Source organism: Inconstantimicrobium porci, assembly GCF_009696465.1.
Classification (GTDB): domain Bacteria; phylum Bacillota; class Clostridia; order Clostridiales; family Clostridiaceae; genus Inconstantimicrobium; species Inconstantimicrobium porci.
The window spans coordinates 1-115,343 of sequence record NZ_VULX01000005.1; the positions used below are offsets into that span (position 1 = coordinate 1).

Annotated in this window: 108 protein-coding genes, 10 tRNA genes, 1 pseudogene and 2 riboswitches (1 of these 121 running past the window's edge); of the genes and pseudogenes, 10 read left to right on the plus strand and 109 right to left on the minus strand. The window is 32.1% G+C overall.

Going from position 1 to position 115,343, the window contains the following annotated elements:
* Positions 1-302 (plus strand): annotated as a pseudogene (locus FYJ33_RS16030) (transposase); the annotation flags it as partial.
* Positions 303-519: 217 nt separating this feature from the next.
* On the opposite strand, the gene FYJ33_RS05290 reads toward FYJ33_RS16030, so the two are convergent.
* Positions 520-1,212: a helix-hairpin-helix domain-containing protein gene (locus FYJ33_RS05290; protein WP_154530719.1), complete on the minus strand. Its 693-nt coding sequence runs from the start codon at positions 1,210-1,212 to the stop codon at positions 520-522.
* 130 nt (positions 1,213-1,342) lie between these two features.
* Here FYJ33_RS05290 and FYJ33_RS05295 point away from each other — a divergent pair, with 130 nt between their 5' ends.
* Positions 1,343-2,632: a D-alanyl-D-alanine carboxypeptidase family protein gene (locus tag FYJ33_RS05295; RefSeq protein WP_154530720.1), complete on the plus strand. Its 1,290-nt coding sequence runs from the start codon at positions 1,343-1,345 to the stop codon at positions 2,630-2,632.
* 1 nt (position 2,633) lies between these two features.
* On the opposite strand, the gene FYJ33_RS05300 is transcribed toward FYJ33_RS05295, so the two are convergent.
* From FYJ33_RS05300 to FYJ33_RS05435, 28 genes are all read right to left on the minus strand, one after another.
* Complete coding sequence (locus FYJ33_RS05300; protein ID WP_154530721.1) at positions 2,634-3,530, minus strand: RluA family pseudouridine synthase; 897 nt, start codon at positions 3,528-3,530, stop codon at positions 2,634-2,636.
* Between the two features lie 57 nt (positions 3,531-3,587).
* A complete protein-coding gene (locus tag FYJ33_RS05305; RefSeq protein ID WP_154530722.1) occupies positions 3,588-4,805 on the minus strand; it encodes an LCP family protein in 1,218 nt (405 codons plus the stop codon).
* 131 nt (positions 4,806-4,936) lie between these two features.
* The gene (yqeK, locus tag FYJ33_RS05310) at positions 4,937-5,551 is read right to left on the minus strand and encodes a bis(5'-nucleosyl)-tetraphosphatase (symmetrical) YqeK (protein WP_328598658.1); all 615 of its coding nucleotides are present in this window, start codon (positions 5,549-5,551) and stop codon (positions 4,937-4,939) included.
* A complete protein-coding gene (gene nadD, locus FYJ33_RS05315) occupies positions 5,529-6,131 on the minus strand; it encodes a nicotinate-nucleotide adenylyltransferase (protein WP_154530723.1) in 603 nt (200 codons plus the stop codon). The genes yqeK and nadD overlap by 23 nt, the downstream gene beginning before the upstream one ends.
* Positions 6,131-6,433: a ribosome assembly RNA-binding protein YhbY gene (gene yhbY / locus FYJ33_RS05320; RefSeq protein WP_154530724.1), complete on the minus strand. Its 303-nt coding sequence runs from the start codon at positions 6,431-6,433 to the stop codon at positions 6,131-6,133. Before yhbY ends, nadD begins: the two co-directional genes overlap by 1 nt.
* 17 nt (positions 6,434-6,450) lie before the next feature.
* Positions 6,451-7,749, minus strand: coding sequence for a GTPase ObgE (gene obgE, locus FYJ33_RS05325; RefSeq protein WP_154530725.1), 1,299 nt, complete (start codon positions 7,747-7,749; stop codon positions 6,451-6,453).
* A gap of 120 nt (positions 7,750-7,869) precedes the next feature.
* Complete coding sequence (gene rpmA, locus FYJ33_RS05330) at positions 7,870-8,169, minus strand: 50S ribosomal protein L27 (RefSeq protein ID WP_154530726.1); 300 nt, start codon at positions 8,167-8,169, stop codon at positions 7,870-7,872.
* Positions 8,170-8,173: 4 nt separating this feature from the next.
* Complete coding sequence (locus FYJ33_RS05335; protein ID WP_154530727.1) at positions 8,174-8,548, minus strand: ribosomal-processing cysteine protease Prp; 375 nt, start codon at positions 8,546-8,548, stop codon at positions 8,174-8,176.
* 5 nt (positions 8,549-8,553) lie between these two features.
* Complete coding sequence (gene rplU, locus FYJ33_RS05340) at positions 8,554-8,865, minus strand: 50S ribosomal protein L21 (RefSeq protein ID WP_154530728.1); 312 nt, start codon at positions 8,863-8,865, stop codon at positions 8,554-8,556.
* Positions 8,866-8,998: 133 nt separating this feature from the next.
* The gene (locus FYJ33_RS05345; protein WP_277643517.1) at positions 8,999-10,444 is read right to left on the minus strand and encodes a ribonuclease E/G; all 1,446 of its coding nucleotides are present in this window, start codon (positions 10,442-10,444) and stop codon (positions 8,999-9,001) included.
* Positions 10,445-10,793: 349 nt separating this feature from the next.
* Positions 10,794-11,495: a TIGR03936 family radical SAM-associated protein gene (locus FYJ33_RS05350; protein WP_328598659.1), complete on the minus strand. Its 702-nt coding sequence runs from the start codon at positions 11,493-11,495 to the stop codon at positions 10,794-10,796.
* Positions 11,479-13,329 carry a TIGR03960 family B12-binding radical SAM protein gene (locus FYJ33_RS05355; protein WP_154530730.1) on the minus strand — a complete coding sequence of 617 codons (1,851 nt, stop codon included), beginning with the start codon at positions 13,327-13,329 and terminating at the stop codon, positions 11,479-11,481. Before FYJ33_RS05355 ends, FYJ33_RS05350 begins: the two co-directional genes overlap by 17 nt.
* 114 nt (positions 13,330-13,443) lie before the next feature.
* A complete protein-coding gene (locus tag FYJ33_RS05360) occupies positions 13,444-14,304 on the minus strand; it encodes a site-2 protease family protein (RefSeq protein ID WP_154530731.1) in 861 nt (286 codons plus the stop codon).
* Positions 14,305-14,323: 19 nt separating this feature from the next.
* Positions 14,324-15,118 carry a M23 family metallopeptidase gene (locus FYJ33_RS05365; RefSeq protein ID WP_154530732.1) on the minus strand — a complete coding sequence of 265 codons (795 nt, stop codon included), beginning with the start codon at positions 15,116-15,118 and terminating at the stop codon, positions 14,324-14,326.
* A gap of 243 nt (positions 15,119-15,361) precedes the next feature.
* Positions 15,362-15,745 carry a methylglyoxal synthase gene (locus FYJ33_RS05370; RefSeq protein ID WP_154530733.1) on the minus strand — a complete coding sequence of 128 codons (384 nt, stop codon included), beginning with the start codon at positions 15,743-15,745 and terminating at the stop codon, positions 15,362-15,364.
* Between the two features lie 102 nt (positions 15,746-15,847).
* Positions 15,848-16,951 (minus strand): rod shape-determining protein RodA, encoded by a 1,104-nt coding sequence (gene rodA / locus FYJ33_RS05375; protein ID WP_154530734.1) that lies wholly within the window; start codon positions 16,949-16,951, stop codon positions 15,848-15,850.
* 240 nt (positions 16,952-17,191) lie between these two features.
* Positions 17,192-17,461, minus strand: a complete 270-nt coding sequence (gene minE, locus FYJ33_RS05380) for a cell division topological specificity factor MinE (protein ID WP_277643522.1) — start codon at positions 17,459-17,461, stop codon at positions 17,192-17,194.
* A 12-nt stretch (positions 17,462-17,473) separates the two neighbouring features.
* Positions 17,474-18,271 carry a septum site-determining protein MinD gene (minD, locus tag FYJ33_RS05385; RefSeq protein ID WP_154530735.1) on the minus strand — a complete coding sequence of 266 codons (798 nt, stop codon included), beginning with the start codon at positions 18,269-18,271 and terminating at the stop codon, positions 17,474-17,476.
* 17 nt (positions 18,272-18,288) lie between these two features.
* Entirely contained in the window at positions 18,289-18,918 is a 630-nt protein-coding gene (minC, locus tag FYJ33_RS05390; protein ID WP_154530736.1) for a septum site-determining protein MinC, read from the minus strand.
* A 172-nt stretch (positions 18,919-19,090) separates the two neighbouring features.
* Positions 19,091-21,961: a penicillin-binding transpeptidase domain-containing protein gene (locus tag FYJ33_RS05395; RefSeq protein WP_154530737.1), complete on the minus strand. Its 2,871-nt coding sequence runs from the start codon at positions 21,959-21,961 to the stop codon at positions 19,091-19,093.
* An 86-nt stretch (positions 21,962-22,047) separates the two neighbouring features.
* The gene (locus FYJ33_RS05400; protein ID WP_154530738.1) at positions 22,048-24,909 is read right to left on the minus strand and encodes a penicillin-binding transpeptidase domain-containing protein; all 2,862 of its coding nucleotides are present in this window, start codon (positions 24,907-24,909) and stop codon (positions 22,048-22,050) included.
* 8 nt (positions 24,910-24,917) lie between these two features.
* Positions 24,918-25,418, minus strand: coding sequence for a rod shape-determining protein MreD (gene mreD, locus FYJ33_RS05405; RefSeq protein WP_154530739.1), 501 nt, complete (start codon positions 25,416-25,418; stop codon positions 24,918-24,920).
* Between the two features lie 14 nt (positions 25,419-25,432).
* Positions 25,433-26,287, minus strand: coding sequence for a rod shape-determining protein MreC (gene mreC, locus FYJ33_RS05410; protein ID WP_154530740.1), 855 nt, complete (start codon positions 26,285-26,287; stop codon positions 25,433-25,435).
* Positions 26,288-26,292: 5 nt separating this feature from the next.
* Entirely contained in the window at positions 26,293-27,309 is a 1,017-nt protein-coding gene (locus FYJ33_RS05415; protein ID WP_154530741.1) for a rod shape-determining protein, read from the minus strand.
* A 19-nt stretch (positions 27,310-27,328) separates the two neighbouring features.
* Complete coding sequence (gene radC, locus FYJ33_RS05420; RefSeq protein ID WP_154530742.1) at positions 27,329-28,009, minus strand: RadC family protein; 681 nt, start codon at positions 28,007-28,009, stop codon at positions 27,329-27,331.
* A gap of 42 nt (positions 28,010-28,051) precedes the next feature.
* On the minus strand, positions 28,052-28,618 hold the full coding sequence (locus tag FYJ33_RS05425) for a Maf-like protein (RefSeq protein WP_154530743.1): 567 nt from the start codon (positions 28,616-28,618) through the stop codon (positions 28,052-28,054).
* Between the two features lie 151 nt (positions 28,619-28,769).
* On the minus strand, positions 28,770-29,498 hold the full coding sequence (locus FYJ33_RS05430; protein WP_154530744.1) for an SPOR domain-containing protein: 729 nt from the start codon (positions 29,496-29,498) through the stop codon (positions 28,770-28,772).
* Between the two features lie 68 nt (positions 29,499-29,566).
* Positions 29,567-31,018 carry an aminoacyl-histidine dipeptidase gene (locus FYJ33_RS05435; RefSeq protein ID WP_154530745.1) on the minus strand — a complete coding sequence of 484 codons (1,452 nt, stop codon included), beginning with the start codon at positions 31,016-31,018 and terminating at the stop codon, positions 29,567-29,569.
* Between the two features lie 636 nt (positions 31,019-31,654).
* On the opposite strand from FYJ33_RS05435, the gene pyk reads away from it, so the two are divergent.
* Positions 31,655-33,073: a pyruvate kinase gene (pyk, locus tag FYJ33_RS05440; protein ID WP_154530746.1), complete on the plus strand. Its 1,419-nt coding sequence runs from the start codon at positions 31,655-31,657 to the stop codon at positions 33,071-33,073.
* A gap of 153 nt (positions 33,074-33,226) precedes the next feature.
* Here the strand turns inward: pyk and FYJ33_RS05445 are convergent, their stop codons facing one another.
* The 12 genes from FYJ33_RS05445 to FYJ33_RS05500 all read right to left on the minus strand — a co-directional run bounded on the left by FYJ33_RS05445 (position 33,227) and on the right by FYJ33_RS05500 (position 43,505).
* Positions 33,227-35,995: an AAA family ATPase gene (locus tag FYJ33_RS05445; RefSeq protein ID WP_154530747.1), complete on the minus strand. Its 2,769-nt coding sequence runs from the start codon at positions 35,993-35,995 to the stop codon at positions 33,227-33,229.
* Positions 35,995-37,119: a metallophosphoesterase family protein gene (locus FYJ33_RS05450; protein WP_154530748.1), complete on the minus strand. Its 1,125-nt coding sequence runs from the start codon at positions 37,117-37,119 to the stop codon at positions 35,995-35,997. Before FYJ33_RS05450 ends, FYJ33_RS05445 begins: the two co-directional genes overlap by 1 nt.
* Before the next feature lie 257 nt (positions 37,120-37,376).
* On the minus strand, positions 37,377-37,565 hold the full coding sequence (locus FYJ33_RS05455; protein WP_154530749.1) for an alpha/beta-type small acid-soluble spore protein: 189 nt from the start codon (positions 37,563-37,565) through the stop codon (positions 37,377-37,379).
* Between the two features lie 387 nt (positions 37,566-37,952).
* Entirely contained in the window at positions 37,953-38,135 is a 183-nt protein-coding gene (locus FYJ33_RS05460; RefSeq protein WP_154530750.1) for an alpha/beta-type small acid-soluble spore protein, read from the minus strand.
* A 423-nt stretch (positions 38,136-38,558) separates the two neighbouring features.
* Positions 38,559-38,744, minus strand: coding sequence for an alpha/beta-type small acid-soluble spore protein (locus FYJ33_RS05465; protein WP_154530751.1), 186 nt, complete (start codon positions 38,742-38,744; stop codon positions 38,559-38,561).
* A gap of 150 nt (positions 38,745-38,894) precedes the next feature.
* A complete protein-coding gene (locus FYJ33_RS05470) occupies positions 38,895-39,587 on the minus strand; it encodes a DUF975 family protein (protein WP_206046618.1) in 693 nt (230 codons plus the stop codon).
* Positions 39,588-39,742: 155 nt separating this feature from the next.
* On the minus strand, positions 39,743-40,675 hold the full coding sequence (locus FYJ33_RS05475; RefSeq protein WP_154530753.1) for an SPFH domain-containing protein: 933 nt from the start codon (positions 40,673-40,675) through the stop codon (positions 39,743-39,745).
* Between the two features lie 12 nt (positions 40,676-40,687).
* Positions 40,688-41,104: an NfeD family protein gene (locus FYJ33_RS05480; protein ID WP_154530754.1), complete on the minus strand. Its 417-nt coding sequence runs from the start codon at positions 41,102-41,104 to the stop codon at positions 40,688-40,690.
* Positions 41,105-41,366: 262 nt separating this feature from the next.
* Positions 41,367-41,441: transfer RNA gene (locus FYJ33_RS05485), tRNA-Trp, on the minus strand.
* A 129-nt stretch (positions 41,442-41,570) separates the two neighbouring features.
* A tRNA-Trp gene (locus FYJ33_RS05490) sits at positions 41,571-41,645 on the minus strand.
* Positions 41,646-41,834: 189 nt separating this feature from the next.
* Positions 41,835-42,464 carry a CBS domain-containing protein gene (locus tag FYJ33_RS05495; RefSeq protein WP_154530755.1) on the minus strand — a complete coding sequence of 210 codons (630 nt, stop codon included), beginning with the start codon at positions 42,462-42,464 and terminating at the stop codon, positions 41,835-41,837.
* Between the two features lie 36 nt (positions 42,465-42,500).
* A complete protein-coding gene (locus tag FYJ33_RS05500; RefSeq protein ID WP_154530756.1) occupies positions 42,501-43,505 on the minus strand; it encodes a metal ABC transporter substrate-binding protein in 1,005 nt (334 codons plus the stop codon).
* Between the two features lie 142 nt (positions 43,506-43,647).
* Here FYJ33_RS05500 and tsaE point away from each other — a divergent pair, with 142 nt between their 5' ends.
* The 3 genes from tsaE to rimI are packed head-to-tail and all read left to right on the plus strand — an operon-like array spanning position 43,648 to position 45,270.
* Positions 43,648-44,112: a tRNA (adenosine(37)-N6)-threonylcarbamoyltransferase complex ATPase subunit type 1 TsaE gene (gene tsaE, locus FYJ33_RS05505; RefSeq protein WP_154530757.1), complete on the plus strand. Its 465-nt coding sequence runs from the start codon at positions 43,648-43,650 to the stop codon at positions 44,110-44,112.
* Positions 44,106-44,822 (plus strand): tRNA (adenosine(37)-N6)-threonylcarbamoyltransferase complex dimerization subunit type 1 TsaB, encoded by a 717-nt coding sequence (gene tsaB / locus FYJ33_RS05510; RefSeq protein ID WP_154530758.1) that lies wholly within the window; start codon positions 44,106-44,108, stop codon positions 44,820-44,822. Before tsaE ends, tsaB begins: the two co-directional genes overlap by 7 nt.
* Positions 44,812-45,270 carry a ribosomal protein S18-alanine N-acetyltransferase gene (gene rimI / locus FYJ33_RS05515; RefSeq protein ID WP_154530759.1) on the plus strand — a complete coding sequence of 153 codons (459 nt, stop codon included), beginning with the start codon at positions 44,812-44,814 and terminating at the stop codon, positions 45,268-45,270. The genes tsaB and rimI overlap by 11 nt, the downstream gene beginning before the upstream one ends.
* Before the next feature lie 281 nt (positions 45,271-45,551).
* Here the strand turns inward: rimI and yaaA are convergent, their stop codons facing one another.
* Complete coding sequence (gene yaaA / locus FYJ33_RS05520; RefSeq protein WP_154530760.1) at positions 45,552-46,325, minus strand: peroxide stress protein YaaA; 774 nt, start codon at positions 46,323-46,325, stop codon at positions 45,552-45,554.
* A gap of 71 nt (positions 46,326-46,396) precedes the next feature.
* A complete protein-coding gene (locus FYJ33_RS05525; protein WP_154530761.1) occupies positions 46,397-47,293 on the minus strand; it encodes a LysR family transcriptional regulator in 897 nt (298 codons plus the stop codon).
* Positions 47,294-47,412: 119 nt separating this feature from the next.
* On the opposite strand from FYJ33_RS05525, the gene asd reads away from it, so the two are divergent.
* The gene (gene asd / locus FYJ33_RS05530; RefSeq protein WP_154530762.1) at positions 47,413-48,498 is read left to right on the plus strand and encodes an aspartate-semialdehyde dehydrogenase; all 1,086 of its coding nucleotides are present in this window, start codon (positions 47,413-47,415) and stop codon (positions 48,496-48,498) included.
* Between the two features lie 246 nt (positions 48,499-48,744).
* Here asd and FYJ33_RS05535 read toward each other — a convergent pair whose 3' ends face one another.
* The 29 genes from FYJ33_RS05535 to FYJ33_RS05675 form a co-directional block, all read right to left on the minus strand.
* Positions 48,745-49,095, minus strand: a complete 351-nt coding sequence (locus FYJ33_RS05535) for a hypothetical protein (RefSeq protein WP_154530763.1) — start codon at positions 49,093-49,095, stop codon at positions 48,745-48,747.
* A 133-nt stretch (positions 49,096-49,228) separates the two neighbouring features.
* Positions 49,229-49,468: a hypothetical protein gene (locus FYJ33_RS05540; protein WP_154530764.1), complete on the minus strand. Its 240-nt coding sequence runs from the start codon at positions 49,466-49,468 to the stop codon at positions 49,229-49,231.
* 190 nt (positions 49,469-49,658) lie between these two features.
* Positions 49,659-50,324 (minus strand): LiaF transmembrane domain-containing protein, encoded by a 666-nt coding sequence (locus FYJ33_RS05545; RefSeq protein ID WP_154530765.1) that lies wholly within the window; start codon positions 50,322-50,324, stop codon positions 49,659-49,661.
* 118 nt (positions 50,325-50,442) lie between these two features.
* The gene (gene sufU / locus FYJ33_RS05550) at positions 50,443-50,865 is read right to left on the minus strand and encodes a Fe-S cluster assembly sulfur transfer protein SufU (protein ID WP_154530766.1); all 423 of its coding nucleotides are present in this window, start codon (positions 50,863-50,865) and stop codon (positions 50,443-50,445) included.
* 7 nt (positions 50,866-50,872) lie between these two features.
* Positions 50,873-52,105: an aminotransferase class V-fold PLP-dependent enzyme gene (locus tag FYJ33_RS05555; RefSeq protein ID WP_154530767.1), complete on the minus strand. Its 1,233-nt coding sequence runs from the start codon at positions 52,103-52,105 to the stop codon at positions 50,873-50,875.
* Entirely contained in the window at positions 52,095-52,949 is an 855-nt protein-coding gene (locus FYJ33_RS05560) for a SufB/SufD family protein (RefSeq protein ID WP_154530768.1), read from the minus strand. The genes FYJ33_RS05555 and FYJ33_RS05560 overlap by 11 nt, the downstream gene beginning before the upstream one ends.
* On the minus strand, positions 52,949-54,325 hold the full coding sequence (gene sufB, locus FYJ33_RS05565) for a Fe-S cluster assembly protein SufB (protein ID WP_154530837.1): 1,377 nt from the start codon (positions 54,323-54,325) through the stop codon (positions 52,949-52,951). Before sufB ends, FYJ33_RS05560 begins: the two co-directional genes overlap by 1 nt.
* Positions 54,326-54,367: 42 nt before the next feature.
* Positions 54,368-55,114 carry a Fe-S cluster assembly ATPase SufC gene (gene sufC, locus FYJ33_RS05570; protein ID WP_154530769.1) on the minus strand — a complete coding sequence of 249 codons (747 nt, stop codon included), beginning with the start codon at positions 55,112-55,114 and terminating at the stop codon, positions 54,368-54,370.
* Between the two features lie 213 nt (positions 55,115-55,327).
* Positions 55,328-55,522, minus strand: a complete 195-nt coding sequence (locus FYJ33_RS05575) for a ferredoxin (RefSeq protein WP_154530770.1) — start codon at positions 55,520-55,522, stop codon at positions 55,328-55,330.
* Positions 55,523-55,581: 59 nt separating this feature from the next.
* On the minus strand, positions 55,582-59,103 hold the full coding sequence (gene nifJ, locus FYJ33_RS05580) for a pyruvate:ferredoxin (flavodoxin) oxidoreductase (protein WP_154530771.1): 3,522 nt from the start codon (positions 59,101-59,103) through the stop codon (positions 55,582-55,584).
* 182 nt (positions 59,104-59,285) lie between these two features.
* On the minus strand, positions 59,286-59,477 hold the full coding sequence (locus FYJ33_RS05585) for a ferredoxin (RefSeq protein WP_154530772.1): 192 nt from the start codon (positions 59,475-59,477) through the stop codon (positions 59,286-59,288).
* Positions 59,478-59,713: 236 nt separating this feature from the next.
* Positions 59,714-60,307: an ECF transporter S component gene (locus tag FYJ33_RS05590; RefSeq protein ID WP_154530773.1), complete on the minus strand. Its 594-nt coding sequence runs from the start codon at positions 60,305-60,307 to the stop codon at positions 59,714-59,716.
* 147 nt (positions 60,308-60,454) lie between these two features.
* A riboswitch (FMN riboswitch) is annotated at positions 60,455-60,573 on the minus strand.
* A 49-nt stretch (positions 60,574-60,622) separates the two neighbouring features.
* A complete protein-coding gene (locus FYJ33_RS05595) occupies positions 60,623-62,779 on the minus strand; it encodes a Tex family protein (RefSeq protein WP_154530774.1) in 2,157 nt (718 codons plus the stop codon).
* A 788-nt stretch (positions 62,780-63,567) separates the two neighbouring features.
* Positions 63,568-64,669 (minus strand): peptide chain release factor 2 gene (prfB, locus tag FYJ33_RS05600; RefSeq protein WP_154530775.1). Its coding sequence is split into 2 segments (ribosomal slippage): positions 63,568-64,602 and positions 64,604-64,669, totalling 1,101 coding nucleotides; the frame shifts between segments, so codons are not numbered across the junction.
* A gap of 189 nt (positions 64,670-64,858) precedes the next feature.
* Positions 64,859-67,375 carry a preprotein translocase subunit SecA gene (gene secA / locus FYJ33_RS05605; RefSeq protein ID WP_154530776.1) on the minus strand — a complete coding sequence of 839 codons (2,517 nt, stop codon included), beginning with the start codon at positions 67,373-67,375 and terminating at the stop codon, positions 64,859-64,861.
* Between the two features lie 240 nt (positions 67,376-67,615).
* A complete protein-coding gene (gene hpf / locus FYJ33_RS05610) occupies positions 67,616-68,149 on the minus strand; it encodes a ribosome hibernation-promoting factor, HPF/YfiA family (RefSeq protein ID WP_154530777.1) in 534 nt (177 codons plus the stop codon).
* Positions 68,150-68,756: 607 nt separating this feature from the next.
* Positions 68,757-69,419 carry a ComF family protein gene (locus tag FYJ33_RS16815; protein ID WP_154530778.1) on the minus strand — a complete coding sequence of 221 codons (663 nt, stop codon included), beginning with the start codon at positions 69,417-69,419 and terminating at the stop codon, positions 68,757-68,759.
* Positions 69,395-70,420 (minus strand): hypothetical protein, encoded by a 1,026-nt coding sequence (locus FYJ33_RS05620; protein ID WP_154530779.1) that lies wholly within the window; start codon positions 70,418-70,420, stop codon positions 69,395-69,397. The genes FYJ33_RS16815 and FYJ33_RS05620 overlap by 25 nt, the downstream gene beginning before the upstream one ends.
* Before the next feature lie 6 nt (positions 70,421-70,426).
* Complete coding sequence (recD2, locus tag FYJ33_RS05625) at positions 70,427-72,658, minus strand: SF1B family DNA helicase RecD2 (protein ID WP_154530780.1); 2,232 nt, start codon at positions 72,656-72,658, stop codon at positions 70,427-70,429.
* A gap of 134 nt (positions 72,659-72,792) precedes the next feature.
* Positions 72,793-73,968: a methionine adenosyltransferase gene (gene metK, locus FYJ33_RS05630; protein WP_154530781.1), complete on the minus strand. Its 1,176-nt coding sequence runs from the start codon at positions 73,966-73,968 to the stop codon at positions 72,793-72,795.
* A gap of 87 nt (positions 73,969-74,055) precedes the next feature.
* Positions 74,056-74,160, minus strand: a riboswitch (SAM riboswitch).
* Positions 74,161-74,324: 164 nt separating this feature from the next.
* Positions 74,325-74,409 (minus strand) — tRNA-Tyr (locus FYJ33_RS05635).
* A gap of 8 nt (positions 74,410-74,417) precedes the next feature.
* Positions 74,418-74,493, minus strand: a tRNA-Thr gene (locus FYJ33_RS05640).
* 4 nt (positions 74,494-74,497) lie between these two features.
* Positions 74,498-74,573, minus strand: a tRNA-Val gene (locus FYJ33_RS05645).
* 14 nt (positions 74,574-74,587) lie between these two features.
* Positions 74,588-74,672, minus strand: a tRNA-Tyr gene (locus FYJ33_RS05650).
* 9 nt (positions 74,673-74,681) lie between these two features.
* Positions 74,682-74,757: transfer RNA gene (locus FYJ33_RS05655), tRNA-Thr, on the minus strand.
* A 4-nt stretch (positions 74,758-74,761) separates the two neighbouring features.
* Positions 74,762-74,837 (minus strand) — tRNA-Val (locus tag FYJ33_RS05660).
* A gap of 11 nt (positions 74,838-74,848) precedes the next feature.
* Positions 74,849-74,933, minus strand: a tRNA-Tyr gene (locus FYJ33_RS05665).
* A 9-nt stretch (positions 74,934-74,942) separates the two neighbouring features.
* Positions 74,943-75,018 (minus strand) — tRNA-Thr (locus FYJ33_RS05670).
* A 175-nt stretch (positions 75,019-75,193) separates the two neighbouring features.
* On the minus strand, positions 75,194-75,796 hold the full coding sequence (locus tag FYJ33_RS05675; protein ID WP_154530782.1) for a hypothetical protein: 603 nt from the start codon (positions 75,794-75,796) through the stop codon (positions 75,194-75,196).
* Positions 75,797-75,924: 128 nt separating this feature from the next.
* Between FYJ33_RS05675 and yyaC the strand changes: the two genes are divergently transcribed.
* Positions 75,925-76,452, plus strand: a complete 528-nt coding sequence (yyaC, locus tag FYJ33_RS05680; protein ID WP_154530783.1) for a spore protease YyaC — start codon at positions 75,925-75,927, stop codon at positions 76,450-76,452.
* Between the two features lie 90 nt (positions 76,453-76,542).
* Here the strand turns inward: yyaC and mreB are convergent, their stop codons facing one another.
* The 26 genes from mreB to FYJ33_RS05805 all read right to left on the minus strand — a co-directional run bounded on the left by mreB (position 76,543) and on the right by FYJ33_RS05805 (position 99,882).
* Complete coding sequence (mreB, locus tag FYJ33_RS05685) at positions 76,543-77,583, minus strand: rod shape-determining protein MreB (RefSeq protein WP_154530784.1); 1,041 nt, start codon at positions 77,581-77,583, stop codon at positions 76,543-76,545.
* Positions 77,584-77,664: 81 nt separating this feature from the next.
* Positions 77,665-77,919 carry a sporulation transcriptional regulator SpoIIID gene (gene spoIIID, locus FYJ33_RS05690; RefSeq protein ID WP_154530785.1) on the minus strand — a complete coding sequence of 85 codons (255 nt, stop codon included), beginning with the start codon at positions 77,917-77,919 and terminating at the stop codon, positions 77,665-77,667.
* Between the two features lie 73 nt (positions 77,920-77,992).
* Positions 77,993-78,706 carry a M23 family metallopeptidase gene (locus FYJ33_RS05695; RefSeq protein ID WP_154530786.1) on the minus strand — a complete coding sequence of 238 codons (714 nt, stop codon included), beginning with the start codon at positions 78,704-78,706 and terminating at the stop codon, positions 77,993-77,995.
* A gap of 433 nt (positions 78,707-79,139) precedes the next feature.
* The gene (gene spoIID / locus FYJ33_RS05700) at positions 79,140-80,195 is read right to left on the minus strand and encodes a stage II sporulation protein D (RefSeq protein WP_154530787.1); all 1,056 of its coding nucleotides are present in this window, start codon (positions 80,193-80,195) and stop codon (positions 79,140-79,142) included.
* 232 nt (positions 80,196-80,427) lie between these two features.
* On the minus strand, positions 80,428-81,690 hold the full coding sequence (murA, locus tag FYJ33_RS05705; RefSeq protein WP_154530788.1) for a UDP-N-acetylglucosamine 1-carboxyvinyltransferase: 1,263 nt from the start codon (positions 81,688-81,690) through the stop codon (positions 80,428-80,430).
* A 21-nt stretch (positions 81,691-81,711) separates the two neighbouring features.
* On the minus strand, positions 81,712-82,230 hold the full coding sequence (locus tag FYJ33_RS05710) for a hypothetical protein (protein WP_206046620.1): 519 nt from the start codon (positions 82,228-82,230) through the stop codon (positions 81,712-81,714).
* Positions 82,231-82,571: 341 nt separating this feature from the next.
* Complete coding sequence (locus FYJ33_RS05715) at positions 82,572-82,979, minus strand: F0F1 ATP synthase subunit epsilon (protein ID WP_154530790.1); 408 nt, start codon at positions 82,977-82,979, stop codon at positions 82,572-82,574.
* A 22-nt stretch (positions 82,980-83,001) separates the two neighbouring features.
* Positions 83,002-84,396: a F0F1 ATP synthase subunit beta gene (gene atpD / locus FYJ33_RS05720; RefSeq protein ID WP_154530791.1), complete on the minus strand. Its 1,395-nt coding sequence runs from the start codon at positions 84,394-84,396 to the stop codon at positions 83,002-83,004.
* A gap of 15 nt (positions 84,397-84,411) precedes the next feature.
* Entirely contained in the window at positions 84,412-85,266 is an 855-nt protein-coding gene (atpG, locus tag FYJ33_RS05725; RefSeq protein ID WP_154530792.1) for an ATP synthase F1 subunit gamma, read from the minus strand.
* A gap of 38 nt (positions 85,267-85,304) precedes the next feature.
* Entirely contained in the window at positions 85,305-86,819 is a 1,515-nt protein-coding gene (gene atpA / locus FYJ33_RS05730) for a F0F1 ATP synthase subunit alpha (RefSeq protein WP_154530793.1), read from the minus strand.
* A gap of 10 nt (positions 86,820-86,829) precedes the next feature.
* Positions 86,830-87,369, minus strand: coding sequence for a F0F1 ATP synthase subunit delta (locus FYJ33_RS05735; RefSeq protein WP_154530794.1), 540 nt, complete (start codon positions 87,367-87,369; stop codon positions 86,830-86,832).
* Positions 87,370-87,372: 3 nt separating this feature from the next.
* Positions 87,373-87,852 carry a F0F1 ATP synthase subunit B gene (locus tag FYJ33_RS05740; RefSeq protein WP_154530795.1) on the minus strand — a complete coding sequence of 160 codons (480 nt, stop codon included), beginning with the start codon at positions 87,850-87,852 and terminating at the stop codon, positions 87,373-87,375.
* An 83-nt stretch (positions 87,853-87,935) separates the two neighbouring features.
* Complete coding sequence (gene atpE / locus FYJ33_RS05745; protein ID WP_154530796.1) at positions 87,936-88,148, minus strand: ATP synthase F0 subunit C; 213 nt, start codon at positions 88,146-88,148, stop codon at positions 87,936-87,938.
* Between the two features lie 33 nt (positions 88,149-88,181).
* On the minus strand, positions 88,182-88,850 hold the full coding sequence (locus FYJ33_RS05750) for a F0F1 ATP synthase subunit A (protein WP_407928882.1): 669 nt from the start codon (positions 88,848-88,850) through the stop codon (positions 88,182-88,184).
* The gene (locus FYJ33_RS05755; RefSeq protein WP_154530798.1) at positions 88,850-89,218 is read right to left on the minus strand and encodes a hypothetical protein; all 369 of its coding nucleotides are present in this window, start codon (positions 89,216-89,218) and stop codon (positions 88,850-88,852) included. Before FYJ33_RS05755 ends, FYJ33_RS05750 begins: the two co-directional genes overlap by 1 nt.
* Positions 89,219-89,976: 758 nt before the next feature.
* The gene (locus tag FYJ33_RS05760) at positions 89,977-91,155 is read right to left on the minus strand and encodes an acetyl-CoA C-acetyltransferase (RefSeq protein ID WP_154530799.1); all 1,179 of its coding nucleotides are present in this window, start codon (positions 91,153-91,155) and stop codon (positions 89,977-89,979) included.
* A gap of 252 nt (positions 91,156-91,407) precedes the next feature.
* Positions 91,408-92,553, minus strand: coding sequence for a non-hydrolyzing UDP-N-acetylglucosamine 2-epimerase (gene wecB, locus FYJ33_RS05765; RefSeq protein ID WP_154530838.1), 1,146 nt, complete (start codon positions 92,551-92,553; stop codon positions 91,408-91,410).
* Positions 92,554-92,572: 19 nt separating this feature from the next.
* Complete coding sequence (locus FYJ33_RS05770; protein WP_154530800.1) at positions 92,573-93,061, minus strand: deaminase; 489 nt, start codon at positions 93,059-93,061, stop codon at positions 92,573-92,575.
* Positions 93,062-93,099: 38 nt separating this feature from the next.
* Entirely contained in the window at positions 93,100-93,729 is a 630-nt protein-coding gene (gene upp, locus FYJ33_RS05775) for a uracil phosphoribosyltransferase (protein ID WP_154530801.1), read from the minus strand.
* 14 nt (positions 93,730-93,743) lie between these two features.
* Positions 93,744-94,193: a ribose 5-phosphate isomerase B gene (rpiB, locus tag FYJ33_RS05780; protein WP_154530802.1), complete on the minus strand. Its 450-nt coding sequence runs from the start codon at positions 94,191-94,193 to the stop codon at positions 93,744-93,746.
* 353 nt (positions 94,194-94,546) lie between these two features.
* Positions 94,547-95,596, minus strand: a complete 1,050-nt coding sequence (locus FYJ33_RS05785; protein ID WP_277643731.1) for an L-threonylcarbamoyladenylate synthase — start codon at positions 95,594-95,596, stop codon at positions 94,547-94,549.
* Positions 95,597-95,610: 14 nt separating this feature from the next.
* Positions 95,611-96,213 (minus strand): hypothetical protein, encoded by a 603-nt coding sequence (locus FYJ33_RS05790; protein WP_154530804.1) that lies wholly within the window; start codon positions 96,211-96,213, stop codon positions 95,611-95,613.
* 106 nt (positions 96,214-96,319) lie between these two features.
* Complete coding sequence (gene prfA / locus FYJ33_RS05795) at positions 96,320-97,402, minus strand: peptide chain release factor 1 (protein ID WP_277643745.1); 1,083 nt, start codon at positions 97,400-97,402, stop codon at positions 96,320-96,322.
* A gap of 113 nt (positions 97,403-97,515) precedes the next feature.
* A complete protein-coding gene (gene prmC, locus FYJ33_RS16250) occupies positions 97,516-98,370 on the minus strand; it encodes a peptide chain release factor N(5)-glutamine methyltransferase (RefSeq protein WP_235900781.1) in 855 nt (284 codons plus the stop codon).
* A complete protein-coding gene (locus tag FYJ33_RS16255) occupies positions 98,348-99,271 on the minus strand; it encodes a DUF1385 domain-containing protein (RefSeq protein WP_235900782.1) in 924 nt (307 codons plus the stop codon). The genes prmC and FYJ33_RS16255 overlap by 23 nt, the downstream gene beginning before the upstream one ends.
* Before the next feature lie 23 nt (positions 99,272-99,294).
* A complete protein-coding gene (locus FYJ33_RS05805; protein WP_154530806.1) occupies positions 99,295-99,882 on the minus strand; it encodes a thymidine kinase in 588 nt (195 codons plus the stop codon).
* 183 nt (positions 99,883-100,065) lie between these two features.
* Between FYJ33_RS05805 and rpmE the strand changes: the two genes are divergently transcribed.
* Together rpmE and FYJ33_RS05815 are read left to right on the plus strand one after the other, a co-directional pair.
* Entirely contained in the window at positions 100,066-100,272 is a 207-nt protein-coding gene (gene rpmE / locus FYJ33_RS05810; protein WP_154530807.1) for a 50S ribosomal protein L31, read from the plus strand.
* 133 nt (positions 100,273-100,405) lie between these two features.
* Complete coding sequence (locus FYJ33_RS05815; RefSeq protein ID WP_154530808.1) at positions 100,406-101,509, plus strand: MGDG synthase family glycosyltransferase; 1,104 nt, start codon at positions 100,406-100,408, stop codon at positions 101,507-101,509.
* 54 nt (positions 101,510-101,563) lie between these two features.
* Here FYJ33_RS05815 and rho read toward each other — a convergent pair whose 3' ends face one another.
* The 11 genes from rho to FYJ33_RS05870 all read right to left on the minus strand — a co-directional run.
* Positions 101,564-102,976 carry a transcription termination factor Rho gene (gene rho / locus FYJ33_RS05820; protein WP_154530809.1) on the minus strand — a complete coding sequence of 471 codons (1,413 nt, stop codon included), beginning with the start codon at positions 102,974-102,976 and terminating at the stop codon, positions 101,564-101,566.
* A gap of 528 nt (positions 102,977-103,504) precedes the next feature.
* Positions 103,505-105,124, minus strand: a complete 1,620-nt coding sequence (locus FYJ33_RS05825; protein ID WP_154530810.1) for a CTP synthase — start codon at positions 105,122-105,124, stop codon at positions 103,505-103,507.
* Between the two features lie 314 nt (positions 105,125-105,438).
* Positions 105,439-105,858: a DUF1934 domain-containing protein gene (locus tag FYJ33_RS05830; RefSeq protein ID WP_154530811.1), complete on the minus strand. Its 420-nt coding sequence runs from the start codon at positions 105,856-105,858 to the stop codon at positions 105,439-105,441.
* On the minus strand, positions 105,855-106,583 hold the full coding sequence (spoIIR, locus tag FYJ33_RS05835; protein ID WP_154530812.1) for a stage II sporulation protein R: 729 nt from the start codon (positions 106,581-106,583) through the stop codon (positions 105,855-105,857). The genes FYJ33_RS05830 and spoIIR overlap by 4 nt, the downstream gene beginning before the upstream one ends.
* Positions 106,584-106,639: 56 nt before the next feature.
* Positions 106,640-107,485, minus strand: a complete 846-nt coding sequence (gene ispE / locus FYJ33_RS05840) for a 4-(cytidine 5'-diphospho)-2-C-methyl-D-erythritol kinase (protein WP_154530813.1) — start codon at positions 107,483-107,485, stop codon at positions 106,640-106,642.
* Between the two features lie 83 nt (positions 107,486-107,568).
* Positions 107,569-110,175 (minus strand): cyanophycin synthetase, encoded by a 2,607-nt coding sequence (cphA, locus tag FYJ33_RS05845; RefSeq protein WP_154530814.1) that lies wholly within the window; start codon positions 110,173-110,175, stop codon positions 107,569-107,571.
* The gene (locus FYJ33_RS05850; RefSeq protein ID WP_235900783.1) at positions 110,159-111,028 is read right to left on the minus strand and encodes a cyanophycinase; all 870 of its coding nucleotides are present in this window, start codon (positions 111,026-111,028) and stop codon (positions 110,159-110,161) included. Before FYJ33_RS05850 ends, cphA begins: the two co-directional genes overlap by 17 nt.
* Positions 111,029-111,163: 135 nt before the next feature.
* Positions 111,164-112,729 carry a DUF3794 and LysM peptidoglycan-binding domain-containing protein gene (locus FYJ33_RS05855; RefSeq protein ID WP_154530815.1) on the minus strand — a complete coding sequence of 522 codons (1,566 nt, stop codon included), beginning with the start codon at positions 112,727-112,729 and terminating at the stop codon, positions 111,164-111,166.
* Between the two features lie 328 nt (positions 112,730-113,057).
* Positions 113,058-113,294: a Veg family protein gene (locus FYJ33_RS05860; protein ID WP_277643738.1), complete on the minus strand. Its 237-nt coding sequence runs from the start codon at positions 113,292-113,294 to the stop codon at positions 113,058-113,060.
* Between the two features lie 114 nt (positions 113,295-113,408).
* Entirely contained in the window at positions 113,409-114,311 is a 903-nt protein-coding gene (gene yabG, locus FYJ33_RS05865) for a sporulation peptidase YabG (protein ID WP_154530816.1), read from the minus strand.
* Between the two features lie 392 nt (positions 114,312-114,703).
* Positions 114,704-115,343: the 3' portion of a CotS family spore coat protein gene (locus tag FYJ33_RS05870; RefSeq protein WP_154530817.1), read on the minus strand. Its footprint extends 362 nt past the window's final position; the window shows 640 of its 1,002 coding nt (coding positions 363-1,002); the start codon falls outside the window, past its right edge; its stop codon occupies positions 114,704-114,706.

Here is a 115,343-nt window from a genome sequence, read left to right on the forward strand (position 1 = left end):
ATAATGGTCATAAAAATAGAGGATGTATAAAATATATATCTACCGGAACCGATTATCGGGCATCCGTTGATGAAACATCAGATTATTTTAAACTATACTACTCAAAAAGGACAGAATCCGAAAGATACAATTCAAGATTTAAAAACCTTAATCTCGAAAATGCTTCTGTTAGAAACATTAAATCTGTATCTAACTTAAACACTTTAGGGCATATTTGCCTGTTAACTGTTGCAATCGCTGCTATTGCAGTTGGAAACCAAGATAAGATTCGTTCACTAAACGGACTTAAACGAGTTTCGTAAACCGTCCTACAATCCAATATTTTACATTCTATCATCCTCATGGGGATAGTATACCCTTTTTTGAGTCACTTTATTAATAAAAAACCTAACTTTTCCAAAATATTTCTCTATATCAATATTAAATTTTTAAAGATCAATTATGCTCATGTCTATTTTAGTAAATAAAACTTTTATATTAAGTTAATTTTACCACAAGTTTGTATTGACTTGAATATATTTATACAGTTATTTTATTTTTAATGTTATTATAAATTGCTTCCCCTATTCCACTTATATTTCTTATTTCATCTATATTTTTAAAATCACCATGTTCAGTTCTGTAGTCAATTATCTTCTGTGCTCTCCCATCACCTATACCTGATAATTTTTTCAGCGTTTCCTTGTCAGCAGTATTTATATTTATCAGTTCACTTTGAGTATTTCCTGATAATACACTACTTGTATTATTAATAGTATTATTGGGCTTAGCTAGACTTTTCTCACCTTTTTTAGGAATAACTATGCACTGATTATCACAAAGTTTCGCTGCTCTGTTTATCGATGACAAATCAGCATCATTATTAGCACCTCCTGACTTCTGAATAAGATCATTTACTATGCTGCCGCTATCCATTTTATAAACATCAGGATTTTTAACCTCACCTTTTATTTCAACATTAATAACTCCAGAGGCAGCACCAGTATTTTTGTTACTGCCATCATTACCAGCTGATTTCTTATTTGAAGTACTGCTCTTTTCTGAAAATGCATCTGTTGATTCTGACGAGCCTTTACCATCATCAATAAACATAGCTTCCACATCCTTCTGACTTATCTTTTTTGACGAAGAATTAATATATCCAACAGTTATACATACTGCAGCAATTACAGCTATTATAACAGCCCCTATTATTTTTTCCTTTCTCCTCATTTTTCACTTTCACCTCTAATTTCTACATTGCCTATCAATAATTATTAACATAATATTCTATTTTTATAGCTTATTTTTTGCTTTTTTGCTATAATTTATGAATATAAAAACTAAATAAGAGGTACATATTATGAGAAAAGGAATCAATTCTATAATTTTATTTGTTATTGTTTTCATTTTGTGCAATTCTATTTTTTTCTGTCAGAATGCATTTGCTGAGGATAATACTAAAAGTGACTGCGAAAGCTATGCACTTGTTGATGCTGAAACTGGACAAGTACTTTTAGGTCAAAAAGAAAATACAGTTATGGTACCCGCTTCTACAACAAAAGTCATGACTGCAATAATAGTTTTAGAAAATTCAAAACTCACAGATAAAGTTACAGTAGGTGAAAATCCAGAAAGAGCAGAAGGTACTTCAATTGGTTTAAAGAAGGGTGATCAATATACAGTGGAAGATCTTCTACACGGACTACTTCTTGAATCTGCAAATGACTGTGCCGAAGCACTAGCAGAACATGTTGGTGGAACAAGACAGCACTTTATTGAAATGATGAATAAAAAGGCTCAGGATTTAAAGCTTAAACATACTAAATTTGTTAATCCAAGCGGACTTTGGGAAGATGATAATGTAACAACTAATAAAACAACATCATACGAGCTTTCATTAATCTTAAAGGAAGCATTAAAGTATCCAGATTATGTACGTATATCAAGAGTGCTAAATTATAAATTTCCTCCTCTTCCAGGAGATACATTTGAAAAATGGGTAAACAATAAGAATGAACTTCTTTTCAAAAAAAATTCATTCTATTATGAACCTACGGTTGCAGGCAAATCAGGTTATACAATAAAATCAGAACATACTTTTACATGTGCAGCTCAGAAAGATGGCAGAACTTTAATAGTTACAATAATGAAATCCTCAAGCAAGAATGATTATTTTCCTTTTGTAAAATATCTTTTTGACTATGGATTCAACAATACAACAAATGTAAAACTGTATTCTTCTGGTGAAAAGATAGCTACATATAAAACTAAAGATAATACAAGCGTTCCACTTCTTACAGCAAACGATTTGTATTATACAGTTAATAACAAGGATTTTTCAACAGATGTACTAAAAAACAAGAATTCATTAAAAGATTCTTTAAAGTTAAAAGTCAATCTTCCAAAAAACTTAAACAAAGTACACTTTAAAAAAGGTGATGAAGTTGCTACTGCCTCCATTTCAGTCAATAACAAGTATGCCTTAAATATTGATTTATGCAGTGGTATTACTAAAGAAAAAGAGAACGAATTATCATCAAAGTTTTCAAATAACTCCAAAACTTATATTTATATAACAATTGGTTCTCTTACAGTCATATTTATTCTATATTTATTTGTAAAAAAATCAAAACATAAAAAAGCACAGTAAGTTATTTAAGTCTTTCTTTAAGCTCTTCCATATCCTGTGGAAGTGAAGCTCTTAGAGAAAGGCTTTTTCTTGTTCTAGGACTTTCAAAATCAAGTCCGTATGCATGAAGTGCCTGTCTTTCAATAACACTACTGTCGTCAAACTCTTCACCATATAACGTGTCTCCGAATATAGGATGACCTAAATGGCTTAAATGAACACGAATTTGATGAGTCCTTCCAGTCTCAAGAACACATTCAACAAGATCAGCATCCTTTAATCTCCCCACTACTTTATAGTGTGTTATAGACTCTTGTCCTCTTTCATCAACAACTCTTTTAATTCTGTCTTCTAATGGTCTGTATATTGGAAGATTTATTGTACCACTTTCCTGCTCAAGATGACCATGTACTATGGCAAGATATCTCTTAATAAATTTATCTGTCTTCATCTCTTTTGAAAGCTGCATATGAGCAAACTGGTTCTTGCCTAAAATAAGAAGTCCTGATGTATTCATATCAAGTCTGCTTACAAGTCTTACAATACAGTTCTGCCCTGAATTTTTATAATAATGCATTACAGCATTAGCTAAAGTACCATCCGGGTGGCTTCTTGTAGGATGTACTGTCATAAACGGTCTCTTATTTACTACAAGAATGTCTTCATCTTCATATACGATATCTATAGGTATATCCTGCGGCTCAATATTCTGCGTTTCTTCTTTATCAAGATCAATAAATACAACTTGCCCTTCTCCTAACTTGAAATTCATCTTTACAGGCTGGTCATCAACTTTTATCCTTTTATCAAGTGATGCGCTTCTTATAATTCTTGTAGATAAACCTACATCTTCTTTTAAAAATTCTCTTATTTTCTTGCCAGAATAAATTTCAGGCACAACTTTGCTTATGCTGCTCATTATTTCCTCCATTAATAGCTTTATTCTAAAAATAAATGCTTTTCGCACAAATTATCTTTATTTCTTATAATCCTTGCCAAGAACTATTATAGCGTCATATTCACCAAGATCATTTGCTTCTACATTTTCAATCTTAGCTATTCCTGTATCATTAGCTACAATAAATTTCAGCTTGTCGTTCTTAAGTTTTATAACAGATTCTGAACATTTGCTACGGGAATTACCTATTTTTATGTTCTTATATCCATCTGCTTTCAATTTATTAGCTGCAGATGCTGCAAGTCCATTAACTGATGTTCCATTGAGCACTTCAATCTTAAGATTTTCCCTCTTTACATCAGCAACCTCAGCAGGTGCATCGCCACTTATTAAATCTAGTATTTCTCTGTTGCTGTTTTCATTATACTTCAAATATGATATTTTTGAAATGTTTACTGGTGTACCTTTAAGCGTAACCATTTTTATGTTGCTGCTTTTAAGGTCAAGCAAGTTAAGACCATAGCCAATCATTTCGTCTCTGCTCATATCAGATTCAATAGTTTCAGGAAGTGCTTTAAGTATTCCTGGGACCTTAAGAATTATAGACGGTGACTTGCATTTTGCAATGACTGCCTCAATAAATTTATGCTGATTATTAATTCTGCCAAGGTCACCATCACTTAATCCGCTTCCATCGTTGTTTTTTCTCCATCTGAAATAATGCTCACACTGCTGACCATTTAGATGCACATTCTTACCCTTCTTCAAATCAATATGCAGATTCTGAGTAATATCATCATATTTCATATCAGTATCAATATCCACATTAACACCACCAATGGCATCCATCATCTTTCTAAAGCCAGTGTAATTAACTTTAACAATATAATCTATACGCTGATAAAGCATTGATTCAATTTGTTTTCTAAGTCCGCTCTCACCCTTAAGCGCCATTACATTATTTATCTTCTGGTTCTTACCATTTACCACTACAAGTATATCTCTTGGAATAGATACTATGATTGCTTTTTTAGTTTTAGGATTAAATTTAACAAGCATAATTGTATCTGTTCTCTTTATCTTTTCATTATTTTTCTGAGTAGGATCACCTATATCAAGCCCTACAAGAAGTACATTGATGCACTTGTCTGCCTTCTTCTTATCTGCTTCATATAATATTTTATTAGTCAGGAAGTTTTTGTATAAAAAAATCCCGCCACATATCAGTATGGCGAGAATTAGTAATGATAAAATTCTTAATTTAAACTTATAATTTTCACTGTTTACTTTTCCCATATGCTCACCCCTGAAATATTTACCATACTTAATATAATAATACCACTAATTATAAACAACATTATAAAATTAAAATTAAGAATTTATTAAATATAATATATTCTCTTTAATATTCTTTGCACTATTATATTTTAAAGTATAGACTTATTTTTCTGTGATATAAGATAGTTTCTGGCCTCCAATGAAAGTGGATGTATCATATTGCCATTTTTTACCACATATATAATACTATTCGATAAACCTTGTAAAACTCCTTCATCAAGATTATCAAAAGTTATTTTTCTTAAATCTTCAACACCTGGAAAATTTCTATTTGGTTCTATATAATCAGCTATATATATTATTTTTTCAAGAGTGGTCATAATCTTCTTTCCAGTAGTATGATATCTCACAGATGAAAGTAGCTCTTCATCTTCAATACCCATCATATCTTTGCCAAGAATAGATGCTGTAAATCCATGTAAAAGCTGTGGAGATTCCTCCATAACTTCATCAATATCATAACCATGATCTTTAATAATTTTTTTCTGTTTTTCTATATCCATATATTTGGCTGCATCATGAATCAATGCTGCTATCTCTGCTCTTTTAGGATCAATATTATTAAGTTTTGCAAGCTTTATTGCACACTGTACAACACCCATTGTATGGATATATCTTGATTCCTTTAAATTATCTTTTAAATAATCTATAATTTCTTCTTTACTCCACACAGTTAATTTCCTACCTATACAATTTATTTTCACTAATATATCTGCTTACTGAGCTATTTAAGAAAAAGTCTACGTTTTCATTTTTAGAAACTGCATTTCTTATATAAGTAGAACTTATTTCTAAGTTAAGTGTATTGAGTAATATAATTTTACCCCCATACATCTTTTCAAACTTCTCTTTCTGGCTTTCTATTTCAGCTTCTTTATAGCCAGGTCTTGTAAGCACAACAAGCACAGCATTCTTCATTATTCTGTCAACACATTTCCATGTATCAAGATTAATCAGCGAATCTGCGCCAATAATAAAATATAATTCTGAGTCTTTTTCTTCGCTCTTCAAATGTTCCAGCGTTTCAAATGTATAACATTTTGTTTCTTTCTTAATTTCATAATCACTTACTTCAAAATTCTTATAATCTTTAATCGCTAGCTTGACCATATTATATCTTGATGAGCTGTCTGTCATATGGGAAGAATCTTTATGTGGAAGATTCCCTCCAGGTATAAATATCACCTTGTCAAGCTTTAACTCTTTAAAAGCTTCATATGCGATATAAAGGTGGCCATTATGAATAGGATCAAATGAGCCACCAAATACACCAATTTTTTTCATTACTTCTTTGTTGGAAGTTCTATTGTAGGATTCTTTTTAGATTGCTTATAAAGTACAAGCTTGCTTCCTATAGCCTGAACTCCTTCGCAACCTATTTCTTTACATAAAAAATCTGAAGCTTCTCTTGAAGTAAGTCCGCTGTTTTCAAGGACTGTAATCTTAACTAATTCTCTTTTTTCAAGTGCAGCTTCAACCTGCTTTATGAAAGCTTCGTCTTCTACACCCTTTTTACCTACCTGGAAGATAGGTGTTATCTTATTTGCAAGCCCTCTTAAATAAGCTCTTTGTTTAGTTGTAATCAATTTAATATCCTCCGTTACTATAATACATATTCAAATTCGAAATCGTTGACTCTTACAACATCTCCATCCTTGATACCCATTTCTCTAAGATCTTTAAATACGCCCTTATTGTTAAGTACCTTATGGAAATATCTAAGTGAATCAGGCTCATTAACATTTACTGCGCTAAGAAGTCTGTCAACAAATGAGCCTGTAACATTGTATATATTGTATGATTCTTCTCCATCATTAAATGGTTCAACTGAAATTTCGTAAGTAAATCTCTTTTCTTCTGGAACATACATATCTTCCGGATTGATTTCAAGTCCTGTTATTGGAATTTCCTTAAGCATTCTTGCGGCTTCCTTAACAACAGCCTCAACACCTTCATGAGTAGCAGCGCTCATCTTGAATACTTTGTCATAGCCCATTTCGTTAACTTTCTTCTTAAAGTTTTCGAAAACATCGTCATCATAAAGCATATCAGTCTTGTTAGCAACTACTATCTGAGGTCTATCCCAAAGTTTTACGTTATATTTCTTAAGTTCTTCATTTATCTTAACGAAATCTTCTACTGGATCTCTTCCTTCAACTCCTGATATATCAACTATATGAACAAGTATTCTTGTTCTTTCGATATGTCTTAAGAATTCTAGTCCTAGTCCTACACCTTCAGCAGCTCCTTCAATAATTCCTGGTATATCTGCTATAACAAAAGGTTCAATTCCTTCAACCTTTACAACCCCAAGATTTGGTTTTAATGTTGTAAAGTGATAGTTTGCTATCTTTGGTCTTGCCTTTGTAACTGTTGATATAAATGTTGACTTTCCAACGTTAGGGAATCCCAAAAGTCCCACATCAGCTAAAAGTTTAAGTTCAAGATTAATAAATCTTTCTTCTCCAGGCATACCTGGTTCAGCATATTTTGGTGCCTGTCTTGTAGGTGTAGCAAACTTGAAGTTTCCTTTTCCGCCTTTTCCACCTCTGGCAACAACATATGTATCATCCTTGTGTGATAAATCGCACATTATCTTGCCTGATTCACTGTCTTTAATTAGAGTTCCAAGTGGCACCTTAACTATTAAGTCTTCACCATCTTTTCCATAACACTTAGATGTACCACCGTTCTGTCCATCCTGTGCTACGAATTTTCTTTTATACTTAAAGTCAAGAAGTGTAGTTATTCCTGTATCTACTACAAAAATTACATTTCCACCTTTTCCTCCGTCTCCACCATCTGGACCGCCAAGTGGTACATATTTTTCTCTTCTGAAAGATATAGCACCATCTCCGCCTTTTCCTGATTTAATAAAGACCCTGGCTGTATCTATAAACATATAATCACCTTACTTTCTATTTTATTCTTTATTTATATCTATATAATAGTATATCCTTTTTTTGTCCATATATTTTAAAAAGCACCCTATTGCTAGGATGCTTTTTCATCAGCTTAAAGTTTATTCAGCTATTTCTTCAAGATCTAGTGGGTAAACTGAAGCTTTCTTCTTATCTTTTCCGACTCTTTCGAATCTTACAACTCCGTCTACTTTAGCAAATAATGTATCATCTTTGCCCTTTCCAACGTTGTTTCCTGGATGAATCTTAGTTCCTCTTTGTCTAACTATGATGTTTCCAGCTAATACGAATTGTCCGTCAGCAGATTTAACTCCTAATCTCTTTGATTCAGAATCTCTACCGTTCTTAGAACTACCAACCCCTTTTTTGTGGGCAAATAGTTGAAGGTTCATTAATAGCATAAGGTTACACCTCCTCTTTCAATATTCTTATATATTGACTTCTCGTTTTATTTCCTAAACTTTTGTTCAAAGCCATTACTGTGCTTTTTAAAGTAAAATCAAATGTCTTCATCAAAACCTGACATTTTTCAATATCATCCTCTGATAAATTATTAAGATTAACTTCTAAAAAGCCATTTTCAATTTCATAAAGTGGTCTAAGCTTTAATACTTCCTGTATTCCAATAAGAACATTCTGCGAAAGTACTGATACTGTATTACATATCATATCATAAGCATCTCCAATAGTAGCATCCATTACCTCTTGCGAAACAGCATGGCCCTCTATCTTAAAACCAATTATGTTATTGTCATTATGTTTAAAAATAACTTTAATCATAATAATTAAGCTTCGATCTTTTCGATTACTAATTTAGTATAAGGTTGTCTATGACCATTTTTTCTTCTGTAGTCTTTCTTTCTCTTATACTTAAATACTATAACCTTCTTAGCCTTACCTTGTGCTGCAACCTTAGCTACAACTTTAGCACCTTCTACAACTGGACTACCAACTGTAATGCCGCCGTCTTTAGCTACTGCTAAAACTTCTGTAAGTTCAACTGTTGAATCAACTTCAGCTTCTAGCTTTTCAACGAATATTACGTCTCCTTCTTGAACTCTGAATTGTTTTCCACCTGTCTTTACTACTGCGTACATTAAAAACACCTCCTCATAACGGACTCGCCACTTCGGGTACACAAATCAAATGATTTATGTTTAGATAAAAACCTTTCGTGTGCGGTTTACAAATGCCATTTTATCATATCAGCATATTTTTGTAAAGTTACTTTTAGCAAAATTCTATATTATTCACCTTGTATTTTGCAAGGTTTTCCACCTGTTTTTTGAATAGCAAAGGTTCTACCTTAAAGCTGTCGATTCCTGGCACAAAATTAAGATAAATATTCTTTGTTATACCTTCAATCTCCTTTAAAAACGTAAAAATATCACCTTTTACTGATTTTTCATAATGCTCGCTCAGCTCTATATAAAAATCATTAATTGCATTTTCACCTTCAACACGTAATATTTCATTTCTAATCAGATTTTCTATATATGAAAGCTTAAGTCTTTTGCCGTGACCGTCACATGCTTCGCATTTTTCTTCAATATATGAGTAAATACTCTTTCCTTTTTTCCTTCTTGATATCTGTACAAGATCAAGTTCAGTAAAAGGATATATCCTTGTATTTGTCTTATCATTGTAGAAGGCTTTTCTAAGAGCATTAAGCACATCTGCTTTGTCCTTATCATCTCTCATCTTTATAAAATCAACAATAATCATACCGCTTAAGTTTCTGAGTCTTACCTGTTTACCTATTTCATAAGCTGCTTCCATGTTGGTGTTCTTTGCTGTATCAAACTTATTACCATGTGAAATATTCTTTGATGAATTTACATCTATTGCATACAAAGCTTCAGTCTTATCAATGACAATCTGTCCGCCATTTTTAAGGTTAACAGTATTATGTCTAAGACTTACTATTTCTCTTTCTATGCCATAGTAATCAAACATTGTCCTGTAATCTTCATGAAGTATAACATCAATTTCATCTTCATCGCCTATATATTTTTTTATAAGTTCATAATCATCTTTGCTGTCAACAACTATCTTTGATGTCTGATTATTTATATTATCTATAAGCACCTTATGAAGAAGACTGTTTTCACCATAAACTCTCTGTGGTTTCAATATGTATTTCGATTTTTCATTTATATCACATATTTTTTCATAGATTGAATCTATCTCTTTGTTTACATGTAATACATCTGTATCTTCTGCACTAGTTCTGATAGTCACAGCTACATCATTTGGCAGTACCAGTTCATTTTTTAAGTTATTTATTATTCTTTCATCCTTTATTCTTCTTGATACAGAAAGTCCTTGTCTGTTAACAGTTAATACTGCATATCTTCCAGCAACAGAATATTCCTCAGTAACCTTGGCACCCTTATTACCGATTTGTTCTGTTAAAACTTCAACAATAACTTCATCACCCTGCTTATAAGTTCTGCCTTTTTTCATATTCATTTGAGCATCTCTTTTGTGTCCGATATCAACAAATACTGCTGATATTGCAGGAACTATATTCTTGATTCTCCCTTTGTATATTTCACCACATAGAGGTTCATTACGTTCCTCTTCCTCTTCAATGAAACATTCATAAAGTTGTCCTTTTTCTTTGACAGCTATTCTTAATATCCTGTCTCTTCTTTCAATAAAAATCTCCCTCACACAAGCACCCTCTCTCTATTAACTCATGTAAATATACTATTTAAAACATTTTTATATTAATAATTTATTTTTTAAATTAATTTAGAATTTAAAATGTAAAATTAAAAATTGAGGATGAAATCAGCAAACTGATTTCTAAATTATAATGGAGGCTTCCGCCTCCAACCTTTCAATTTAAAATAAATATTTCAAATTGAACAATTAAGAAGATTTAAAGAGGGCCAATCCCTCTTTTTAAGCGAACATACCAAATCTTTGATTTGGTATGTTCGCTTATGCCTTGGCTAGAACTCCCCACAACGGGAGTTCTAGCCATAATTCTAAATTTTAAAATCTAAATTCTAAATTATTATAGTTTATATAATTCTACAAGTTTATCATCCTGTAGTGTGTACATTTCTTCTCTTCTTATTTCTACAAATCCGTCTTCAACAAAGTTTGTTGTGTTACTTTTGATAAAAGTTGCTAATAAATCTGGTGACAAGTTTTCTCTGCTGCCGCAGCTTATTAAGCAGTTTAGTATAAGCTTATCTTCATCAATCTTGTACTCTATAGTTTTAACCAATTTCTTGATATCTACTTCTTTCTCGCCCTTCTTAGTCTTTTTAATAGTAATCCACTCTGATTTTGCAAAAAGCTTATCTAATTCAGCCGAAAGAACATCTGTATTATTGTATTTTATAATTATTGTATATTTTGCAGCATCAATAAGCGCCATTGATGGTGGTATTTTCTTTTCATTTTTAAGTGGTGCCGGTATCTTCTTTGCACATATAAAATGTATAGTTTCAGGAGATGCTTCGTTAAGTGTTTCTATAAGTTTATCTTCATCCATTTCTGATTCAAGTTCTATATCCATGTAATCTCCTAATGAATAAACTCCTACAGATAATGGCTGGGCTATTGCTGTTGCCATATGAGGATTAAATCCCTTTGAATAAGATATATCTATCCCAGACTTACCTACTATTCTCTGAATAGTTCTAAGCATATCAAGATGTGATATAAACTTTATACTATTTTCTTTTGTAAATTTAATTAAGTATCGCACCTTCAAAACACTCTCCTTCTTTAAAGTTTACATTAACACCACAACCAGTACATCCCTTTCTACAGTTCTTAGTAAGGACTCCTGTCTTTGCTTTTTCATTTTCTATTTCAAGGTACTTTCTGTTAACACCAATATCTATAAAATCCCATGGAAGTATTTCATCATAGTTTCTCTCCCTGTAAGCATAGAAATCGCCATCAATATTACATTCTTCAAAAGCCTTCATCCATACATCATTGTTAAAATATTCAGACCATCCATCGAATCTTGCACCATTTTTAAATGCCTTTATAAGAACATCACAAAGCTTTCTATCACCTCTTGCAAATACGGCTTCAAGATACGAAACCTTCTGCATATGATAATTGTAATTAATGTTTCTTGATTTAATAGAACTCTTTACAGCATTTATCTTATCATCTACTTCGTCTAATTTCTGCATTGGCGCCCACTGGAATGGGGTAAATGGCTTTGGAACAAAGATAGAAGTACTCACTGTTATCCTAAGTCCTCTGTTTCTCTTTTCCTTAGGTACTCCATAGTACTGATCTTCAACTTTATGTGCAAGCTCTCCTATAGCTTTAACATCATCAATTGTTTCATATGGAAGTCCTATCATAAAGTAAAGCTTTATTGTACTCCAACCAGATTCAAAGGCATTTCTTACTGCTTCAAGTATTCTTTCTTCATTTAGTCCCTTATTAATAACATCTCTCATTCTCTGAGAACCTGCTTCTGGTGCAAATGTAAGTCCAGTCTTCTTAACCTTCTGGATTTCCTTTATAAGATCAACTGAGAAAGCATCCATTCTTATTGAAGGAAGTGCTACAGATACTTTTTCACTGCTATGCTTTTCAATAAGCTTGCTAACAAGTCTAGTTATATCTGAATAGTCACATGTACTTAAAGAAGATAATGATATTTCCTTATATCCTGATGCTTTAAGCATTCTATCAGCTTCTTCAAGAAGAGTATCAAGTTTCTTTTCTCTTACTGGTCTATATATCATTCCTGCCTGGCAGAATCTACAGCCATTAGTGCAACCTCTGAATAATTCAAGTACAACTCTATCATGAACAATTTCAGTATAAGGAACAATCATATCTACAGGGAATGATACCTTATCAAAATTATTAATTATTCTCTTCTTAACTACAGGCTTTACATCGTCATATTTAGGCTTGAATTCTTTTATTGTTCCATCTTCGTTATATGAAACGTCATATAGTGATGGCACATATATACCCTCAATCTTAGATACTGCTCTTAAGAATTCCTTTTTACTCTTACCTTTATACTCTCTGTATAAATCAAGCACATCGTTCATCATTTCTTCGCCTTCTCCTATTTCAAAGAAGTCAATGATGTCATGTAATGGTTCAGGATTATATGCACAAGGTCCTCCAGCCATTATGATTGGAAAATCTTCGCCTCTTTCACTTGACTTTAATGGTATTCCACTCATGTCCAGCATATTTAATATGTTTGTATAACTCATTTCATATTGAAGTGTAAATCCAAGCATATCAAAATCACCAAGTGCACTTTTAGTTTCAAGAGTATATAGAGGAATATTATTCTTTCTCATAAGCTCTTCCATGTCAGTCCATGGTGCAAATACTCTTTCACAATATGTATCTTGTCTTTCATTTATTGTATGATATAAAATTCTCGTTCCAAGGTGTGACATTCCTACTTCATAAACGTCTGGGAAACAGAATACAAATCTTATATCAACTGATTCTATGTCCTTCTTTATCTCATTTATTTCTCCGCCTATATATCTTGCTGGTTTTTCAACTTTGCATAATATGTCATCTGATATATTTACCATGTTTGCCTCCGTTATTTTATTGATAAATTAAAGGGCTGCTGCATAAAAGACCTCTTATATCAACATCCCCTTAAACTATCTTATCTAATCATATATTTTAACATAAAACCTTTCTTAAACCAATGTGTTTTTATTCCTGCTATTTATATATTCCTCAAGCGAAATATTACCATATACCTTAAGCGCCTCTACAACCTCCTGTTCTGTAACTTCCCCTATCATCTTCATATTATCATCAAGCACATAAAAAATATGATACGTGTTCTTATTTGTATATCCCAAAAGACTTAAAAGCCCTTCTTTATAATGAACTGAAATCATTCTGTTGATTATATATTTGCTTTTCAAAAACTTTTTCTGTTTTCTTATTATATCCCCCATTATTATATACATTACCCTTCCTTTTTCTTTATATGTCTCTATAAATATCATTACCGTTATAAGTAAAATGGATATATTTATTTTTCCGTAGTAAAAATTTATTACAAGTATGAGACAAAACAATACTACTGTTATAAAACTGGAATATATAATGATGTTATGTGCTTTCTTAAATAACATTTTCAAACTAAGTATACTTTTTAAAATTTTAGCACCATCTAATGGAATTGCTGGTATTAGATTAAATGCTCCTAGTGCAAGATTTATTACAAAACATTTATGCAGAAATACTGAACCCAACCATTTATATATAACGAGAAATATAACTGCTAACATCAAGTTACTTAATGCACCTACACTAAAAATAATAATTTCTTCTCTATGTGAAAGTTCATCTATGCTTTGTAGCTCGATAGTTGTACCCAAAGGATGTATGTTGAATTTTTCCACTTCCACATGTAAAGCTCGTGCTGCATAATAATGTGAAAGCTCATGTATTATAATAAATAAAAATGATAAAAATATTTCTGATTTCCATCCTAAAATCATAAGTATCAATATCTGAGGAAACAGCCATCTGCTTACTTTTACCATAATACACTCCTTGTAAATTTTACATATTAATCACTGACTTTGGATCCTTTTCTTCACCTTTATAACTTATTGCGAATATTATTGCTGCAATCTTACTCTTTCCTATTACTGTACTTTTGCCTAGAACTTCACCTTTATCGACTTTATCTCCTTCTTTTACATACACATCTGAAAGTCCAGTACAACTCACCTCAACACCATCTGTATTATTTACTATGACAGTATTAGATTTATCATCATTTTTGATAACTTTTCTTACAACACCTGTATATGGGTTGAAAATCTGTGAACCCTCCTTTGCACTGATCAGTACTCCTTTTCCAGAAACAAGCTTATCTTTATCTTCAACAATATTGCCATTAATAGGTGATACTATGTTGTTCTTCACACTATTAAAACCCTCATCATTTTTTTGTTTTGTGCTATCATCATTACCTGCAGCATCAAATTTTGTTTTCAATGTATCTACCGCATTATCAAAATTCTTTTTTATAGAATCTATCTGAATATACTTAGTAACTTTTTCTGTAAGATCAATGTCTAATATATTTTTTGCATATTTATAAACATATTGTGACTGTGATGTATTTATAATCTTACATCCAAAAACAAAAACACACAGCAGAAATGTTATTGTGAATTCCTGAATCAATCTATTTCCGAGATTAAATTTAATTAACGGTTTATTAACATTCTGCTCTGTCAATCTTTCATCAAAAGAGTTCCTACTGAAGTTATCTTCCGGTGACTTATGAACTGCCTTTTTATACAGCTGCTGATAATAACTTTTTGTTTCTTCCTGATAATTATTCATTTAACATCCTCCTGTAAAAATTATCTTCACACTATATATATATTAGTAAAGATTTCGAATATACTATAATTCAACGTTGAATAAATAATTAAAATTTTAATACTCCTTATGATGTAATGATCAGTCACCAATAATCATTGATCAATTTTTGATAAATCTTATATTATAAGCTATAAAAAAACATTCAGCTAATATTTTAACTGAATGATTTTCTAATATACTATATTAAATTTTGACTCTTACTTAGATTTCAAATCTTCCTGTTGTCGCTAGTGCTTTAAAAAATATTTCTGCAGTTCCCTGGTTTGTTGCAATTGGAACATTGTGTACATCGCATAATCTTATTAATGCTGATACATCTGGTTCATGAGGCTGTACAGTAAGTGGATCTCTCAAAAAAATCACCATATCCATATTTCCTTCAGCAATCATTGCTCCAATCTGCTGGTCACCACCCATAGGACCAGGAAGCACTTTATGTACTTCAAGATCAGTGTTTTCCATTACTCTTTCACCAGTGGCTCCTGTAGCATATAATTCATGTTCTTTTAAAACATTTTCGAATCTCTTTGCCAATTCAACAATATCATCTTTCATATTATCATGTGCAATTAAACTAATGTTCATAAACTATTCTCCCCTTACTTTAATACCTTATAATATTATAATTCATTCTTCATAATGTAACTTCTTAGAAAACTAAAATACATATTACTATTTGCATTAACTCTAAAAATGTATCTTTTTTCTTCTCATTCCGATATTAATAACAAGACCTATTGAAAGTATAGTTGTAAGAAGTGAGCTTCCTCCATAACTTACAAGCGGTAGTGTAATACCTGTTACCGGCATTATAGCAAGATTCATTCCAATATTCTGAAGTATAGCATAAATAAAATATGATGCCATTCCTACCGAAATTACACTTCCAAATATATCTTTAGAAGTTCTTGCTATTTCAATCATCTTATAAATAAGTATTGCATATAAAACAAGTAAGAATACACATCCTACTGTTCCAAAATGCTGCGCTATTACTGAGAATATCATATCTGTATGGTTTTCTGGCACAAATGCATCTGCATAACCTGATGTTTTAATTCCTATTCCAAAAACTCCACCAGAGCCAATTCCAATAAGTGCTCTACTCACCTGTAAACCATCTCCTGATGCATCAGCTTCTGGATTTAGGAATGATATAAGTCTTCTCTTCTGATATCCCTTTATTAGTCCTGAATTCCAAACGAGTGCTATAGCCACAAATAATCCAAATAATCCTGACACTATTACCTTACCATCAAGCCCTGCACAGAAAAATATGCCAAGCGCTATAAAGAAAAATACCATTGTCATCCCCATATCTGGCTGAATTACTATAAACGTAACAGGAATTATGATATACATGGCAAGGATAATAAAGTTTTTAAGATTATTAACCTTTCCATCAAAATCCTGTATCTTCTTTGCCAGCATAAGTATTACTGCAATCTTAGCGAGCTCTGAAGGCTGAAACGAAACCGGTCCAAACTTTATCCATCCTACTGCCCCATTTATCTTACTTCCTAAAACAAACTTCGTAAGCACTAGCAGCACTACATTAAACCAATAAAATATAACCACATAATTTTCAAGCATATTATAATCAATAAGCATCAAAAAATATAAACATACTAAAGAAATAATAAGCCATACAAGCTGTTTACCTGCATTCTTACTTCCAATTGCCATATATATATTAACAATTCCAAATAGAACTATAAGTACTATGGAAACTATAATTCCCCAGTCCACTTCTCTTGCTAATTTTGAATCAAGTTTAAATTTATTAAACAACTCCTCACCTCCAAATACTATTAAGTCCTATATTGCTCAATAACTTCATTAACATATAGTATATTATATCAAAAAAAGTACAATAATTTAAGGTTTAAATATTAAGTTATTATTAATGTTATATTAGTAAGATTCCAATCTTCATTTAATTTAGCATTTCCAATTTGTCATTTCAATTAAAAATTAAGAAAGCCATGCGGATGCACGACTTTCTGATTAAATTGATAATTATTTAATTATTTATCTTCCTCTTAAGTTCTTAATAGGAATATTAGCTACAAGTGATGCTGAATCTCCTTCAATTTCACCTGGCTTTGTTACTGCTATATCCATATCATCCATATCAATTTCTATATACTTATTAAGTACCTCAAGAATTTCCTGCTTTATCTTCGCCAAAATCTCTGGTGACAATTCTCCTCTATCATGAATAAGAATCAGCTTTAATCTGTCTTTTGCCACTTGTTTTGGTGTGGATTTTTTTGTGAATAATCCATTTAATAAATCCACTTCTTACACCCCCTACTTTCTGCCAAAAAACTTTTTAATTGAACTAAAGAATCCACCTGAAGTTTCACTTAAATCTATTAGTGCAACTTCTTCACCAGTAATTCTCTTTGCAATATTTCTAAAAGCCTTGCCTGCTAATGCATTCTCATCAAGAACAATAGGCTCTCCTTTATTAGTTGAAACAGTTATGCTTCTGTCATCTGGAACGACACCAATAAGTTTAACTGATAAAGTTTCTACTATATCATCAGCTGAAAGCATATCTCCTCTTTGTGTCATTTCATAATTTAATCTATTAATTATAACCTTATGATCTTCAAGACCTCTTGCATCAAGCTTTCCGATAACCCTATCAGCATCTCTTACTGAAGTTATTTCAGGATTAACAACAATAACAGCTCTATCTGCTCCAACTATTGCATTTTCAAATCCTTGTTCTATACCAGCTGGACAGTCAATTAATATGTAATCAAACTCTTCCTTTAATTCATTTATAAGTTTAAGCATTTCCTGTGGCTGAATATCATTTTTATCCTTAGTCTGAGCTGTAGGAAGTAAGAATAAGTTTGGAAATCTCTTATCCTTTATAAGTGCCTGTTTTGTTCTACATCTGTTTTCTATTACATCGATTAATGTATATACTATTCTATTTTCAAGTCCCATTAAAACATCTAGGTTTCTAAGACCTGTATCCCCATCAACTACAACAACTTTTTTTCCAAGTGATGCTAAGGCTGTTCCTATATTGGCTGTAGTTGTTGTTTTTCCAACTCCACCCTTTCCTGATGTTACTACTATCGCTTCTCCCATGAAAATCTCCTCCATTATTAAATAAATTTATTAGGTAAATAGGGTTCTACTATTATTTCATCATCCTTAATTTTAGCTACTTCAGGATATTGAGGTTTCTCACCATCAGGTGATATTGTTAATATCCCACTTATTTGAAGTACTTCAGGCTGTAATGAAAAAGCTGCAATTACTGCTTTCTTATTACCATTTGCACCTGCATGTACACGTCCTCTAAGCTTTCCTAAAACTATAATGTTGCCAAAAGCCGTAACTTCTGAGCCAGGATTAATATCCCCTATTATCACTAAATTACCAGGATAATCAATATGCTGGCCTCCCCTTATAGTTTTTTGAATGAATCTTGTCTTTCCTTCATAGACTCCAGAAAACATTTTTACTTCTTTTTCTCTTTTATCTTTAAAGATGCAGTCTCTTATTAAAACTTCATCGAATAATAAATCTCTGAGTTTTCTCTGCTTTTTTTCATCAATATCTGTTAAATCGGCAATTATTGTAAGTACTGATCCTCTATAAAATCTCTTGCCTTTTTTCAGTCTTTCAACAAGAGTTTGTACCATATCTTCATAATCAACAAATTTATTCATATTAACAACAGCATTAATGCCATCTTTATTGCCTTTAATAAATATTCTCTCGTCTACCATACTGACCTCCGATTAATAAATACCTCTGTATTAATAAAGATATGATGAGTATCCGATTATTTAAGAATACCAGTCATCACATCTTTATTCAACAGAAAATGATAAAATCCTCTATTTTTTCATATATTAATTATATAATTATATTTCAATAACATAAAGAGAAATTTATTTTTTATTTTTCTTTTGCTATAACAGGGTCATAAGCATATGAAGCCTGAGGTTTATAATTTTGTTTTTTAAGTTCTTCCTTAAAGTAATTTTCATATATTGCTCTAGCAATAGGAGCTGCATTATTACCAGCTGCACCATCATATATTACTGCACAAACTGCTATCTTAGGATTATCAAGAGGTGCAAAAGATACATATACACCATATGCAGCTCTTCCTACAGATGCCTGAACTTTAGGATCACTCGTATATGATGCAGTACCAGTCTTACCACCAGTCTGAATAGGAAATCCAGTCCATCTTGCAGCAGCTGTACCACCGCCTTTTTCATTAACGGCATTCATACCTACTTTTATCGCATTTAAGTTTTGAGGTGAGATATCAATCTTGCTTAATACTTCCGGCTTAAATTCATCAATATTCTTGCCATCCACATCTGTTATCTTGTCTACAAGATGAGCTTTATATCTAGTACCGCCATTAACTATAGTCGAAATATAGCCTGCAAGCTGCAGAGGAGTAAACTGGTTAGTTCCTTGTCCTATAGATGCATTGATAATTTCTGCTGGAGTTGTAACAGCTCTTCCTTTATCATATATAGTAAACTGTCCAAGTGCTTCTGCAACTATCTCTATCTGTGAATTTACAGATGTAGAACGCTTTTTAATTTCTTCTTTATATACATCAGAAAGGCTGGCTACTTTAGTAAGAGGCTCTTTAAGGCTCTTTACAAACTCATTATAACCCAAGGCATTTGCTGATGTACCCTGTTGCCTAATTCTATTGATAACCATATCTTTAACATTATTTTTGGCTTTCTTTAATTCTTCGCTATCAGTGTCTTTATTACCTATATCAAACGGAACAAACTTATACTGTCCATATTGTCCTTTTTCTAAAGCTGATACAAGATCAAACTTAGCATATAGACATAAATTTTCTTTAAAGCTATCAAAATTATATGCATTACCAAACTTTTCTGCTATTTCGATTCCTGTACCCGCATCATCTTTATTCTTTAAGTTATAACCAAGCCCAACTTTTTCAGCATAATCTGCAAATGCATTAAGTCCTTTAATTCCGCCTCCAGCTTGTTTCCACAGACGATATGCTGTTTCATAAAAGAAGTAGTTACATGAAACTTTAAGTGCATCAGATACATTTATATTCCCATGAGTACCATGATTCAGCATGTACTCTTCGCAAACTGGTGCATAAGTCTTATTTGCACCTGATACTTCAGGATACTTGTCAAACACACCCTCATCTCTAATTATAGTGCTTGGTGTAATTACGCCCTGCTGTAGCCCAACTAGAGAAGTAAATGGCTTAAATGTTGACCCTGGAGGCATAAGGCCTTCTGTTGCATAATTATACATTATCTTAGGGTATATTTCATATTGATCGTTCCTGCTTCCATCACTATTCTTTGGAAATAAATCATCATATGTCTTATTTAAACCATTCTTTGCTATATATGCATTAGCATATGATTCATAATCGGGAGTAAAGTATTCTTTTATCTTTGCATCAGTTAATAAGCCTGGAATTGAAAAAGTATTAGGATCGTAGTTAGGATAATTTGCGAGTGCCAATATTCTTCCTGTATTAACTTCTTGAACAACAACAGCACCTCTTGTAGCGTTTTTTGTATCATGAGATTTCTGTAATCCTTCAAGATTTTCTTTTAATGCTCTCTCTGCTACAGCCTGTAGCTCTGCATCTATTGTCAAATGTACATTGTTACCTGGCTGAACTTCAAGCTGAGAAAGTTCTTCTGTTTGCCTTCCCTGAGAATTAACTTTTATAGTTTTTCCACCTTTTGTACCTTTTAAATATTTTTCAAATGCAGCCTCTATTCCACTGACTCCTATTTTATCGTTGCTTATGTCATATCCCTGCTCCTCATATTTTTCCTTCTTACTTGAATCTATTGATGATAAATACCCAAGAACAGAACATGCAAGTGTCTTGTTAGGATATGTCCTTACCGGTTCAAGTTCAACATATACCCCTGGAAGATTTACAAGCTTCTGATAAATTATAAATGCTGTATCCTTTTTAATATTCTCTGCTATATTTATAGGATTATAGCTTGTAAATGACTGCATCTTTAATGCATCCTTGACTAGCATATATCTTCTAAGCTTGTCCGCACTGTATTTTAATTTAAGTTGTTTAGCAGCTTCAGTATATATATTTAATGCTTCTTTTACTGATTTTGCAGAAGATACTTTATCGGACAACTCTGCACTCTGACTCTTTGATAAATTTGAAAGATCAGAATACATAGAATAAGTACATAATAAATAATCAAAACACTGCTCTGGTGTAACTTTTGCAGCTTCTTCATCAACCTGCTTCTGCTCCTGTTCATTTAAATCACCTGAATCATTATCTGGGAAAAGCTTTCCCTTAATAAAATCTGTTATGCCCCTGTCTCTTTTAAACGATAATTCAAGAGCTTTTTTTGTTTTATCACTGTTTACATTAAATTCAAAGTAATAACCTTTATCTTTACTATATTGTAATTTAAATTCATCTTTTTGCTTTTCTCCGTTATCATCTAATATCTTGAATATTGAATTCATTGTTGAATAAAAACTTGCTTTACTATTTTTTGTATCCGAAAAAGTTACATTATATGTTTCTATGCTTGTTGCCAGAACATTTCCTTTGCTATCATAAATCTTACCTCTCGGTGCTTTTTCTTCCACAAAATGTCTGCTTGCAACATTAGCTTTATCTTCATACTCACCATTTTTATAAACCTGAAGATAAACAAGCCTTATTATAATAACGATTGATATAGTAAACATAACTGCCATTAATAAAGAATATCTACTTATTTTTTTCTTTTTTTGCTTGTCCAATATAATCACCTCTATACTGAATTTACTTTCTATTCAAAAGCAGCTAGGCAGAGATTATAATTAAATCTCCAAGCCTAGCTAAAATACTATTTACTTTCTTCCACACTATCTTTAATATTCTCCAGCGGCGGATTAAGTGTAAAATCGTATGGCTCTCTTGTATCCATATATACCGGAGTATAATTTGGATATTCAGTCTTTAGTTTATCTCTATAATACGTTTCATATATTGCCCTAGCAACTGGTGAACCTAAGTATCCATGAGCACCATCGTAAATGACTACTGCTACGGCTATTTCAGGGTCATCCTTTGGTGCAAACGATACATAAACACCGAACGCTTCTCTTCCATATGTTTTTTGGTCATCTCTAAAAGTTGCTGTACCAGTTTTACCACCTGATGGTATAGGGAATGATTTAAATACTGATGATGCTGTACCCATATCAACTGAGTTAGCCATTTCCATACCATCTTTTATTATGTTAACTGTTGATTCTTTTAAATTTAAAGTATCTAGAACTTCCGGTTTAAATTCATCAACGAGATTTCCTTCATAATCTGTTATTTTATCAACAAGATGTACCTTATATCTTGTTCCACCATTTACAATTGTAGAAATATAAGATGCAAGCTGCAGAGGAGTAAAGTTGTTTATACCTTGCCCTATAGCAGCATTGATAATTTCAGCAGGTGTTTTTACAGAAGTATTCTTGCTGTAAAGATATGCTTCTACTGCATTTGCTACCATAGCATAAGAATTCTTCTTATTATTCTTACTGTTATATTCTTCAATGCTATTTTTATAAGTATCTGAACTTTTTTCTAACTGTTCTAAAAGACTTATAATTTTTGTTTTAAGTTCTGGCAGACCAGTCGTAATACTTTCATCACCAATCTTACTTATTTTATTTGTTATAAGATCCTTTATCTCTTTCTTGATGTTCTTTACTGTCTCTGAGTCCGAATCTTTATAGGCAATATCTACTGGTGCGAAATAGTATGTATTATTGTAATTTCCTTTACCAAGGAAATCTACTATGTCAAACTTTGCATATGTCACATTTAAGCTTCTAAACTGTTTGAAGCTATACGTTGTTCCAAAGTTCTCAGAAATCTCAATTCCAGTACTCTTTTTAGCATTACTATTTGGATCTACTCCAAGACCAGCTTTCCATGCATATTTGGCTATAGAATCAAGCGCATTAACATTAGAACCATTTTTTACATACATTCTATATGCACTTTCATAATAGAAATAGTTACATGATACAGCAAGGGCTTTTCTAATATTAACAATCCCATGATTATTATTATCTTTAGGTGCATAAGATGATCCAAATGTATCTGGATGTGTATTAAAGTAATAATGATCAACCATTGTTTCTGTATCATTAACAACACCTTCTTCAAGTGCTGCCACTGATGTCATTGGCTTAAATGTAGAACCCGGAGGTACAAGACCTTGAGTTGCGTAATTGAATAGTGGTTTAGGAAGTATATCATATACATCTTCACGTACACCTTTACTATTCTTAGGGAATAACTGATCAACAGTTATGCTAAGTCCTCTTTTTTGAATAAATTCATTTCCAATACTTTCGAGGTCAGGATTAAAGTATGTTTTTGATACTTCCGAATCTACATTTCTGCTAGCAAAAAGATTAGGATCATATCCGGGATAGCTTACCATTGCAAGTACTCTTCCTGTCTTAACCTCAAGTGCAACTGCTGCACCTCTTGTAGCATTTCTAGTATCAACTCCGCTTTCCTTGTAAACATTCTGCAGATACTCAAGCTGATGCTTCATCATTGTTTCTGCTGAATGCTGTATATCTTTATCTATTGTAAGATGCACGTTATTACCAGGCGAAGATTCAAGCTTAAACAATTCTTCTATCTTTCTTCCTGCAGAGTTTACCTTTATAGTAGATCCTCCATTGGCACCTCTTAAAATATTTTCAAATGCCCCTTCAATTCCTGCAATTCCTATAAGGTCAGTAGATACATCATAGCCCTTTTCCTCATATCTTGTCTTTTTTGAAGAATCAATAGACGATAAATATCCTAGCACTCCTGATGCCAATTCATTATATGGGTATTGCCTCATTGGCTCGATTACTACATTTATTCCTGGGAGATCAGTAAGCTTTTGATTTAAAATAAAAGCTGTATCCCTGCTTACATTAGATGCAATAGTTATTGACTTAAATCCTGAAAAGCTCTGCATCTTCATCGTATCTTTTACTATCATTACTCTCCTAAGATCAGAGAATGAATACTTTTTCTTAAGTTCTGTTGCTATCTCATCAGCAGTTTTATCTTTATAAGATTTAAGTGTATTGCTATCTGAAGAAAGTAGCTCATAAAATTTATAATCCTTAAGGAGTGTATAAAATACAGTCTGTGGAGAAATTTCAAGAAGTTTTTCATTCACCTGTGACTCCTGGATTTCAGTAAGCTCTGAACTTATGTTACCAAAAAGTTCTTTTTTTACAGCTTCATCAAATCCTCTATCCTTCTTAAATCTTAATTCTTTAGCTTTTTTAACTTCACTGTCTGATGTATTAAAATCAAAATACGCCTTATCATTACTATCCATTTTCAATTCAAAAGTATCCTGTTGCTTTTCATTATTTTCATCAAGAACTTTAAGCACCTTCTGAATTGTTGAAAACAGCATCTCATTTGATTCAGTTGTTTCATTATATGTTATGCTGTATGTCTGTTTATTGGTTGCTAACAGATTACCCTGAGAATCATATATCTTCCCTCTGGGTGCTGTTTCAGTTATAAATCTTCTTGACTGAGTATTAGCTTTGTCTTCATAATAACCATTTTTATAAATCTGCAAATATACAAGTCTTAATACAATAAGCAGAATTATAACAATTGATATCCAAGTCAAGATTTGGAATCTAGTTATCTTTTGTTTCTTCTTTTTCTTCATCTTGTCACCTATTTTTCAGCAAAATTCCATTGTTTTTTCATAAATTCCTTTTTACACAAATCAAAAACTGAATAATAAATAAAGAATGTAACAATCATATTTAGGACAGCCATTATTATCATTTTTCTATCAAGTAAAATTGTTATACCTATAACACGCATTATTAAAAATACTAATATATATTTCACTATAGCTGCTGCCCCTGAAATAAATATCGGCACCATCTTCCTATTTGTGAATATGTTATGACCTACCACTGCTGCTATATAACATATTATTAAATTACATAAAGCGTTTACTCCAAAAACATTTGGAAAATAAATATCCTGAATAATTCCACTTATGGCACCTACAAATATTGCATCTGCCTCACCATTTATAATAGAGAAACTAATCACAAAACAGAATAAAAGACTAGGCATTACCCCAAAAACTGACAAGAACGGCATCATTGTATTATCTATAATAAAAAGGCCTAAACAGATAGCTGCTAATATTACTTTTTTCATAATAAAACACCCCGCTAATATTTTATGCCATCTTCAGTTATATTTTTAGGGTCCTTAGGTGAAACTACAAATACTTGCTGAAGCTTATTAAAGTTAATATAAGGCTTGATAACTGCAGTCTTCATAACTTTAACCTTATCTTCTTCTACAGAAATAACTTCACCAATTCTTATGCCATCAGGATAAGAATTTCCAAGCATTGATGTTGCAACAACATCGCCTTTCTTTACTGCTGAAGTCATTGGAAGTTGTTCTATTTTAGCAAGATTGTTTTTTTTACTATCAGTAAAACCTTTAACTATGCCGGTTTCTTTAGTTGACTGAACTTTTCCTGCTACTGCAATATTTTCATTTATAAGCGATTCAGCTTTAGCCCATGTATCATGTGCTTCAATAACTTTTCCAACAAGACCTTCACCAGTTATTATAACCATATCCTTCGCAATGCCATTTTTAGTACCTTTATCAATCAAATATCCATTAAGGAAGCTTTCTCCACTTAACCCTATGATATTTGCACCTATATAATTATATTCATCCCTCTGGTTCTTAAAATTAAGCATTGATCTTAACTTTTCATTTTCCTCTTTTAAATTATCATACTCAATAAGTTCATTTTCTAGCTTAATATTCTGCTCTTTTAAAGCATTATTTTCTTTTCTTATACTAGAAAAGTTAATTACATACTGAAATTCATTTTTTATTTTTGAATTAATCGTAAAAAACACCTTCTGTATAGGATTAAGTGCTGTACCAGATATACCTGCTATACTACTTCCGTCCCTCTTGACACTATATATAATTAAGCTTAAAAAGCTAACTGACAGCACTATAATAGCAACTGCCAGTTTGTTCTTTAAAAATTTCATTAAGTCTAGCCTCTTTGTTGTTTGCTTATAATATCAAACTTATCTAATGCTTTTCCAGCTCCTAATGCTACACAGTCAAGAGGTGATTCTGCAATGTGTACAGGCATATGTGTTTCATTATTTATTAAAGTATCTAATCCTCTAAGTAGTGCTCCACCACCTGCAAGCATTATACCTTTATCCATTATATCTGCTGCAAGTTCTGGTGGTGTTTTTTCTAATGTTGTTTTAATTGCTTCAATTATAGAAATAACTGGTTCTCTTAAAGCACTTCTTATTTGTATTTCTGTTATGTTTATAGTTTTAGGAAGACCTGTTATTAAATCTCTCCCCTTAATATCCATTGATAATTCTTCTTCATCATCACTTACAAAAGCTGATCCTATCTGGACTTTGATCTGTTCTGCAGTTCTTTCACCTATCATTAAGTTATATTCCTTCTTAATGTAGTTGATTATTGACTGGTCAAGTTCATCACCAGCAACTCTTAAAGACTTGCTTGTAACAATGCCTCCAAGAGAAATTACAGCAACTTCAGTAGTACCGCCACCGATATCTACGATCATGCTTCCTGTTGGTTCATCAACTGGAAGTCCTGCTCCGATAGCTGCTGCCATTGGTTCTTCCATAAGAACTACATCTCTAGCTCCAGCACTCTTAGTTGCTTCATCTATTGCTCTTCTTTCAACTTCAGTAACTCCTGATGGGAAGCAAACAATTATTCTAGGGCTTGTAAATGCACTCTTATTTGTGATTTTTTCGATAAACTGCTTAAGCATAGTCTGAGTAACATCAAAATCTGCAATTACTCCATCCTTTAAAGGTCTTATTGCAACTATGTTTCCTGGTGTTCTACCTATCATCTGTTTTGCTTCTGTTCCAACTGCTAGTGGTTTCTTTGTTATATTGTTAATAGCAACAACTGAGGGCTCCCTTAAGACTATTCCTTTACCTTTTACATATACTAATGTATTCGCTGTTCCTAGGTCTATACCCATATCTTTAGTTCCAAATAAACCCATTTCATTATTCTCCCTTCTACTATATAATTCCTTTTTCTTTTAAACTAATATACTTATTGTAACCAATTATTAGATGGTCTAATAGCTCTATACCGATAATTCTGCCGCATTCCTTTATCCTCAGAGTAACATTAATGTCCTCTTTGCTGGGCTCAGGACTGCCAGATGGATGATTATGACATATTATTATTGATGATGCTGAATTACTTACTGCAAGTTTAAAAATTTCTCTTGGATGAACAATAGAAGTATCAAGACTGCCTATAAAGACAACTCTATCAGCTATAACTACATTCTTCTTGTTGAGCATAATAACCTTTAATTCTTCCTGTTTTAAGTTTTTCATCTCATCCATAACAATTTCAGCACAATCTTTTGGTGATGATATCTTTATCTCACTTCTTTTAAAACGATTGATTCTCCTGCACAATTCACAGAGAGATAAAATCTGGGCAGCTTTTGCCTCCTTAACTCCCTTTATTGACATAAGTTCATCACTGGATGCATTTAAAATGCCTCCTGCTGTTTTAAAATGCGCAAGTATTCTTTTGCTTAGAAATAATACATTTTCTTCAGGTGTTCCATTTCTTAATATAATCGCTAATAATTCTTCATCAGTTAGTGTTTCTGCACCATATTTATACAGCTTTTCCTGCGGTCTTTCTTCTTTTGGAATATCCTGTAATTTCAAATTTTTCATACATTGTACTCCTTTTAAAATTCAAGACCCATTCCCCATTAATTACATAACTTCTTCAAGCATATTTTTTAGCTTATTAAGTGGAAGACCTACAACATTATAATAGCTTCCATTTATCTTTTCAACAAATATTCCGCCATATCCCTGTATTCCATAGGCACCAGCCTTATCCATAGGTTCTCCTGTTTTTATGTATCTTTTTATTTCCTCATCCTTAAGTTCTGAAAACTTAACTTCAGTTACAACAGCCTCATTTACAATCTTTCCATTATAAGTATTGACAACAGTAACTCCAGAATATACATGATGGATATCTCCACTAAGACTTTTTAGCATTTTTTCTGCATCATTTTCATCTTTCGGTTTCAATAAAATGTTATTATCATGAACTACTATCGTATCTGCTGCTATAACTATAGCCCCATCATCCAATGTTTGTGCTACATCAAGTGCTTTACCATTTGATAGTTCTTTAACATATTCTTCTGGACTACCGTTATATTTAACGCTTTCTTCATCAAAATTTGAAATAATTATATCAAATCTGTTATAAAGCCTCTTTAAAAGTTCTTGTCTTCTTAAAGATGCAGAAGCTAATACTATTCTCAAATAATCACATCCTATTTTTCTATTACATATTATATCCTATTCATTCTATCATTTAATTTTACTGTAAACAAGTATATTAAAACACCTTAAGAAAAATATAATACTTTTTTTATTTTTATATAATAAAATATTATGTACAAAAAGAAAGATGTTAATGCTTGTAAACATTAACAACTTTGAATATTTGATTATATATAGATTCAGACTCTTCTTTTTTTATTTCATCAGGCAATGTTTTTATATTCTTCTTAATCTCATTTACTGCTTTTATATTGTTTCCATCTGACAGTTCTTTAAGGGCTGAAGCCCATTTTTTAAAGTCAGATGTTTTTACTGACTTTACATCATCCTTGTTAAGTGCATCTAAAAGCTTAATATATCCCTTTATAATCTCAGCTGCCTGATTGTCTGCATCATCTACTTTTGCGATTTCCACATTCATCCTCATTGCATTGATTGATTTGTCTTTTAATGATTTAAGCATTGAATCACTGCCCTTTACATCACCAACATATGCTATTACCCTATACTTGCTGTTATCATTAATAACTACAGTTTTTATTTTACTGCCCTCAAGCTCTTTTTTTGTCTTATCTGCATTATCCTTATTTCCAAAATAACCGCACTGAACAAAACTTACTGTAAATTTTTCTCCAGATGCATTAGACTCATTGCTCTTTATAGTCCCATTATCATTTTTCTGCGGACTACTATTTTTATTCTGCACAGTCTGAGCTGGCTTATTATTAGATGGCTGTCCTTTGAATATTATCTTCGCCAGAAGCGTTCCCCCTGCAAGTGCAAATACTGTGATTATAACAACAATTATTACCCCTGTTAAGTTTCTCTTCTTTTTTATGTTATACCTAGTATACTTCAAAAAAATCCACCTCCAAACCTATACTTATATTTATTAGGCTGAAGGTGAATATATTACTCTTTTTTAAATTATTTTATTTCTTTAAGAATCTCAAGTAGAAACTTCCATACATTCTGAACAGACTTAATACTCATGTGTTCATTTGGCGTATGAACATCATAAAGATTTGGTCCAAATGATATCATATCTACATCATGAAGCTTTTCTTTAAATAATCCACATTCAAGTCCTGCATGTAATGCAATTATTTCTGCGTCCTGTCCGCTCAATCTTTTATATACTTCTTTGCATAGTTCTCTTAGCTTTGAATTTTTTTCATACTGCCATTCAGGATATTCTCCAGAAGTTTCTACTGATGCACCTGTAAGCTGTGCTGCAATCTTGATTCTTGAAACAAGGTCTTCTTTTAACGTTCCTACTGAACTTCTTGTTGCACTATCAAATTCAACATTGTTTTTATTAGTCTTTACTACTCCAAGATTTGTTGAGCTCTGTACAAGATCTTCTATATCCATTGACATTGTATCAACTCCGCTTGGAATAAGGTTAAGAAGTGCTATAATCTTCTTAGTAGTATCTTCACTCATAATTCTTTCAGATCTATTATTTAAATGTTCACAAACAACTTTTACATTTTCATCCACAGATAAAAGTTCATTTTTAAAGTTATCCCCCATTTTAGTTACAATTTCTGTTACTTCTTTGATATTATCACTTTCTACCGCAATTATACATTCAGCTTCTCTAGGAATTGCATTATTTTTTGATCCACCGTTTATTTCTACTATATTAAACGTAACGCTTTCAGAAATCTTAGCAAGCACTCTGCCCATAAGCTTATTAGAATTTCCTCTCTGCTTTATGATTTCCATTCCAGAATGACCGCCTTTAAGACCTTTTACTTCAATTCTTAAAAGCTCTTTTTCTGTGTTATTTTCAAATTCAGTATCTAAGACTACCTTTGTTCTAAGTCCGCCTGCACATGACACAAGAAGTTTTCCTTCTTCTTCTGAATCTATATTTAAAAGATATTTTCCATTAATAAGACTTCCATCAAAAGCCATTGCTCCACCCATACCTGTTTCTTCATCTGTAGTAACAAGCACTTCTAAAGCTGGATGACTTATAGAATCATCATCTAATATTGCAAGAGCATACGCTACCGCTATTCCGTTGTCTGCTCCAAGTGTTGTGTTTGTAGCATAAACGTTATCTCCTTCAACTCTAAGCTGAAGTGGATCCTTCATAAAATCATGAGTTGATTCCTTAGTCTTTTCACATACCATATCCATATGCCCCTGAATAATAACACCAGGAGCATTTTCATATCCCTTTGATGCCTTCTTCTTTATGATTACATTTAGCGCTTCATCCTGTATAACTTCAAGATTTCTTTCCTTTGCAAAATTAACAAGATAATCACTTATGCCCTTTTCATTTCCTGATCCTCTTGGAATCATAGACATTTCCTCAAAATACTTAAAAACTTTAGCTGGCTGTAGATTTTCTAATACCTTCATTTGTAAATCATCCTTCCTAATCTTAATATAGGGACTATCATATCATCTAAATTTTTAGTAAAACTATAAATCATTCTGATAAACTGGAATTTATCATTAATTATACATTAAACAATATTCATTTTACATTATAGCTTCAAATTCTAATTTATCGACCTTTTTATATTATTGTTCACAGTACTTATTAATATGACAGTTCATTTCAATATACATTAAATATATCATAATAGTTTTTATATTTCATTCAATTTTTTTCTTTATTATTATTCCAATAAATGATAATTTGATGTAAACTATACTTACCAGTGTAAAATTTGTTATTTGTGGTTTTTATATCAATACTATAAGATGTTAGATTAGAGATTAAAACTAAGAGAGAAGAGAAAAGTAAAAAACTCCTTTAAGGAGTTTTAAATAAGAGGACGTATTCCTCTTAAAATCACTTTAATACTCATAATTTAAGAGGCTTGGAGGCAAAGTCTCCATTAAAGTTAGTAATTTATGAACGTAGAGAAAAAACTACATCCTATACTCTTCTCTCTAGTCTCATATCTCTTATCTTTCTTATAACTGACTTATAGTATCCAAAATTAATAGCATTACTGGGAATCAATAATATTATGAGGTGAAGAATATATGCAGAAAACAAAGATGATATTTACAATTGGTCCTGCCAGTGACAATGAAGAAGTTCTAAAAGAACTCATGAACATAGGAATGAATGCAGCAAGACTTAACTGCTCTCACGGAACTCATGAAACACACAAAGAAAAAATAGGCTTAATCAAAAAATTAAGAAATGAACTTAATAAACCTGTAGCAATAGTTATAGATATAAAAGGTCCTAAAATAAGAACACATAACTTTAAAGATGATAAAGCAGAACTAAAAGCAGGCGATAAATTCACTTTCAGCTGTGGTGGTGAAATTCTAGGAGACAACAAAAGATGCTCAATCTCTTATGACAAGCTCGCAAGAGATATAAAGCCTGGCAGCACAATTTTAGTGGATGACGGTCTTATGGAATTTAAAGTTGTTTCTGTGGATGGTAGCGAAATACATACAAAAGTAATAATTGGTGGCATAATCAGCAATCATAAAGGAGTAAATATCCCAAACCTTAAGATTGATCTTCCTGCAATAACTGAAAAAGATAAAGATGATTTAAGATTCGCATGTAATATGGATGTAGACTATGTCGCAGCTTCTTTCATCAGAAAAGCTACTGATGTAGAAGAAGTAAGAAACTTCCTTAATGATAATGGCGGGAAAGATATAAAAATAATTTCCAAAATTGAAAGTCAGGAAGGTGTAGATAACATAGACTCAATTCTTGAAGTTACTGATGCAATCATGGTTGCAAGAGGCGACATGGGTATTGAGATTCCTATAGAAAAGGTTCCAATTATCCAGAAAAGCATAATAAAAAAATGTAACCAAGCTGGTAAAGTAGTAATAACAGCTACACAGATGCTTGATTCAATGATTAGAAACGCAAGACCTACAAGAGCCGAAGCAAGTGACATATGTAATGCTATATTTGATGGTACAGATGCCATAATGCTTTCAGGAGAAAGCGCTTCTGGGAACTACCCTCTTGAAGCTGCAAGAACAATGAGCAAAATAGCTTTAGAATCTGAAACAAATCTTGATTATGATTATATGATAAGCAAACTTCGTGAACCAAGTCTTACTCATTATGCTGACGCAATTAGCTACTCAGCAGCTAAGACAACTATCAAGCTTCCAACAAAAGTTATTGTTGCTGCTACTGAAACAGGTGCTACAGCAAGACTTCTTGCTAAATACAAAACAAGATGTCCAATACTTGCTATCACACCATCAAAAAAAGTTGAAAGACAGCTTGCATTAAACTTTGGAGTTATTCCTCAGCTTTGCAGACAGTTCCATACAACTGATGAAATAATAACTGAAGCTAAAAAAGTGGCTGAAAAACTTAATTTAGCCCACAAAGGAGATACAATCATCGTCTGTGCAGGTATGCCAACATCCCATACAGGCGGGACTAACATGTTCAAGATAGAAAAACTATAGTATAATTTATAATTAATGAAAGAATCCCTTAAGCTGATGCTTCAGGGATTCTTATTTTAATGGAGGGACACCCTCCAAACCACCTAAATTATACGTTTTACATTCTAAATTATAAATTAAGAGCCTATACTTTTTCTTCAATGATAACCTAATCTATAAATTTATAAAGTTAATATCGTTGTATTTTTTAAGGTACTCTACTTCTCTTTTCTGGCATGTGAAGATAATTATTTGTCTTTTTTCTTTCATACTATATAAAAGTTCAAGTGCCTTCTGCATTCTCTTATCATCATACTGTACAAAAGCTTCATCTAAAATAATTGGCACTTTTGTATCTCCAAATATAAGATCTATAAATGATAGTCTTAAAGCAAGATATATTTGATCCCATGTACCATTGCTTAAATACTCAGCCTGCATCAATGAATCATCATTGTTTCTAAGTGTTATAGAATAATTTTCAGACACCTTTACCTTTTGATATTTATCATCTGTAAGTTCACTCATATACTTACCTACAGTTTTATTAATTACAGGCCCAAAATTCTTCTGCATTTCCTTAAACGATTCTGTTATAACTTCCATCGCTGTTTCTATAGCACATAGATTAGATTCTTCGATTTCTATCTTTTCTTTAATATTAAGAATTTCCTCTTCAATTACATTTAAATCTCTATTAGTTAAGAATATATTTTTTATGCTATTCTCAACATCCTTAAGATTTTTTTCCGTTTCAATCAAATCATTATTCTTTTCCTTGATTTCTCTTTCGATTTCATCTTCGCTTTCATATGAATAAGAAATATCACTGTCAATGAATTGTTTTACTTCTTCTTCTATCTGAGAAATATCCCTGTCCTGAAGCAATACGTTATAAGTATCTACTGTATTCTTTAAACTTATCTCCAGTTCCTGTTTTAAGCTGATTTTTTCCTTGATTGAAGCAAGGCTATCCATTATATCATCATAGCTTTCAGCGTATATCCTCATATTATTAAGTTTATTTTTCAAAGTTTCGTACTTTTTATTATAAATTTCCTTTTCCCTGTCAGCTTCACGTCTTACAGAATCAATCTTGCTGCCAAGTAGTGTAATATCAGTATTTATATTACTAAATTCATGAAACTTATCAACAAAATCCTCTATAGAATCCGACTTTGTTGTATTAAGAAGAAATTGAACTGCTTTCTGATTTTCTTTAAGTTTTAAAATAGTACCACTTTCATCAAGACTGTTTAAGAAGTTTTCTTTATCTCTCTTCTTTTCATTTAAAACCCCAATATCAATCTGAATTCTATCAAACTTCTTTAGCAGTATCATTAATTCCTTATAATCTGATATATCAAGCTGACTGCATATTTCATCAATATTGTCTTCTAAAAGCTCAATATTTTCTTCCTTTTCCTTTACTGAATTCTCATATGCAACAACAGATACAAAATCAAGCTTCATCTTATCAAGCTTTCTTTTAACTACCGAAAATGCTGCTAATAATGATGAACTGCAAATAACCATAAATACTGATAGTATATTCATTAATGATTTCTTTGAAATAATGAAAATAGATATAAATGATACAGAAACTGCTGCAGCACATAGCAATCTACTTATCAACGTAAACTTATTTACTTCTGATTTTGTATTATTAGAGCAAGACACTCTATTAGTCATCAGACTTTCTAATGATCTCAGTTCTGTTTCATATTCTTTAAGCATTTCATCAATATCATATCTTCTCTTTTTTAAATACATATTCTGTTCATTGCTGAGATTATACTTTTCCAAATCTCTGTTTATTGATAATATTGAGTTTTTTATTTCTTCTATTGTTGCAATTCTCTTTTTAAGTTCATCATTCTCAATACTTACCTTAATTATTTTCTGCTCTATATCGTCAGGAAAATCATTAAAAACTGCAAGATTATCTATAACGCTTTCCTTTTCATGCATTTCTAAAATAAGCTTCTGCTTAATGCTTTCTTTTTCATCAAGCATATTTTTTATTTCTTGTATATTATCAAGTTCATCTTTAATATCCTCGATATTTGATAAAGTTATTTCTCCCTCAGAATACAAAAGTTCTTTATCTACATTTTCTTTTTCTTTCTTCAGTTGCTCACTTTTTTTCAAATAAGATATTATATCTTCATACTCTTTTTCAAGCTTTGTTTTTTTCATATACTTCTTATAAAGTTCTAGCTTTTTGATTTCTTTAAGAAGAAATTCTCTGTGCTCCTGAAGATCAATATGCTTCATCTCATCATCCATATTTTCCTGTGAAAGGAGCATACGCTTATGTTTTTCTTCTAAAAGGGAGCTTAGTCTTGCTCTCATCATATCAAGCTTTCCTGATTTTCTTGACGTAGTTATAAACTTCTTCATATCATTAAGTTTTGCAATTGACTTATCATAAGATACTTCTTCGTCACCAGCTTGAAATAATGCTGTTATCTTTGTCATTATTTCATCATCTTTAGCTTTTGTAACAGTACTTCCCAACTGATTGATAAATAAAGTATTATTAAAACTGCTTCTACTAATATTAAGTATCTTCTCTCCTGGAGAATCAAATGAAAGCGCACTGTCTTCTTCTCCTGTTATTCCATCAAATGCTTTGACAGTATCATCCTTTTTAGTAGAACCAAATGTTCTGCTTATTATTATACTTCTGCCATCAATATTAAGTCCTATCTCACCAGAAGCTGTACCTTCTCCAAAAGGTAGCAGTTTAGCTCTGTTATTCTGTCTGATGTCTTTGCTTCTCTTATTATTTATTCCATAAAGCGAATTGCTTATAAACGACTGTACAGTACTCTTGCCTGCTTCATTCTCTCCATATATAACATTTATGCCTTCATCCAGATCAATATTAAAATCTTTTAATTTACCATACTTCAATAATTTTATTTTCTTAATAAACATTAGTTCACCTCTTGCGTAGACAAACTCTGCAGGCCTATTTTCAGTGCTTTCATCAGCTTTTCCTTTTCATAATCGTTTTCCGCTTCTTCAATTTTCTTAAGCATCTTTGCACTAAATAATCCTTTAATTGAATATTCCCTGCTGAGTTTTTCAATATCCAACTTTACTGTAGTCTTATCTTTAATTTTCACTGCAAAGAAATAGGATTTCAGAATACTTGATATAGTATCAGTATTAAGTATAAACTCATCACTTATCTCGCCTTTAAGATTTATACAGTAAATATTATTATTGTGATTATCATCAACAGCAGCAAGTATTTTCGATTTTATAGAATCATTAGACATAACTCCTGTAATATCGACTTCAATCTCATAATATGTTCTTTTATTAAGTGGAACAAATTTAAGATTGACACCATTTCTATAAACATCACCTACAATAACTCCTTTAGCTCCAACCTCATCAAAGCCTCTTCCTTCAGGGCATCCACAGTAAGCATATGTAGTCATGCCACATTTCTTTAAGCCTGAGAATGTATGTCTATGTCCGAGAGCTGCGTATGAAACCTTTGTACTTTCAATCTGTTGTTCAGTTATTGGATTATATTCATTACTATCTTGCCTGTCTGTTATTTCTCCATGCATTAACAAAATTCTTATATTATCATCATCATTACCAAGGAAATACTTTGATAGCTGTGACTTTTTTTCATAATTTTCTTTAAATGATGCTCCAATCACTATGGCATTAAGTTCTTCTATTTTTACTTCTTCTATTTGATTTTCAAATATATAAACATTATTAGGCCAGTCTATCATTTTATAAAAACTTCTTTCGTTTAGCGGATCGTGATTTCCTGCCACCATAAATATTCTCACATTTGGTATCTCTAAGAATTTATCTTTCAAAAAATGCAGCGTCATTTTCTTTACACTGTAATTATCAAATAAATCTCCACATATCAAAAGTATATCTGCACTTTCACTTTGACATAGTTCTATTATTTTCGAAAAAGTTTCTCTTATTTCTTCCTGTCTTATTTGTGATAATCTGCTGTCTAAATCGCCAAAAGGTGTATCAAAATGCAGATCAGAACAATGAACTATTCTTACCTTGTCCAAATTACTACACTCCTCTTAATTATAATCGAACTTTTGTTCTAATTCTATCATATATCATCTCGTAATACAATTTCACAAATAATGGTAAATAAGACTTGCAAGATATATCCCGAAGCCGACCTCGTTCCCTGTGGTCTCTCCAAGTCGTTTCTTCATATGTCTTGCAACCCTAGGTTTTACCTTTTTGAATGTTCTTTCCCAGACAATAAAAAATGCACCACAGCATTATTCTGCTGTAGTGCACTTTGGAATTTTACTTATTTATTTTTTATTCCGTTTTCATATTGTTCTACCATTTTTTTAACCATTTCTCCGCCTACGGAACCACATTGTTTTGATGTTAAATTTCCATTATAGTCTGTGAATGGAACTCCCATTTCTCCTGCAACCTCATTTTTGAAGTTTGCTAATCCTTGTTTAGCTTCTGGAACTAATTTCTGTGCCATAATGCATTCCTCCTCGGTTTTTAATTAGTAAACACTTAATAAGTGATAAACCCGTGTTGTTCTTTCCTGATGTCATTTCCTTTATGTTTTTCCTTACTACTTGTTTACACTACTATTTTAACCAAAGGACAAATATATACACATGTATATATTTCTTATCAATAGGTATTTATCCTCAATTGGATACTTGTACATAAACTAACAATGATCCATAATCAATCCTTAACAATCATTGAGCAATCAAGAATTAAACTTCGCTAAAGCGTAGTTTAAAAAAGATAGCATACCTCTAAACATACAAAAGAAAAGACTGCCGCAAATAATTTTGTAGCAGTCTTCCCTTATGGTTCTATTTTGCTGTTCCTAAGCTGTCATACTACGATTCACTTACTTTAGTGAACTTTCATATTGCTGAACCATCTTTTTAACCATTTCTCCTCCTACGGAACCACATTGTTTTGATGTTAAGTCTCCATTATAATCCTTAAATGGAACTCCTAACTCTCCTGCAACTTCATTTTTGAAGTTTGCTAAGCCTTGTTTAGCTTCTGGAACTAATTTCTGTGCCATAATGCATTCCTCCTCGGGTTTGAAATTAAGTAGACTCGATACTTCGTATCTCCTGTCTACACTATTATGTTAACCACTTTGATTTCTAATAACCTATGTATTTAATGGAGATAATGGCAGTTATATCTTTACTAACGCATAATGCATAGTTTAGGATGAAATTAGCCTCGCTAATTTCTATACTACATCTCAAAATCATCTGAAGAGAATATTTATACAGATGAATAAAGAGGATACTTCCTCTTTTTTAAGCAGGCATTCCAAATCTTTGATTTGGTATGTTCGCTTATGCTTGGCTCGAAACTCCCCTGGAGTTTCTTCCTTTGTTATGCATTATTCTCTATGCGCTTTGCGTTAATAAAATAGAAAAAGAAGAGATAATTGCTTATCTCTTCTTTCCTGGTTTGGAGCTTAAAAAATCACTTATTTTAAATGACTTTCGTACTCTTCTACCATTCTTTTTACCATTTCGCCACCTACGGAACCACATTGTTTTGATGTTAAATCTCCATTATAATCACTAAATGGAACTCCTAATTCTCCCGCAACCTCATTTTTGAAGTTTGCTAAGCCTCTTTTTGCTTCTGGAATTAATGCTTTATTTGACATCTCAGATTCCTCCTTTGGTTTATGGACTTTTTTGTGACAGAAATGATACTTTCGCTTTATCAACTTTGCATCTTTTCTGTCTACGCTAATATATTAACCATTTCTTTTTTTAATACTCCATGTATTTAATGGAACTAATGTACTATATTATTAATATTGATTTCCGCTGCTTTCACTTGAATATTTTTCATTTTTTAATTCTAAATAATAATTTGTATAAGTGACTTCAGCATATGGATTTACCCATAATAGCCCTATACCAAATGGTATGCTTCCTAGAATAAACCAACCTATAAAACTTAAATAAAGTACAAACAATTCTGCTTTATGTCCTACCATCATTTCTCTACTTTCTGTCATACAGTCAGTAATAGATTTTGAGCTGTCATCTGCCAGTATGTAAAAAGCTTGAGAATACATAAGTGCAAATATAATTCCAGGAATTATTAATAATATACATCCTATAAATATAATCAATCCTACTAATATACTCATACCTAATGCCTTTAAATAAACATTAAAGCCTTCAAATAAATTTCTTATTCCTGCCTGATTTTTTCCTGTTGTAAAATTAATAAGAAATATTTTCATTCCTAATGTAAATACGCCAGATAAAACTAATGCCCAAAGGTTTGCAAATATAGTCATTGATGAAAACACACTGTTATTTACAGATGGAACTATGTTACTCTGTTCAAATGAATCATATGTCCTTTTTAAGTTGGCTCCAATATTAAATCCTGACATAAGAATAAGTCCAACTAGTACAACACCAATGGCCAATCCCCATCTTCCTCTAAGCTGATCCTTTGATCTGCCTTTTAATTGTGATCTTGAAATCATATATTTTTTCCTCCTAGCAACATGCATTATATATTTTTTATTAATAAAACATCAATATTATTCAAACTCAATAAACAGTAGATTTTTAACAACAAGTAAAAAAGGCTTGAACTCCCTCAACGGGAGCTCATATAAGACATAACAAATCCAATTTATTATTTGTTTCCTTTTAATGTTTCAGCGATAGCTGATATTGATCCAAGTGATGATAAAGTTTCATTTGGTAATATAAGCTTATTAGCTGGATTCTTAGCCATTTCTTGTAATGCTTCAATTTGTTTTAACGCTATAACTGTTTCATTTGTACCAGATTCAATTATTGCCTTATTAACTTTATTAATTGCTTCAGCTTGAGCTTTTGCAACTTCTTCAATAGCTGCTGCTTTACCTTGTGCTTCTAGAAGTTGTGCTTCTCTTGCACCTTCTGCTTTTCTAATATTAGCTTCCTTTTCTGCTTCCGCCTGTAAAATCTTTGACTGTTTGATACCTTCTGCTTTAGCTATTTCAGACTGCTTAGCACCTTCTGCTTCAAGAATTGTAGCTCTCTTATTTCTTTCTGCTTTCATTTGTTTTTCCATGGCTTCCTGAATTTCCTTTGGAGGAAGTATGTTTTTAATTTCAACTGAAAGAAGTTTTATACCATAAGCATCTGTTATTTCATCAACAATAGAAAGAAGTTTTGAATTGATTCTGTCTCTCCCTGATAATACTTCATCAAGAGTCATTTCACCAACTATATTTCTCATATTAGTTATAGTTGCATATCTTATACCTTCCATATAATTCTCTATATTATATACCGCATCTCTAGCGTTAACTACCTTGTAAAATATTACATTGTCTATAGATATATTTACATTATCTTTAGTGATAACATTCTGTGGCGGTATATCAATAATCTGTTGTTTTGTTGATACTCTCTTTCTAACAAAATCAATAAATGGTATCATGAAATGCCAGCCTGGTTCAAATACCTTATGAAACTGTCCTAACCTTTCTACTACAAGTACATTTCCTGTTGTAACAATTTTAACTGATGAAAAAATAAGTATTAAAATTACTACTGCTACAATTATTAATCCTATCATTTTATTTTCCTCCTAAATCCCTTTAATTATTAATTTAATTCCCTTAATCTCTACTATTTTGTACTGCTGCCCCTTCTTTATAACATCTCCGGAATTTTCTGCTGACCAGTAAGTTCCATCAATCATTATCTGTGCTTTTTCAATAATATCATCTTCTGCAACAAATGTTTTTCCCAAAAACTGTTCTTCTCTTGGAATTGTCTTTGGTATTTCTTTTAGTTTCTTCTTGAAAATCGGATAAAAAACAAGTGTAAGTATACTTCCTGTCAATGCAAATACAACTGCCTGGATTCCTATGGAAAACTCAAACACATTTAAAATTATAGCTAAAACCGCACCTGCTCCAAACCATACAAACAGCATATTGCTTGTAAAAAGATCAATAAGTACTGCTGCTAAAAGTATTACTATCCACACTGCATAAACCATTACATCACCCCTTTTTTTTGCTTACAAGTATATTATAACTTCATAAACAGAAATGTCAATCACCAAATAAGTTTTTTAATACCTTTTATCATTATTTTTTTTAACTTTTATTCTTCATAATTATGTAAAACTTTTTCTTATTTAATTATTAAGTATAATTCTACACTTCATTCTATAATCCTTTGTTTATTCTTATTTATAAAAATAAACAAATATGTTTTTTTGCACAAAAAAACTCATGTGATAATCACATGAGTTACTTTGGCAGGGGCAGTAGGATTTGAACCCACAACCAATGGTTTTGGAGACCACTACTCTACCGTTGAGCCATACCCCTTTGTTACGAAAAATATTATATCATTTAATAATATTTTTGACAAGACCTTTTAAAAGAACAATTTTTCACAGTAAAATTATTTATATTATACAAAAAGCTAATGTTAATAACATTAGCTTTTCCGTCCTCTGGCAGGGGCAGTAGGATTTGAACCCACAACCAATGGTTTTGGAGACCACTACTCTACCGTTGAGCCATACCCCTTTATCATCGACAAGTGAAATGATATCATATAACAAATATTTTTTCAACATTTTTCGTAAAATTTTTGATAACTTCTATTAATTTAGATTTTAAAATTTAAAATCGGGGATGAAACTCAATTAAAAGAAAGAAATCAGTGTCTAAGCACTGATTTCTTCATCAATTATACATTTTAAATTCTAAATTATCTTAATCGTTTATCTTGAACCCCGCACTCTTTATAGCTTCAACTGTTTGTGTAATATTGTCAGTATTAAGTCTAATAATAATTTCTTTGTTATCAAGATAGCTTTCAGGATTCAATACAACAAGGCTTATTATATTACCACCATTTTCTGTAACTATATTAGATAGCTTTGATAACTGTCCTGGAACATCAAATGCTATTACAGATATCCTATGCCCTTGATTTAAACCAAACAATTCAGTAAACTGCTTAAAAACAATTTTATGAGTTAATATGCCAAGAAACTTATTAGTTTCCTTATTGATTACAGCTACAAAAGAAACATTCATTTTTTCTAAAAGAGCAACTGCATTTTCTATTTCTTCATAAGCCCCTATAACAGGAATACTTGTCTTTATCAGGTCACTTACTATATTGTCAACAAGAAACTTTTCCTTATTACAATTATCACATTCAAAATACTTTTCATAAATTGCAGACTTCTCTATAGCTCCCTTAAATTCATTACCATCTATAACAGGCATTGATGCCATGTTATTATCATTCATAATCTTTAAAGCTTCCCCAAGCTTTGTGTCAGATGTCACTGTTGTCAATACACTGCTTTTCATCATCACTGTTTTTACTAACATTGTTTACCACACCCCTTATATTCATATAACCTCAAATTATTTATTCTGTTCTTTAAGTTTATTAATTGAATTACTCACTTCCTCAAGGTACTCAACATAATCTTTATTTTTATCAATATTCACATTTAAAACCTTTTTATGCAAAGAGCTTAATTCTTTCTTAATTATATCACTTTCTTGGTTTTTATCTAAAACAAATATAACTTTATCATCACTTTCTCTAGAATTATTAGTATTTGCTAAATTTTCATCTCTTTTTTTGGTATTGTAGCAAAATACATCAACCTTTTTTTTGAATTCCTCATCACCTATATCTTGCGGAATCTTAATATATTCTATTTTCAAATACTGCATAAGATACTCAAGGTTATCTCCAATCAGTATAACCTTTTTTCCGTTGAAAAAATCCGCAGATTTTTGTAACTCTCTCTCTTTTTCTGATATCTTTAATAATATACTTTCATAATTCTTCTCATATATTTCTCTATTCTTAATATCTCTTTCTTGAATAGCATTTTTCACATTATATAATGATATCTTATATTCATCAGGGCTTAGCCAATAATATTCATTATACTTATTTTCTTTATTATCACTTAATAAAGTTTTTGAATTATTTATTGTCTTTGTTCCTCTTGATAAATCAATTATTCCAACCTTACCCTTTTTTAGCTTTTCAATAAACTTATCGATCCATGTTTCATTTCCTTTTCCTGTATACATAAACAAGTCCATTTTAGAAACATTATTTAATGTATCATTATTTATTTTAAAATTATTCTCATCTTCAGCATCATCAAACATCATCATTACATTATGCTCACCATTAACTATCTGACTGCACATTTTGTACACCATTTTATCTGTGGTCATTATATTAAGGTATACATCTTTTGCCTGAGTCTCATCATCAGGTCTTTTTTCATTTGCTTCTGATTCTATCTGAGGTTTAAAGTAATTAAAATAATTTATTCCTATGAAAAATATAACATTCATAAAAACAAGTATAAACGTTAATTTCTTGAGATTTATTTTTCTCATTATTTTACACCTCTCTCAATCTAATTTTATATTCAATCATCTTTTATTTCAATATAATTTTAAATACAAAATTCTTTTCTTTTATATCAAAATTGGCTAAAATAATAAATGATGCTTAAGTTTCCATGAAAGGAGTCTTAAAATGGAATTTATAATTGATACTGTTCAAAAAACTTTTGAACTTGGCAAAAAAATAGGCAAAATGGCTAAACCTTCAGATATATTCTGCCTTACAGGAGATCTTGGTACTGGAAAGACTCATATAACTAAAGGAATAGCAAAAGGTCTTGGAATAAATGAGAATATAACAAGCCCAACTTTCAATATAGTTAATGAATATCATAGTGGTAGGCTTACTTTATATCATTTTGATGTTTATAGAGTAAGTGAACCTGATGAAATTGAAGCCATTGGTTTTGATGAATATATTTTTGGCGATGGAGTAAGTGTAATTGAATGGGCAAATTACATTGAAGAACTGATTCCTAATGAATATGTACATATAAACATTTCAAAAATGCCTGAGATTTCTGAAAACCATCGTAAAATAACTATAAAATATTTTGGAGATAAGTATTCTTATCTAAAGGAGTTAGAGAAATGTTAATTTTAAGTGTTGAATCAGCAACAAGTGCTGCTTCAGTTGCAATATTAAATGAAAAAGGTGTTCTTGGCGAAAGCACTTTAAACTTTAAAAAACAACATTCAGTTATCCTTATGACGCTTATAGATACAATATTAAAGGATAATAATCTTACTATTAAAGATATTGACGGATTTGTAGTATCTAAGGGCCCAGGTTCTTTTACTGGGCTTAGAATAGGAATGGCTACAGTTAAAGGATTATGTTTAGGCTTAAATAAGCCTCTTATTTCAATATCTACATTAGACGGACTTGCATATAATGAATTGAACTTTAATGGTATAATATGCCCTATTATGGATGCATTAAGAGATAATGTATTCACAGCATTTTATAAGAACGAAAATGGCACTCTAAAGAAATTAAGTGAACATAATCATGTTTCTGTAAATGAACTTGTAAATAAAATTAAGGATTTCGATGAACCTGTTATCTTTGTAGGTGACGGTATAGAAAAACATAAAGCTTTCCTTACTGAAAATGTAGAAAACTGTTCTTTTGCTTCAATAACAAATAACTTTGCGAAAGCATCTTCTCTTGGAGCACTTGGCAAAGAACTTCTTGAAAAGGGCATCCATGATAATCTTAATGAATGTAAGCCTATGTATCTTAGAAAATCTCAGGCTGAAAGAGAATATGATAAAAAGATGGAGCTTTCAAATAATGAAGATTAATTTGTCACCAATAAATGAATCTCATATTGATGGTATTCTTGAAATAAGCAATCTTAGTTTTCATATGCCATGGAGTCGTGAATCTATAGAAAATGAGTTTAGAAATAGACTTGCACACTACATTATTGCTGAAGATGAAAAGGGAAAAGTCATTGGATATGGCGGTGTATGGATTGTCGTTGACGAAGGTGATATTACAAATATAGCTGTCCACCCTGATTACAGAGGGCAGCATATTGGTTCTATGATCCTTGAAGAAATGATTAGAGTATGCTCTTCTCACAGCGTAACAGCTATGACGCTAGAAGTACGAAAATCAAATATGGCAGCTCAAAATCTTTATAAAAAATTTGGTTTTATTGCAGAAGCTGTACGTCCAAAATATTATGAAGATAATGATGAAGATGCTATATTAATGTGGAAAAGAGACATTGGGCAGAAACAGTAAACTGCTTCTGCAATGTATAATTAATGAAAGAAATCAGCCGGCTTTGTCTGCTGATTTCTTTATTCTTTAATGGAGGTATAGCCTCCAACCCTCTATTATATTTTAGATAAACCAAATAACTATAAATATTTTTTTATTCTATTTCGATGATCCAGTTAATCTCATCTATCTGTGTCTTCTTTATATTCTTTCCTAACTTATTAAATACCTCTTTAAGTTAATCCCCCTATTTTTTCTATGGGATAATTTTAAACCTTCGCCTAAGGCGAAGGTCAAGTACATTATTTTGATTCATTTATAAATACAAATTCATTTTCACTAGAAAGTTTTTTACTAAACTTATATCCATTTTCATCAAATTTCTTTAGGTCATCTATATTTTTAAGTTGATTTTTCATTATAAATGATGTCATTAGCCCTCTTGCTTTCTTTGCTTTCATTGTTATTATCTTATATTCACCATCTTTATAATCCTTAAAGACAGGCGTAACAACTCTAATACCATACATGTCATCTATTCCTTCAACACATTTATAGTATTCATATGATGCTAAGTTTACAAGTATATTATCACCCGTCTTTTTTACATCTTCGGCAATTCTTTTTCTTATTTTATCTCCCCAGAAATCATATAAATCCTTATGTCCATTTACTGAAAGTTTTGTACACATCTCAAGTCTATATGGCTGTATTCCATTAAGCGGTTCAAGTACACCATAAAGTCCTGATAATACCCTTAAATGAGAATCAGTATAGAAAAGTTCCTCTTCATTAAAACCTCCTATATCAATTCCTCTGAACACTTCACCTTTATATGATAATATACACTGCTTGGCACCTTCTAAAGATGTATTCCACTTTTCATATCTTTCCTTGTTTAACTGTACAAGCTTATCACTCATCTTCATCAGCTTTCCAAGTGCAAATGGTTCATATTGTTTTAATTCAGATGCTAAAACTTCTGCTTCCTTTAAAAACTTAGGCTCTGTCATCTCAAATATTTTTGTTTTATTGCTATCATCTATAGTCTTTGCTGGTGAAATAATTACTAGCATAGCTTTTCTCCTTTGTTACAATTTATTAATAACCTATAATTTAAATACAAATGAAACTTCTTTGATAATCATTATATACGCCTTCTATCCATATTTTTTTTAGACAAATCTAGAAATGCCCTAAGTGCTGGCGAGATCCACTTATCTTTATGATATAAAACCTGAGATACAATTCCAAAATCAGGTCCCTTCCAATTAAGAGGAATAAGTCGACCATTTTTAATTTCATCTTCTACCGCTACCTTTGGCAGAAGCGTTATACCAAGTCCACTCATTGTAAACTGTTTTATTGCCTGTACGCTTCCTGTTTCAAGCACAGTATTAATACTAATATTATTATCAGTCATTATGTTTTCAAATGAAGCTCTATAGCTGCAACCTGTCTCTGTCAATATAAGTGGCTCATTTTCTATATCTTTAGGATAAACTTCTTTTTTATTAACAAGAGGATGTCCTGGATATGCCAAAAGCACCATTGGTTCATCAAATTCAACTTCTGCTATAAATTCATCGGAATCTATTTTCCTACCAAGTGAAAATGCCACGTCTATAAGATTATCTCTTAAAAAATGTCTAAAATCCGAACAGCTGCCAAACTTTAATGTAACTTCAACATTAGGATAAAGTTTTCTATACTCTTTAAGTATTTCAGGAAGTCTTATTACACATAAAGATTCTGCTGCACCTATAGTAAGTGTTCCGCTTGGTGCATCTTCGCTAAACACAACATTTTTAATATCATCTGAAAGTTTTATCATCTGTTTTGCATAAGGTATGAGTTTTTTTCCTTCATGAGTAAGTGTTATATTTTTTCCTATTCTATCAAACAACTTTACTCCTAGTTCATCTTCTAATGATTTAATCTGTGTGGTAATTGTAGACTGTGCATACCCAAGCTCTGAGGCCGCAGCAGTAAAACTCTGAAGTTTTCCGATTGTGAGAAATGCATTTAGCTGTCTAAAATCCATAAACAACACCTCTATCTAAAAAATTGAACATATTTATCAAATTTATCAATTTTACTAATATACAATTAAATGATATCATAAATATAAAAGATAGTACAAACTAATTATGAGGTGATCTTATGGATAAAAAATTAAAAGTCGGTATCATTGGGGCTACTGGCATGGTTGGACAAAGATTTGCTTGTCTTCTTGAAAATCATCCATGGTTTGATGTAGTAGTTCTTGCTGCAAGTAAAAGATCTGCTGGCCTTACTTATGAAGAAGCTGTTAAAGATAGATGGAAGATGGAAGCTCCACTTCCCGATAAATACAAAAAGATGGTTATAATGGATGCTGCTGAAGTAGAAGAAATATGCAGTCAGGTAGATTTTGTATTCTGTGCAATATCTCTTGATAAAGCTAAGACAAGACTTCTTGAAGAAGAATATGCAAAACATGAAACTCCTGTAGTTTCTAACAACTCTGCTAACAGAGGTGTAAGCGATGTTCCTGTTTTAATTCCTGAAATTAATGCCGATCATGCAAAAGTAATTGAAGCGCAGAGAAAACGTCTTGGAACTAAGAGAGGCTTTATTGCAGTAAAACCAAACTGCTCTATTCAAAGCTACGTTCCACCAATAAATGCACTTTTAAAATATGAACCAACAGAAATATTAGCATGTACTTATCAAGCAATCTCAGGTTCAGGAAAGACATTTAAAGAATGTCCTGAAATACTTGATAACGTAATTCCTTATATAGGTGGAGAAGAAGAAAAAAGCGAAAATGAACCATTAAAGATATGGGGTAAACTTGAGGATGGTAAAATAATTAATGCAATAAACCCTGTTATAACAACTCAATGTTTAAGAGTACCTGTTCTTGATGGTCATATAGCTGCAGTGTTTGTTAAGTTTAAGAACAAACCAACTAAAGAGCAGATACTAGAAGCTTGGAGAGACTTTAAAGCACCTGAATTAGTTAGAAATCTTCCAAGTGCTCCAAAGGAATTCTTACACTACTTTGAAGAAGAAAACAGACCTCAGCCAAAGCTTGACCGTGACTTTGAACATGGCATGGGCATAACTATGGGAAGACTAAGAGAAGATAAAGTTTATGATTACAAATTTATCGGACTTTCTCATAATACTTTAAGAGGAGCTGCAGGCGGCGGAGTCCTTTCAGCAGAATATCTAACAGCTGCAGGATATATCACTGCTAAGTAATGTATAATGTATAATTTCGAATTAAACTCACCTTTCAGGTGAGTTTTCAAAAGAGGACAAATTCCTTTTTAAAATTCTTTAAGAAAAAATCCTGTCTCCTTAAGGAGCAGGATTTTCTCTTGTTTGTTGACTTAAATATAGTATTAAAATAAAACTATATTAACAAATCTATAATATAATGAATTTGATGAGCGCAGTCAAAGCAAATTTTCCTTTGTTCTTATCTCTGCTCTCTTATCTCTAATCTTACTTAAAGAAGTTCAACACTCTACCTTTTCTTATGTAATTTGTTCCTCTCATCTTGAATCTTTCAAATTCTTTTGCTCTATAGAAGTTTAATAAATCTATGGCTAAAAACAAACCATCAACAAGAAGATATTCAAGATCTTTAACATTTCCTTCATCACATTCTTCTTCCAGTTCAATCTTATCAGCTTCTTCTTTTAAACGGCCATAATTTTCTTTAGCAGCTATAAGCTTACATACAATATCCTGTTCAGTATGTCCTTCAAAATTATTATTAATTAAGTCATCTACAAATAAAGTAAATGATTCATTTAAGTATTTGTATTCTGTATATATTTCAATAAGTTCCATAATCTTTTCTCCTTAAGTTACTAAATTATAATAAATACATAATAACAGTATATATTAAGATTGTAAATTAAGTTTAAGAAGAAAAAGCTGATATACTAGTATTGCTACCATATCAGCTTTTTTATTATTTATATTAGCATTGTATTGAACTTGATGTCATATTTACATTTTGTGAACTTATCATATTATTAATATATTCCTCTTCACTAGGTAGTGGATATTGATAGTGCCTACAGTTATAAAACTGTCTTAATAGTTCTTCGCTAGGCGCTTTACCATTAAATTGCTCATATCTAGATATAAAAGCATTGATAGCCTTTAATTTTATTTTGTAATTTCTTCTATACATTTCTCTTGGATCCTGACAATTCATTACACTTCACTCCTATCATAAAAATATATTAATCACTTAAGACTTAGCTTATTAAACTTATTATGTATTATTGCCAATAAAATATAACAGGCAATTTAAAGTAATCGTTATCATTAAGTATATTATACTATATAGCATTGACGATTTCTACATCTATTTTTAAATGTATAATGTATAATTTAGGATGAAATCAGCACGCTGATTTCCACAACTTAATGGAAACTCCGCCTCCAAAGATGCTTGTCGCATCAATATAAAGTGTCCTCATTGACATATCATCAGTTTTATTAATATTATTGTGTACTCTACCAAGGATTCCTGTACCATTTACTTTGACATTAACATCAGCTGGCACTAATATATCAATGCCTCCAAACACTGAAGTAGCTTCTATAACTGCATCACTGCTAAAATGTGCATATCTAAGATCAAGTGTCATTCCTCCAAATAAAGATACAGCTTCAGCTCCTGTAAACTCCTTATCTGTATAATTAATATCCTGATTAGAAAAAATTGATGTGTATTCTGTATGTCCACCTTTCGAACTTGTATTAATTTGTGCAGAAAATCCTCCTTTATTCTTTGAGCCAAATATTATACTTATACCGATTATAACAAGTATTGCAGGTACAAGCAGTTTCCACATGTATTGAGGTATTCTAAGTCCCTGTGCGTTTAAAAATAAAATAACTCCAACAGATAGTCCTATCACATTCCCTGTATCAATCCCATTATTAATCATCGATATAATGCATGGAAGTATTATGAATATTGTCCACCATCCAGGAAAGAAGATGTTAATATTCCATAAATAAATAGCGTTACCTCCAAATACAATTCCTGCAATAATAAACAACACTCCTACAACAACGTTAGTGATTTTATCCTCCTACGATTTAATATATTTTATATATAATTCCTTAATAATATATTAAATACCAGCGAGAATAATTTCAACATATTTCAATAAAAAGTTAATCAATCAATAATTGTAAAGTATGCCATGCAAGTACTGCACATTTAACTCTTGAAGGCATGTTTTTTATATTCTGAAATACCATAGCATCCTGAAGCTTCATTAATTCTTCTTCATTTTCATTTTCTCTTGTAATCATCTTTAAAAATGTCTTTATCAAAATTTGTGCTTCTTCTCTTGTTTTTCCTTTAATAAGGTCAATCATCATTGAAGCAGATGCCTGTGATATAGCGCATCCTTTACCATTATAGCTAAGATCTGAAATAACATCACCGTCAAATTTTATCTGAAGACTTATTTCATCACCACAGCTTGGGTTATGTCCCATCTCGCACTTATCATGGTCTGTCATATCTCTTTTATTATGCTTAGACATATTATGCTGCATTATTAACTCTGTATATATTTCATTTAAATCCATGATAAAACTACCTCCACTTTTCAAACATAGCATAAGCTGCTTTAACAGCTTCTATCAGCTGGTCTGCATCTTCTTTTGTATTATAAAAATAAAAACTTGCTCTACATACTGAATTCTCACCCATAAATCTAAATAAAGGCTGAGCACAGTGATTTCCTGATCTTACAGCCACACCATGACTGTCAAGGATAGATGCTGCATCATGTGGATGAACACCATCAATGTTAAATGATATTATACCGCATCTTTTATCAACATCACTTGTTCCATAAATTTTAACGTATGGAAGTTCTGAAAGCTTCTCATATGTATACTTAACTAATTCCTTTTCTATTGCATGCACATTGTCCATACCTATGTTTTCAAGGTACTCTATAGCAGCCATAAGTCCTGCTGCACCTTCAACATTCTGCGTTCCCCCTTCAAACTTAAATGGAACTGCATCAAATGTTGCATCCTGCTCATAAACATACTCAACCATATCTCCGCCGTAGATGTATGGTGACATTTTGTGGAGAAGATCAAGCTTGCCATAAAGCACTCCAATTCCCATTGGTGCAAGCATCTTATGTCCTGAAAACACCATAAAGTCAGCATCAAGCTCAGAGACATCAACTTTCATATGCGGAACACTCTGAGAGCCGTCAACTATAACAACTGCATTTTTAGAGTGTGCATAATCAATTATTGATTTTATATCATTAATAGTTCCTAAAGCATTTGAAACATGTGTGATGCTTACAACCTTAGTCTTATCTGTAATCTTTTCTTTTACTTCTTTCATTGTCAGCTGAGTATCTTCATTGATATACATATACTTAAGAGACGCATTCTTAACTTTTGCAACTCTCTGCCACGGAATAAGGTTTGAATGATGCTCTGCAATAGATATTACTATCTCATCATCTGCATTTACAAAATCCATGCCGTAAGATGATGCTAAAAGGTTGAAAGCTTCTGTAGCATTCTTAGTAAAAATTATGTTCTTTGAGCTTTCTGCACCTAAGAACTCTTTAACCTTTTCTCTAGTATTTTCATAAACATCTGTAGACTTCATGCTTAATTCATATGATCCTCTGTGAGGATTTGCATTATTTACTTTATAGTATTTTTCAACAGCTTCTATTACAGAAACAGGCTTCTGGCTTGTTGCTGCACTGTCAAGATAAGCGAGTCTTTTGCCGTTTCCTGTTTTCTGCATTAACACTGGAAAGTCTTTTATAAAATCATTACCTGTCATCATCAAGCCTCCTGTCTATTTCTCTTATAATTTCTTCTATTAAGTCGCTGTCGTTTATTTCATCAATTACTTCGTTAAACTGTGACTTAACAATAAGCTTTCTTGCTTCATTATAGCCAAGCCCTCTGCTCATTAAATAAAATATCTTGCTTTCATCAATTTTTCCTGATGATGCTGAATGTGCTCCGCTTACATCTTCCTCTTCACATAAAAGAATAGGAAGTGCTATTGATCTTGCTTTATCAGAAAGCAGCATGCAGTATTCATCTTCTGCTCCCTTGCTGCCACTGCATCCTCTTCTAAAATCAATAGTGCCTTTAAATTTCTTCACTGCGTTTTCTGCAAGCGCTCCCCTTACAGATATATCAGAAGAACTCTTAGCTCCTCTATGAATACATTCATAATCATTATTTATCTTCTTCTCTGCAGAACCTATGTATATTGACTTAATTTCATTTTTTGAATTTCTGCCTTCTAAGTTTCCGCTATACTTTACAGAGCTTGTCTGTGCTCCAATATCTATCAATGAAAATAAACATTCTGCCTCATCCTTTATAAATGATTCATTTACATCTTCAAAATGTATGCTATCATTCATAAGATTTATTTTTGTTACTTTTACGAAACTATTGTTTTCTGCGTTTATAGTACATTGTGCTTTATATTCAATATTATAATTTTCCTTTGATCTATAGATGATGATTATTTCAGATTTTGAATTTTCTTCTGCATCAATAATCACAGTGCTTTCTGTATTATCTTTATCTGCAATAATTTCATAAATCATAGGATCACTAATCTTTGTGTCTTTATATGTTTTTATGTATTTAGTTTTTGATGTCATTATCCTATGCTCCCTTCTAGTTCTAAGTTTATAAGATTATTCATTTCAACTGCATATTCTAACGGAAGTTCCTTTGAGATAGGTTCAACAAATCCTCTTACAATCATTGCTCTTGCTTCATCTTCGCTAAGACCTCTTGTCATCAGGTAGAAGATAGCTTCATCACTTATCTTTCCAATCTTAGCTTCATGTCCTATTTCAACATCATCATTTTTAAGATCAATATATGGAATAGTATCTGACTTTGATATGTTATCAAGCATTAAGGATTCACATGAAACCATTGATTTTGAACCATGTGCATTCTTATTAACTATTACCGAACCTCTGTATGTAGCAGTTCCGCCATTCTTAGAAATTGACTTTGAATTGATTGTTGATGATGTATTTGGAGCTGCATGTACAACTTTTGCTCCTGTATCTAAATTCTGTCCCTTTCCTGCAAAAGATACACCTGTGAATTCTGCTCTGGCACCTTCACCCTTTAATATACTCATTGGGTAAAGCATTGAAACCTTTGATCCAAATGATCCTGATACCCATTCTATTGTTCCGTTTTTCTCAACAATAGCTCTCTTAGTATTAAGGTTCATCATATTCTTTGACCAGTTTTCTATTGTAGAATATCTTAGCACCGCTCCTTCTTTTACAAAAAGCTCTACACATCCTGCATGAAGATTTGTAACATTATACTTAGGTGCTGAACATCCTTCGATGAAGTGAAGCTTTGCTCCCTTTTCTACTATGATAAGAGTATGTTCAAACTGACCTGCGCCAGGTGAATTTAGTCTGAAGTAAGACTGTAGCGGAATCTTAACCTCTACGCCTTCTGGTATGTAGACAAATGATCCACCTGACCACACTGCACCATGAAGAGCTGCAAACTTATGAGCATTAGCAGGAACACATTTCATGAAGTATTCTTTTACTATATCTCCATATTCTCTTAATGCTGTTTCCATATCTGTGTAGATAACGCCCTGCTTAACAAGCTCTTCCTGAATGCTGTGGTAAACAACTTCTGAATCGTACTGTGCACCAACACCTGCAAGTGATTGTTTTTCAGCTTCTGGTATTCCAAGTCTGTCGAATGTGTCCTTGATCTCTTCAGGCAACTCTTCCCAAGTACCTTTTATATCACTTTTAGGTCTTACATAAGCAACAATATTGTCCATATCAAGATCTTCTATTGAAGGTCCCCATGATACCATCTTTATTTCATTGTATATGTCTAATGACTTATGTCTGAACTCTCTCATCCACTGAGGGTCATTTTTTTCTGTAGAAATAATATCTACTATTTCATGAGTAAGTCCCTTGTCTGTCTTAAAACTAAATTCATCATTATTCTTAATGTCATAGACTCCTCTGTCCATTTCTTCTATTACTGTCTTACTTCTCAAAGCAAAATTCACCTCCTATAATAATTTCTTGAATGATTCATAACCATTCTCTTCAATTTCCTTAGCTAAAGAATAATCTCCTGTCTTAACAATTCTTCCATCTATAAGCACGTGTATATAATCAGGCTTTAAGTTTTCAAGAATCTTTGTGTTATGAGTTATGATAAGTACTGCATTGTCATCTTTTAAAAACATATTAATTCCCTTAGATACTACTCTTATAGCATCAACATCAAGCCCTGAATCTGTTTCATCTAGTATGGCAAGCTTTGGATTTATCATCAGCATCTGTAGAATTTCATTCTTCTTCTTTTCTCCACCTGAGAATCCTACGTTAAGATATCTCTTTGCATAAGACTTATCCATCTTAAGTTCGTCCATATACTTGTTTAAATCTGCACTAAACTTCATAAAGCCCATCATGCCTGTAGCTTCTGATGATTTTACTGTCTTTAAGAAATTCTCAACTGTAATACCAGAAACTTCTTCTGGATGCTGGAAAGATAAAAATAAACCTTTCTTAGCTCTTTCATGAGTTTTAAGATTGTTTATGTTTTCCCCTTCGAATTCAATGTCTCCGCTCTTTACTGTGTATCTGCTGTTAGCCATTAATGTATTAGCAAGTGTTGACTTACCTGCTCCGTTAGGTCCCATGATAACGTGAACCTCACCTTTATTTATCTTAAGATTAAAACCTTTTAAAATATCCTTACCTTCAACTTCTGTATTTAAATTAACTATATTTAATATATTATTTTCCATAATATCTCCTTTAATTCTTACTGTTTTACTCTGAATTGTGTTTATATCATACTAGATTACTAGGAATTAATCAATGGTAAAATACTACCAAATATAATTTTTTCAAATTTCAGTTTATATTTTAGCTTATTAGATACATATATAATTAACAAAACTTGTTTAAACAAAAAACTGAAGGATTTCTCCTCCAGTTCTTATATTAAATATATTTAATTATTCTTTAGTTGTTATTGCTCCTACGGGGCAATTTGATTCTGCTTCATAACAATCATGTACTAAAGCCTGTGGTACATCTTCTGCTGTATTAGACTGAGCAAGACCGCTTTCCTTAATTTCAAAAACGTCTGCACAGATAGATGCACATAATCCACAGCCTATACATGCTCCCTGATCAACATATGCCTTCATATATAATCTCCTTCTTTCAAACAATATTATAATAAATATTCTTCGTAAAAAAGAATCTTTTATTCCTGCATTGCTAACCTTTTATAATTATTTCTTCTTTCTATAGCATCTTCTTCAGTTTTCTTGAATAATTCCTCTGCTCTTTCAGGGAATGCTTTAGCTAATGACGCATATCTTACTTCACCTAAAAGGAAGTCTCTAAAACTTTCCTTAGGATCTTTTGAATCTAGTATAAATGGATTCTTGCCCTGTTCCTTTAGAATAGGATTGTATCTATATAGATTCCAGTATCCGCACTGAACTGCTCTCTTTTCTTCTTCCTGAGTTATAGCCATACCTTTTTTGATTCCGTGACTTATACATGTAGCATAAGCTATGATAAGTGATGGTCCCTTGTAAGCTTCTGCCTCAGCTATAGCTTTAAGAGTCTGGTTCTTGTCAGCTCCCATAGCTATCTGTGCTACATAAACATATCCATAGCTCATTGCCATCATTCCAAGATCCTTCTTCTTTGTCTTCTTACCACTTGCAGCAAACTTAGCTACTGCTGCTGTAGGTGTTGACTTAGAAGACTGTCCGCCTGTGTTTGAATAAATTTCAGTATCAAATACAAGTACATTTACATCTTCTCCTGAAGATAAGACATGGTCAAGTCCGCCGTAGCCTATATCATAAGCCCAGCCGTCTCCACCAAAGATCCATTGAGATCTCTTTACTAGGTAGTCTTTGTCCTTTAATATAGCTTTAGCTTCTTCACTGTTTTCATTTTCAAGAACTTCAATTACTCTATCTGCTCTTAATCTCGTACCTTCACCATTATCAATGTTTTCAAGATAATCTCTAAGTACTTCCTTAGTGCTTTCGTTTAAATCACTGTTTAGTGCTTTTTCTACGTTCTCAGCTATTCTTTCTCTTATAGCCTTAACTCCGAGATGCATTCCAAGCCCAAATTCAGCATTATCTTCAAATAATGAATTTGCCCATGCTGGACCATGTCCATTATGGTTAACTGTATAAGGAGTTGATGGTGCTGATGCTCCCCAGATTGATGAACATCCTGTAGCGTTCGCTATCATCATTCTGTCTCCAAATAACTGTGTTACAAGTTTTGCATACGTAGTTTCACCACATCCTGCGCAGGCACCTGAGAACTCAAGTAATGGCTTTTCAAACTGAGAACCCTTTACTGTCATCTTGTTCATAGGATTTTCCTTGTGTGAAACCTTAGTAGTTGCATAATCCCAAGGTTCTATCTGGTTATGCTGGCTTTCCTGGCTCTTCATTACAAGTGCTTTTCCTGGAGCAGGACATACTTCTGCACAGTTTGAACATCCAGTACAGTCAAGAGGACTTACACCTATTGTGTACTGTAATTCTTCATCTGTTCTAAGTGCCTTAGGGTCAACCATCATCATTGATTCTGGAGCATTTTCTGCTTCTTCTTTATTAAGAAGGAATGGTCTTATTACAGCATGAGGACATACATATGAACACTGGTTACACTGTATGCACTTGTCTGGCTGCCATTCTGGAACATTAACTGCTATTCCTCTCTTTTCGAAAGCTGCAGTACCACTCATAAATGTACCATCATCTATACCTGCTTCAATAAATGCTGATACAGGAAGATTATGTCCTTCTTCTCTATTCATAGGCTGCACTATCTTCTTTACAAACTCTGGAACATTCTTTTCTTCTTCCTTAATTTCATCTTTTGCATCTTTCCATGAATCTGGCACATTAATTTTAACTAATGAATCTATTCCTATATCAATAGCATTATGATTCATGTTAACAACTTTTTCGCCCTTCTTACCGTATGATGTAACAACAGCTTCTTTTAAATACTTCACAGCATCTTCTACTGGAATTATATCTGCAATCTTAAAGAATGCTGACTGCATTATCATGTTTATTCTTCCGCCAAGCCCAATTTCCTGAGCAATCTTAACGGCATTTATAGTATAGAATTTAATATTGTTTTCTGCTATATATCTCTTCATATGTGCTGGAAGTTTCTGTTCTAATTCTTCCTCACTCCATATTGTGTTAAGAAGGAAGCTGCCATTTTTCTTTAAGCCGTCAAGAACATAATATTTATAAACATATGCCTGATTGTGACATGCTATAAAGTCCGCCTTGTCAATTAGATAAGGCTCTCTTATAGGACTGTTCCCAAATCTTAAATGAGATATTGTTATACCACCAGACTTTTTAGAATCATATGCAAAGTATCCTTGTGCATACATGTCTGTATGGTCACCTATTATCTTAATAGCGCTCTTATTAGCCCCTACTGTTCCATCAGAACCAAGCCCCCAGAACTTACAAGCTGTAATTCCTTCTGGAGTAGCACTTATAGATTCTTTTACTTCAAGTGATGTATTTGTGACATCATCAACTATTCCTATAGTAAAGTTATTCTTTGGCTTATCCTGATTTAAGTTATCAAAAACAGCTGCTATATTTGATGGATTAGGATCTTTTGAACCAAGTCCGAATCTTCCACCAACTATAATTGGATTCATATCGCTGTCTGAGAAACTTCTTACAACATCAAGATATACCGGTTCCCCTGCAGAACCTGGTTCCTTTGTTCTATCAAGAACAGCTATTTTCTTAACTGTCTTAGGTATAGCGTTTAAGAATCTTTCTATTGAGAATGGTCTGTATAATCTTATTTTAACTAGACCAGTCTTTTCACCTTTACCATTTAAGTAATCAACTGTTTCTTCTATTGTTTCTGTAACAGATCCCATAGCTATAATTACTCTATCTGCATCTTCTGCACCATAGTAGTCGAAGCAGTGATATTCTCTTCCTGTAATCTTTGTAATTTCATTCATGTAATCTTCAACGATACCAGGGACTTCATCATAATACTTATTTACTGCTTCCCTTGTCTGGAAATAAATATCTGGATTTTGTGCAGTACCTCTTGTAACTGGATGATCCGGATTTAAAGCATGTGCTCTAAATTCATCTAAAGCTTCATAATCTACTAATTCTGCAAGCTTATCAATATCCATAACTTCAATCTTCTGAATTTCATGTGAAGTTCTGAAACCATCAAAGAAGTTCATAAATGGTATTCTTGATTTTATAGTTGCTAAATGTGCAACACCAGAAAGATCCATAACTTCCTGAACTGATCCTTCTGCAAGCATTGCAAACCCAGTTTGTCTTGCTGCCATAACATCCTGATGATCGCCAAAAATATTAAGAGATGATGTTGCTAAGGCTCTTGCTGCAACATGCATAACCATAGGAAGTCTTTCACCAGCTATCTTATACATATTAGGAATCATTAGAAGCAGCCCTTGTGATGCTGTATAAGTAGTTGTAAGTGCCCCTGCCTGAAGTGAACCATGAACTGCACCAGCTGCACCTGCTTCAGACTGCATTTCTATTATCTTTAATGTTTGTCCAAAAATATTCTTTCTTCCTCTTGAGGCATCTTCATCAATGTGTTCAGCCATGGGAGATGATGGTGTTATAGGATATATTGCTGCAACTTCTGAAAAAGCATATGATATATATGCTGCCGCACTATTCCCATCCATTGTCTTCATTTTCTTCATCTGTATGTCACATCCTTCTTATCATTTGATATATGTAATAATTATCCTTAATAATCTAGAATTAATATACAAGAAAACACTGCCAATATCAATGTATTAAATTAACACTTATTTAAAAAAATCACCAAAAGCAAAACAAGGCTACTGCAAATATATATGTATTGCAGTAGCCCTTATTTTCTTTATTCTTCTGTCGAAATAGCAGCTACTGGACAGCTTTCTTCTGCTTCTTTGCATGAATCCTTAGCATCATCAGGTACCTGATCTACTTTTGCATGAGAAAGACCATCATCTTCTATCTCAAATACTTCTGGACATATTGAGGGACATAATCCACATCCTATACAAGTATCTTTATCTACATATGCTTTCATTGTATTATCCTTCTTTCGTTAGTTTAATTCCATAATATTATTTACTAAAAATACAAATATTATTAATATTATTAAAAAATAATATCATCATTTTTTATCTTATCAGCTTCACTCTGCTTAATAAATGACCAAAATCACAAAAATAAAAAATTTTGTTACCTTTCAATGCAATTTCCCAGACATAAAAAAAGCTGAAACACTTCAGCTTTTTTATTTTATCTATATCTATTCTGTTATTAAGCAATTTCTTTGCTTGTTTCTAAAGATGTATGTTCTAATTTTAATGCTATAGATACTTTCTTGTATAAGAGAAGAGTTGCTAAGGACACAATTGCACCCTTTATCATATTGAACGGGAAGATGATTGTTGTTGCATAAACAGCTAAGTTTCCTAGACTTTGTCCCTTCGCCATCATTGCTGCCTCATATGCTGGAAGCGCCACAAAGTAATTAAATAATGCTCCAAACACAGACATAATTATTGTTGATATAGTAAGTGATGCTATAGCTGTTTTTTTAGTCTTATTTCTCTGATACATAATTCCTGCTGTAAAAACCCATACTGCCGTTATAGCAAAGTTTGCAAGTTCTCCAATTCCTACTGTAATTGTTCCCTTAAGAAGTATTTTGACAATATTCTTAAGTAACTCAATCACAACTCCTGAAACTGGACCTAATGTAAAAGTTCCGATAAGTGCTGGAACATCACCAAAATCAAATTTCAGAAATGCTGGAAACAGTGGAAGTGGAAATTCAAGACACATAAGTACTGATGCAACTGCTGCAAATACTCCTATCTTTACTATTTTGTTTGTTTTGTTGTTTTTCATTTTAAAAACCCCCATTAATTTAATGTTGGATCTTCATAAGTTTAGGTTTAGCAGTTATATAGCTTGTTATTCAGGAAAAAATAAAACCCTGATATATAAAAATATATCAGGGTTTAATTCCAGAATTACAGTAAACCAAAATTGCTATAATACCTTCGCTTTATCCAGACTATAACTGTCGGCCTCGGAATTTCACCGAATCACGCAGAAAACTGCTCGTGGGCTTTACCACCGGTGGAGACTTTCACTCCGCCCTGAAGATTCTTTATTGATTTGCTTATATTATAAACCTTGGAAAAACAAATTTCAAGCTTTTTACAGTTTCATTGTCAGAGAAATTCTATGTCTTTTTTCATCTATTTCAATAACTTTGACTTTGACTATATCGCCGACACTTACAATATCTAATGGATGTCTTACAAATTTATCAGCCATCTGGCTCTTATGGACAAGTCCATCCTGATGAACTCCGATATCTACGAATGCACCAAAATCAGCAACATTTCTAACTGTCCCCATAAGCTCCATGCCTGGCTTTAAATCCTTAATATCAAGTACTCCTGATTTAAGAATAGGCTTAACCATTTCATCTCTTGGGTCTCTTCCAGGCTTTTTAAGTTCCTTTATAATATCCTGTAAAGTAAGTTCACCTACATTAAGTTCCTTAGCAAGCTTATCTATTCCAATTAACTTAACCATAGAATCTATGTTATCAATGTTATTATTCTTTATATCCTCTTCTGTATATCCAAGCTTTTCAATAAGCTTCTTTGCAGCTTCATATGATTCTGGGTGAACTGAAGTGTTATCAAGTATTTCCTTGCTTTCTGCAACTCTTAAGAAACCAGCACACTGCTCAAATGCTTTTTGTCCAAGTCTCTTTACCTTAAGAAGTTCTTTTCTGCTCTTAAACTTACCGTTTTCTTCTCTGTAAGCAACTATATTAGCAGCTATTGATGGATTTATTCCTGCTATATAGTTAAGAAGTGATGGTGTTGCCATGTTAAGATCCACACCAACATTGTTAACACAGTCTTCAACTACGCCACTTAATGATTCATCAAGTTTCTTTGGTGCAACATCATGCTGATACTGTCCAACACCGATTGACTTTGGATCAATCTTTACAAGTTCAGCAAGTGGATCCTGAAGTCTTCTGCCAATTGATATAGCTCCTCTTATTGTAACATCAAGATCCGGATATTCTTTTGCAGCAAGTTCTGATGCAGAATATACTGATGCTCCTGCTTCTGATACTATAACATAGAATACTTCTCTGCCACTTTCCTTCTTTATTTCGCTAATAGCTTCTGCGATAACTTCTTCTGATTCTCTGCTGGCAGTTCCATTACCTAAAGAAATAACCCCTACATCATATTTATTAATAAGTTGTTTTAAAGTATTTTTTGTACCTATAACATCATTTTTAGGTAATGTTGGATATACAACGGCTTTTTCAAGGAACTTTCCTGTATCATCAAGAACAGCAATCTTACAGCCAGTTCTAAAGCCAGGATCGAATCCTAAAACTGCTTTTCCCTTTATAGGTGGCTGCATTAATAAAGCTTTAAGGTTTGCTTTAAATATTGTTATTGCTCCTTCTTCACCTTTATCAGTAAGGTCACTTCTTATTTCTCTTTCTATTGAAGGATAAATTAGTCTCTTGTATGAATCCCTTACAGACGCTTCAATATACTTATCAGTGATATCATTCTTCTTTAAACAGTTATTAAGAAGATACTGGATAGCATTTTCATCATTGATATTTATCTTAACTGAAAGAATTTTTTCCTTTTCCCCTCTGTTAATTGCAAGTATTCTGTGAGATGGAATGCTTTTAACAGCTTCGCTGTATTCATAATACATTTCATAAGGTGTAGGCTCGTCACTTGATCCCTTAGTTTCAATGACACCTTCTCTCTGTACAATGCTTCTGATATGCTTTCTGAATGATGCTTCATCTGATATCTTTTCGCTGATTATATCCATAGCACCATTTAGTGCATCATCTATGCTTAAAACTTTCTTTTCTTCATTAATATATTTTGCAGCTTCCTCTTCAATGTTGCCTTTGAATTCTCCACTATAAATAAGTTCTGCAAGAGGCTTAAGTCCCTTTTCCGCAGCGATTGTTGCTCTAGTTCTCTTTTTCTGCTTATATGGTCTATATAAATCTTCAATCTCAGTTAATGTTACTGACTTTTCAATAGCACTCTTAAGCTTATCTGTAAGCTTACCTTGTTCATCTATAAGTCTTATTACATCTTCTTTTCTAGCCTCTAAGTTTCTAAGATAATTAAGTCTGTCAAAAAGCTTTCTTAGTATATCATCACTAAGTCCGCCTGTTTTTTCTTTTCTATATCTAGCTATAAAAGGTACTGTATTTCCCTCATCAAGTAATGCAACAACATTTTCTACCTGGCCTTTTTTTATTTCAAGTTCTTTAGCCAGTATATCTATTATATCTGTCATAGTGTCCTCCTATTTCTATTTTGTATATTATTATTATTATATTTTTAATGTATTTATTTCAAATAATATCATAATCGTCATACTCCTTTATTCACGTTCATAAGAATAGTTGCGAATCATTTATTGTAAAAACACCAGTACTCAATAGTTCTTTACCTGCTTTAAACATCAAGGATAAAAACAACTTAATTATAAAAAAATATGAATACGGAAAAGACTTCAAGGAAAGTTTCCTGTCGCTTAACAACTGTAGCTTTTCATTCTCTGAATCTGATAAAATAAGCATCAAAGATAAGTGTATCTATGTTACTCATAATAACTCAAACTATAGTTTAATCTGCACTACTTCACTTGAAATGCGCTATTCGTATATTTACGACAAGTCAGCACCTTTATCTGTACTTATAACTGAAGATCTATATAAAGACATTATAAAATCACTGTCACAGAATTATATAATTAGCGGCAATATACCATACTCAGTAAGAGACAGTCCATTCTTTCTATATAACAAAAGCACACTTTTTATAAGTCTGCTTTTAGTAATTTTCTTATTCTTTATAGGGACAATAAACAAAAAAAAGCGAATAACTAACAGTGAACAACGAATAGAAAAGGATTTAACTCCCATTAAGGGAGTTCATAAAAAGATGACAAGTCCTCTTTTAAACTCTCCGTCTATAAATACTTTAAGGATGTTTGGAGGTGCAACCTCCATTTTGAAATCTCCGCAAGGAGTTTCATCCTTCATTTAGCATCTGGCACTTAGCATTTGGCATTGTAGCTTGCTACTTTGCCTGCTGCTTTAAATATTCAATTATGAACGGTTCTATACCGCCATCCATAACTGCTGTTACGTTTGATATTTCAAGCAGTGTTCTGTGATCTTTTACCATTGAGTATGGATGGAATACATATGATCTTATCTGACTTCCCCACCCCATATCCTTAAGTTCTCCTGTAAGATCTTCAATCTTCTCTTTATGTGCTCTTTCTTTAAGCTCAATAAGTTTAGATTTTAAGACATTCATAGCTGTTTCTTTATTAGAATACTGGCTTCTTTCATTCTGACATGTTACAACTATGCCAGTAGGAATATGTGTAATTCTGATTGCTGATTCTGTTTTGTTAACATGCTGTCCACCAGCTCCACTTGATCTATAAGTATCAACTCTAAGATCCTTAGGATTAATTTCAATATCCTGATCCTTTGTAAGTTCAGGCATTACTTCCACAGAAGCAAATGATGTCTGCCTTTTACCATTTGCATTGAATGGAGATATTCTTACAAGTCTGTGAATCCCCTTTTCAGCTTTAAGATAGCCATACGCATATTCACCTTTAATGCTTATTGTGGCACTTTTAATACCAGCTTCATCTCCTGGAAGTGAATCAATAACTTCAACAGAATAGCCTTTCTTTTCACAATATCTCATATACATTCTTAAAAGCATTTCTGTCCAATCATTAGCATCAGCACCACCAACACCTGTATGAAGAGTTAATATCGCGTTATTTGTATCATACTCTCCACAAAGCATAGTTTCTATTCTAAATTCCTCAATTTCATTAAGTATACTATTTACTTCTTCAATAACTTCTTTTTCTGTTTCTTCATCATCCTCACCTATTTCAGCAAGAACTTTTACATCATCAATTCTCTGTATAAGAGAATTATATCTGCCTAATTTATCTTTAAGACGTTTTGTTTCCTGTGTAACTTCTGTAGCTTTATCTGAATCATTCCAAAAATCAGGCTCCTGCATCTTAAACTCAAGTTCACTTATCCTTTTTTCCAAGACTTCAATGTCAAAGTGAATCCCTGATTTCGTTTAATGTCTGCCCTGCTGTTTTAAGCTGTGCTAATTTGTTTTCTACTTCAAGCAACATTTTATCACCTCAATTTGTTTAATCTGTATTACCCTGCTATTAATAATAACATAACTCAATGTAAAAAGTATAATGTATATTAAGAAAATAGTAATCGAAGTATTGCTATTTTTCTCCTTAATTATACAATATAAATTATTAATTATAATAAAATAAATCCCCATTCTAGGGGATTTCTTTTATTATATTTTATAGTGCTTCTCTTCCACAGCAGTTCTTATATTTCTTACCGCTACCACATGGACATGGATCATTTCTTCCTACTTTAGGTTCCTTCTTTACTGGAGTCTTCTTAGTTTCTCCACTTCCTTCACCATAATTTGTAGAAGTTTCCTTAACAATTCTTTCTCTTTCTGGTGCATGTTCAACTTGTACATGATATAAGAACTTAACTGTATCTATCTTAATATTCTTAATCATTTCATCAAACATAGCACTTCCTTCAAATTGATATGCCTGAATTGGATCCTGTTGTTTATAAGCTCTAAGACCAATACCCTGCTTTAAGTGATCCATATTATCTATGTTATCCATCCATTTGCTATCAACAACTTTAAGAAGTATAACTCTTTCAACTTCTCTCATCTGTTCGCTTCCAAATGCTTCTTCCTTAGCAGCATATAAGTCTTTGGCAATTCCTAATATCTTATCCTTAACCTGCTCATTAGTTAAGTTTTCAATTTCTTCCTTGTCTATTGCACCTTCAGGTATACATAAATCTTCACAGTAGTCAATTAAATTTTCAATAGCCTTGCCATGATCTTCATCTTCACTATGAGTTAAATGTTCATCTACTGCTGAATTTACAGCATATTCAACCATTGACTGAATCTGATTTTTTAAGTCTTCACCTTCAAGCACTTCAGTTCTCTGCTTGTAGATTACTTCTCTCTGCTGATTCATAACATCATCATATCCAAGTAAAGTCTTTCTGATATCGAAGTTGTTACCTTCAACCTTCTTCTGAGCGTTTTCGATAGCTTTTGAAACCATTTTACTTTCTATGGCATCACTATCTTCAAGACCTTTATCCATAATTACCTTAAGTCTTTCACCACCGAATATTCTCATCAAATCATCGTCAAGAGCTACATAGAATCTAGATTCTCCTGGATCTCCCTGACGACCAGAACGACCCCTAAGCTGGTTATCTATTCTTCTTGACTCATGTCTTTCAGTACCTATAATCTTAAGTCCACCAACTTCAACAACACCTTCACCAAGTTTAATATCAGTACCTCTGCCCGCCATGTTAGTAGCTATTGTAACTGAACCATATTCACCTGCATGAGATATTATTTCAGCTTCCTTTTCATGGTACTTAGCATTTAATACCTGATGCTTTATTCCTCTCTTCTTTAAAATTGAAGATAAGTATTCAGATTTTTCAATACTTGTAGTACCTACTAATATTGGTTGACCAGTTTTATGAGTTTTAGCAATATCATCTGCTACTGCATTAAATTTAGCATCAATTGTCTTATAAACTAAATCCGGAAGGTCCTTTCTTTTTACAGGTCTATGTGTTGGAACAACAATAACGTCTAGTCCATAAATTTCTCTGAATTCATTTTCTTCTGTTAAAGCTGTTCCTGTCATACCAGAAAGTTTATTATACATTCTAAAGTAATTCTGGAATGTTATTGTTGCAAGTGTCTTAGACTCTCTTTCAACTTTAACTCCTTCTTTAGCTTCAATCGCCTGATGAAGACCATCAGAGTATCTTCTTCCTTCCATAAGTCTTCCAGTAAATTCATCAACTATGATTACTTCACCATCTTTAACCATGTAGTCTTTATCAGCTTTCATCATATAATTAGCTTTTAAAGCCTGAGTAACATAATGCTGTAATTCCATATTTTCAGCATCTGCATAGTTATCTATATGGAATGCTTTTTCAGCTTTTGCAACACCAGAATCAGTAAGCATAACTGCATTTGCTTTTTCATCCTTTGTATAATCTTCTTCTTCTTTTAAAGTCTTTGCAAAAAAGTCAGCTACCTTATAAAATTCAGTACTCTTTTCTCCAGCACCTGAAATAATAAGTGGTGTTCTTGCTTCATCAATTAATATAGAATCCACTTCATCCACTATACAAAAGTTAAGTTTTCTCTGAACTCTTTCTTCTGCATAAATAACCATGTTATCTCTTAAGTAATCAAAGCCAAATTCGTTATTTGTACCATATGTTATATCTGCATTATATGCTTCTCTTCTCTGGTTATTATCAAGCTCATGAACTATAACGCCTGTAGTTAATCCAAGGAAATTATAAACTTTTCCCATTTCCTCCATATCTCTCTTTGCAAGATAATCATTAACTGTTACTATATGAACTCCTTTACCAGTAAGTGCATTTAAGTATGCTGGAAGTGTTGCAACTAAAGTCTTACCTTCACCAGTTTTCATTTCTGAAATTCTTCCCTGATGAAGAACTATACCACCTATAAGCTGTTCTCTATAATGAGTTAATCCCAAAACTCTTGTAGAAGCTTCTCTAACAACTGCAAAAGCTTCTGGAAGTATATCTTCTAAGGTTTCTCCCTTTGAAAGTCTCTCTTTAAATTCATCTGTCTTAGCTCTAAGCTCATCATCTGAAAGAGCTTTCATTGTGCTTTGAAGAGAATCAATTTTGTTTACAGTAGGTATGATTCTCTTAACTTCCCTTTCACTGTAGCTCCCAAAAATTTTATTCAATAATCCCATTCGTTCTTCCTCTCTGTTTCGTACTATTTTTTATTTATTTATAAATTATAACATTTATATATTATTAATTTCAACATAACTAACAACATATATTTATATGTTATTACATTATACCATTTTTATACATTTGTAAAGTACCTCATATAAAAAAGGACTTTAAGACCTAATTCGAATCATCCGTCTTGGACTAATCCAATTCGATTCTATATAGGTCTCAAAATCCCTTAAATTCATTATTTATTATTGAAATTCAGGTTCTATCAAACCGTAATTTCCATCCTTTCTCTTATAAATAACTTTCACTTCATTAGAATCAGCATCTTTGAAAACATAGAAGCTATGTCCTACTAGTTCCATCTGAAGAATTGCTTCATCAATAAGCATTGGTTTTACCAAGAATTTTTTAGTTTTTACTACTGATGAATCCTCTTCTTCATCTTTATCTTCTATATTATCAAAATTCAAAAATCTAACAGATTCATTACTATTTCTCCTTTGAAGTTTAGTTTTCTGTTTTCTTATCTGTCTTTCTACTTTATCTTCTATAATATCAATTGATTTATACATATCCTCAGTTGATTCTTCACATCTTAATATAACACCATTAAATGGTATTGTGACTTCAATCTTATGTTTACCCTTTTGAACACTTAGTGTTGCTTTTGCCTCAACATCTGGACTAAAGTACTTATCTAATTTAGATAACTTTCTTTCTACTGCCTCTTTTAAAGCAGGTGTTAATTTCATATTTTTTGCTAATACTATAACTCTCATATGTCCAGCCCCTTTCGTTTATAAGGAATTATCCTTTTTATTAATTTAATTTTACATATAATCATAAAAATAAACAAGTTGAATTTTCTGAATTTACTGAATATTAATATTTTCTAGTTCCACTTTTCTATCTTTTTCACCATTATACGCAACAATGCTATCGTTTACAAAGGGTGCAGGATATATTCCGAAGCCTCCGCCTACAAGCTCCAAATCGTTTCTTCATATATCCTGCCCCCTCTTAACTTCCATTGAATTAGAATAAACATCTATAATTAAGCATATAGTATAACTCCCTTACATAAATGCTAAAAGACACTCTGCAAATATGCAGAGTGTCTTACTCTATAAGCTTATCAGCTTTTAATTATTCATATAAAAGATGTGATATCAGCTGACCTGGTCTTTGACCCCACACTCGCCTGCTGGAGCTTTTGCTACCCGGAATTAACCTCTCACTACTAACCCTCTCAGCTTTCACTGGCAGGACTAACATCTAAACCGCACCATGCTCATTAACTCTTTGTTTAACTTACGTGGATCGTTTTGCCTGCGACTGGCATCGACTTTCAACCACAGACCTGACATCACGAAAAATATTATACATTCATATTGTACTTTTTGCAACAGCTACTAGTAAAACTTTTTGAGCTCCTCTTTCTTCCAAGGCTTTTTTTGCATAATACAACGTTGCACCGGTAGTTATTACATCATCTATAAGTATAATTTTTCTTCCTGATAAATCCTCATTCACCATAAAAGCGTTTTTCAAGTTCCTAATTCTTTCCCTCCTGCTTAAAGCTTTCTGTTCTTTAACGTCACTACTTTTTACAAGCAGATTTTTATACTTTACTTTTATTTCACTGCATATCTTTCTACAGAGAAACTCACACTGATCAAAACCACGTTTTCTTAGTGCACTTTTTGATGATGGAATATAAGTAAGCAAAGCATCATCAATATTTAATCTACTGATTTTCTGGGCCATCATATGCGCAAGCTCTTCTCCTGCATAAAAATCGGCTTCATACTTAAACTTTAAAATTATTTTTTTCATCTCATAGCTGTAATAACAGCAGGGATACACATACTCATCAAATTCGCTTAGTTTTATTGAATTGTCAATTAAAAAAATATTTTTTCTGCATTTTCTGCATATTACATCCTCGCTATCCTCACCACAGCATATACATTTATCAGCATGAGGATATATTGCTTCAAAAATACACTTTACCTGGTATTTGATTAAGTCAACAAACCTTTTTCCCACGATATTTTATTATACTGCCTTGCACATTCCTTCGCTTGATCTATATTGTCATTAACTCCATTAGAAAGCAGCAGAACTTCTCCTTCCTTATTCATTCCTCCAACTTCCCCACATAAATAAACAAGCTTTTTATAGGTAAAACATTCATCATTGCTAAAATAAACCACAATATCAAGATCAGGTATTCTTATAAAATCATCAAGAACTCTGTCTGATACTATAATAACTGCATTATCTTTATTTTCAAAAGCATATCTGCATATCTTATCATGATCCTGCCTTTCATATTTTATAACTTTCATCTTTTCCACTATATTAAGCCTCTTAACATAATAGTCATAAACCATCTGCTGTTTTTCACCACTTGGTGTAATAATAAGTATCTTTCTTCTATTTTTCTTAAACCACCTTATATAGTCATACATAACAAATGGAATATCAGTATTAAGATCTATCCTTGTCGTAATCACTCTTGGCTCAATAAACGGTTTTGTTCTAAAGTAATTTCCTACATATATTGTATCAACATTATTCATTATCTCTTCAAATGTATAGAGGATTATCTTTCCACAGTTTCTATACAACATATCAACATATTCCTTAAATTCTGTACTTGAATATGGTGATAGCATACTTATATCATCAATTATTATAAGATCATAATATTTTTTTATATTCACTATATTATCTATGCTTGAAAAATTAATGATACATTCATCACCACTATTACCATTCTTAATCTTTGAATATGTCACTCCTGTTCCTGCATTTCTAATATACTTTATTATTTCAGAATACTTATTCTCATTATTACATAAATAGAGTACTGACATGCTATTCTGTGATACTTCAACTATAAGATCTCTAAATATTCTTATATCATTATATGGATATGTAATAACGTTCAATAATTTTGTATTCTTTTTATTATACCAATCAAAAATATATTCAATAGTCGAATTAATTTCTAAACACCTTTTATTTTGATTATTTTTTTTCATAATAAATTACTCCTTAGAAAATATATCTTCTGATACTATATCTTTAATTCTCCACTCCAATGCTGAGTGCCTGTCGCTACCTCTAACATTATCAACCATATATTTCAATGCTCCTACAGTTCCAACAAGCACAACAAGCATTTTAGCTCTTGTTATCCCTGTATACAACAGGTTTCTTGTCATAAGAAATGGTGAACCCATAAATGAAGGCATTATTACTACTGGAAATTCACTCCCCTGGCTCTTATGAATTGTAATAGCATAGGCAAGTTCGAGCTCTTCAGCACATATATTATCATATAGCACACGTCTTTCTTCGTCAAATATTACAGTTATAGATTTATTTTCCTCATTTATTTCATGTATAACACCCATATCGCCGTTAAATACACCTGTCCCCTGTTCTTCACCATATCCTGCAATCCTATCCCATTTTATTGTATAATTATTTTTTGTCTGCATAACTTTGTCACCGACTCTGAATACTGTATCTTTAATTTTTCGCTCATTAACATTTTTTCTAGGTGGATTAAGCACACTCTGAAGCTTTTCATTCAATCCTGTCACACCAAGCATTCCTTTTCTTGTTGGTGTAAGTATCTGAATATCCTTCATCTTGTTCCATGACTTATTATATCTAGGAAGTCTTGTGTTAATTAAATCGATTATTGTATTAAGCATATCTTCTGGGCTATTCCTGTTTAAAAAGAAAAAGTCCTTGCCTTTTTCATTAAGCAATGGCATATTGCCCTCATTTATCCTATGCGCATTAACAACGATCATACTCTCCTTGCCCTGTCTGAATATTTCTTTAAGTCTTACAACCTTAGTAAAATTAGAATTTATAAGATCAGAAAGCACATTACCAGGTCCTACTGATGGCAACTGATCAACATCGCCAACAATTATAAGTCTTGTACCAACTTTAATTGCTTTAAGAAGACTGTTCATAAGCATTATATCTATCATTGATGCTTCATCAATAATAACAGCATCACAGTCAAGGGGAGCTGATTCACCCTCATAAAAAACTGCTTCTTCTTCATCATTTACTGTTGCATCCAGAAGTCTATGTATTGTTCGCGCTTCTTTTCCTGTAGATTCACTCATCCTTTTTGCCGCTCTTCCTGTGGGAGCTCCTAAAAGCACCTTCATACCGCATTTTTCAAAAATATCAATAATACATTTGATAATTGTAGTTTTTCCTGTACCAGGACCTCCTGTGATTATCTCAATTCCATTTGTAGCAGCACCTGTAATTGCTTCCTTCTGAGATGGAGCAAAGCTAATCTTATTTTTATCTTCGAACATTTTAATTTCGTAATCTACATCAATATTTAAATTATTATAATTATTAATAGCAAGTGTTAATATTCTCTTGGTAACACCTAATTCGCAATAATAATAAGGAAGTGCAAAAACACATTCATTGCCATTAATCTCTTCAAGTTGAATTTTATTACTTGCTGTATCGTCATATAAATTCTTTTCAACTTTTTCTTTAGGAATACCAAGCATAGATGAAGCTTCATCAATAAGTTCATTCTTTGGCATAAATGTATTACCATTTGCACAGTAATCAATTATTACATATCTTATACCGCTACTTATTCTAAATTCAGAATCTTTTTCAATTCCTAATGAAGCAGCCATCTTATCAGATGTTTTAAAACCAATACCTGAAATCTCATCACAAAGCATATATGGATTTATTCTGCCTACCTGAATCGCACTTGAACCATATTTTTTATATATTTTCATGCACTGTGATGTACTCATTCCATGCGACTGGTAAAACATAATAACATTCTTTAATTCCCTCTGTCCCACATATGACTCCATTATAAGTTTTAGCTTCTTCTCTCCTATCCCTTCAACCTTCTTAAGTTCCTCAATATCATTATCAAGTATCTCCAATGTTTTTTCCCTGAACTTTGCTACTATCTTTTTAGCAGTGATAGGTCCTATCCCATAAATCAAACCTGATGATAGATATTTTTCAATATCCTTCGTTGTGTCTGGGACTATTTCTCTGCATTCACTTATTTTAAGCTGCCTTCCAAACTTAGGATTTACAATCCACTCTCCCTTGATGTTGAGAAACTGCCCTTCATTTATATATGGAACTGTTCCAACAACAGTTATTTCTCTGCTATTTTCTTCAGCTTTAAAAACTGTATAGCCATTATCATCGTTTTTATAAACTATCGATAATACTCTGCACTTTATTTCCTCCATTAATCTGCTCCTAAAAACTATATTATAATTGAATTATATCAGACTTTATTCCCATATTAAAATTATATCCACAATTTAAAAAGAGTTACATCAAATTCACAACAATTGATGTAACTCTTTCTTATTTATTTATATTATAAATACTTTTTTATTTCTTCTACTTTGTTTAACTGTTCCCATGGAAGATTTAAATCAGTTCTTCCAAAATGGCCATATGCTGCAGTCTGTTTGTAGATTGGTCTTCTTAAATCAAGATTCTTAATTATCATTGCTGGTCTTAAGTCAAATACTTCTTTAACTATATCAACTATTCTCTGATCTTCAATTTTTCCTGTTCCAAATGTATCAATTTCTATGGATACTGGTTCAGCAACTCCAATCGCATAAGCAAGTTCAATTTCAAGCTTATCTGCAACTCCTGCGGCGACTAAGTTCTTAGCTACCCATCTAGCAGCATATGCTGCTGATCTATCAACCTTTGTTGGATCCTTTCCTGAAAAAGCTCCACCGCCGTGTCTGCCATATCCACCATAAGTGTCTACTATAATTTTTCTTCCTGTTAATCCGCTATCACCCTGAGGTCCTCCTATAACGAATCTTCCTGTTGGATTTATAAAGTATTTTGTATTCTCATCAAGAAGTTCCTGAGGAATTACTGCATTAATTACCTGTTCTCTTATATCACTCTGAATCTGCTCTTGAGTAACTTCCTCGCTATGCTGAGTTGATACTACTATAGCATCTATTCTCTTAACCTTGTTATCATCATATTCAACAGTAACCTGTGTCTTACCATCTGGTCTTAAATAATCAAGCGTTCCATTCTTTCTTACTTCTGTCAATCTTCTAGAAAGTCTATGAGCCATCGCTATTGGTGTTGGCATGTATTCTTCAGTTTCATTAGTTGCAAAACCAAACATCATACCTTGGTCTCCAGCTCCTATAGAATCTGCATCATCTTTTGTTCCATTCTTAAATTCTAATGCCTCATCTACTCCCATTGCTATATCAGCAGATTGTTCATCAATTGATGTTAATACTGAACATGTATCACAATCAAATCCATACTTTGCTCTATCGTAACCTATTTCTTTGATTGTATTTCTAACAATCTTAGGTATATTAACATTTGCTTTTGTTGATATTTCACCCATAACTAAAACCATACCAGTTGTAACTGCAGTTTCGCATGCAACTCTACCATTTGGATCCTGAGCTAAAATAGCATCTAAAACGCTGTCTGAAATCTGGTCACATATTTTATCTGGATGTCCTTCTGTAACTGATTCTGATGTAAATAGTCTTTTCATACTTTGCCTTTAAGGCATTCACACTCCCTTCCCTTTATAAAAAATAATAGCCTCTTCAATAAGAAGAGACTATTAGTATCAAATCTCCTCTTATCTCGCAGAATCTCTTCTGCAGGAATTGGCACCTTATGTTAAAAAACATAGGTTGCCGGGCTTCACTGGGCCATTTCCCTCCACCTCTCTTGATAAGAGTTATTATTTTATTATAAACTTTAACGTGTTTTTTTATTTCTTATATTTTTATATTACCACTCCATCGACTGCCAGTCAATAAAACCAGTCAATAAAATATAATATTTTTTTATACTATCCAGTATAAATATACTAAAAAATAAGGGTAAGTTTCCTTACTCTTATGGTGGAGGAGAATGGATTCGAACCATTGAAGCAACTTGCAACAGATTTACAGTCTGCCCCCTTTGGCCACTCGGGAACTCCTCCTTATTTAATGGAGCTGGCAATAGGACTTGAACCTACAACCTGCTGATTACAAGTCAGCTGCTCTACCAATTGAGCCATGCCAGCATTATGGTGGTCACAATAGGGCTCGAACCTATGACCCTCTGCTTGTAAGGCAGATGCTCTCCCAGCTGAGCTATGCGACCATATTTTTTGAAAATGGTGGAGGAGAATGGATTCGAACCATTGAAGCAACTTGCAACAGATTTACAGTCTGCCCCCTTTGGCCACTCGGGAACTCCTCCTTATTTAATTGGAGCTGGCAATAGGACTCGAACCTACAACCTGCTGATTACAAGTCAGCTGCTCTACCAATTGAGCCATGCCAGCATTATGGTGGTCACAATAGGGCTCGAACCTATGACCCTCTGCTTGTAAGGCAGATGCTCTCCCAGCTGAGCTATGCGACCATTTTTTTTAATGGTGGAGGAGAATGGATTCGAACCATTGAAGCAACTTGCAACAGATTTACAGTCTGCCCCCTTTGGCCACTCGGGAACTCCTCCTTATTTAATTGGAGCTGGCAATAGGACTCGAACCTACAACCTGCTGATTACAAGTCAGCTGCTCTACCAATTGAGCCATGCCAGCATTTCCACCTGCCGTTTGGTTTATCTCCAATCGACAATGATTAGTATATAGTCTTAGGGCATATATTTCAATGTGCATTAATAATGATTATAGACAATTTAAATAGATTATATTAAAATTCCTTAGTTTTTCTTGCGTTTATTAGCTATAACTGTCAACATTGTTTTATGATTATTTATTTCAAATTTTTCTCAATCAAATTAATATCTATATATGGAGATAATATACTCTTAACACTATTATAATCTTCTGTACCAAGTCTTAATTTAAGTATTTTAAAAATCTTTATACTTGAATTTAATTCATCACTGCTTTTCATTAATTCTTTTATCTGAGCCTCATCAGTTGTAGAAAGTTTTCTTGAATAAATAAGCAGTTTTGCTTTATCTTCAAAACTCACTCTTGATACTATAGTATTTTTATCCACCTTGAATACAGGCATATTTTTTTCATCATTCTTTTCTTGAGCATTTGCTTCCTCAGTATCTTCATCTTGTTTTTTCACATTATATTTTTGTGTATCTTCATTGTTTTTTTTGCTTTCCTGTTTATCTATCTTTTTGCTTTCGTTACGTTTTATATTGTCTTCTTTTTTATTTTTTATCACATTATCTGCTTTTTTTGTTTTTTCCTTATTGGGAACTTTATTCTTATTAACTATTTCTTCTTTTCTATTATTAGCTGCATTTTTTATTTCTGTTTTATTGTTAATCCCTACCATATATACTACATATACTAACGTTACTGCTATAGCTATAATGCTGAATATTTTTTTCATTTTTTCATCACCTCACGTATATTTAGATTTTTGACCAAAATATATTTTTTATTCCCCCCACCTTAATAATCCATATTTTATTTACATATAAATTATTAGTGAAGCAAAACTGAAAGGAGCACAAAATAATGAATAAAATAAAAATTCATTATGAATCAGCAATGGCCTACTACGAACTTGCATACTTTATTAAAGATTATATAAATGAACATACTGTAATACTTTGTATCGGCACAGATAAATTTATAGGCGATTGTCTTGGACCTCTGGTAGGGACATTTTTAAAAAAAGAAAACTTCCCTATTCCTATATATGGAACATTAAAAGAGCCATGTCATGCTTTAAATTTAGATGAAATCTTAGATACAATTAATAAAAAATATACTGATCCTTGTATTATTGGAATAGATGCGTGTATAGGTGATGAAAGTGCTATAGGAGAACTTCAGGCCCGTGATATTCCCATTCATCCTGGAAAAGGTGTAGGAAAGTCACTACCTAAAGTAGGTGATGCTTCAATTATAGGGATTGTGGACAACTCTGATGGTCCTCAATTTTTTAAACAGAAAAACATACGATTAAGCCTTGTAATGTCAATGGCAAAAGTGATTACTGACGCTCTTATTCATGCATATTATTTAAGCCAACATGATTAAATAACAGACAATATTTTCATAAAAAATAAGGTACTATTATAAGTTTAAAACTCTTAATAGTACCTCATCTTTATTTTAAATATAATAAAATTAATTACACTTTTCTACGAGACTGACTTCCATATCTCCGTCAAATTCTATTTTATTTAATAATTTTAATGACTTTCCAGTTCCTTTTACTACACATTCCACTGAATCTTCAGCAACTTTAACTTTAATTCCTGTAGCACTTTCTATGTATTTATCTAATCCAAAAAGCAGACCGCCACCACCTGTAAGTAATATTCCCTGATCCATAATATCAGCAGCAAGTTCTGGTGGAGTTTTTTCTAAGACTGCATGTACTGATTCTGCTATCAATGACACTGGCTCTAATAAAGCTTCTCTAATTTCTTCAGAAGTTATCTCTATAGTATCAGGAAGTCCTGTTATTAAGTTTCTTCCCTTAATAGGCATAGACAAATCTCTTAAACCCTTACATGCAGATCCTATATTTATTTTTAAGTTTTCTGCTGTTCTTTCACCTATCATAAGTTTATATTTATTTCTTATATGTCTTATTATTGCTTCATCAAATTTATCTCCAGCAACCTTTAATGACTTTCTAACTACTGTTCCTCCAAGTGACATTACAGCTATATCAGCAGTTCCACCACCAATATCTACCACCATAAATCCATTTGGTTCTGATATATCAAGTCCAGCACCTATAGCTGCTGCTAAAGGTTCTTCTATAAGGTAAACTTTTTTGGCCCCTGAATTTTTTGTAGCATCGATAACAGCTTTCTTTTCAACTTCAGTTGCCTGTGATGGAATACAAACCATGACATTTGGCGCTGATATCTTTCTCTTAGCGCATCCTTTTCTTATAAAGTATCTCAGCATTTTTTCTGTCATATCATAATCTGAAATAACACCATCTCTTAGAGGTCTTACTGCAACTATATTCCCTGGTGTTCTTCCTATCATCTGCCTTGCTTCTTCACCTACAGCAAGTATTTTATTTTTACTCCTATCAATAGCCACAACAGATGGTTCTTTTAAAACTACACCTTTGTCCTTTAAATAAACAAGAACAGTTGCAGTTCCAAGATCTATTCCTATATCTGTGCCCATACTCCAAAACCACATATTCGTTTCACTCCCAAAATTATTCTTTCTTTGTATAATAAAATTTTCTTTTACATTATTTTCATTATACATATATTTAGGCTATCCTTCAATAGCCTTATATTTTAATTTTGTAGCCTTTCCTCCTCTGATATGTCTTTCTGCCTTATTCAAATCTAGTACACTCTTTGCTTCCTTTGCAATTATAGGATTAATTTGTGGAAGCCTTTCTGTCATATCCTTATGAATTGTACTTTTACTGACACCAAAAACCTTAGCTGTCTTTCTTATTGTTGATTTGGAATTTATTATATATTTAGCAACATCAAGAACTCTTTCCTCGATATAATCTTTCAAAAAAATTACCTCCCTTCAAAATAAAAATTTTAAAAATTGTTCAGTCCTTAAAATATAGGACTGAACAATTTTATTATTTGAATGATACATATTTAGTAGGATTTACCTGTTCATTCTTAGCATTTAATACCTGGAAGCCTAGATCGTGAGCGATCTTATCTTTTTTTAAACTTACCGCTGTATCTCCAGTTACACCTAGCTGCTGTCCTTGTTTAACAACGTCATTCTTCTTAACCTTTACATTTTTATCAAGGTTAGAATATACAGTCTTCATACCATTACTATGAGTTACCTCAACATAACATCCGATAAGATTATCATCAGACTCTCCAACATCAGTAACCTTTCCATCTGCAGCTGCTAATACACTAGTTCCTTTTGCAGCCTTTACAGATATTCCTTTCATTGTACAAAATGCATCAAGAGTTTCAATCTTAAAAGGAGTTTCCTTATATTCTCTTGAAATGGTACCGTTTGCTATTGGTTTTACAAACTTTACAGCTGCAACATTTGATACCTGGCTAGTCTTAGCCTCAGCCTTCTTGCTACTTTCCTGCTTCTTTGCTTCATTTTTTACAAGATCAGCATTAGGCATTTCATTTGTTGAACTATTTTCGTTTACCTTGTACTCATTCTGCGCAATCTGCTTTTGTGAACTCTTGTTTGATGCTGCATGTTTCTTTGCAGTATAAGCAGCTGTAATAGCAACTGCACATAAACATAGTAATAAAACTACATAAAATGCTTCCTTCTTTAAAAAACTAAAAACTTTTTTTAATACGTTCATATGAACACCTCCATTCAGTATTATTTCCTACTTTCTCCAATTAATTCATTCTCACAATAACTTTTAGTAGAGTTTTTTCTTTTTTTTTCTATTTTTTGTGACAAAAGATGGCACGAAAGAGATATTCTGAAGCCTCCGTTGCTTCACTCCAAGTCGTTTCTTCATATGTCTTTCATGCCATTGACTGCTAAATGCTCAAAATTAATTTATGTATATATAAAAAAAGCCACTCAAAAATGCTTTATCACACATTTTCAAGTGGTCTTACTTTATTCCATATATAATTTATAATTATCTAATTTATTAATTAAAAGTTTAAAAGAGAGATATGCTCTCTTTTTAGAACTCCCAACAGGGGAGTTCAATCCGAAATTATAAATTGTACATTTTACATTCTAAATTAATAAAATATCTCTTCGTTCTAATCTCATATCTATTTTATTTTTTGTATCTTTGTTCCTTCGTAGTAGTGCTCCAAAATTTCATCATACTTTTTCCCTCTTTTTGCCATGACATTAGCTCCCCACTGACTCATTCCTGTATTATGACCATACCCGGTACAAGATATAATCACTTTACCATTATTGAATGAAAGCTTAAAATAACTTGAATTAAGATTAAAAAGGCTCCTAAACTTTATGCCTGATATCTTTTTGCTTCCTATCTGAATTTCCTTGACTGCTCCAGATTTAGTATTTGATAAAACTTTAACCTTACTGCTTAAATTTGATGAATTAATACCTGTATCTCCATAACTGTTCTTAACTATCCTGACAAACTGAGAATAAGGTATAGACTTATTAGACTTATACTTAGGGGCTATATCCTCTCCTGTACTTGATACAGACTTTAAGTATGGTATATCTCGATTGAATACATCTACTGAGTCTTCAGTCTTACCTGAACTTACAGCAAAATACTGTGGATGTGTTATTATTTCTCCGTCATATGTGATAACCTGCCCCGCTGTCTCATCAACTGCTGTACATACTTTCTTGTATAAAGAGTCAGCATTCTTTCCCCAACTGCTTATCCTCTTCTTTTTATCCATATAAACCTGACAGTGAGTAGAATCACATATATCGGCATTCTGACCCTTTGGGCAGTGTCTTATTATCTTGTTTACAGCAAAAGTCCTTGCAGCAACTGCCTGAGCTTTTAGAGCCTCCACATCGAAATTTGCAGGCATTTCTGCACTCACCACACCTTTTACATAATCCTCTAGTGTAAGTTCCTCAATGCTGCCTGAAGCTGTTCTATAAACCTTTATCTTGTCCACTTTTATAATACCCTTTGATATACATTCACTATCAAGTGTAAAGCCTTTTACTTTTTCTATATTCTTGGACTTTACATTTCCGCTTGAACTAAAACACAGTATCCCCATTACTGTAATTACTACTGCTGCTATAATTCCAATATATATTCTAAGTACTCTCTTAAACTTTTTACTGATTCTTTTCTTTTTATAGACTCTTATTCTCTTCATAGCTTCTCCTAATACACTTTTATCGTCTAAAAACTTTTAAATTATTTAATTATGCTTATATATTAATTTATATTATATCATCTTTTAAATTATCACATAAAAATCAAAAGCTTATGTATTAGTACTAAGTTTAAACTCTACTCTCTAAGTTTTATACCTCATACTTAAAATAATCACAAATAATTAATGGCTGATACAACATCCAATGTATCAGCCATTATTAATATAGAAGCTATTCTTTTATTCTTTCTATATCAGCACCAAGCTTTCTAAGCTTATCTTCAATCTTTACATATCCTCTGTCTATATTATATATATCTGTTACCTTTGTATATCCATCTGCCACAAGTCCAGCAAGAATCATTGCAGCTCCTGCCCTAAGATCTGTAGCCCTAACTTCACATCCGCTTAATCTTTTGACACCTTCGATAAATGCAGTTCTACCATCTACTTTAATGTCAGCCCCCATTCTAGCAAGTTCTGAAACATGCATAAATCTGTTTTCAAAAATAGTTTCTGTTATCATACTGGATCCTCTTGATAAAGACAATAAACTCATCATCTGAGCCTGCATATCAGTCGGAAAGCCAGGATAAGGCATAGTCTTAATATTTACTCCTGTTCTTTCATTCCTGCCATCAACTATAAGTGATTTGTGGTCAATCATATTAATCAAAACACCTGACTCTTTAAGTTTTGCAATTACAGGTCTTAAGTGCTCCTCATTAATTCCATTGATTTTTATCTTGCTCTTAGTTATTGCTGCTGCTACAAGAAATGTACCAGCTTCAATCCTGTCATAAATTGGTTTATATTCAATACCTCGTAATTCGTCAACGCCATCTATAACAATTTTTCCTGTTCCTGCGCCAAATATATTAGCACCCATTTTAATTAGAAAATCTACAAGATCAGTTATTTCAGGCTCCTGTGCAGCATTTTCAATTATTGTTCTTCCTTTAGCAAGTACTGAGGCCATAATTATATTTTCAGTTGCGCCTACTGAAGGAAAATCAAGATATACTTTATTGCCTTTTAATCCTTTTGCTTTTACTTCTACGAAACCATGACCAATATTAACATCGGCACCAAGCATCTTTAATCCTTTAAGATGAAGATCAATAGGCCTTGATCCAATATTACATCCTCCAGGCATAGAAAGTCTGCAAACTCCAAATTTAGATACCATAGGTCCTAATACTAAAAATGATGCCCTCATTTTACGAACAAGCTCAGAATTACCATCAAGAGGTCTGATATTATTGTTATCTATTAAAATTTCATTAGTTTTTTTATCTATATTAATACTTGAACCTGATTGCTGCAGAATACTAGTTATGACACTTACATCTTCAAGCATAGGAGCATTTTTTATCTTAACTTTATCACTGCATAAAATTGATGATGCTATTATAGGCAGTACAGCATTTTTAGCTGAGCTGATATTTACTTCTCCATTCAATTCATTTCCACCATTAATTATTATCTTATCCATAAATGTCCTCCATAAAATTTGTTAGTATGTTATAAATATGTCTGGTGTTCCCAAAATAATATATGTGCCGGAATCATATCTGCATACTGCATAATTAATACGAAATGACCCATTATCAGCGATTCCTGCATACCCAGAATTAATGGGGATTGTACGAATATTCTCTGCTCCATGCTGCTTTAAAACACTAGTTAATTTTTCTATTTCTTTATCAGTATCCTTATTTATCTTCCCCTTTATATAGGTAAAATATCTTTTTTCTTTACATTTGTAATTTGTAAATTTTTCTAATTGTTTTTTTATGCTGGCAAGTTCTTTTTTGTCTGTTAATTTGATTAACTCTATAACTACCTCCTTTGTTTTATCATCTCTTACGCCGGCCTCATAATTTATATTATTCATTTTTCCAATAATTGTTATATAGTTTTTATCTTTTTCTATCCTCTCAACACTACTATTATTTTTAAAATTATTTATAATACTATCACATGAACAATTATAGTAACCTACATATTTAAGTCCAATTTCATTTATATCCATAAGTTCATCAGCTAATTTGCTATAAGTAAAACTTCCTATTGTTCCACTGCTACATATAAATAAAATTAAAAATACTAATATATTAACTTTAATTAATAACTTTTTTTTCATCTTTTTCACATCCCTCTAATATGAATACTGTCCACATTATAGAGATTTAAAACACAATTACAAAAAATAACCTTTATTTAAATATTATCTATAGCGATTCAAATAAGAATGATCATTGATCACCCATCATTATTTATAAGTTCTCTTTAGTAGCAAAATACACTGAAGACTAAAATAAACTTAAATACAAAAGAAATCCGCTAGTGTTTTACCACTAACGGATTTCTTGTTTACTTACTATATTTCTCTACAATATTAATTCTTGTTACTGCTCTAAGAAGAGCAATTTCAGCTCTCTTAATATCAACATGAGAATTTTCATTAATTCTTTTTTCTGCTCTTTCTTTTGCACTTTCAGCACGCTTTGTATCAATATCTTTAGGCCACTCAGCTGCATCACAGCAGAAAGTAAGATTATTATCACTGAATTCAACAACACCTGTTGATGTAAACAGTACTTTTTCTTCTCCATTTTCATCTGTAAATGAAGTCATTGCAGGTTTTGTTATTGTAACGAATCTAGTGTGACCAGGAAGGATTTCAAACTGACCATCTAAATTCACTGACTTGAATTTTTTTATTTGACCAGAATATAATTCTTTATCTGGTGTTATCAAGGTTAATTTATAGGTACTCATAATCCTATCCCCTCTCTATAAGCTATTTGTCTAAATTCTTAGCTTTTTCTCTAGCTTCTTCAACAGTTCCTACAAATAGGAATGCTGATTCAGGAACATCATCATGTTTACCTTCAAGAATTTCCTTGAATCCTCTTATAGTATCCTTTACTGGTACATATTTACCTTTAATACCTGTAAACTGTTCTCCAACTGTAAATGGCTGAGATAAAAATCTCTGAATCTTTCTTGCTCTGCTTACTAGAAGCTTATCTTCTTCTGATAATTCATCTACACCAAGTATAGCAATTATATCTTGAAGTTCTTTATATCTTTCAAGAACATTCTTAACCTTCATTGCAACATCATAATGTTCTTTTCCAAGAACTCTTGGATCAAGCATTCTTGATGATGATTCAAGCGGATCAACAGCAGGATAGATACCAAGTTCAACAATACTTCTTGATAAAACTGTAGTTGCATCAAGATGAGTAAATGTTGTTGCTGGCGCTGGATCTGTAAGGTCATCTGCAGGAACATATACTGCCTGGACTGATGTTATAGAACCATGCTTAGTTGAAGTAATTCTTTCCTGAAGAGCACCCATTTCAGTTGCAAGTGTTGGCTGATAACCAACAGCTGATGGTATTCTTCCAAGTAAAGCTGATACTTCTGAACCAGCCTGTGTAAATCTGAATATATTATCTATGAATAGAAGCACATCCTGACCTTGATCTCTGAAATATTCAGCCATTGTAAGCCCAGTTAATGCTACTCTCATTCTTGCACCTGGTGGCTCATTCATCTGACCAAATACTAAGGCAGTCTTATTAATTACTCCAGACTCCTTCATTTCATAGTATAAATCATTTCCTTCTCTTGATCTTTCACCAACACCTGTGAAAACTGATAATCCACCATGTTGTTTTGCTATATTATTAATAAGCTCCTGTATAAGTACAGTTTTACCAACTCCAGCACCACCAAATAGACCTATCTTACCACCTTTTTGATATGGTGCAAGTAAATCTATAACCTTTATACCTGTTTCAAGCATTTCAGGTTCTACAGACTGTTCTGCAAATGTAGGTGCTGGTCTGTGAATTGGATAAACCTGCTTAGTTTCAATTTTTTCACCTTCATCAATACTGTTACCTAAAACATTGAATAATCTTCCTAAAACTTCTTCTCCAACTGGTACAGATATTGGATTTCCTGTATCTATAGCATCCATGCCTCTTTTTAAGCCATCAGTTGATTCCATAGCTATTGTTCTAACTATATCATCACCCATATGTTGTTCAACTTCTGCAACAAGCACAGAATCTCCCATCTTTATATGGATGGCATTATAAATATTTGGAAGTGAATCTTCATCAAACTTTATATCTACTACTGGTCCTATTACTTGAACCACTTTTCCTATTTTACCAGGCATCGCAATACCTCCTTACTATTTTTGTGCTTCTGCTCCACTGACTATTTCAGTTATTTCCTGAGTTATAGCACTTTGTCTTATTCTATTATACTTAGTATTTAATGAATCAAGCAGCTCATTCGCATTACTTGATGCGTTATCCATAGCAGTCATTCTCGAACTGAATTCGCAACACTTTGCATTAAGCATCATGTTTAAAACTGCTGATTTTGAATAAACATTAAGTACCTCTTCAAGTGCTTCTCTGCCTCTTGGTTCAATTAAATATTCACCTTCAGATTCTATTTCTGTCTTCTCTAAAGGAAGTATCTTTTTAATCTTTATTTCTTGTTTAATTGAAGAAAGAAACTCAGTATACACTACTTTTACTTCTCCAACTTCCCCTTCTTTAAATAATCTTAAAGCATGCTCATAAATTATTCTTGATTCCTTTGCTGTTGGAACATCACCAATCTGCACATATTCAGCAGCAGTTTCTATTCCATACTTTTTCATATATGAAATTCCTTTTTGTCCAACAACCATTACTAAAGCTTCATTATCGCTTTTCTGTATTTCATCATATAACTTAATTGCAAGGTTAGTATTATATCCACCACACAAACCTGTGTCTGATGACATAAGTATATATAATGTTTTCTTTGAATCATTGCCTTTTAAATAAATATTACCTTCATCCGGTTCAACTGCAGATAAAATCTGTTCAGTCACCATTGTAACTGATTCAAAATACTTATTATTAACATCAAGAGCTGCTCTTATTTTTCTAAGTCTAGAAGTGGCTACAAGACCCATGGCTTTTGTAATTTTTCTAGTATTCGTAACGGATTTAATTCTACGTTTTAAATCAATTAGTCCTGCTCCAGCCATTAATTCCACCTCCTAAAAGTCTGCATAGCTTATAAAAGCTATGCACCTTGTAAGAATATTTTCTTAAATTCAACTATTGCCTGATCAAGCTGAGCTGTTATTTCATCAGTCAACACTTTCTTTGCAAGTATTTCTTTTCCAATTTCTCTATAATGAGTATCTACATATTCAAAGAATTCACTTTCGAATTTCTTAATATCTGACACTTTAATATCTGATAAGAAATTATGTGTTACAGCATATATAATCATTACCTGTTTCTCTATATCCATAGGACTATATTGATCTTGCTTTAACACTTCCATTATTCTCTTACCTTTTTCAAGTCTATTGCTAGTATCTTTATCAAGATCTGATCCAAATTGAGCAAATGCAGCAAGCTCTCTATACTGAGCAAGTTCAAGTCTTAATGTACCACTTACCTGCTTCATAGCCTTAATCTGAGCACTTCCTCCAACTCTTGATACAGAAATACCGGCATTAACAGCTGGTCTCTGTCCTGCAAGGAACAATTCAGATTCAAGGAATATCTGTCCATCTGTAATTGATATAACGTTAGTAGGTATATATGCCGTAACATCTCCTGCTAATGTTTCTATTATAGGAAGTGCAGTTATTGAACCTCCTCCATTCTTTTCAGAAAGTTTTGCAGCTCTTTCAAGAAGTCTTGAATGTATGTAGAACACATCTCCCGGATAAGCTTCTCTACCTGGTGCTCTCTTTAAAAGAAGAGACATAGTTCTGTATGCAACAGCATGTTTTGATAAATCATCATAAACAATTAGGACATCTTTACCCTGATGCATGAAATATTCACCAATTGAGCATCCAGCATAAGGTGCAAGATATTGAAGTGGTGCAGTTTCAGATGCTGTAGATGATACAACTATTGTATAATCTAAAGATCCCATTTCTTCAAAAGTATTAACTATATGAGCTACTGTTGACTGTTTCTGTCCAATAGCAACATATATACAAATTACATCTTTACCTTTCTGATTTAAGATTGTATCAATTGCAATTGCAGTTTTACCAGTCTGTCTATCTCCTATAATAAGTTCTCTTTGTCCCTTACCAATTGGAATCATAGAGTCTATAGCTTTAATACCAGTCTGTAGTGGTTCATTAACAGAACTTCTGTCGATAATACTTGGGGCTGGTACCTCAATAGGTCTGTAACCATCATTTTTAACAGGCCCCTTACCATCTATTGGAATACCTAATGAATTGACCACTCTTCCAATTAGCGCTTCACCAACTGGAACTTCAACTATCTTTCCAGTTCTTTCAACAATATCTCCTTCTTTTATTCCTTCTTCAGGTCCAAGAAGAACACATCCAACGTTATCCTGTTCAAGGTTAAGAGCCATTCCGTAAACATTGTTAGGGAATATTAAAAGTTCGCCCTGCATACAGTCATCTAATCCATAAACTCTTGCAACACCGTCACCTATCTGAACAATTGTTCCTGAATCAACTGTCTTTATGTTCTTTTCATATTTTTGAATCTCATTTTTAATTATAGAAGTAATTTCTTCTGGTTTGATATTCATAGACTCACCTCTATTCTCGCTTAAGCATTAATTCTTTCATCTCATGAAGTTTACTCTTCAATGTGCCATCAATAACATCATTGCCTACCCTTACATAAAGACCTCCAATTATGCTTTTGTCGATTTCCTCTTCTATTATAATCTTTTTATTATATTTTCCCTGCAGCTTGTCGTTAAGTCTGTTTCTCTGCTCTTCTGTAAGCGGAATCACACTCTTAACTTTAGCCTTAAGAGTATTATGCTTTTCAAGATAGATGTTTTCCATCTGGTTAAGTTTTTCTCTTAAGAAAAGAATTCTATCTTTCTCTATCAGTATTAACAAGAAAGATAATAAATCTTCATCAATATTGCCTTTGAAAATCTTAATAAATGTTTTCTTTTTTTGTGTAGTACTTATCTGAGGATGCTTGATTACTTCATAGAACTCATGATTATTATCTATAATATTACATATTGTTCTAAGGTCATTAATATACTCTTCAACCTTACCTTTTTCTTCAGCAACATTATATAATGCAAGAGCATATCGCCTATCTAAATATTCATACATAAATTAGATACCTACCTTATCAATAAATTCATTGATTAGTTTTCTATGTTTCTCTTCATCTATTGATTCCTCAAGGGCCTTAGCTGAAAGCAATACAGCTAAATCAACAACCTGACTTTTTATTTCAGATTCTGCTTTTTGCTTTTCAAGCTTAATTTCTACTGCTGCTCTTTCTCTTATTGCCTTAGCCTCTTTATTTGCATCCTCTATTATTTCATCATATATCTTATCTGCTTTCTGCTTTCTTTTTTCAATAATCTGTTTTCCTTCAGCTTTTGCAGATTTTAAAAGTTTCTGATTCTCCACTAGTAAAATTCTAGCTTTTTCTGCATCTTCTTCAGCTTTGTCTATATTATCCTTTATATCATTTTCTCTTTCATCTATTATTTTTTTGACTTTATCGAAAAAGAAATATTTACCTATCAATACAATAAGAAAAAAGTTAAACATAGACCAAAAAACTATAGGAAGTTGTATTTCCATAAACCTCTTGACCTCCCTTCGGAGTCATATTATTTACTAATCACTCACAAAGTTTATATATTCGTAATTCTTAAAGATTTAAATTATAATTTTAAAACTAATAATATAGCTATGATTAATCCATATATTGCAGTACCTTCTGCAAGACCACCACCGATTAATAATGCTGTAGTTATTTTACCTGAAGCTTCTGGCTGTCTTGATATTCCTTCAACTGCCTTTCCAGTTGCTATACCAATACCAACTCCTGCTCCTAAACCTGCTAAAACTGCAATTCCTGCTGCTAATGCTGTCATAATAATTTCCTCCTTAAATTTCAAAAAATATAATTAATGTTCTGGAAGTACTTTAACCTGTATCATAGTTAACATTAAAAATACTACCGTTTGTAATGCGCCATCAAATACATCAAAGTAAAGATGGACTGGTACTGGCGCTCCAATTGCAAAGTTACCTAAAGCACTATAGACAAGATCTATAACAACTGTCGCTGCCATCATATTACCAAAAAGTCTTAGTGAAAGAGATATTGGAAATACTGCACGTTCCATAATATTAATTGGAAGCATTACGGCAAATGGTTTTCCATATCCCAATAAATAATGAACAAATCCAAGCTTCTTTATAGCATTTCCATGGATAAGCAAAAATGAACATAATGCAAGTCCTAGTGCAATACTATAATTCTGCGTTGGTGGCTTAATTCCGATAAGTCCTAAAAGATTCATCACTAATAGAAAAGCTGCCAGTGTTCCGAATATAGGGATGTATGATTCATACGCTTCTCCCATATTAGAATCAACTAGATTTTTAATTGTAGTGTAGAAATATTCTACTGCTGTCTGCTTTCTATCAGGAACCTTTTTTAAGTTCCTTGTAGCCCATATCATAAGAATGGTAAGTGAAATCATTATTGCCCATTGTACAACTACTTCCTGATTGAATACAATATGGAACTTACCTATTGGAATTGAAATAAGTTTTGATACCTCCAAAATTATTCACTTCCTCTCTCATCTCTTAGAAAGGCAAAACCTATTGAAAAATAATTAAATGATATACCTAAACAATAACTTAATAAGCCTGCAAAACTATCTTTAAAGAATAAAGAAAATAATGCAATCATTAATATTCTTCCTATGTCTATTATTACTATACTACTTCTACTTATTGCCTTTTTAACAAGAAGTCTATCAAGCATATATCCTTTTAATGTAAAACTTATATTATATAAAATAAGACCAGAAAAAAAACCTCCTGCTGCATAAAAGCATCTCATTAAAAGTAATAAAAGTGTAATAGAAGATCCAAGCAATAAATTTGTTTTAAACATATCATATAATAGTTTTTTTAAACTAGATTTCATAAATAGATTTTCTCCTTACTCGAGCCTGTAATTATTATATTACTATGTTTTCTTTTCCGTAATATCCATTTAGGTTGATTTTAGTTCAAATTTGTTGATTTATTAAAAATACATTCATATTGGGTCAATTTACTTGCATAATTTAGCGTTTATTTCCTTTCATTCATATTGGTTTAAATAATGTTAGTTTTCTATTCAATTTTCAGAATATTTAGTCTTTAAAAGCAATAATCAATTTAATTATTGTTAACATTTTCATTTAGCTTTTTGTATCTTTTTTAAAAAATTTAATCAATATATATCAACAATTTATAATTTATCAGTTTTTCATTCTTATATTAGGATAATGTCAGAGCTAAATAATATTGAATTTGAACTATCATTTTAATTCAATTAAAAGTTTATTTGATACAAAATGTTAACACTATGTTCATATTTTATTTTACATATATATACATTTATTGTATATATTCGCTACATATGTGTTTATACTTACTATGTTTAATATACATTTTTACTGCCTTAAGCAGTTTTTTTCACTTTTATACTGCTCAGTACAAAAACAAATATTTTTATAGTACATAAATCATCAATGTTGTTCATAATTTATTCATATTGATACTGATTAGTATAACTTTTTCTACAAATATCGATGTAATCTAATTTCCATAGAATAATTCATTTATAAATCATTCTTCTTACATAAAAAACTGAGTTAAAACAGATGTTTTAACTCAGTCATAATATATTTTTTATTATTATCTTTCAACTATTATAGCAGTACCCATTCCGCCGCCTATACATAAAGTGGCAAGACCCTTCTTAGAACCTCTCTTTTCCATTTCATGAAGTAATGTTACAAGTATTCTTGCTCCTGAAGCTCCTACTGGATGTCCTAGTGCTATAGCTCCACCATTTACGTTAACTTTGCTCATATCAAAGTGTAAATCTTTTGCTACAGCTACACTCTGAGCTGCAAATGCTTCATTTGCTTCTATAAGATCAAGATCATCAACTGTTATATTTGCTTTTTCAAGAGCCTTCTTAGTTGCATAGAATGGTCCATATCCCATTATTGCTGGATCAAGTCCTCTTGAGCCATAAGATTTAATTGTTGCTAGAGGCTTAACCCCTAATTCCTTAGCTTTATCAGCACTCATTATTACAAATGCAGCAGCTCCATCATTAATTCCTGATGAGTTACCTGCTGTAACAACACCATCTTTAATGAAGCATGGTTTTAACTTAGCTAAAGTTTCTTTAGTTGATCCGAATCTTGGCTGTTCATCAGTATCAAATACTATTGGATCTCCTTTTCTCTGAGGAATAACTATTGGTACTATTTCATCCTTAAACTTTCCAGCTTTTATAGCAGCTTCTGCTTTCTGCTGTGAAGCAGCTGAAAATTCATCTAATTCTTCTCTAGTCAGATTCCATTGTTTAGCTATATTTTCAGCTGTAACTCCCATATGATAATCATTAAAAGCATCCCATAATGCATCATTTATCATTGTATCTACAGTCTTTGTAGCATTCATTTTATGTCCCCATCTCATTTCCTTAATTGCATAAGGTGCCTGAGACATACTTTCCATACCACCTGCTACTACAACATCACAATCTCCTGCTTTAATCATCTGTGCAGCTAAACTTACAGCTCTAAGTCCAGATCCACATACTTTATTTATTGTCATTGCTGGAATCTCTATTGGAAGTCCTGATTTAACAGCTGCTTGTCTTGCTGGATTTTGTCCAAGTCCTGCTTGAATAACATTTCCCATTATAACTTCTTCTACTGCTGCTCCATCTATGCCTGCTCTTTTTACTGCTTCTTTAATAACAGTTGCTCCAAGTTCTACTGCTGGTACATCTTTTAATGTACCGCCGAATTTACCTACAGCTGTTCTAACAGCACTTACGATAACTACCTCTTTCATTAATATAACCTCCTAATATTATGTTTAAATACCAATTTAACCTTTATGTTCTACTTATTACACTTTAATTATATCATTTTTTATTATCATATCAATATAATTTGTTAAAAAAAACACAAACTTTTTCTTTCTTGTTATGCTATTCGTCCATAAAAAGTCTCTCTGAAAATGTTTCAACAAGCAATTTACATATCAGTAAGCAAAAAAACAGAGTGCTTCAATGTTAAATTTGAAACACTCTGAATTTACTCATTAAAATTCATCTATATTATGTTTTGCAAGTCCAAAATAATTTTCAATTATATCTACAATTCTCTTTGAAGCTTTCCCATCTCCATATGGATTGATAGCTTTACTCATCTTAGCATACTCTTTAGGATCATTAATTAGCTTGTTTGCTTCTGTCTTTATTGCTGAAATATCAGTTCCAACAAGTTTAACAGTCCCTGCTTCTACAGCTTCTGGTCTTTCAGTCACATCTCTTAAAACGAGAACTGGTTTCCCTAGATGAGGAGCTTCTTCCTGAAGTCCACCTGAATCAGTCATAACCATGAAACACTTATTCATTAAGTTATGTGCTTCTTTAGTATCAAGAGGCGATAAAAGATGTACTCTTTCTTTTCCTCCAAGCTTTGCATCAACTACATCTTTGACAATTGGATTTAAATGAACAAGATATACAAGCTCTACCTCTTTATTTTCGTCCACTATCTCAGATAAAGCATCACATATATTTTCTATTCCTTCACCCCAGTTTTCTCTTCTATGAGCTGTAACCATGATTACTTTCTTATTTTCATAATCAATCTTGTTAAGTTCATCATTTTCAAAAACATAATCCTTCTGAACTGTATGTCCCATGGCATCTATAACTGTGTTTCCAGTTACAAATACTACTGATTCATCTATTCCTTCTCTAAGAAGGTTGTTCTTAGAACCTATTGTAGGCGAAAAATTAAGATCTGCTAATGATGCAGTTAATTTTCTATTCATTTCTTCAGGAAATGGAAAATATTTATCAAAAGTTCTTAACCCTGCTTCAACGTGACCAACTTTTATCTGTTGATAAAAAGCAGCTAATGCACCTGCAAATGTTGTTGTTGTGTCTCCGTGAACTAATATTAAGTCTGGCTTTTCTGCTGTAAATACTTCTTCCAGCCCTTCAAGCACTCTATTTGTTATTCCAGTAAGACTCTGTCTAGTTTTCATAATATTCAGGTCAAAGTCAGGCTTGATATCAAATAATTCTAGTACCTGGTCAAGCATCTGTCTGTGCTGTGCTGTAACGCATACCTTTGATTCGATATCTTCCCTGCTTTCAAGTTCTTTAACTAACGGTGCCATTTTTATTGCTTCTGGTCTTGTTCCAAAAATGGTTAAAACCTTAATTTTTTTCAACATTATCCCTCCAAATTTGTTAATATCCCATTTCTGCATTTAAAGAATCATCATTATCAATCCAGTCCTGGACATTAATAACTCTATATTCGTCTTTTGTTTTCCTAATTACTACATTCTCAATTCCTGCATTGATAATAAGTCTCTTGCACATTGAGCATGAGTTTGCATCTTCTACAAGCGTTCCGTCTTTTGCATTCTTACCTACAAGATATAATGTAGAGCCTATCATATCTTTTCTTGATGCACTTATTATTGCATTTGCCTCACTATGAACACTTCTGCAAAGTTCATAGTGAGTACCTCTTGGTATATTGTTTTTTTCTCTTATACAGTACTTAAGATCTATGCAGTTTTTTCTTCCTCTTGGTGATCCAGTATATCCTGTAGAGATTATCTCATCATTTTTAACTATTATTGACCCATAGTTTCTGCGCATACATGTTCCTCTCTCAAGTACTGTTTCCGCTATATCTAAATAATAATTGTGTTTATCGCGCCTTAACAAATTATCTCCACCTTCAACTTTCTATAGAAAACTTAAGATTATTTTGTTCCGAACAATCTGTCTCCTGCATCTCCCAGTCCTGGTACTATATATCCATTCTCATTTAATTTTTCATCTATTGAAGCTACATACACATCAACGTCAGGATGCTTATCAGTAACACACTTAATTCCTTCTGGAGCAGCAATTAAGCATACAAGTCTAATGTTTTTTGCTCCTCTTTTTTTAAGTAGAGTAATAGCATCAGCTGAAGAACCACCTGTTGCAAGCATAGGGTCAACAACTATTACTTCTCTTTCTGCTATATCCTGAGGAAGCTTGCAGAAATATTCAACTGGCTGAAGAGTCTCTTCATCTCTGTATAATCCTATGTGCCCAACCTTAGCCGCTGGAATAAGACTAAGCATACCATCAACCATTCCAAGTCCTGCTCTTAGTATTGGAACTATGGCCATTTTCTTTCCTGCAAGCATTTTGCACTTTGTTGTGCAGATAGGTGTCTGAACATCTACTTCTTCCATTGGTAAATCTCTTGTAACTTCATATGCCATAAGCATTGATACTTCTTCAACTAACTGTCTGAAATCCTTTGCTCCTGTTTCCTTATTTCTTATGTAAGCCAATTTATGTAATATTAATGGATGTGATACTTCTGTTACTTTACTCATTATTCTATCCCCTTTTACTTTGAATATTTTTTTTCAATATCTGTTATCAAATCTAGTCTTCTCTGGTGTTTGCCACCCATAAATTCTGTTGATAAAAATGTATCAACTATGTCTAATGCTAATCCTGGTCCAACAACTCTGGCTCCCATTGTAAGTATATTAGCATTATTATGTTCTCTTGTTGCATGTGCACTAAATGTATCTGCACATAATGCAGCTCTTATACCTGGCACTTTATTTGCTGCAATACCAATGCCAATACCAGTGCCACATACAAGTATACCAAACTTAGATTCTCCGGCCACAACAGATTCTGCAACCTTTAAAGCAAACTCTGGATAATCACATGATTCTTCACTAAAAGTTCCAAAATCATTGCATTCTATACCTTTGTCTTTTAAATGGCTAATAATCTCATTTTTAAGCTGATAACCGGCATGATCACAGCCAACTGCTATTTTCATAAAATACCTCCATTTATTGTGATATTTAAAATATCAAAACCGCTACTAAATAACTACCTCTTACACATAATTATACATTTTAACAAATGTGAGTTTACCATAATGTAAAATTTAGAATGTAGAATTTAAAATCTCGGATTAAACTCCCTATGGGGAGTTTCTAAAAGAGAGCTTCACCCTCTTTAAATCTTCGAATTAGATAATTTAGAGGTTTGGAGGCGTAGCCTTCATTAGATTCAAGAAATTAGATCTGCTAATTTCTTCCTCAATTCTAAATTATAAATTTTAAATTCTAAATTAATGATAGACTCATTTTATTTTGTAGCTGTCTTAATATTATTTAGCTAAATTGATTAAGCTTTTACGATATTGTATCCTGCTGACTTTTTAAGTCTGTTCATAACAGCAACCCCTACACCTTTTTCCTCAACAGCTTCTGCTAAAATAACATCTACACCTTTATCATCAAAACTTCTAAGCGCTTCAAAAAGATTATGTGCAACTGTTGAAAGGTCGCTTCTTTTTCCCATACATATAATATTCTCACAATTATATGAGTCTTTCGTTTCTTCTGTTACCATCAACCCAACCTTTTTACCTTCAACTATATAATTTACCATTAACTCATTAATCTTATCAATAGTTTTTTGTAAATTTCCTTGGACAATTATAACTTTTGCATTCGGAGCATAATGTCTATACTTCATTCCAGGTGCTTTAGGCTTTATATTGGCAGGCATTTTCTTAAGTATTGCGGGATCTATATATATTCTTTCATCTATTTCTCTAAGCTGCTCTAATGTAATTCCACCTGGCCTTAATATACATGAAGGATTTACTGAGCAATCTATTATTGTTGATTCAACACCAACTTCGCTATGTTCTCCACCAATTATATAGTCAACTTTTCCATCAAGATCTTCGACACATCTTTCCACATCAGTTGGAGATGGTCTCCCTGAAATATTAGCTGATGGAGCAGCTATAGTAGTATTACTTTCTCTGATAAGATCCTGTGCTATTGTATTGCTTGGAAATCTTATACCTACAGTTTCAAGATTTGCTGATGTAACGTAAGGAATGCACTTATTTTTTTTAAGGATAATAGTAAGTGGTCCCGGCCAAAATTTATCTGCAATCTTCTGTGCTATTTCTGGAACATCAACAGCATATTTTTTCAAATCCTCTTTGTCAGCAATATGAATTATAAGCGGATTATCTTGTGGTCTTCCCTTTGCTATAAAAATCTTTTTTACAGCTTCTTCATTCATGGCATCTGCCCCCAGTCCATAAACAGTTTCTGTGGGAAATGCTACAATTCCACCTTCTCTTATTACAGCAGCAGCTTCTTCTATAACTTGTTTTCTGTTATTCTCATCAATAATGGCTGTCTTTGTATTCACAAAAAAACCTTCCTTCAATATTCTATTTCTTTATATGCTCTGGCTATCTTTATACTTTCTATAGCCGATTCTGTATAAACTGCTTTTACACATGCAGAATATATCTCTTTTAAAAGTATATACTTTTTCATTCCGCCTGCCCTGATAATAGTTCTATAAAAATTTTCATCTGGCATAAGCCGTTTAAGCTTTTTATATTCATCATACACTTCACTATATCTATCAAAAAACTTACTGTTTACAGATTTCATATACTTATTTCTAACCTTTTTATTCGTTATTATAATTATATCAATTTCTCCCTGTCGTTCTACAGCATGAACGATTTTTACAGCATCACAGAGAATTAGATTCTGGTCATTTATAATGCCCTGCTGTATCCTAAGTCTGTTATTATGACATGTGAACTTAAGAGTATGTATATTAATTTCAGCAAAAACAGCTAACAGTATAAGCATTTCCATAACTATCAGTACTATTACAAACTGAAATTTAGTCTGACCTGTAATCAGTACAGCTGCAGGAAGAATCAGAAATAGCAGCATCAGAATAGCAATAATATTGCGATTTCTATTTTTCTGCTTTTTTATAGCTTTTTCTATACTCATTCTACGCATAGCTGAATCTCCTCCTGCACTATAAAATTCAAAATATAAAGTAAACGGCCATTACAGAATAACTATATTCTGCAAAAGCCCCTCTTACTTCAATTAACTATACAATTTAAAATTCTACATTTCCCATGGCTTTCATCTTCTCAGCCTGATCTGCAGTTATTAACGCATTAATAACTTCTTCTATATCACCGTTAAGGAATGTTTCAAGTTTATATAAAGTAAGGCCTATTCTATGATCAGTTATTCTTCCTTGAGGATAGTTGTAAGTTCTTATTCTTTCACTTCTATCTCCAGTACCAACCTGACTCTTTCTATCTTCAGCAATTCCCGCAAGTCTTTCTCTTTCAGCCTGTTCATATAATCTTGCTTTTAAAACCTTTAAAGCTTTTTCTTTATTCTTAAGCTGTGATTTTTCATCCTGACATGAAACAACAATTCCAGTTGGAAGGTGCGTCATTCTAACAGCAGAATCTGTTGTATTAACGCACTGTCCACCATTACCAGACGCTCTAAACACATCAACCTTTAAGTCTTTTTCATTTATTTCAATTTCAACATCATCAACTTCTGGAAGAACAGCAACTGTAGCAGTTGAAGTATGTATTCTTCCGCTTGATTCTGTATCTGGAACTCTTTGAACTCTGTGAACTCCACTTTCATATTTAAGCTTTGAATAAGCTCCCTGTCCCTTAATCATGAAAACAACTTCTTTAAAGCCACCGATGTCAGTTTCATTTGAACTCATGATTTCTACCTTCCATCTTTCCTTTTCTGCATACTTTGTATACATTCTGAAAAGGTTAGCTGCAAATAAAGCTGCTTCATCACCACCAGCACCAGCTCTTATTTCTACGAATACGTTCTTATCATCGTTAGGATCCTTAGGTAATAACAAAATCTGTATTTCATTTTCAAGTTCCTGCTTTCTGTTTGAAAGAGACTTAACTTCTTCTTGTAACATTTCTCTCATTTCAGCATCATCTTCTGCTGTAAGCATTTCCTTGTTATCCTTAAGATCTTCTATTGTCTTCTTATATTCATTATATTTAGTAACTATTGTTTCAAGATCAGCATGTTCCTTACATAGCTTTCTCCATTCATTCTGGTTAGCCATTATTGAAGGATCTGATATCATTACTGAAAGCTCATCGTATTTATTTTGTATAAATTCTAATCTATCAAGCATTATCGTATCACTCCATACTTTTATTTTTCGCGTATATGCTATCACATTTTTCAAACAAAATTCAAACTTATGTCATAGCTCCATCTATACATTATATCATATTTCAACATTTAGTATCAACCTGGCAAATTACCAATCACTGTTCTATCAAGTCCTGCCAAATCCTTGATTATTCTTATGTTAACATAACCATGTTCTGCCATAAGCGCACTTACTGCTTCTCCCTGATCATAGCCTATTTCAAAAGCCAGTATCTTCTTACCAGTAAGAACACTTTCTGAATCGCTGATTATTCTTTTATAAAAATCAAGTCCATCATTTCCTCCACTCAATGCTGTATGTGGCTCATAATCTTTAACATCATCCATTAATGTTGGAATAACTTCTTCTTTTATATAAGGAGGGTTTGAAACTATCACATCGTATTTATAGTCGTCGTTTTTTATTTCTTTTAAAAGATCGCTCTTTATAAATCTTGCCCTGTTCTCAAGATTTAATCTTATTATATTATTTTTTGTTACTTCCTCTGGTACATCGTATAAATCCACCAAACCAACGTTGATATTTTTTCTGCAGACAGCCATTGATAAGCCAATAGCCCCGCTACCACAGCACAAATCAAGAACGTTGATTCTTTCTTCTTCACCTATATTCTTAAGCGCTTCTTCAACAAGTACTTCTGTATCACCTCTTGGAATAAGTACGCCTTCCTTAACTGCAAAATCTATACCCATAAATTCCACGTGCCCAAGTATATACTGCATAGGCTTCTTTTTCTTTCTTATATTTACAAGAGATAAAAATTGTTCTTCTTTCTCAGCTGGTACTTCTTCATCTATATTCACCATGATATAGATCTTATCTTTATTCAATACTTCACATAAAAGTAGTCTGGCATCAAGATTATATGTTTCTATACCAGCTTCCTTAAGTTCATGCTTAGCTTTATCAATCAGTTGTTTTATCTTCATTATCTATCCCTTCTGCTGCTTTAAGTGCTGCTATTGCAACTTCAATCTGACTTTCATCTGGCTCCCTTGTTGTTAATTTCTGAAGCTGCAATCCTGGATAAGCCACAATCTTTGAAATAGCGCTGCTGCTTTTTCCAACCCATTTTATTATTTCATATGTCACTCCTGATACAACAGGAATAAGACATATTCTAAAAGCTATTCTTTCTACAAATGTCCCCCATCCTGTAAAAGCAAAAATTATGATACTAACTATCATGACAAGGAACAAAAAGTTAGTTCCACATCTCGGATGAAATCTTGAAAACTTCTTAACATTTTCAGGTGTTAACTCTTCTTCATTTTCATAGCAGAAAATAGTCTTATGTTCCGCTCCATGATACTGATATACTCTGTTTATATCATCCATCTTGGCAATTACAGCAATATAAGAAATAAGTATTACTACTCTTATTATCCCTTCAATTATATTAAGTAGTATAGTATTAGTTATTACTTTCTTTAAAAAATTTGCTGCAATCGTAGGCATTCCTACAAAAAGCGCTATCGCTACCAAAAAACTTACAATCATAGTAATTGTAGTAATTGTATTGTCAAATTTATCTCCCAGTTTATTCTGTAGCCATTTTTCAAACTTTGATGGTTCCTCTTCATCATCTTCAAAAAACTCTGCAGAATAATTAAGTGCTTTAATACCTTCCCTAAGAGAATCAATTAATGATACAAATCCTCTTATAACAGGTAGTGCAAAAAATTTATTTTTTTGTGTAAAAGGAACTATATCTTTATACTCTACAGATATTTCACCATCAGGTTTTCTTACTGCAACTGCAAGACCTTTAACACCTCTCATCATAACTCCTTCAAGAACAGCCTGACCTCCCACATTAGTCTTCCTCATAAAAATCCCCCCTTTTTATATTATTATTCCTGTTCTTCTCTATACTTGAAATAGCATTTTCCACATAAAGACTGATACTCAACATTATCTATATTATCTATAGCAACCTGTTTTCCTTCAAAAACATATTTTCCATTAATCTTTCTTGCATTGAATACTGCTTTTTTACCACATGTACATATAGTCTTCATTTCTTCTATTGAATGAGCTATAAGAAGAAGTCTTTCACTTCCTTCAAATCCATTCATCTGAAAATCTGTTCTAAGTCCATAACATATTACAGGAATATCAAGTTTAACAGCAATTTTAAAAAATTCATCTATCTGATGAGCCTTAAAGAACTGAACTTCATCAACAAGAATGCAGTGTATATCTTTTATATGGCTTATATCTGAAATAATTTCATACATATCATCATTTTTATCTACCAATATATCTACTTTTCTTTCAACGCCTAACCTTGAAACTAGTTTATCGTTTCCCTTTTTATCTGCAAGAGGTTTCACAATTAATACATTCATTCCTCTTTCTTCATAATTATGTGCAACCTGCATTAAATGAGTAGATTTTCCCGAATTCATTGCGCCGTATCTAAAATATAATTTACTCAAAATTGTTCTCTCCTTTATGACCTTCTGCCTTATAATTTCTATACTGATTATATCATTAAAAAAGAACTTATTAAAATTTTTTGACTATTTTTTAATTTCTATTTCTATTGACTTGCCTCTTGTCCACATGATATACTTTAGGAGTTGTTAAATCGACATATTAAATTTAAAGAGGTGAAATAAATGAGAGAAGGCATACATCCAGAATATCACCATGACGCAGTGGTTAAGTGTGCATGTGGAAATACTTTTACAACAGGATCTGTTAAATCAGAACTTAAAGTAGAAATATGCTCTAAATGCCACCCATTCTTCACTGGTAAGCAAAAAGTTGTTGACGTTGGCGGTAGAGTTGATAAATTCAAGAAGAGATTTAATCTTGACAAATAATCAATTTTGGGAAAGACTTAGTCTTTCCCCTTTTTGCTTTATTTAGAAAAATTAATATTTTTTTAATGTAAGTTACAAGATTTACATGTTACAATATACTCAACTTACACTATAAGCAAAGCGAGTGAATTTTATGAAGAAGGTTATTATATTAACAACATCAACTGGACAGGGACACAATCAAGCTGCTGCTTCATTGAAAACTGAATTCATCAAAAATAATTACGATGTAGAGATTTTTGATTTTCTAGACGGCTGCAGTCATTATCTTGACAAATTAATAACTGGCAGTTATGAATTTTCTGCTACAAAAACTCCTATATTGTATGGTATTGGATATAAAATCACAGACATTAAATTTATAAACTCTTTTCTGAAAATTCCTTTTGGAATAATAGATAAAAGACTTGCAAAACACATAAATGATTCACAGGCCGATATAATAATAGGCACTCATCCATTTACAGTAAATATTGTAAGCAGATTGAAAAAGAAAAAACTTATTGATATACCTTTTATTTCAGTAGTTACTGATTTTGAAGCCCACGGAACATATATATCTAAACAGGTGGACTGTTATATAACCGGAAGCGATTTCACTAATGATAACTTAATTTCAAAAGGTATTAAACCATCTAAAGTAAAAGATTACGGAATTCCAATAAGATCAGGATTCCTTACTATAAATAATGATATAACGGAAACAAATACAGGAGACTATTTCAACATCCTGTTGATGAGTGGAAGTATGGGGCTTGAAGGCATATCAAAAGTAATCAAGCAGCTTGTATTAAACCCCAGAAAATTAAGACTTATAATAGTATGCGGTAAAAATAAGCATCTAAAGAATTCGCTTGAGGCTCTATACTCTAAACCTATAAATAACAAAAAAATCCATATAATAGGTTATAGCAATGTAGTATCAGAGTTAATGGATGCTTCAGATGTTATAATTTCAAAGCCAGGCGGTCTTACTGTAACAGAGTCAATTTATAAAAGACTCCCTATAATTATACCGTTTGTAATACCTGGCCAGGAAACAGAAAACTCAAAGCTTCTTGTAAGCAGAAACTGTGCAGTAAAAATTGATAAAATATCAGATGTAAACAAGATAATTAATGACCTTATAGATCATCCCGAAAAACTAAAAAAAATGAAAGATAATTTAGATCTTCTAGGTGCAAATTACTCACTAAAAAAAGTAGTTGAGTTATCAAATTCATTATTAAAAAAATAAAGGAGCCGTACTCAGAATGACTGAAAAATCATTCTGAGTACAGCTCCTTTTATATTACTTTTTATCAAATTCACTCTTTGAGAATATATTCATAAACTCTTTATTGTTTTTAGTCTTAGAAAGCATGTTGATAAGATTTTCAGTAACATTTTCGATATTCCCGTCTCTATACATTACCTTTCTTATTGTATAAGAAACTTCTCTCTCCTCATTTGTAAGAAGTAAGTCTTCTTTTCTTGTACCAGACTTGTATATGTCAATTGCAGGGAATATCCTTCTTTCCTGAAGGCGTCTATCAAGATGTACTTCCATATTTCCAGTTCCCTTGAACTCTTCAAATATCATATCATCCATTCTGCTTCCTGTATCAACAAGTGCTGTTGCAAGTATTGTAAGACTTCCGCCCTCTTCAATGTTTCTTGCCGCACCGAAGAATTTTTTAGGCATAAGAAGAGCTCCTGGATCAAGACCACCTGATAAAGTCCTTCCTGTAGGTGTTATTGTAAGATTGTATGCTCTCGCAAGCCTTGTAAGACTGTCCATTAATATAACAACATCCTTACCCTGTTCAACCATTCTCTTAGCTCTTTCAAGAACCATTCTAGATACTTTCGCATGGTTCTGAGGTTCTTCATCAAAGGTTGAGAAGATAACTTCTCCATTTACAGATCTCTGCATATCTGTAACTTCCTCAGGTCTTTCATCTATTAAAAGCATTATTACTTTAACATCAGGATAATTTTTTGATATATTCTGTGCGATCTTCTTAAGCAGTGTTGTTTTACCTGCCTTTGGAGGTGCTACAATTATACCTCTTTGTCCTTTTCCTATCGGACACATAATATCCATAAGCCTTGATGACAAATCACCTTCATTATTTGTTTCCAATCTTAATCTCTGGTTCGGATAAATAGGAACTAAAGTTTCAAAAGATTTTCTTCCTACAGCTTTATTAGGATTATCTCCATTTACCTTATCAACATAAATAAGTGCTCTAAATTTTTCACCTTCCTTAGGCTGTCTTACTTTACCTTCAACTTCATCACCAGTTTTAAGATTAAATCTTCTTATCTGTGATGGAGAAACATATATATCATTATCTCCAGTCAAGTAATTTGTGCATCTTAAAAATCCAAAATTATTTGTTTCAAGAATCTCAAGTACACCTTTTCCCATATCAGATGTATTATTAATCATTTCTTTAAGCTGTTCTTTTTTATCATTATTATCATTGCCATTAGAATTATTGTTTAACTCCTTATTTTCAAAAACTCTTTCTGGTACACATTTCGGTGTTATACTCTCTTTCAATATAACTCCATCCTTCTCAATTGATTTAGATGTATTTTTTTTAATTACTTCTATCAATTCAGCTTTCTTTAATTTAGAAATATTTTTTATATTAAGTTCCTTAGCAATTTCTTTAAGCTTAGTCAATGTCATTGCTTCATAAGTTTCTAGTGTCAAAACAGCACCTCCATCATTTTTTAATTAACCTGAGAATTTAAAAGACTTTTACTTATATTTAAGAATTGATTTTAAGATAATTCCTGATAACTGATGACTATATTATGTGATATAACAAAATAAAATGCAAGTAGTACAATAAAAATCATGTAGATTTATTATTTTATTTATATTATTACCAAAAAAGAAACTAGGTAAACAATTATCTGTCTACCTAGCTAATATAACATATTTTATTAAAATTTTAAACTTTCCCGCTTATGATAATTCTTAAATAGATTAGAACTATGAAAGAAGAGTTATGAGTTCAGGATGAAATTTATTTGCTTATGTCTTGACTATAAATTCTAAGCCTTAATGGAGGCTTCACCTCCAAGCCTCTGAATTCTATATGTCAAAGAGTTTTTAAGAGTAATCTGTCCTCTTATTCCGAAACTCCAGCTAAGGAGTTTCATCCTTTTTTCTTCACTCTTAGTTCTTATCTCTTATCTTTGCTTAAGACTCACATTATCTAAATATCAACAAAATTTACTTATTGTTTTGTTCATGTTCATCAACTGCTGCTTTAATGAATCCTCTGAATAATGGATGTGGTCTGTTTGGTCTTGATTTTAATTCTGGATGGAACTGGCATCCAACATACCAAGGGTGATCCTTAATCTCAACAATTTCTACAAGCCTTGAATCAGGAGATGTTCCGATTACTGACATACCTGCATCCTGAATTTCTTTTCTATATTCATTATTGAATTCATATCTATGTCTATGTCTTTCATATACAAGATTTTCTCCATATAATTCTTTAGAAACTGAACCATCCTCAATCTTACATGGATATAATCCTAACCTCATAGTTCCGCCAAGGTTTTCGATATCCTTTTGTTCTGGCATTAAATCGATAACTGGATATTTTGTTTCTGGATCAAGCTCTGAAGAGTTTGCACCTTCATATCCAAGTACATCTCTTGCAAATTCAATTACTGCACATTGCATTCCAAGACATATTCCTAAGAAAGGAACCTTGTTTTCTCTCGCCCATCTTGCTGCTTCAATTTTTCCTTCAATTCCTCTGTCACCAAATCCTCCCGGAACTAATATTCCATCAAGTCCTCTTAATATTTCATCCACATTATCATGATTTAAATCAACCGAATTAATCCATTTTATCTTAACTTCAGCATCATTAACATAACCACCATGCTTTAATGCTTCAACTACTGATATATATGCATCATGTAATTCAACATACTTACCAACAAGACCTATAGCAACTTCCTTCTTTAAAGATTTGATTCTGTTAACCATCTCTTCCCATTCACTGTTATCTATATCTCTGCAGCCTAAATTAAGTTTTTCAACTACCAGGTTATCTAATCCTTCCTGGTGAAGCATTAATGGAACTTCATAAAGATTACCTGCATCAAGATTTTGAATTACTGCTTTTCCATCAACATTACAGAATAATCCTATTTTATCTCTTAAATTCTGAGGAATTTCTTTTTCTGCTCTACACACAATTATATCTGGTTGAATTCCTATGCTTCTTAATTCCTTAACTGAGTGCTGAGTAGGCTTAGTTTTTAATTCTCCAGCCTTTCCCAAGTAAGGAACAAGAGTAACATGTATAAAGCATACATTTTCTACTCCTACGTCATATTTTATTTGTCTTATAGCTTCTAGAAATGGTAATGATTCTATATCTCCTACAGTTCCACCTATTTCTGTTATAACAACATCTACATCCCTTTCTTTTGCAATTCTGTAAACTCTGCTTTTAAGTTCGTCAGTTATATGAGGAATTACCTGAACTGTTCCACCTAAATATTCTCCTTTTCTTTCTTTAGAAAGAACTGACCAGTATACCTTACCTGTTGTTACATTTGAATTTTTTGAAAGATTCTCATCTATAAATCTTTCGTAATGCCCTAAGTCAAGATCTGTTTCTGCTCCATCATCAGTTACAAATACTTCTCCATGCTGATAAGGACTCATTGTTCCTGGATCAATGTTTATGTATGGATCAAATTTCTGTATAGATACATTTAAACCTCTATTTTTTAATAGTCTTCCTAATGATGCTGCAGTTATTCCTTTTCCAAGTGAAGATACTACCCCACCAGTAACAAATACATATTTTGTTTTTTTCATAAAAATTCCTCCTAAAAAGCTATTGACAAATCACTTGCTATTCACTATAATAACAATTACCACTTCAAATAGAATGGATATTTATTGTCCAAATACATGTATAGTATTGTATCATACTTGAATATTTTTTCAAGTCTTTTTTGTGATTCTTTTTTTTATTTTTTTGTACATTTCGTACTATTGTTCTAATAAATTAACTTCAAAAAATGTTATTCATCGCTATAAAACTAAATAATTTATTATAATAAAAAACAAGTAATAATTTTTTAGTTTTTCAACCGGAATTTATTACTTGTTTTTACTTTTTACTAAATTTAATTTTCACTTTTTATATTTATTTTTAACTTTGTATTCTGAACGCTCTGATCACCAATTATCATTTTATATTCAATAAAAACATTTCCACCATTTTCATTCAGATCAATCTCAAGTTCATTTGTTTTGATTTTTAGTTCCAAAGTTCCATATGGAGTATCATAAAGGCTGACATCACTCTTATCCTTTTCAAAATACATCTTACTTGTGGTTGTCCCTTCTCTCTCTAGAGATACCGAATTATCATTAATTAATAGTCTTGTTACTGTACCTTCCATCCCTGATATTTCAGTTTCCTGGTATACAGCTTTAAAACCATCATCACATACTGTAAATTCTCCTGGTGTAACCACCTCAATTTCACTATTGTCCTCCCCAAACTGATTACTCACTATAGATATTAACGCTTTTTTCTTCATTGTTTGTTTCCCTCCAACATATTAACTATGTTATCTATAACTTCTTTTATTTTAAAAGTATATACTATTTTTTTATCTTTATTATTAGACTTGTCCTCATTATTAATTCTTTTATAGTCTTTATCACTTAAGACACGTTTCATTTCTTTTTCATTTTTATCATATGCTATCTGACCCTTTGTAATATCTACAAAACATAATGGCGGAAACATAACACACCACCAGTTTTTTCCCTTACCACTGCCTATTATAAGCCTATAAGCTTCATAATTTCCCTGAGGAAGAGTGATATTACCATATGTCTTTACAGGAAAATCTTCTCTATCAAAAGTTGTCTTTACACCATAATTATATCCATTCTCACTTATACATTTAAGCGCAATCTTTTTAACTTCTTCATCATTCTCTTTAAGAATTTTTCTACTCTCTGCTAAAGATGATGAACTCTTAAGTTTTGGTGATATATATGCAAGTATCTTATCCCTGATCTTTAACTTTAAACTTTGATCTTCCTTACTGTCACTATTAGCTATTACATGAAACCTTATAAGTTTTGTACTTATCCTTGAAACAAACTCGCTATCACTTTCAGAAGATACTCCATCTACAGTGTCACAACTATAAACATTAGTTTTTTCTAAGCTTCCGCTATTCAAAACACCCATCGCTATAAACATAATGAGTAAAACTGATATTATAATAAAAACAAAATTTTTCTTTTTCATATTACAACCCCCTGCTATATTTTAATTATTGACAGGAGGTTTTACTTTTATTCAAATTAAATTGTTCTAGTTATAAATACATCTTTATATTTTCTCTTCATATTTTCAAAACATCTCTGAGCACTCATCATATCTGAAAAAATCCCAAATACAGTAGGACCACTTCCGCTCATAAGTGCCCCCTTTGCTCCCTGTTTTATCATCATGTGTTTTATATCCTTTATAACTGGATACTTTCTTATAGTAACATTTTCAAGTACATTCTTCATATTGTAACATACGATATTAATATTATTTTTCTTCATACCATGAACAATGTTATCTATCTTTACATGCTTCTTAATTCTGCTTATATCAAGAGCCCCATAAACTTCCTTTGTTGATACTCCAAATGAAGGTTTTACAATAACCATTATAACATTCTTAAATGGCGGAAGCTCAGTAATAACCTCACCAATACCTTCACATATTGCAGTTCCTCCATTAATACAATAAGGAACATCAGCCCCTATTTTCAAAGCAAGATTCACAAGTTCTTCATAAGGTGCATTAACCTCAAAAAGCTTGTTAAGACACTTAAGTACTGCTGCAGCATCAGTACTTCCGCCAGCCATACCTGCTGCTACAGGTATATTTTTCTTAATATTAATTTTAAGCCCACTATTAATATTATATTTATCCATAAAAAGTACAGCTGCTTTATACATTAAATTTCTATTATCAACAGGTACATAAGATATATTACACTTAATACTAATTTTATTATCATCAGACTTATTTATTTCTATTTCGTCATACAAATCTACTGTCTGCATTATCATTTTCAAAAGATGATATCCGTCTTCTCTTTTGCCCGTAATATCTAATCCTAAATTTACTTTTGCATATGCCTTAATAAACATAAAATAACCAGCCCTTCATGCTAAAATTCTCTTATTATTATGTTACAAGCATACAATTTTGTAAAGATAAACATTGCTATTCTTTAATAATTCTGAGCCCTTTCCTCACCATTATATTCACCTTGTTCATTAATATAAGAGGAAAGCTTCTCAAAATTCTCATAAAACTCAATTATCATATCACCTTTTGACGAATCATCTATTGCCTCTTTTAGTGCATCAAGCTCATCAAGTACCACCTTAACATTCTTGCATTTTCCACTCCTTACACCTTTGAGCAAAATATCAGCTACTTCACCATTCTTTCTGCCACGTTTATCACAATCTTCTTTTATATAAATTTTATCGAATACATCTGAACACATTTTTCCTATTCTCTCAATAACATCATTCCCTCTGTCACCTGGCACACCAATAATTCCAACAAGTTTTCTATTATCCATACCCTTTAATGATTCTAAAACACAGTTATATCCGTCAATATTATGTCCATAATCGAGTACAACATCAACTCCGGCAATATTGTAAATATTAAACCTTCCTTCATTATCATTTTCATTAAAATCCGTAACACCTTTAGAAATCATACAGTAATCAACATTCATTGCAGTAAGAGCACAGCATGCTGCCATTACATTTTTTATATTATATTTTAACTTTCCATTAAGAGTAATCGGTATATCTTTGATATCAGCCACCATATATGTCCGACCATTATTAAATATATATATACGATTATCTTTATAATAAACAGCCTTAAGATTATTTTTTATATTATTCTGGATAAATTCATTTTCATAATTCATAGAAAAGTAAATTATATTACTCTTTATTCTATCTATTATGCTCAAACTCCACTTATCATCAGCATTTATTACGGCAAAACCATCTTCTTTTACAGCTTCAACAACAAGCGCTTTTGCCTTGCTCAGATCCTCCATTGTTTCTATGCCGTCAAGACCAAGGTGGTCTTCTGTAATATTAGTAAGCACTGCAACATCTGCAAGATCATATGCAAGACCTCTTCTTACAATACCGCCCCTTGCTGTTTCAAGAACTGCAATATCTACATCCTTGTTAAGAAGAATGCTTCTTGCTGAGGTAACGCCTGTATCATCACCTCTATCTATAGACTTTCCACCCACAGAAATCCCACTGGTTGTTGTCATACCAACATTGTAGCCTATGCGTGAAAATACATAGGAAATAAGCCGAGTTGTTGTTGTTTTGCCATTAGTTCCTGTCACAGATATTACAGGTATATTGTCAAAATTATTTCTATATATCATATCTATGATAGCTCCTGCAACATCTCTTGGTTTGCCCTCTGAAGGGAAATGATGCATTCTTATTCCTGGCGCAGCATTAATTTCCACTATAATTCCCTCTTTATTTAGAGATGAACTTATATCTTTTGAGCATATATCTATACCACATATATCAAGCCCTAAAGCTTTTGCAGCCCTTTCACATATTTCTTTATTTTCATCACTTATCTCGTCAGTACAATCAACAGCTATCGCTCCTGTTGAAAGATTAGCATTTTTCCTTAAAAATATCCTTTCATTTTCCTTGGGTATAGAATTTAGATTTACCCCCTGTTCGGACAAGTAGCTTACCAGCTGATTATCTATTCTAACTTTTGTAAGAGGTTTTTCATGTCCATTTCCTCTATTAGAATCACTATTTAAATTACACAAGAGCTTCTTTATACTTAGCTTTCCATTTCCAATAACATAAGGCGGTATCCTTTTAGCAACTGCTACAACCTTATAGTCTACCAGGCACACCCTGTAATCTTTTCCCTCATAGTATTTTTCAACAATTATGTCATCAGTAGTTTTTTTCAGTGCTATATAAGATTCTATCAGTTCTTTACTGCTTGTTATATTTAAAATCACACCATTACCTTTATTACCAAACTGAGGTTTTAACACAAGAGGATATCCTAGTCTTTCAGAATATTTAATAAGTTCTAAGGTATTATACACTTTTTCTCCATCAGCTATAGGAATAAAGTTACTTTTTAGAATCTGCTTTGTAAGATATTTATCACAGGCAATATCAACACCTATACATCTTGTATTTTCACCTATTGTAGCAGAAATCAGCTTTCCTTTTCTTCCATATCCTATCTGATACATTCCACTGTCACCTATGCTGATATATGGAAGACCTCTTTTCTTTGCAGCCTTTAACAATTCTTTAGTGGATGCTCCCATCTGTTCCTTAACTAAAATTTTCTGCAGTTCTTCATATCTTTTATCGAAATCTATCTTTTGATTTTCTATTAAAGAATTAACGATATCTACAGCCAAATATGCAATATTTAATGCTAAAATCTTATACTGATATTGAAAGATTATATAATAATGATCACCACTTACTTCTCTTGCTTTTCCATAAGCAAGATCTATACCAAGCATATTCTGCAGTGCAATTATTGTATGTTCGCATACATGTGCAAGATAAGTTCCTTCCTCAAGTCTTTTAACAAATCCATGTTCCTCATCAATACCGCATCTATGTTTATAAAGCTCAGGTACCATTTTTAGAAGATTCTTATTAAACATATTTATATTCTTTGTAGGTACTTCACTATAACCTTCTAGGTCAACATCAAGCCTTATGCACTTTTTATGCGAATATATATTACGGCCCTCAAATATCGTTTTATCTATGATTTTCATCTTTTATATTTTCCTCCTCAAAAGGCACCTTTCTTTTCAAATCAAATTGATTTTCTCTTGTTAATACATGCATCTTTACATTATACATGCTCAGAATTTCATCACTATGCTGTTCAGAAACATTACTATAAGTCATTTCTGTCCCATCTACCACATACACAGCTCCGTTTCCTATTACCCTCAAAATGCCTTCAGTATTTACGTGTATAGCTGTATCTTCATCAATTCCTATGCCAAGAATCTCTGGATTCTGTGCTACTGCCGCTAAAAGCCTGCCTATTCTTCCCCTTTGTGAAAAATGCTGATCAATGATGACATTATTAATAAGTCCCAATCCTGGAGCCATTTCAATCGTGCATTTTCTTGGAGACTGTTCATCCATTCCTCCAATAATCATTGTTCCACTCATAACAGATGCACCTGCTGAAGTCCCAACAAAATAACACTGCCTATTTCCTGCTTCTATTATTTCATCGTATATTGGTGTTCCTCCAAGAATACTAGTTATTCTTAACTGATCACCGCCAGTAAAGAAAATCATTGCTGCTTTCTTAATAAGATTAACATTTTCTTCTTTGTAAGCATCTTCCCTATTATTTATATCAAGTATCCTTATCTTTTTTACACCTAAACTTGAAAACACTTTTTCATATCTCGTCTTAGCAGCTCTTGGTCTTTCTGTTGCAACAGTTGCCACTACCAGAGTATCTTCTTCTTTATTTATTTTAGAACATATATACCTTAAAATCTCTTTTCCTTTTTCTTTGTCTTCTGCTCCTCCGATTATTATTAGATTATTTGCTGCAATATTCAAATCATCACCCCACAGTCTAACTCTTGATATTTTATCCAACCGATTAGATAATTATTCATTTTTCTAAAATTCAGTATAAAAAATATAGGCAGAAGTTTTAATTCACATCAAAACTCCCGCCTATATTTTTTACCAAGTAACCCTATATTAATACATTAAATTATTCAAAATACTTTAAGAGATCAGTGCTCTTCCTGGAATTATAAGTTTTTTGCCAGCCTCAATATAGCTTTCATCTTCTATTTCATTAATTTTCGCTATATTTTCAACTGTAGTATTATACTTCTTTGCTAAATCCCAAAGAGTATCATTTAACTGTACTGTATATATTGTTATTGATGCTTTCTTTTTAGGAACCTCTTCATCAAGTTCTTCCACGTCAGTAACGCAGTTCTTGTTTTCTTCTCCCCATGCTTTGGCAGTTGTTGTAACAGTTACTTTTACAGCTATTGTATTAGCTTCAATGGCAGCTTGTATACTTTCAAGAAAACTCTTTACAACTATTTTTGTATTAAGCTTTACATTATTAATATCAATATTCGCATTAAATGGAACTTCACCTGTTATCATATTAAGATAATCCTCAGAATCAGTTCTGTAAATAACTTCAATCTTTACAAATCCCTCAGCTTTTATCTTGCCATCTTCAATCTTTTTATCAACTATTTCTGCTTTTCCCTTAGTATTAATTATCTCTACTGGTACAGAATCTTCTTCCTTTAGATATAAGTTATCCTTAACAATACTTTCTGACTTACCATCTCCAAGAAGTGCTGCCAGACTTACATCATCTTTTTTGATTCCAATTACTTTATCAGTCATATAAGCATCATCAAGAATTTCTATTGTAGTCTTATCATATATCTTAATTTTAGCCTTAACAGCTGCACTTAAATTAATAATTCTCTGCTCACCAAGATCATCGCTATCAAGATCACAGTCTGCCTTATCAAGTTCAAAAGAATCAAGAACTGAAATATCTGGATAAGTATTCTCAAAATCTTCATCAGTATTCATAAAAATATCTTCATCAACAGTATACAAATCTCTTGTACCCTTTGCTCTATAAACAATACTAAACTTTACAAAACATGAACATGTTATCTTTCCGTCAGCTGCTTTAACATCCTTTTTATGAATCATCCCCACACATTTTAAAATAGTATCTATTTCTGGTTTCTCTGTACCTATAGTAATGTTTTCAGTGCCTTGAAGATCAATTTCTTTGCTAGCAACCATATTATCAAATGTTTCTATTTTCTTCTTCATTTCAACATTCTTCTGACTTTCAATATCCTTTACTAAATCAAGTGTGTCAGTCTTGTACACTTCATAGATAATATCACATATTCCATCAAGACTTATCTTTCTTTCATTGATAATAGTTGCATAAATATGTTCAACATCGCATTCAGCTTCACATACCATATTATGTTCCAATCCAGCTATATCTATATAGTTTGAAAACTTATCATTATAAGTAACACTATGTGCCCCGAGTGTTTCATCCTCCTTAGCCAAATACATTACATTATATTGTATCTCCCCTTCTACAAGCAATTTGTCCTTTAATATTTCCTTATTAGTTATATATGGCTTACAGTCAACAGCCAGCACTTTGTAAACATCAGGATGTGTGTCTGGAATAAGATATTCACCTTTTAGAACAGTCTCACCATTGCCTTCGTTAAATAGCTGCTCGAAACTAATATTTTCTCTAACAACATCAATATTTTCCATAGCTATACCTCCTTTAAAATCTTACTACTAATATATATTGAATGCTTTTTGTTATTATTACTAAATTCTGAATTAATGGTGCTGCATTTTAAATCTAAAATTCTTCTATACTTCTACAAAATATTTTCAAAAAAATGTTGACATATACATAATCTTGTCGTAATATAATAAATGGTTATTGACCATATAACCTCTCATAAATTCTCAATACCCTTTTATACCATAGTTGAAAGATGGCAACCCACCGTCTTTCTTTTTTTGCTCAAATTTAAGATGAATTTTTAATAAAATTTGAATAAAAAAAATCTTGATGATAATTCATCAAGATTTAACCTGCAAAAACCAATTGGACTGTTTTTGTCAATACATCTGAATAGCTAAAGCTCACTGTTCTTTGGGTGTCATTATCTAATCTAACTACAAAGATGCTCGGATATACACTTTCAAGAGTTCCATTATTGATCAAAACTTTTCTTCGTCCTCCATTTGCCTTTAGTGTAACTTTCTCTCCAATGTGTCCTTCAATATCATGTTTGATGGAACACAATGTTCTTGTCTTTTCCACATTAAACACCCTCTTTCATAAGATACATAATATAACATTTTATAGTTTTTGTCAAATAAATATTTAATTGTATCATTTCAAAAAAGCTTTGTCAATGTTAATTTTCTGTAAATATTATTCAACATACTGTGATTTAGGATATCCTTCTCTGTATTTTCCTCTCGTTTGCAATCCTCCTATGCCTTTATTACCTGTTATTGTGTTTTCAAGCACATCAGCCATAGATACAACTTTATCTATCCTTGTATACGCAACACGTTCACATACAAATACCGGATCAAGACAGTGAATCAATACTCTGTTAGGAGAACTTGCAAAATTAGCTCCGGCATCAAGTATGCTTTCATAGCACGACTGGCATGCCCCTGCAAAAATAACAAGTTCATCATAGCTGGAATTATAATTTCTTAATGCCTTAACAGCATCGATAAAATATTTAGAATTTCTGTAATTATTTAAATCTAAATAATCAGAAGAACTTTTCAAAAAACCATCATGTCCAGTAAGAACCACTATATCAGGTTTAACTTCTTTAACTATATCAACAATTTTCTCAGGCTGTTTACTTTCATTAACAAGAACACCCACCGCATCAAGATTAAGTTCCTTATATACTTTTAAACATGCATTAAGATATCCCTCATCTGCATCTACATGAAGTATCTTTCCCGGCCTCCCAAAAAAAAGTTCTTTTTTCTGTTCTATTTTTCCTGTCTTCACATACCTCATACCTGTCAGCTCTTTATCATCTCTTGAACTTCTTGATGACCTCATATCATCTCTTGATATAATTATCCTTTTTATAGTATCACTTATTCTGCTGTTAAAAATCTTATCTTTTTTGCCTGCCAGTATATCGTCTGTCTCTTCTAAATCTTCTTCATTAGCATCTGCAATTATTCTTATATTTATACCCTTAAGTACATAAGTATTTGGAGTTCCTGGTTTTATATCTACTATTTCAAAAGAAATATCCTTGCCATATGATTTTCTTACAACTATATCTCCAATCTTCATACTATCCTCTTCAAACAATAATCAATCTGTAATATTATATGCTTAACTTTTTTATACGTTCATATCAGCTTAGTTCTACATTTCTATTCGATATCACATACTAATCAATAATGTGTATTGTATAATTTAGGAAGAAATTCACGGACTACGCTCCATGAATTTCTGCATTTAATGGAGGACACCTCCAAACCTCTGAAACTAAATGATGGTATGTTCGCTTATGCCTTGGCTTAGAACTCCCAAAAGGGAGTTCAATCCCAAATTATACATTATACCTTATACATTATTCATTCCCATTAAAATAGGCTTTGATATTTTTACTTAATTATCAATTAGAGTAAAAATAAAAGAGGCTCTCCTAATGAATGCCTCTTTTATAAAATACAATATACTTATTCCTGACCATATTTCCTCTTAAATTCATTAATAAAGACTGTATATGAATCTCTTTCTTCAACTATATCGTTAACTTTTCTGACAAGATTATTCTGAAGTATATTAGACTTATTGTAGTAATACTTGTTAGCAAGTCTCCAGAATCTCTGAGGGAACATTAAGAATGCATATATAACTCTATATTCGCTGTCTTTAAGTGGTACTACTTCATTGTATGATTCAAGAATTGCATCTGCAAATTCCATGTTCCAATCAACTCTCTTAAGTACCTTTACCATGAAATTAGAAATATCATAGGCCCTTATTTCACGTTTACAGTAATCAAAATCTACAACATAGACATTACTGTCATCTCCCATTATGATATTATGATAAGTAAAATCATGATGACAAAATACCTTGCTTTCTTCAGCTTCTGCACTAAGCACAAAATAATCGGATTCATTAATTATATCTACTGCCTGTTTTGCAAGGTTTTTATAATATTCCATGTTTCTAAGGTAAGCCATATCAAAGTCTGTCTTACTGTTTTTCTTCCTGCACATGTCTCTCATCTTATCAAAGGACTTTATCCTTTTTTCCATTGTTTTAGGCCATCTTCCTATGTCTGTCTTTAAAGTTGAGTTTTCAGGTGGA

Coding starts and splice junctions, on each gene's coding strand:
- FYJ33_RS05825 (WP_154530810.1), bottom strand. CDS start 105,124: ATGAAAAAAACAAAATATGTATTTGTTACTGGTGGGGTAGTATCTTCA.
- FYJ33_RS05540 (WP_154530764.1), bottom strand. CDS start 49,468: ATGAATTGTCAGGATCCAAGAGAAATGTATAGAAGAAATTACAAAATA.
- atpD (WP_154530791.1), bottom strand. CDS start 84,396: ATGCCTGGTAAAATAGGAAAAGTGGTTCAAGTAATAGGACCAGTAGTA.
- minD (WP_154530735.1), bottom strand. CDS start 18,271: ATGGGAGAAGCGATAGTAGTAACATCAGGAAAGGGTGGAGTTGGAAAA.
- ispE (WP_154530813.1), bottom strand. CDS start 107,485: ATGTTTATTAAGGCATATGCAAAAGTAAATTTAGGATTAGATATTACG.
- FYJ33_RS05495 (WP_154530755.1), bottom strand. CDS start 42,464: ATGTTAGTAAAAACAGTGATGATGAAAAGCAGTGTATTGACAACAGTG.
- atpG (WP_154530792.1), bottom strand. CDS start 85,266: ATGGCTGGAGCAGGACTAATTGATTTAAAACGTAGAATTAAATCCGTT.
- yyaC (WP_154530783.1), top strand. CDS start 75,925: ATGAATAAAATAAAAATTCATTATGAATCAGCAATGGCCTACTACGAA.
- upp (WP_154530801.1), bottom strand. CDS start 93,729: ATGAGTAAAGTAACAGAAGTATCACATCCATTAATATTACATAAATTG.
- spoIIR (WP_154530812.1), bottom strand. CDS start 106,583: ATGAAAAAGAAAAATTTTGTTTTTATTATAATATCAGTTTTACTCATT.
- FYJ33_RS05290 (WP_154530719.1), bottom strand. CDS start 1,212: ATGAGGAGAAAGGAAAAAATAATAGGGGCTGTTATAATAGCTGTAATT.
- FYJ33_RS05760 (WP_154530799.1), bottom strand. CDS start 91,155: ATGAAAGAGGTAGTTATCGTAAGTGCTGTTAGAACAGCTGTAGGTAAA.
- hpf (WP_154530777.1), bottom strand. CDS start 68,149: ATGAGAGTTATAGTATTAGCAAAAAATATGAAATTAACACCTGCTTTA.
- rpmA (WP_154530726.1), bottom strand. CDS start 8,169: ATGCTATTAATGAACCTTCAACTATTTGCCCACAAAAAAGGGGTTGGT.
- yaaA (WP_154530760.1), bottom strand. CDS start 46,325: ATGCTAGTAATTATTTCACCAGCAAAGACTATAGATGATAGCAATAAA.
- FYJ33_RS05435 (WP_154530745.1), bottom strand. CDS start 31,018: ATGAAGGTATTAGAAAATCTACAGCCAGCTAAAGTTTTTAAGTATTTT.
- FYJ33_RS05295 (WP_154530720.1), top strand. CDS start 1,343: ATGAGAAAAGGAATCAATTCTATAATTTTATTTGTTATTGTTTTCATT.
- FYJ33_RS05575 (WP_154530770.1), bottom strand. CDS start 55,522: ATGAAGGCATATGTTGATCAGGGAGCATGTATAGGCTGTGGATTATGT.
- pyk (WP_154530746.1), top strand. CDS start 31,655: ATGCAGAAAACAAAGATGATATTTACAATTGGTCCTGCCAGTGACAAT.
- FYJ33_RS05460 (WP_154530750.1), bottom strand. CDS start 38,135: ATGGCACAGAAATTAGTTCCAGAAGCTAAACAAGGCTTAGCAAACTTC.
- FYJ33_RS05355 (WP_154530730.1), bottom strand. CDS start 13,329: ATGGTAAATATATCAGATGACATATTATGCAAAGTTGAAAAACCAGCA.
- FYJ33_RS05755 (WP_154530798.1), bottom strand. CDS start 89,218: ATGAAATCTAGTTTAAAAAAACTATTATATGATATGTTTAAAACAAAT.
- recD2 (WP_154530780.1), bottom strand. CDS start 72,658: ATGGAGGAAATAAAGTGCAGAGTATTATCGATAGTTTATAAAAACGAT.
- secA (WP_154530776.1), bottom strand. CDS start 67,375: ATGGGATTATTGAATAAAATTTTTGGGAGCTACAGTGAAAGGGAAGTT.
- rpmE (WP_154530807.1), top strand. CDS start 100,066: ATGAGAGAAGGCATACATCCAGAATATCACCATGACGCAGTGGTTAAG.
- FYJ33_RS05370 (WP_154530733.1), bottom strand. CDS start 15,745: ATGAACATTAGTTTAATTGCACATGATAATATGAAAGATGATATTGTT.
- FYJ33_RS05465 (WP_154530751.1), bottom strand. CDS start 38,744: ATGTCAAATAAAGCATTAATTCCAGAAGCAAAAAGAGGCTTAGCAAAC.
- FYJ33_RS05400 (WP_154530738.1), bottom strand. CDS start 24,909: ATGAAGAAAAAGAAGAAACAAAAGATAACTAGATTCCAAATCTTGACT.
- cphA (WP_154530814.1), bottom strand. CDS start 110,175: ATGAAAATCATAGATAAAACGATATTTGAGGGCCGTAATATATATTCG.
- FYJ33_RS05525 (WP_154530761.1), bottom strand. CDS start 47,293: ATGGATTTTAGACAGCTAAATGCATTTCTCACAATCGGAAAACTTCAG.
- mreB (WP_154530784.1), bottom strand. CDS start 77,583: ATGTGGTTTTGGAGTATGGGCACAGATATAGGAATAGATCTTGGAACT.
- mreD (WP_154530739.1), bottom strand. CDS start 25,418: ATGAAAAAAGTAATATTAGCAGCTATCTGTTTAGGCCTTTTTATTATA.
- FYJ33_RS05535 (WP_154530763.1), bottom strand. CDS start 49,095: ATGGAACTTATTGAAATATATACAGAATACAAATACTTAAATGAATCA.
- atpE (WP_154530796.1), bottom strand. CDS start 88,148: ATGACAGCATTAGCAGCAGGAATTGCAGTTTTAGCAGGTTTAGGAGCA.
- FYJ33_RS05555 (WP_154530767.1), bottom strand. CDS start 52,105: ATGACAGGTAATGATTTTATAAAAGACTTTCCAGTGTTAATGCAGAAA.
- sufB (WP_154530837.1), bottom strand. CDS start 54,325: ATGGACAGAGGAGTCTATGACATTAAGAATAATGATGAATTTAGTTTT.
- FYJ33_RS05815 (WP_154530808.1), top strand. CDS start 100,406: ATGAAGAAGGTTATTATATTAACAACATCAACTGGACAGGGACACAAT.
- minC (WP_154530736.1), bottom strand. CDS start 18,918: ATGGTAGACGAGAGAATATTTATTAAAGGCAATAAAGATGGCATTAAT.
- yabG (WP_154530816.1), bottom strand. CDS start 114,311: ATGAAGATTGGAGATATAGTTGTAAGAAAATCATATGGCAAGGATATT.
- murA (WP_154530788.1), bottom strand. CDS start 81,690: ATGGATAAGATAATAATTAATGGTGGAAATGAATTGAATGGAGAAGTA.
- sufU (WP_154530766.1), bottom strand. CDS start 50,865: ATGGATTTAAATGAAATATATACAGAGTTAATAATGCAGCATAATATG.
- FYJ33_RS05445 (WP_154530747.1), bottom strand. CDS start 35,995: ATGTTTATTAAGAAAATAAAATTATTGAAGTATGGTAAATTAAAAGAT.
- FYJ33_RS05620 (WP_154530779.1), bottom strand. CDS start 70,420: ATGAAAAAAAATAATCAAAATAAAAGGTGTTTAGAAATTAATTCGACT.
- FYJ33_RS05595 (WP_154530774.1), bottom strand. CDS start 62,779: ATGACAGATATAATAGATATACTGGCTAAAGAACTTGAAATAAAAAAA.
- FYJ33_RS05790 (WP_154530804.1), bottom strand. CDS start 96,213: ATGCGTAGAATGAGTATAGAAAAAGCTATAAAAAAGCAGAAAAATAGA.
- rplU (WP_154530728.1), bottom strand. CDS start 8,865: ATGTACGCAGTAGTAAAGACAGGTGGAAAACAATTCAGAGTTCAAGAA.
- FYJ33_RS05305 (WP_154530722.1), bottom strand. CDS start 4,805: ATGGGAAAAGTAAACAGTGAAAATTATAAGTTTAAATTAAGAATTTTA.
- FYJ33_RS05365 (WP_154530732.1), bottom strand. CDS start 15,118: ATGAATAATTATCAGGAAGAAACAAAAAGTTATTATCAGCAGCTGTAT.
- FYJ33_RS05360 (WP_154530731.1), bottom strand. CDS start 14,304: ATGGTAAAAGTAAGCAGATGGCTGTTTCCTCAGATATTGATACTTATG.
- FYJ33_RS05740 (WP_154530795.1), bottom strand. CDS start 87,852: ATGGAAATACAACTTCCTATAGTTTTTTGGTCTATGTTTAACTTTTTT.
- FYJ33_RS05500 (WP_154530756.1), bottom strand. CDS start 43,505: ATGAGAAAAATAAATCTCAAGAAATTAACGTTTATACTTGTTTTTATG.
- FYJ33_RS05300 (WP_154530721.1), bottom strand. CDS start 3,530: ATGAGCAGCATAAGCAAAGTTGTGCCTGAAATTTATTCTGGCAAGAAA.
- asd (WP_154530762.1), top strand. CDS start 47,413: ATGGATAAAAAATTAAAAGTCGGTATCATTGGGGCTACTGGCATGGTT.
- FYJ33_RS05590 (WP_154530773.1), bottom strand. CDS start 60,307: ATGAAAAACAACAAAACAAACAAAATAGTAAAGATAGGAGTATTTGCA.
- FYJ33_RS05480 (WP_154530754.1), bottom strand. CDS start 41,104: ATGGTTTATGCAGTGTGGATAGTAATACTTTTAGCAGCAGTACTTATT.
- FYJ33_RS05710 (WP_206046620.1), bottom strand. CDS start 82,230: ATGGATATAAATGAAATTGGACTTAAATATGTAGGTTACTATAATTGT.
- mreC (WP_154530740.1), bottom strand. CDS start 26,287: ATGAAATTTTTAAAGAACAAACTGGCAGTTGCTATTATAGTGCTGTCA.
- FYJ33_RS05675 (WP_154530782.1), bottom strand. CDS start 75,796: ATGAAAAAAATATTCAGCATTATAGCTATAGCAGTAACGTTAGTATAT.
- FYJ33_RS05855 (WP_154530815.1), bottom strand. CDS start 112,729: ATGGAAAATATTGATGTTGTTAGAGAAAATATTAGTTTCGAGCAGCTA.
- nadD (WP_154530723.1), bottom strand. CDS start 6,131: ATGAAAAAAATTGGTGTATTTGGTGGCTCATTTGATCCTATTCATAAT.
- FYJ33_RS05335 (WP_154530727.1), bottom strand. CDS start 8,548: ATGATTAAAGTTATTTTTAAACATAATGACAATAACATAATTGGTTTT.
- FYJ33_RS05455 (WP_154530749.1), bottom strand. CDS start 37,565: ATGGCACAGAAATTAGTTCCAGAAGCTAAACAAGGATTAGCAAACTTC.
- atpA (WP_154530793.1), bottom strand. CDS start 86,819: ATGAATATCAAACCAGAAGAAATTACTTCTATAATTAAAAATGAGATT.
- FYJ33_RS05415 (WP_154530741.1), bottom strand. CDS start 27,309: ATGGGTTTATTTGGAACTAAAGATATGGGTATAGACCTAGGAACAGCG.
- FYJ33_RS05830 (WP_154530811.1), bottom strand. CDS start 105,858: ATGAAGAAAAAAGCGTTAATATCTATAGTGAGTAATCAGTTTGGGGAG.
- tsaE (WP_154530757.1), top strand. CDS start 43,648: ATGGAATTTATAATTGATACTGTTCAAAAAACTTTTGAACTTGGCAAA.
- FYJ33_RS16255 (WP_235900782.1), bottom strand. CDS start 99,271: ATGAGGAAGACTAATGTGGGAGGTCAGGCTGTTCTTGAAGGAGTTATG.
- spoIID (WP_154530787.1), bottom strand. CDS start 80,195: ATGAAGAGAATAAGAGTCTATAAAAAGAAAAGAATCAGTAAAAAGTTT.
- nifJ (WP_154530771.1), bottom strand. CDS start 59,103: ATGAAGAAAATGAAGACAATGGATGGGAATAGTGCGGCAGCATATATA.
- tsaB (WP_154530758.1), top strand. CDS start 44,106: ATGTTAATTTTAAGTGTTGAATCAGCAACAAGTGCTGCTTCAGTTGCA.
- FYJ33_RS05475 (WP_154530753.1), bottom strand. CDS start 40,675: ATGATAGGATTAATAATTGTAGCAGTAGTAATTTTAATACTTATTTTT.
- rimI (WP_154530759.1), top strand. CDS start 44,812: ATGAAGATTAATTTGTCACCAATAAATGAATCTCATATTGATGGTATT.
- FYJ33_RS05695 (WP_154530786.1), bottom strand. CDS start 78,706: ATGAACGTATTAAAAAAAGTTTTTAGTTTTTTAAAGAAGGAAGCATTT.
- prmC (WP_235900781.1), bottom strand. CDS start 98,370: ATGAAGATAAAACAACTGATTGATAAAGCTAAGCATGAACTTAAGGAA.
- radC (WP_154530742.1), bottom strand. CDS start 28,009: ATGAAAAATTTGAAATTACAGGATATTCCAAAAGAAGAAAGACCGCAG.
- FYJ33_RS05470 (WP_206046618.1), bottom strand. CDS start 39,587: ATGATTTCAAGATCACAATTAAAAGGCAGATCAAAGGATCAGCTTAGA.
- rpiB (WP_154530802.1), bottom strand. CDS start 94,193: ATGAAAATAGCAGTTGGCTGTGATCATGCCGGTTATCAGCTTAAAAAT.
- FYJ33_RS05560 (WP_154530768.1), bottom strand. CDS start 52,949: ATGACATCAAAAACTAAATACATAAAAACATATAAAGACACAAAGATT.
- obgE (WP_154530725.1), bottom strand. CDS start 7,749: ATGTTTATAGATACAGCCAGGGTCTTTATTAAATCAGGAAAAGGCGGA.
- sufC (WP_154530769.1), bottom strand. CDS start 55,114: ATGGAAAATAATATATTAAATATAGTTAATTTAAATACAGAAGTTGAA.
- FYJ33_RS05715 (WP_154530790.1), bottom strand. CDS start 82,979: ATGAGTACCTATAAATTAACCTTGATAACACCAGATAAAGAATTATAT.
- FYJ33_RS05585 (WP_154530772.1), bottom strand. CDS start 59,477: ATGAAAGCATATGTAGATAAAGATACTTGTATAGGATGTGGATTATGT.
- FYJ33_RS05735 (WP_154530794.1), bottom strand. CDS start 87,369: ATGTATGAATATTTAGATAGGCGATATGCTCTTGCATTATATAATGTT.
- metK (WP_154530781.1), bottom strand. CDS start 73,968: ATGAAAAGACTATTTACATCAGAATCAGTTACAGAAGGACATCCAGAT.